Source organism: Paenibacillus taichungensis (assembly GCF_013359905.1).
Lineage (GTDB): Bacteria > Bacillota > Bacilli > Paenibacillales > Paenibacillaceae > Paenibacillus > Paenibacillus taichungensis.
This window is the reverse complement of record NZ_JABMCC010000105.1, coordinates 57,672-173,014: the sequence shown is the minus strand read 5'-3', so window position 1 is coordinate 173,014 and position 115,343 is coordinate 57,672. Positions and strand designations below refer to the sequence as shown.

The window sequence follows — 115,343 nt, the reverse complement described above, 5'->3', positions numbered from 1 at the left end:
TCTGAAACAATATGGTGCAGATGTACAGGGTGAGATCCACTGGTATGATGAACCAGCAGAGAATTATCAGGATGCGGCTGCCGAGCTGCTGGTACGAGAGCTGGATGAAGAAATCATCGATACGATTACGATCTGCATGTGGCATCAAGGGCAGGAGCTGGAATCTGCGGAATGGGTACACCGAGATTTTGCGGATGATGATCAGATAGCGTCCGAAGAAGATCTCGAAGAGATTGAAGCTGCTGAAGAAGCCTGTTATGTCATGTTGGTACGCAAAGATCGGGAGTTTCGGGTATATGAACTGTTCCTACAAGAACGCGGAGGGTTACCTGTAGGAACAGCAACGATTGATACCTCACAAGCAGATTTGTCAGGTTATATCGATTATCAGGTTCCCGGCACAAGTGTTCAGCGAAAGAGTTTGGTTGAAGTTCTGATGCGAGAGCTGGACAAAGAGCTTGAGTTTGATACATTACATCTCACGATGTTATACCGAAATCAAATTATTGATGAAGCGAAGATTGAAGGGTAAGAGGCACAGCCTCTTGCCTTTTTTGTTTTCTTTTTGACGAAAAAGCCATTTCCCGGTATAGTACCATTAGTTTAAGAGAGACCTGGAAGTGGAGGAGAATCATGAAGCACTCATTCAGTATCAAAACAGACTACATTAATGATGAATTTAAGGCATTGCAGGCTCAGCCGGAAGACACGGAGGATGTGATGTCTCTGCTTATGGAAACAGCCGAATGGCTGCGGAGCCAGGGGTCTTCTCAATGGAATGCGTTGTTAAAAGGTGAGGATTCTCATAATACGGCGGAGGCTATTCAGCGTGGCGACGTATTTGTATTTAAAAAGGGTTCTGACGTAGCTGGCATGGTTATTTTGATGAGCCAGCCAAGTGCGTGGGATGTGCATTTGTGGGGAAGCAAAGCGCATGCCGGGGATGGCGCACTTTATTTGCACCGATTAGCCATTCGCAGAAAGTATGCCCAGAGTGGATTGGGAAGGGCGATTTTGCAATGGTCCAGCAGCGGGATACAGTTTGAGGACAAACATATCGTCCGATTGGATTGTGGAGCCGAGAACGCAACATTGAACGCATTCTATGTGCGTAATGACTATACTTTTGTGGGAGAGACAGACGGCTTCAGTACGTATGAGAAGGCGGTCACACATCTGTCTGTATAACACTGTATGCAACATATCGGGTGCATTCAAAAGCCGGGAGCTACCACTGCTCACCGGCTTTCATTTGCATGTGGGCAAAGAGGTTTAACTTTCAATCCATACATCCGCTTCTTAGCCGAGCATCTTCTGAATATGTTGTATATACGACTCCGGAGTAAGGGCTTTCGCTCAAACAAGATGAAAAAGATAACGTATAGTAGAATAATGGCAGTCAGATAGCGATTACTTCAAGTGGAATTCCTCAGTACCTAACAGTATTCGTAATGTCGTCAGCGTCAGATGCAACATGGTACAATTGATATTGAAATGAATTCTAGTATTCGGCTGTAAATGAGCGAGTGATAAGGAATCTCATTTTGTACCTTTACTGAACATATGTTCTGATATATCATGATTGAAGATGTAATGAAAAGATTTATGCTAGAAAGGGGGAAACTAACGGTGAGATTGCTGCAGGCGCTTTTCTTTCCTCCGGAGCAGCCCGGAGGTGTATCCTCTATGATTCCGTATATGCAAGAGAGGTTTACAACCCCGAGGTGGGAGATGGATCTATTCTCGTTGCCTAAGCGAATTCGCAACAAGGGCAGGGAAGATATCCAGTTTGAGACGTTCGATTGGACTGCGTATCAGGATAGTCCTGTTGTGCAAAAATATATGCAAACCTACCGGGATTATTTGTGGTGGACCAAGCTGCGTATTCAGAAGCCTTACGATCTGATTCATGCCCATCACCCTATTGCGGGGCTTGCAATGAAGAAGGTTTTCCCGGATGTTCCTCTCATTCAAACCATCCACTCCAGTTATGAGCGAGAGCTGATACTGAATGGACGCATTGAGCCAAATGGACCAGAGCATCAATTCCTGCTGGCCATCTATGGTGAACTGGAGTACCAGGCAGAGCGGTTGTTAACGGTATCGGATTCTTTCCGTCGTTATCTGGCGCCTCATGTACAGCATCCCGATGTTATCGGTGTGATTCCGAATGGTTTTGATGAGAAAAGGTTTAAGCCAATTCCCCATGAGAATGCAATACCACAGCTGGTCACCGTATGCCGTCTGGTTCCGGCGAAAGGGCTGGATATTCTGTTCAAAGCCTGTGCCGAGTTGAAAGCGCGGGGACATGATTATGTGCTTCATATTATCGGGGACGGACCGATCCGTCCAGATTTGGAAGAATTAGCCCAGCGGCTGGGCATTTATAATGAGACTATTTTTTATGGTTACACGCTGCACCCGGAGGAATTCATGCCATTTTTTGATATCTTTGTACTTCCTTCGCGGGCGGAGGCATTCGGATCTGTTTTCGCGGAAGCAGCGCTTAGCTGTCTTGCTCTTGTAGGTACAGATGTTGGCGGCATACCAGAGCAGATCGAGAACGGCAGTAACGGCTTGCTGGTGCCTTCAGAAGATCCATCTGCACTGGCGGAAGCGCTGGAGAAGGTGATGGTTGACCCGGCGTACCGTTATGAGCTCGCTCGTTCGGCCTGTGAGAAGGCCAAAACCCATTACTCTTTGGGCAGATCGGTCAATGAACTGAAAAAAATGTATTTGCAATTTCCGAGCCAGTTCTAACTTCTGGAAAGGGAAAAGAAGGAAGCCGCTGTATGAACAGCGGCTTTTTTATATTTAGGGAAATGATATTTCGTAACAAAAATACGTTGTTATAGGTGTTTGTTACGACCTCGAAAGCTTCCCCATCGATCCATTACTAATTTTGCACCCCAGATTAGTGCCAAACTGCCGAAAATGGGGTAAAGGATAGAGAGCAGGGAACTGAATCCAAACTGGCTGAGCGAATAACATAGCAGCATGATGGCCAGTATGATTAGTTTGGGATGTACGTGGACATGCTGTCTGAGTTGGAGGGTCATTCCATAAATATCGGCTACAAATGTACTGAAGATTTCCATAAAAATCAGGGATACATAGATAGACTGGACTACCCATCCAAGTTGAAAGGCAATGCTGCCCATTGGAATTTCAAATTGTGTGATGCCAGGCATCTGGGCTGACATGGCGAAGTGGGCTGCCATAAGCATGAATCCTACACCAATCCCGCCCAGAACGCCGCCCCATTTGAGTACCTTTCGGCTGCGAATCTGATTCCCCACCGGAACGAGCACTGCTTGGGCAAGTGCCAGGTTGAATGAAGTATACAAAAGAGGAGATAACCAGACCTGGATTGGATTGCTGTCCGTGGTTAATGTAATAAATCGGTTTGCGCCGGGATGATGTATGGTGCTGGTGATCATAAGCAGAGAGAGCAGGAGCATCATAGGCACCACGATACTGTTCATTTGTAGAATAGCCTGAATACCCCGTCCAAGCAGTAGATAAGTACCGATAAGGGTAACAATCAGTCCGGTCTGATAATGAAGTCCCAGATGCTCTACAAAGACCGACCCTGCTCCGGCCAGCATGACACTGTTTACTCCAATGAGTATCACAAGGGTAACCCATGTAATCCAGTTTCCTGCTTTATGACCGAATAGATGCTTGTTGAGATCTTCGTAAGAGCGCGAGCCGGTATCATGGGCAATCAGCATCATTTTTGTACCTAACCAGACAAAGAGCATGGTCGATAAGCCAATGGTAATGGTGGCCCATTTGCCATACTGGGTAAAGAACTGCAATATCTCTTGCCCTGTTGCAAAGCCGGCTCCTACTACCGTTCCAATGTATGTAAATGCGATCTGCAGCACCCGAAATGCCTGTTTCATGCGTTTCCCCTCTCAGGCCCCTGAATAGTTTGGACATGCGGGTGCCATGGTACAAGGTATGCTTGACCCGTCAAAGTCATGACAATTGAAGTGTGGCAAAGGGTCATTTAACATGCTCTGAACAAGAGCAAAGGCAATTTCGCTTGAACTGAGAGCCGGATCTATGATACTTTTACGTCATAGGATAGGCTTGGGAGGTCAAATTATGGAAGTATTGAAACAACGAATTTTACAAGAAGGTGTAGTCATGTCAGATCAGGTGCTGAAGCTGGATGGTCTGCTGAATCACCAGATTGACCCTGCACTGACGATGGAAATGGGACGGGAATTTGCCGCTCGTTTTCGTGAAAGTGGTGTAACCCGGGTCATTACAGTGGAGTCTTCCGGGATTCCGGTCGCTTTTGCTGCTGCACATGAACTGGGTGTTCCACTGGTATTTGCCCGGCGCAAAAAAACACTTTTGGCTGACCCCGACGCTTACTGTGAAAGAGTGCCTTCTTTTACCAAAGGGATCGTAACGGATATTATGGTGTCCCGTGAATATATTCATGAGAATGACCGTATTTTGTTTATTGACGATATCATTGCAAATGGCGATGCCGCTCGTGGTGTCATCAAAATTATCGAACGTTCGGGTGCGGAACTGGTCGGATTCGGTGTCGTGGTCGAAAAATGTTTTCAGGCCGGAGCGCGCACTATTCGTGAGCAGGGTATCCCGGTTGAAGCGTTGGTGCGCATTCGTTCACTGAACGATGGCACTGTACAATTCGACGATAACGAATTGTGACTTTTTAAAGGAAAAAGTGCCTATTTTTATAACAATGCCTTTGCATGACCGCTGATTTCATTTATAATGGGGTTATGTTAGGGAGAGGAGGCAACACCATGGGTAACCAACCGGCAACAGAACAATTTTTTATTGATAAGCTGGCGGAATCGAAAGTACATTTTGAGCGTGCCCTGGATTGTAAACATACGGAATTCGATGACCTTTATCCCTATATGATTGAACATCCTCAATTTTTCTGGTACAAACGCTACGTTGCTTGGTCAGAATTGCTGACGATTGTAGGCTTGTGCGAAGAGTTGTCCTTCTCTTGGAAAGAACAATTTACACCGCATCAAGTGGAGTACCTTGAAGAACGTGTGATGTCCGCCAAAGTGCTTGATTTTTGGTTTGAGAAGAACGACAGCAAAGAGCACGCGCAGCGGTAACTTTCAGTCGGGACATATTTCGAATGACATGACAGTCCAATACAGTCACGTGAGACCTAAATGACTTTTCATTTAGGTCTCTTTTTGTAAATAATTTTTTTGGGAAAGTAGGCGCCATAAATATGATCAGTGATGCAGAATTGGATGCACTGCGTTTATCGGGTGAAAAAGTAAGGGTAGTACGGGACGAGATTCAGTCCAATGATGTGACAGGCATTGTAGTGGCCTGGGACGGGGAGCAGGTGCTCATTCGCCGTCAGAATCGTCGTGTGGTTAAGCTTGATCGGAATTATCAGTATCAGTTGTTCAGCGAACCACGTAAGAGCCCGCTCGAAGAATAGGACATGCGTTTTTAGGTTCATTTACCATGGATGTTTTGGCATAATTGCACCTCTCGGGAGAGAAGATAGGTACAGTGAGAGCTTGTAACATATCAGCCGAGAGGATGTGCGGTAACCATGACACTGATGAATGATAAGGTTCATGCCTATAAAGATCAGATTGGTGAATTAAGCGACGTGCTGCCAGCTGTGGTGAAGTCTTATCATGAGTTCACTGGAGAGTGCTTTCAGGCAGGGGCGATTGATGCCAAGACCAAACAGCTGATTGCGCTGGGCATTGGACTGTTTGCAAACAATGAGGTATGTACGTTTTACCATGTGGAAGAAGCGCGTGCCAAAGGAGCGACCGATCAAGAGATTATGGAGACGGTTGCTGTGGCTGGAGCAGTTGGCGGAGGCCATGCGTTGTCTCAGGGTGCAATGAGAGTACAGAAGGCTTTACATTAAAAGCTTTGGTTAAGACGGATGATGACCTTGTGTACCTCTAGAAAATCAATATTAATGTAGACAAAGATAGACAAAGAAAAGGCTCCGGTTATAACCGAAGCCTTTTCGTGTTAACTTATATTTTGCCCAGCATTTTGTTATACATAAACTGTCCTGTTACCCGGCGTGCTGTTACGTAACGATCGTTGAAGTAAGGATTAGATAATTGAGTGATGCTGACACCCTTGCTGCTTGAAGCATGAGCGAACTGTCCGCCCCCGATATATACACCTGTATGTGAAATGCCACTGCCCATCGTATTAAAGAATACCAGGTCACCCGTACGCAGATTAGCTTTGGATACCGGCGTTCCGGCCTTAGCTTGTTGCTGGGAAGTGCGTGGTAATTCAATGCTATATTTGTTGAAAATATATCTCATAAATCCAGAGCAATCAAACCCGGCGAGTGTAGTACCACCCCATTTGTAAGGTATGCCTGTCATGTTGTTAACGACGGTGTTAATACTGCTTGCCTCTGTGCTTGCTGCACCAGATGTAAATAATACTGCTGCTCCAAAAATGGAGATGATAAGCTTTTTCAAAATTTTTGTTCTCCCTTCGATGCCTACGGAGTTAGCTAAGGGTTCGGTAGAAGGTTCCCTATATTTCCTATGTATAAGAATAATTCACCCAAAATGGTTCCCCCGTTTTCAAACATGAAACTCGGCAAATGAATAATTAAGTTTTTGTAACCTTTTGAAACTATATTGCATAAATGCGAAAATGTCAAACCGTTCTTGAACACTTCTTATCATCTCAATGTTAACGGAATTATCGCTATTTATGTAGAAATAACTCGAATGTTGAGTTTTGATAGATGACAAAAAAGTAACTACTGTTTCAAATGCAGGATTCCAGCTTCCTAACACCTTAAGAGGAGGTGGGTATGCCTGGTACGGAACTGGCCTTCCAACATATAATTCATTTAGACAGTTTTTTATCATCAATTGTATTGGCCTTAGTTTTTTGTTTTGCATGAAATGATGGATGAGTACAGCTTTACATATTAAATAAGGAATTATTTTTTTTGTTGACACTAATTACCTGCACATGATATATTATTTCTTGTCGCCGCGATGTAATTTCTCGGAGATACAACATACGCGGTCGTGGCGGAATTGGCAGACGCGCACGGTTCAGGTCCGTGTGGGCTAACCCCCGTGGAGGTTCGAGTCCTCTCGACCGCATCATATGTAATACGAAAAAGGTTCCTAGAATGGCATTACTGCCACTCTAGGAACCTTTTTTCTTTGTTTACGGATTAGAGTGATGGCTCATCCTGGTTGTCTTCAACCCATTCCCTTAATTTGAGCAAAGGTGAAGTTTTTATTTGTTTATTTATCCATTAATGGAAATATGTTTGTTCTGCGACGGTTTGCCCCTATATTTCAGGTGAATTGTACGTAAAATACCGAATTGTACCTATCCTGGAAATCCACCATACACTATTCTCTTCTCGTGTGGAAGCGCTATCAACAGGAATTTGATTGACCAAATTCAGAGGGGGTAGGGATAATTTGAAACGAATCGGAAAAAGGATGGCAATGTGTTTCATGGTGTTCATGATTGCGGCAGTGCAGTTCGGAATTATGGGAACGACAGGTAATGTGGCACAAGCAGCAGATAAGAGTCTGGCCCAAAAGCCGTATATGGGTTGGAGTAGTTACAGCATGCAAGTATATGACGGGGCGGGTAACTGGACATCTGCCGAGAGTATTAAGAAGCAATCGGATGCCATGCGCGAGAAGCTGCAAGCCCATGGATATGAATACATTAATATTGATGCTGGTTGGAATGGTGACGAAGATGAATACGGCCGTCCTATTCCGAGTACTGTTCTTTATCCAAATGGATTTCAGGAGGTCATCGATTATGTCCATAATAACGGACAGAAGATCGGAATCTATCTGATTCCGGGATTATCCATCACAGCCTATGATAAAAATCTTGAGGTGTATGGAACGGGCGGGGCATGTCGTATGCAAGATATTGCAGTAAAACCGCTCGTTGTTATGGATGCTTGGGATTCGTACACGTACAAAATTGATTTTTCGAACCCTTGCTCACAGAAGTACATTGACTCCATCGCGGATCTTCTTGGAGAGTGGGGTATCAATTTTGTCAAATTCGATAGTGTGACGCCAGGATCGGGAATTAATAACCTGAGCCGCGATGCACGCGGTGATGTGGAGGCTTGGTCCAAAGCCCTGGACAGAAATAACATCTGGTTTGAGCTTTCCTGGGCGCTTGACCACAATTACGTGGACTTCTGGAAAAAGTATGCGAACGGCTGGAGGATCGACTGGGATGTTGAAGCCTATGACAGCAGTAAGGGATTGACCGAATGGTCGAGTATTTCCCGCTTGTTCCCCATCGCTGCCCTCTGGTGGCGGGATGCAGGTCCCGGAGGCTGGAACGACTTCGATTCACTGAATGTCGGGAATGGCTCGATGGATGGTCTGACCAGGGACGAGCGGAAGACCGCTACCACGTTCTGGGCAATCTCTTCAGCACCGCTTTATACAGGTAATGATCTGACCAGGCTGGACAGCTATGGGCTGGAACTGCTGACGAATGACGAAGTCATTGCGGTCAATCAGGCTGGTCGTCCAGCCCATCCGGTTTCCATGGACACCAAACAGCAGGTTTGGTATGCCAATAACGGAGATGGTACGTACAATGTAGCTCTGTTCAATCTGGGCAATCGGAGTGCCGAGGTCAAAGTGAAATGGAGTGATATTGGCCTCGAAGGTGCGGCTTCGGTCCGTGATCTCTGGAGCCATTCCGAACTGGGGAATTTTAATCATGAATTCAGTGGCGGCGTACTGGAACCCCATGCTTCCCGGATGCTTAAGGTAACCGCATTAAGCGGTACATCAGCTGTTAATGATGATGATACGGGCATGCGCTATAGTGGAGATTGGAAGCGGAACGGGGGCAAGGAGCAAATCGATGGCAGACAGGATCTGAGCATCGCTATTACGGATTCCTCGACCACTGGTCCAGCGAATATGAATACCCAACAAGGAGCTGACTTGGAAGCTGGAGTTGACCCAACCGCGAATACAGAAAATGTAGCAAATGCTGCTTCCATGGATGCGGCTACTGTTACCGATGTGGTTTATATTAATGATGATGATAGCCATATTCAGTACAACGGTTCATGGAGTCCAAATAGCAGCAGAGGTTTCGGAGATTACAAAGATGATGTACATTTTACTGAGGATGACGGCGATTATTTTGAATATACCTTCACGGGCACAGGTATTGATTTGCTGACGGAGAAGGACAAGGGTCTGGGAGACATGATAGTCACACTCGACAATGGAACGCCTGAAACGGTTAGCGCTTATACCGATGATGAACGAGAAGCCCAACAGGTGCTGTATAGTGCTGCTGGGTTGACTAACGGTTCACATACCTTGAAAGTCGTCAAAAAATCAGGCCAGTATATGCTGCTGGATGCGCTTAGAGTAACAAGGGAAATTCCTACAGGAGAGCAGAACAGCACCATTAGTCCGGCTTCTGCTGACTTTGACAAGGCAACAGAACAACAGAAGGACATTACTGTCACGCTCACATTGAACGGAAATACATTAACTGGCATTGAAAATGACGGAGTAATGCTCAGTGAAGACGACTACACGGTGGTCGATGACCAAGTGAACATCAAGAAAGAATATCTCACCCAACTGCATGTAGGAACAACAGACTTCGTTATCAATTTCAGTGCTGGTGATCCGCAAACTCTTACTGTTCGAGTTAGCGATACAACGGGCATTCGTTATGTCCTGATCAATAACGACGATCCGGCAATTAAATACAATGGCTCATGGTCCCGCAGTACTGGTAGAGGCATGGGCGACTATAAGGATGATGTACAGTATACCGAGACGAATGGTGATTCTTTTGAATATACCTTCAGAGGAACAGGGATCCAACTGTTCACGGAGGTAGACCAGTCACAGGGAGATATGGATATCTATGTGGATGGTCAATTCAAGGAAACGGTCAGTGCGTATCGCAACGGAAGATTGGCACAGCAGAATCTATACAGCATATCGGGCTTGCCTGATGGGCAGCACACGTTGAAGGCCGTCAAGAAATCGGGTAGATTTATGCTGCTTGATATGCTCAAGGTTGAGCTCCCGAATATGATTAATCCGGTGAATGCGAGCTTTGACAAATTAGCTTCTGCTCAGGCTGACATTGATGTCACGCTGCTGATCCAGGCGGGAAGCTTTAAGGGCATTACCAACGGCTCCAATGAACTGACACGAGGGACTGATTATACGGTTAATGGCGACCGCGTTACACTGAGCAAAACATATCTTGCTGCCCAGCCTGTGGGAACGTTAAATCTCAGTTTCTCCTTCGGCGGTGATTATCTCAATGACGTACATTCTACGACGGCGGATGGAGATTTCTTCGAGTACACCTTCAAGGGTACCGGAATAAGCTTGATTACACCTACTGGACCGGAGCAGGGAGAAGTAGATATTTATGTCGACGGACAACTGAAGCGAACCGTGAACGCATACAGTCCGAGTCGCCAAATGATGCAGGAGATTTACAGCATCTCAGGACTGGCAAAAGGTCAGCATACACTCAAAGTTGTGAAGAAATCCGGTGATCTTATGCTGGCCGATCAACTGAAATTTACTGTCCCTACTGGAAACGGAAACGGAGAACCAACGAATCCGTCCAATCCGTCGAATCCAGGTGGTCCATCCAATCCAGGCGGACCATCGACTCCAGTCGTCCAGCCTTCAGACCCTTCTGTGCCAGCGCCAACTCCTGAATCCGGAACTACTGACGGGACAACAGGAACGGATGATGGTCAGGATATTCCGTACAAGGCGTATATTCAAGGATATCCGGGCGGTTTGTTCAAGCCAGATAACAAGCTCACCCGTGCAGAGATGGCAACCATACTCGCATTGGTATCTGAGAAAGAAGCCACGGGATCTGCTGTTGCATTCAGTGACGTTAAATCTGAATATTGGGGAGCCGACGCCATTGCTAAGGTAAGCAAGATGGGGCTGATGAATGGCTACAAGGATGGCACGTTTAAGCCAAATCAGTCATTGACTCGTGCGGAGATGGCCACTCTTGTGTCCCTTCTTGGTCCGGCTTCTGAGAATTCAGGCGATGGATTCTCGGATATCGGTAGTCACTGGGCCAAGGAAGCCATTTTGAAAGCGCAAAGCGCAGGCATTCTGAGAGGCTATAAAGATGGAACTTTTCGACCGAATGCTTTACTGACAAGAGCGGAAGCCGTTGTAGCAATCAACAGAGCTTTGGGCAGAGCACCGCTCACGAACGTTTCGCAGCCACAGTGGAAGGACGTTCCTTCCACACACTGGGCCTTTGGCGATGTTGAAGCAGCATCCGTCGATCAGGTTGTAAAAGCCCGATCAGAGGTGGAAGAACCGAAGAAGAAATGATGTGAACTAGGAATGGGGGCCATCTCGGCCCCTTTTTTCTGAACGTTAAGGAGTTATGGAAAAGGAGGCTTACTATACAAAAATCACTATTGGAGACGCACATCATCTCAAACCAAAGAACTTCGGAAATGTTAAAAAAAGCAATGATAATCGTCTTTTGATCGTTGCCTTTTATTCATTCCCGAATGAAACATGATTGAATAATGAGATAAAACAATTGACTAACCCGGAAAATATTATTATCTTTGATAACGCTACCAATACCTCAAGGAGGGGGAGGAGGGTTACCCATTAAATATTCCAATGTTTTTCGTAAATTTTTAATTTCCTACGTGATCATTTTGGTGATACCCAGCATTGGCGGTTATATGTCTTATCTGACGTCCATCTCCGTAACACAGTCCATTTCGATTGAAAATAGTGTTACCCAACTTCAGAAAAGCCAGGAAATATTGGAGGGCCGCATGGCGGAAGTGGAGGGCTTCACCCGACAGCTTGCGGTCAATCAGGAATTGAACGTTCTTATGAATGAAAGGGACAACGAAACCAACGTATATGGGATATGGAGAACGATGGAGAATGTGTTGACCTTTGGACAGACCAATGATTTTCTGCAAAATTATTATATTTATCTTGCGAATTACAATCTAATTTTGACCCCGGGTTCTTCTTACAGACCAAATCACTATTACGCTGATTTTCGTTATAACGATCTTTCGTTAGAAGAATGGATGAAGGACGTGTTGGGGAAGACCCATCGGAGTGAGATTAAACCGCTTAGTTCCTATGTCAGTAGGGGGAAGCAGACTTCCGTAATCACATATATGCAGTCATTGCCTCTGGACAGCTTCAATGATTCTTCACCGGCTGTCGCCGTTGTAATCATTGACGAGAAAATGATTCTTAGTCTGTTGTCCAGCCTGAATGACCGATACGGCGGCTGGGTTCATATCAGCGATGCGGAGGGAAATACCATTGCGCTGCAAGGGAGCTCCGAGCCCGAGATGGTGAAAATGGCCACTGACTCTCATTTTGATCCAAGTAGAGTCAGCCAGTTCTATGGAGATGATCTTGTGATCACTACAAGATCTGATAAGAACGGATGGGTATATCAAGCGGGCATTCCCCGTCATGTCCTGATGGAGAATGCAAACAGGATCAAGGGGATGACGATGCTGATTACAGGCGGCACACTGCTCATCGGACTGATTGTTGGACTTGTGCTGGCTTATCGCAACAGCGTTCCAATCAATCGACTGTTAAGTGTAATGAAAGAGCAGTTTGGGAAGGATGAATCGGCTCCCAAAAATGAATTTGACTTTTTGAGTGGAAATATCGCTGATATGCTTACCAAGAATAAGCTGCTTGAATCCGAATTAAATCGCCAGCTCCCACTGGTCAGGGACGCCTTCCTGAAGCGGTTGATCTCCGGGGAATTCAAATCGCGGGATGAGATTCTTTCCGCCGCCGAACAGGCAGATATTAATTTGTATCAAGGCACGGGATATGCAGGAATTGTCCAGATTAAGGGTTATGCCAGTATGGATAGTGTTGATATCCTGAATGAACTGAATGCCTCCCGACTACTGTTGAAGCAGGCTTTGGCTGAACTGGACGTGGATGTCCTGATGACCGATATGGGCTCGGATAAAGTGGTCATCCTGTTCTTTTCCAAAGAAACCGACTCCGAAAAGGATCGTGAAAAGGAAGATATCACGCACATCATGGAGAATCTGGCACAGTATGTGTTCAATGAATACAGGATCACCATTCAGTCAGGATTCGGAAATCTCTTCACATCGTTGACAGAGGTTAGCCTTTCCTTTGATCAGGCCAATCAGGCGCTGGAGTATGCAGTCTACATGAACAAAAAAGGCTTGATGTGGAACAATGAAGCCCAAACCGAAAATACAACGTACTATTACCCGCTGGATTCGGAACAGCGACTGATTGGCACGATCCGTGCAGGTGAACTTGAGGAGGCCAAACGGATTGTCGATGCAATCATTGTGCAGAACATGGAGCAGCGGGAGTTGTCCATGGAAATGAAGCATCAACTTGTTGGAGAAATGAAGGGGACTTTTCTCAAGTTGCTGGACCAAAAGGCATTTACGGAATATGCCTCCATTGAGAATGTGAAACGGCGGGTCATTGATATTGGTTCCTCGGAGCCGCTCGAAACGATCAAAGCTGAGTTTTATGAGATCATGGAAGAACTGTGCTCCGTTATTGCAAACAAGAAGAAGGATGCCCATATTCAAATCATCAAACAGATTAAGGAATATACTGCGAAAATGTATTCAGACACAGAGCTGACTCTGTATCGGGTGGCAGAGCATGTGGAGCGCCCCGAGAAATACATCTCTCAATTATTCAAAGAGTTTACGGGTGTTAATTTCTCCGACCACCTGATCAAAGTCCGAATGGATCAGGCTGTGATTTTGTTAAAAGAGAGCAATTATACAGTGGATGAGATTGCGTCACGGGTAGGTTATAATAGTTCTCACTCCTTCAGGAGGGCCTTCAAGCGATTGAATGGCGTTTCGCCCAGTGTGTATAGACAATCGGTTGACGATTAAATGAAAGGAAGACCTACAGGCTGTGTTGTCCGTGTTCCGGACAATACGGTCTTTTTTTACGAATACGCCCCCGCAATGGAAAAATGGCTGTCGTACTGCGGATTTGTGCCCCCAAAAACAGGATAACTGTACGTTTAACGGCGCAGGTGTACCTGTTTATGGGACATTAAAATCGACTATGATCAGAATCAAGAAAGCGCTATCAAAATTTACGCATCGCAGACAGCTAGTAAGGGGGGATTGTTCTGGAGAAGGAAATCGTATTAAATCACAAGACATCAACACAGCCGAAGGCACCTGGTTTTCTGACCAATGCCCGCAAAAGAATGATGAAGCACTGGCAGTTACATCTACTGGTGATTCCGCCCTTGCTATTTTTTCTCATCTTCAAGTATTATCCGATGATCAATGCGGTTCTTGCCTTTAAGGACTATAACGTCATCAAGGGAATATGGGGAAGTGATTGGGTTGGTTTTCAAAACTTTCGTCTGTTCTTTGAGAACCCATTATTTTGGACCCTGGTGAAGAACACCATTTTACTTAGCGGTTATTTAGTGTTGGCCGGATTTCCAATTCCGATTGTGCTCGCACTCATGATAAATGAGGTGCGCGGAGCCAAGTTCAAGAAATTCGTCCAACTCGTATCCTTTGCACCCTATTTCATCTCAACAGTCGTGATGGTATCCATGATCATGCTGTTCCTGGCACCACGGCTTGGATTTGTGAACATCGCCATGAACTTCTTTGGGTTGGATTCCGTGAATTTTCTGGGTGAGCCAGGCATGTTCCGCTCAATCTACGTCTGGTCCGACATTTGGCAGACTGCGGGCTACAGTGCGGTAATTTATTTGGCAGCACTTGCCGGAATCGATCCCACATTGTACGAAGCGGCCAAAGTTGATGGGGCCTCGCGTTTTCAAAAAATCCGTCACGTGGATCTGCCAGGGCTGGTGCCAACCATTGTCATTATTTTGATCCTGAATGTCGGAAATGTCATGGCGATTGGCTTTGAGAAAGTCTACCTGCTACAAAATCCGCTCAATCTGGCTAATTCTGAAATCATTGCAACTTATGTCTACCGAGTCGGCCTGTTGAATGCCAACTATAGCTTTGCAACTGCCGTAGGGCTGTTCAACTCACTGATCAATCTGGTCTTACTGGTTACGGTGAATGGTTTGGCGAAGAGAGTTACTAAGAATAGCATTTGGTAGGAAAGGAGTTCACCTATGGCTGCAAACGTTCAAACCAAGATTAAAGAGTCCGCCGTCGACAAAACGTTTCTGATTACAATCTACATTTTGCTCAGTCTCGTGGCGCTGGTGGTTATTTACCCCCTGATATTTATCGTCAGCAGTTCAATTAGCAGTCCGGCAGCAGTAACTTCCGGCCGGGTATGGCTATGGCCTGTAGATATTTCCTTCAACGGTTACAAGGCTTTATTTAATACACCTGAAATTCTCATCGGCTACGGTAACTCCATTTTCTATACGGCCGCTGGTACGCTGATCAGTGTAGCGTTGACCATCATGATCGCCTATCCGTTGTCACGCAAAACTTTTTTCGGCAGAAACACCCTGATGATGATCATCACCTTCACCATGATTTTCAGTGGAGGGCTGATTCCGACTTATATGGTGGTGAAGCAGCTTCATCTGATTGATACCCGCTGGGCGTTACTGATCCCGAATGCAATCTGGGTATGGCAGGTTATTATTGCTCGTTCGTTCTTTCAATCTTCTATTCCGGGGGAGCTTCTGGAAGCTAGTGAAATTGACGGCTGTAGTGATATGCGATTTATCTGGAGTGTTGTACTCCCATTATCGAAGCCGATTATCGCCGTGCTGGTTCTTATGTATGCAGTGGGGCAGTGGAATGCGTACTTTGATGCTCTGATCTATCTCAAATCGGCAGACCTTTTCCCGCTGCAACTCATCTTGCGAAGTATCATCATTCAAAACAACGGTTCGGGTGCCATGGACGTGGCGAAAATGGTGGAAAGACAGCAGCTTACCGAACTGTTAAAATATTCGTTAATTGTGGTCGCCACTTTGCCTGTACTTGTCATCTATCCATTTGTACAGCGTCATTTTGTACAGGGGATGCTGGTAGGTTCCGTTAAGGGTTGATCCTTAGATTCGGTGTATGGAGAAAGAAGATATAGACAGTTCATACGCAAGGTACCATCGTCTCAACTGGTAAACTACAAAAAGGGAGTGATCAGATTTGAAGAAAAGTATGGTAACGTTATTGATGCTGGTAGTGGCATTCACAGTTGTCATGAGCGGGTGTTCCAATGGCAGCTCATCTACAGCACAACCGGGGAGCTCGGAAGAGGGCGGCAAGGTGAATATCAGCGTGTTCGCGGTTCAGGATTCCAGCATTGATATTCCGACCAATAAATTTACAGCATTTGTGGAAGACAAATTCAATATCAAATTTAATTGGGAGATCAATCCATCGGATGGAGCCAAGGAAAAGCGCCAAATCTCACTTGCAAGCGGCGACTATCCCGATGCCTATCTGCTGACCCACTATATAGATCAATTCTCTCAAGCAGATCTGCTGAAGTATGGCAAGCAGGGTGTGCTCGTTCCTTTGAACGATCTCATTGATCAATACGCTCCCAACATCAAAGCGGCCATGGAGAAGAACCCTAATTTGAAAACGCTTAATACAGCGCCTGACGGTAATATCTATGGACTTGTTGCGTATACAGAATGTTTCCACTGCTCCTATCCGAGCAAGATGTGGATTAATACCGAGTGGCTGAAAAAGCTGAATTTGGAAATGCCAAAGACGACCGAAGAATTCAAAAACGTGCTGCAAGCTTTCAAAACGCAGGACCCGAACGGAAACGGCAAAGCAGATGAGGTACCGCTGAGTGGTTCCATAGAGGAGTTTGGCGTACGAATTATTCCGTTCCTGATGAATGCATTTGTCTATGACGATGACCGGAACTACCTGCAAATGGAAAATGGAAAAGTTCAATCTGCGGCAATTACACCTGAATGGAAAGAAGGATTGACTTACATCAAGTCCCTCTTTGATGCAGGTCTGATTGACCCTGGTGCATTCACACAAAACGCAGAAGCATTCAAGAAAATCGGTGAGAATGCTGACGCTGAAATTCTGGGTGCCGGTGCAGCTATGCATCCCGCGATCTTCGTAAACATTGACGAAGGCAATACTCGTTCGGCGCACTATAACCCGCTGCCTCCGATTTCTGGACCACAGGGTGTGTCCTATGCGACGCATGATGCGGGCGGTGTATCTCCAGGAGCGAAATTTGTAATCACAAACAAGGCAAGTGAAGAAGCGCAGATTGCCCTGATCAAAATGGTTGACTACATGTTCACACCAGAAGGTCAAACGAACGGTGCGAGCGGTATGAAGGGGATTGACTGGACTGATCCGGTGGATGGTGATGTGGCACTGGGTAAAGACGTTAAACCTGTAGTAAAACAAATTCCTATGGCTGAAGGTGAGGCACCACGTAATGCGGGCTGGAGCGGCATGGCTCACTTCTATATGCCAAAAGAATATCGTGATACATTTGTACAGGGCACAGATATTTATGCATCCAATGGTTATGAGCGCAGATTATATGATGCATCGCTGTTGTACGAAGGCCATGAGCCGAAAGAGTTGTTCCCGATCTGGTCCGTCTGGATTGATCCAAACGAAATTGATGAAGCCAGCTTGCTGCAAACCAATATTAGAAACTACATTGAGCAAAATGAATTGCAATTCATCACAGGCAACAAGGATTTGTATAAGGACTGGGATGCTTATGTGAAAGGTTTACAGAACCTGAAGCTCGATCGTTATCTGGAAATTTTGCAAAAAGCATATGACACAAGCAAGTAATTAACAGGGATATCGGAATCAGGTGCCTATGATGTACCGGCACCTGATTTTCCTTGTATTTAGGCAGAAGGTTACATACCAAGAAGGGTGGGATCAACATTCCTGTGACTGAACAAGAACATATCACGAATTCCACGACGATAAGACTGACGGATTATGGCGCTGTGCCAGACTCTGAGTTGGACACCCAGCCAGCTATGGCTCGTGCCATTCAGGCGGCGGCTGAAATCCCTGGTCCGGTGGTGTTGGACTGTGCGAGAGGCAGGTATCATTTCTACCCGGAAGAGGCGATTCGGGCTGCTTATTATATCTCCAATACAACGAGTGAAGAAGAGAACCCAGACATAACCAAGACCATTGCTATTTTGCTTAAAGGAATGAATGATGTAACACTGGAGGGCAACGGCTCCCTGTTTATTTTCCACGGCAAACAGACCCTGTTTTTGTTGGATAATTGCACCAATGTAGAGATTCGCAACCTGCGTACAGACTATCACCAGCCGACGGTGACGGAGATGACGATTATCTCCAGCGGAAGGCATTATTTCGATGCGCGGGTTCACCCCGATTCCCGTTATCACATTCGGGACAACAGGCTAACCTGGCTCGGTGAAGGCTGGAGTTTTGCGGAAGGTCCTATGCAAACCTATGATCCATTGCGGAATACAACCTGGCGAATCGACAATTGGTTGGAGTTGGCCCAATCTGTGGAAGAACTTGAGCCCATGACCATCCGTTTGCATTTTGATTTTCAACCTGATGTGGTCCCTGGCCATGTACTACAAAACCGCGATGGCATTCGTGATCAAGTTGGAGCTTTTATGACCGAATGCTCGGATATAACGTGGAGAGACGTGAGTCTGCATTTCCTGCACGGACTCGGTGTTGTTGGACAGTTCAGCACAAATCTGACTTTCTCAAGGATGAACCTGGCTCCCCGCACCGAAACGGAACGTACAGTTGCCGGTTTTGCGGATTTTCTGCACATCTCCAGCTGCAGAGGTAAGGTAGCCGTAAGAGACAGCTATTTTTCCGGTTCGCATGATGATCCTGTCAATGTCCACGGTACCTATTTACGAATTGTAGATCAGCCGGCGGTGGATCGCGTGAAAGTTCGATTCATGCATTCCCAGACGTATGGGCTTCCGGCCTTTTATCCTGGTGATGAGATCGAATTTGTCCGTTCCGGTTCGTTGACGACCTACGCTTCTAACAATGTGGTTGCGGTAGAGCGTTTAAGTGCTCGTGAGCTCTTGCTGACTCTCGCTTATCCAATACCTGATGGTATTGGCAGCCATGATGTCATTGAGAATGTAACCTGGACACCAGAAGTGGAAATTACAAATAATCATTTTGCTCGAGTGCCAACACGAGGAATACTCGTAACGACTCGTCGGAAAGTGCTGATTACCGGGAATACGTTTGAACGCATGTCCATGAACGCTATTTTGATTGCGGTGGATGCCGAGTCTTGGTATGAGTCAGGAAGGGTAGAGGATGTGACGATCTCAGATAACCATTTTATTGAATGTGGCGGCAGTGATCATCCCGTGATATTCATATCCCCGGAGAATGTGGTGGTTGATGAGAGCGCTCCCGTTCACCGACAGGTCGTTATCCAGAATAACCATTTCGAAACTTGTAGTGATGTCCCGATTCTAAGGGCCAAGTCCACGTGTGGGTTGGTTTTCAAATCGAATAAAATATATTCCTCCAGCGAGACAGGAAAGTCATCTTGCGTTGAAGAAGCAGTCTATGCAACCGCCTGCAGCGAGGTTGACATTGCGGATAATACGTTCACTAATATTCCAGAGGAACTGACTAGAAATTGAGAAATCATGAGGGAGAGTGCACATGAAACTTCAATATGACAAACCTGCACATGTATGGACGGAAGGGCTTCCCATAGGTAATGGCCGTCTTGGCGGCATGATTTTTGGTGGGGTGGAGCAGGAGAAAATCAGCTTGAATGAGGACACACTGTGGTCCGGTTATCCGAAGAACGGCAGTAATCCTGGCGCAAAGGACGCTCTACCAAAGGTTCGCAAGCTGTTACAGGAGGAACGTTATACGGAAGCAGACACGCTGACCAAAGAGATGTTGGGTCCGTACACCCAGTCCTATCTTCCTTTCGGGAATTTACTCCTGCGCTTTGAACACGGGGACATCCACCATTCTTACAAGCGGACGCTGGATGTAGAAAATGCAGTGCACAGCCTTGAATATCAGATTGGCCATGTTATCTATACCCGTGAAATGTTTGCGTCGCATCCTGATCAGGTACTTGTACTGCGGCTGGCTGCAAGTGCGGAAGGTGCGCTGAATGTACATGCGTCACTGGATAGCCCGCTTCGGCATGCGATTAGTGTTAGGGAAGGCCGCTTTGTTCTGGAAGGAATAGCCCCGGAGCATGTCGATCCCAGCTACGTTGCAAGCGATGAGCCGATCCGATACGGTGATCCCGGAAATAACAAGGGCATGGTCTTTGAAGGCCAGCTAGCGGTGAAGACAGAGGACGGACAGGTAACGGTAGATGGCAGTGGAATTCATGTATTGGGTGCGACAACGGCAACCTTTTATTTCAGTGCGGCTACAAGTTTTAATGGTATGGATGCCATTCCGGGAGTCGAGGGAAAAGATGCTTCCTTCACTGCAAGTTCATTTCTGAATGAGGCGGTAGCCAAGCCATATGATAGCCTGCTTGACTCACATATTGCGGATTACCGTTTGCTATTCGATCGGGTGAACCTTCAGCTTGGGAATTCACCTGCTCCGGAGCAGATGTCCACTGAACAGCGGATTACAACCTATGGGGCGGAGGATCCGGGGCTTGTGGAGCTTCTCTTTCATTATGGGCGTTACTTGCTGATCTCAAGCTCCCGTCCTGGAACGCAGGCTGCAAATCTTCAGGGCATATGGAATGCAGTAACTCGTCCTCCCTGGAGCAGCAATTACACGCTGAATATTAATACTGAGATGAACTATTGGCCGGCTGAAATATGCAATCTGGCTGAATGCCATGAGCCCTTGCTGGACTTGATCAGCAATTTGGCGAAGAAGGGCGTTGAGACCGCACAGGTCAACTATGGCACTCGCGGCTGGACCACGCATCATAACACGGATATCTGGGGACAGACGGCACCAGTGGGCAATTATGGTGACGGTGATCCAAGCTGGGCCTTCTGGCCGATGGGAGGTATTTGGCTGACCCAGCATTTATGGGAGCATTATGCCTTCAGCGGAGATGAGACGTATTTGCGGAATTCCGCTTATCCAGTGATGAAGGAAGCTGCGCTGTTCGCACTGGACTGGCTCATTGACGATGGTAGCGGTAACCTTGTGACCTCACCTTCGACTTCGCCGGAGCATAAATTCCGGACAGCGGAAGGCGTAGCAGCGGTCAGTCCGGGTTCAACGATGGATATCTCATTAATCTGGGAGTTGTTCACTAACTGTATTGAAGCCTCGGAAATACTTGGAACAGACCCGGATTTCAGAAAAGAACTGGTGAGCATTCGCGATCGTCTTCTGCCGCTGCAAGTCGGGAAATATGGCCAATTGCAGGAGTGGTCGAAGGACTATGAGGATGAGGACATTTACCACCGGCATACCTCGCATCTGGTAGGCGTTTATCCGGGTCGACAGCTTTCGGACGAAGAGACACCAGAGTTGTTTGTCGCCGCCAGAACCTCTCTTGAGCGGCGGGGAGACGAAAGCACGGGTTGGAGCCTGGGATGGCGTGTTGCGCTTTGGAGTCGTTTCGGGGAAGGAAATCGTTCCCTGCATCTGCTCTCCAACATGCTGCGTCTGGTCAGAGATGGAGCGTCGGAACAATATAACCATGGCGGTGTATATCCGAATCTTCTGGGCGCACATCCTCCGTTTCAGATCGACGGCAACTTCGCGGCCTCTGCCGGGATAGCCGAGATGCTGCTGCAATCTCACCGTCCTTATATGGAACTTCTACCTGCATTGCCGGATGCTTGGCAGCAGGGCAATGTTTCCGGCCTGCGTGCCCGAGGCGGATTTGAGATCAGCATTCAATGGGACAACGGAAAACTTGCAGAAGCGCACATCACTTCACACCTGGGCCGGGACTGTGTGCTTAGAAGTGAAGACCCAATTGTGGTAACGCTTGACGGCAGCGTGGTTAAAACGGAGGACACCGATTCAAATATCATAAGTTTCCCTACATCTGCAGGACGTACCTACAAGATTAAGTTGAGTTAAATCGCGTTATGGATCGGAAGATCGTTGCATGGAAAATGCTCTATTCGGTCTTTATAATGAGGGCAGACTTGGGCAGGAGAGCATAATCAGCTCCGCTCAGGGCACAGCATGCAACAATAAGGAGGCATATGATGCTAACTAGCGATACAGCCGTACAAGTGCAGCAACAGAATGTTAATCTTGTAAGCGTTACAAATGGCCACGTGAGCCTGGAGATCAATCTTGAAAATGGTGAAGTGTCCTTCATCGGCAACCATTCTTCCCATGTGAAGGGCATTCGTAGTGCTTTTCGCTGGCAGGGCCGGGAATACAGCACGGATCATTATCAGAACCATGAGCTGACGGCACAGGAAGATATTGTTCGAGAAGGATTTGGAAAAGGCATCCGTTTGGTCGTTCTGCATAGAGCCTCGTTGCTGCCGCAACTGGAGCAGCATTTCTATATGTATGAATCCTCACCGTATGTACTGGTGCAGACCGCTATAGTCGGTGATGAAGAGCTTAAGGCGAATCGCATGGCTGTCATCCAATCCAAAACCATATCTATCGGTGGAGAATCCGGCCAGGATGAACCAAGCATTCTGCGTGTCCCGTTTGACAACGATAAATGGGTCAGATATACGGTCGTTAAGCCGCCGCTTGATGTGGAGAGTTACGAGGCGACAGCCTTGTTTGCGCCTGACAGCCGCCGGGGAATTGTGATGGGTTCCCTTACGCATAAGGTATGGAAAACAGGGATTCGTATGCAAAGCGAAAAAAGCGGACATATCGAGGGACTTGATCTGTATGGCGGTGCCGTGAGTGAACTGACTCGCGATTCCCAGCCTCATGGTTATGTGAAGGGAAAAAGAGTTGAATCCCCATTGGTATTCGTCGGGTTCTATGAAGACTACCGTGACGGTCTTGAAGCCTACGGTCAGGCGAATGCCTGGATTGAGGCTCAATTACCTTGGGAGGGCGGTGTTCCGATCGGATGGAACAGCTGGTCCGCGGCAATGAGTGATCTGGACTATGATCTGTATACAGCGACCAGCGATTTTCTGAAAAATGAAGTACAGCCGCTTGGATTCGAGAATGAGGAAACGTTATACATCAACTTTGATGCTTTCTGGGACAATTTTACGCCGGAAGAGATGAAGAGCGCGCTAGACCGGGTGCGGCAAAATGGACATAGAGCGGGAACGTACTGGACCCCATTTGCCTTCTGGGGAGGGCCAGATCAGTTCGGTCAGGCGGTTGAAGGAACGAACGGCAAATACACCTATGCAGATATCCTGCTGCGTGACAGTGAGGGCGAAATTCTGCCAGATGTAGACGGTGGTCTGGCGATAGACCCGACACATCCTGGCAACCTGCAAAGAATCGATTGGTTCACGGATAAATTCATCGCGGAAGGTTTCGAATATATCAAACTGGATTTCTTGGCACATGGCTCGTTGGAAGGACACCACCACAATTCGGATATTACAACAGGGATAGCGGCTTATCACTATGGAATGTCTTATTTGCAGCATAAGATCTCACCAGAAGTAATCGGACGGCCATTTTTCATAAACTTGTCCATCGCTCCATTATTTCCATATGCCTTTGCCCACAGCCGCCGTATTTCCTGTGATGTCTTCGGTACACTTGCGGATACGGAATATATGCTGAACTCGCTGACACACGGTTGGTGGATGAGCAATACGCTCTATCGCTACAATGATCCGGATCATTCGGTGTTATACAAGAGCTTCAACCAGGAAGCTACCGGCTGGCATGAAGGACGTAGCCGTCTGACTGCTTCAGTCATTGCCGGAACGGTGCTTCTACTCGGGGATGACTTCCGTAAAGAGGAAGCTGCCGAACGAGCAAGAGAGTGGCTTGGCAACAAGGATATTTTGAACGTTGCTCGTATGGGCAAAACCTTCCGTCCAGTTGAAGGTGATTTTGGGAAACTGTCTTCTGATGTGTTTGTCCTTGAATCGCCGGAAGAGAAGAGTTTCTATCTCGCTGTCTTCAATTTTGATGCTGAACAAGCTGCGGTTAAATCCATCTCGCCGGAGCGGGCCGGACTAAACACCAATGCCGTATACCTCTTGCAGGATCTGTGGGAAGGCTCACAAGGGGAAACGTCTGGAGAGCTTACGGTATCACTGGAACCGGCGGAATCCAAAATCTTTAGATTGACCGTGAAGGGAAACTGACTGGGCGAAAAGACAACCCAGAGCTGTGATCGTTTTTAGGATATAAAAACAAAGTCAAACGCGCGCTTATGTATCTTACAGATCGCGCGTTTGTCTATTTTGGGAATGAGTCTATTTCTAAAGATAATCATTATTGGACTGGAGGACATGATATGAACGATTTTACTTTGTGGTATTCAACCCCTGCAGCGGATTGGTCTCAAGGCCTGCCGCTGGGCAATGGAAGAATAGGGGCAGTTGTTATGGCGTCATCGCATCGTGAGGTATGGAGTATGAGCGAGGTTACCTTCTGGTCGGGTCGGATTGACCCGGAGCATCCTTCCGAAGGAGGCAAGGCTACACTGGAAGAGATGCGCAGCTATTTCTTCTCCGGCGATTATGATGAAGGAGATCGACTTGCCAAACAACATTTGCAGCCAAAGAAGCGTAATTTCGGCACCCATCTTGGATTATGTGATGTTGTTATTGATTTTGGGAAGAAGAATTCGAGTTCTGATGAAGTTGGAAGCTTCCAACGTGAGCTGGATCTGACTCATGCGCTGGCCGGAGCGTTCTGGAAGGATGATGACATCACGATTCTTCGTGAAGTTTTCGCTTCTCACGCCGATGATATAGTGGCCTCCCGAATTTGGAGCGATGCCCCGGGTGGAGTATCCTTTACACTTGGCTTGCAGGCAGGCACGGAATCATTCAAGGTTGTAGCCTTAGATGACAACACGCTTGAATTCCAAGGACAGGCAACGGAAAATGTACATAGTGATGGGACTTGCGGCGTATGGGCCAAGGGTTTGGTCAAGTTGGTTATATCCGGAGGGACTGTCGCAAGTAGAGATGATCGATTGACTGTGACCGGAGCGGATGAGGCATGGATTTATTTTAGTGTGAGCACAGATTATCGCCGTACAGATCAGGAGTGGGAAACAGAGAACGAGTCTACGCTTATGAAGGCGTTAGAGAAGGGTTATGCCTTGCTGAGGGAGGATCATATCCGTGATTACGGTGATCAATATGACAAGGTAGATATTCAGTTGGGCCACAAGGGGAAGTCCGGTCTGGCTACAGACCAACGCATTCGTTTGTTGGAACAGGGTGAGGGGAATAAAGATCCGCAGTTGTTTGCATTGTTTTTTCAATATGGCCGGTATCTGACTATTGCGGGCTCTCGCGAGAACTCTCCACTGCCACTCCATCTCCAAGGAATTTGGAATGATGGTGAAGCGTGCCGAATGGGCTGGAGCTGTGATTATCACCTTGATATGAATACCCAGATGAATTATTACCCCACAGAAATTACGAATCTTGGAGAGAGCCATCTTCCGTTATTTCGGTATGTTGAGGACCTTGCACAGGCGGGCAGGGAAACGGCTCGTAATGTATATGGATGCGAAGGATGGGTCGCTCATGTCTTCTCTAATGTATGGGGCTTTACGTTGCCTGGGTGGGAGACCTCATGGGGGCTGAACGTTACAGGCGGATTATGGCTGGCTACACACCTGATTGAGCATTATGAGTATAGTCAGGATCGTGTTTTCCTAGAGAGTGTGGCCTATCCTGTACTTAAGGAATCCGCGGCCTTCTATCTGGACTACATGTGTGAGCATCCTCGGAACGGTTGGCTGGTGACGGGTCCTTCTAATTCGCCGGAGAATCATTTTTATCCCGATAATTCGAGAGAGGCGGCACAGCAGCTGTCTATGGGAACAACAATGGACCAGATGCTGGTGCGCAGGCTCTTCGAATTTTGTCTTCATTCAGTTGAACTTTTGAATAAAGACGAGGAACTCGGACGCAAGCTGGAAGAAGCAATCAGCAAGCTTCCACCTCTACAGATCGGCAAGAAAGGCCAGTTACAGGAGTGGCTGGAAGATTATGAAGAGGTGCAGCCGGAGCATCGGCATTTGTCTCATATGTATGCGCTGTATCCGGACAATCAGATTACACCTGACCATACACCGGAACTCAGTGCGGCAGCACGAGTAACGCTGGAGAACCGCATGGTCCAGGAAGAGCTGGAGGATGTTGAATTTACAGCTGCTTTGTTTGGACTGGGTTTTGCGAGATTGCACGATGGAGAGACGGCATATAAACACCTCTCACATTTGATCGGCGGCCTGTGCTTCGATAATCTGTTCACCTATTCCAAATCTGGAATTGCTGGAGCAGAGAGTAATATTTTCGTCGTTGATGGGAATTTCGGCGGTACAGCTGTCTTAGCAGAGATGCTGCTGCAAAGTTATGCGGGCGAGATTCACCTTCTCCCAGCGCTGCCACAGGCATGGAGCACCGGCTCGATAACCGGGCTGAGAGCAAAAGGAAATGCCGAGGTTGACATCGTCTGGGAGAATGGAAAGCCGACCTCTACGAACATCCACACTTTCTCGCCGGGAACGTTCACCATTTGTTGGGGCAACCAAAGAACGATCCTTCATGCCGAAGCAGGCGAAAGTTACTATTTCAATAGCGAGCTGGAGTTGGTAAAATAACGATCTATACTTGAAAATAACTTTCATTTATATGGACCATGGTCCCACGGGGGGAAAAACATATAATAGAGATAGACAGAGACAAAGGGAGGGGACGTTGATGTACAGTATTTTTTTGGTAGACGATGAAGAACTGGGACTTGAGATGATGAGGGATTATATCCATTGGGAAGAGATGGGTATCTATATCATGGGAACGGCGAGTAACGGCAGGGAGGCCTTGGAGAAGATCGAGGCCACCCAGCCTGATATCGTTCTTACCGATGTTCAGATGCCGATAATGAACGGTATTGATCTGGCGAGAAAGATACATGAGAGCTACGACTCGATCCAAGTGATGTTTCTGACCGGGCACGATGAATTTCAATATGTAAAATCGGCTATCAACGTAGGGGCCGTGGGATATATGCTAAAACCTTTGGATTTAAACGAAATTGAAAGCGTTATCAGTAAAGTTAAACAGCGTTGTGAAGAAGTTGCAATGAAGAACCGTTCCATGGAGGCGGCCAAATCCAATATCCTGAAGGAGTTATCTTACGAAAAATATGAGGATCGTGCTCTTGATCTCGCTTTTAGTTTCAGCCGTTTAAACCGACAATCGGAGACCACCCGATATGCAATGGCCTTGTTCAGTATCGATCCCAAGGAGGCTGAAGAGGAACAGCAAAGTCTGGAGGAATGTACAGCTCGGCTGGTGTCTTTTCTCGATCATTTCTTCAAAGCGAAGAACCTGAAAGCGATCTTTGTGGATTACAAGGAAGGAGAGACCGGTGTATTTATGGAAGCGTCCCAGCAGCCGGGACATTATGCGTGGGAAGACTTGGCGGAGGCTATTCGTAGTGCTCTGGATTTTACGGTAACGGCAGCAGTAGGCGGACAAGAGACCAAGTTAGCCTATATTCACTGTCTGTACGAACAGACGCGAACCATCTTGAACGAGCGTTTCTATGAAGGTACAGGCACGATAATTCATGCTGAGACGCTTTCGAACCAATTTTATACGGAGCATATGCCCCCTTTTGAACAAAAGGAATGGTTTGAGGCTATTAACCGACTGGATTTTGAATGGGCCGCACAGAAGCTGCACGGGTATATTGAGGGATTGGCAACATTGCGAGTCAAGAAGAAAATCATCTGCGACTGGTCGATAGATCTCGTTAATGAGCTGCTGGAGCAGCTTCACAAACCTGTTCCGAAGCGGGCTGAGCTATATCACTCCATCTATAATGCACTGACTCTGCATGAGATCGAAGATCTGATTCTCGGTACTGCGGAAGATGCCGTGAGTATGCTAGGTGAGCGGTTTATGGACAAAAATGCAAAATTGATTCACAAGGTCCGTACCCTCATCGATCAGAATTACAATCAGCCAATTACCATCAACAGCCTGTCTGATCAGGTCTATTTGTCACCGAACTATTTGAGATCCATTTTTAAAGAAAAAACAGGGGTGACCATTCATGATTATCTGACACGCATCAGACTGGATAAAGCCAGGGAACTGCTGGCAGATGGCTCGCTCAAGATTCACGATATCGCGCAGAACGTGGGCTATGAAAGTACATCCTATTTTATTTCTCTTTTCTTGAAGACACAGGGCGTAACACCCAACGAATACAGGAAAAGTATATGACGATACAGGCTGTTTGGTAATGATGATGTTGATCCTCCTGTTTTCCTTGAACATGATTTGGATAGGCTCCCTCTTACTAAACCATGATATGGCAAATGAAAGAGGCTTTCCTGTATGAATAGTAACATTGTGGTATGGAACATCCCCCTCCTCCTTTTTACAATTAGGCATATAGGAAAGGAAGGAGGAGAGAGGGGATTTAACAGATCTTTATGAAAGCGATTACAGATAAAGACTGTGAACCACCGCAGGATAGGCATATGGAGACCTAACTCAATCATAAGAAAATGGAGGCATGTTATGTTGGGACGGATGATGAAAAAAGGATTTGTGTTCTTTATCATTTTTTGCTTGGTAATTGGCGGGGGCCAGTTTGTCCGAACAGCTCACGCCGATGATATGAATACCTATGAAGCCGAGGCCGAGGGGAATATTTTGCTTGGTAACGCGAAAATCTCCGATAGCCCGACGGCTTCAGGCGGCAAAAAGGTCGGAGGCATGTACCAAGGCAGTTCCTTGCAATTTAACAATGTTACTGTAAGTGAGGCAGGAAATTATAAGATTTCCGTTTACTACATTTCAGGTGATTCGCGGCCGTTCAATATTAGTGTGAATGGCGGGGAAAAGCAATTTGAAGAACCACCCAAGACAGTCGACTGGGATACGGTGGGAACGTATGATGTGACTCTTCCGTTGAACGCGGGTACCAACACAATCCTGATTGATGACAACAACTGGTATTCTCCCGACATCGACAAGATTGTGATCCGCGGTTTGGACAGTGACATGCCGGGAGAAGGTGGCGGAGACGACTGGAAGAAAAATCTGCATGGTGCAATCATTGAGGCAGAAGCAGCCGACAATATTTTGAAAGGCAATGCCAAGGTGGTGGACAGCAGTATCAGTTCAGGCGGAAAAAAAGTAACGGATATGAACAAAAACAGTTCACTGCAATTTACGAATGTAAACGTACCGGCAGATGGTACATATTTGATCCGGATATCTTATATTTCTGGTGACCAGCGACCTGTCTATATGCAGGTGAACAATGGCACGGATGAGATGATTGATCTGCCCAAAACGGCAAGCTGGAATACGGTAGGCACGTATGATGCGGAAGCTTCCCTCCATAAGGGAGTTAATACCATCACGTTCTCGGATCATGATTGGTACTCCCCCGATTTTGACCGAATTGAAGTGATCCCGTATACGCTTAGCTATGAAGCCGAAGATTCGGGCAATACACTGACTGGTGAAGCACGCGTAACAGAGAGCCCGAATGCTTCCGGCGGCAAAAAGGTCGGCTATCTGAATGGCGGGAGCTCCTTGACGTTCAATAAAATTATAGCCCCCATGACAGGTGATTACCGCGTTAAGGTAAATTATTTTTCCGGTGATCCGCGGAGTTTCTATGTCCATGCGAATGATGGGGAAGAGCAGTTCCACGACCTGCCCAAAACCCCGGACTGGGATACGGTAGGTACGTATGATCTTACACTCCCATTAACTGAAGGCGAGAATACGATTACCTTTTCAGACAACAATGGCTATTCTCCCGATCTGGACCGGATTATCGTAGAGCCTGCGATAGAGACAGAACCCGAAAATCCAGGTGAAGGAGATGACGATCTGGGAACACCGGGTGACTCTCAACGATACGGGGATATCACGGTGACTGATTACACGTATGGCCTTCTGGTATCGAACGGACAATACGAAGTGTCTTATAATACCCAGACTGGATTCGTCGGCTATAGCTGGGCAGAAGGGCAGAAGATGCGGGGTATTTTCAGCAGCATTAAACTTGGTGAGAGTCTTGTGGAAACCAAAGGTTATGAGAGTCATGCGAGCGGTGGAACACCTGTGGAGATTCAGGATGGATTCGGCAAAGGCATTGAGTTGAACTTTGTTCATACGTCAACTGGCAAACCAACCCTGAAGCAGGTCTATCGGTTTTATGAAGATAAATCGTATTTCCTCAACCGTCTGGATGCCTTCAGTGATACAGAGATCCAAAGTAATTACATGTCACCAATTACTGTGAAAAATACAAGTGGTGTGGATATCGGCGTCAGCTCGGATAATCGCGTGCTTACAGTACCTTTTGACAATGACGCCTGGATTCGCTATAAATCTCAAACGATGAACCGGGCGGATACCAGTTACGAAATGACAACGGTATTCAATAACTCAACACGTAACGGTCTCGTGATCGGTTCAGTAACCCATGATACCTGGAAGACCGGTATTGACTGGAAAGGCTCAGCTAATCGTCTGAATGAATTTGCTGTGTATGGTGGTGCAGCGAGTGACGTTACTCGTGATACCCAGCCACATGGCAGCCTGACTGGTACTGAACTGTCCTCACCACTGATTATGGTAGGTGGTTTCAGTGACTACCGTACAGGACTTGAAGAATACGGTAAAGCCAATGCAATTATTACACCTCCGCTGGCGTTGAATCCGGAGCTGCCACAAGGTGTTCCAGTAGGTTGGAATAGCTGGGGAGCTTATGATAGCGGGCTTTCGTATCAGAACGTAGTGGATGTGTCCAATTATTTCAAGAACAATCTTAAGAAGTTCAACAATAACGGCAATGTATTCATTAATATGGATTCCTACTGGGATAATCTAAGTGATGCAGAGCTTGCCCAAGCCGTATCTGTAATTAAGGACAATGGTCAGCATGCAGGCATCTATTGGGGACCATTTGTGTATTGGGGCAACGATATGAGCCAAAAAGTAGATGGTACCAACGGGCAATATACGTATGGCGATATTGTGCTTAAGGATGCTGAAGGGAAACCTCTGCCTACACTGGATGGAGCATATGCACTGGATGTGACACATCCGGGGAGTCAAATGCGTATGGATTATTTTCTGGATAAGTTTAAAGCACTTGGATTCACATTCATTAAACTGGATTTCCTGACCCATGGCTCACTGGAAGGCCAACACTATGACACTACCGTGACGACAGGAATCCAGGCATACAATGAAGGGATGCGTTATGTTGAAGAGCGATTGGATGGAAAAATGTTTATTAGTGCGTCCATTGCACCGATTTTTCCAAGTCAGTATGCGCATAGCAGACGGATCTCTTGTGACACCTATGGCAAAATCAATGAGACGGAGTACATGCTCAATTCATTGACATATGGCTTCTGGCAAAATGGAACGATCTATTCTTATACAGACCCAGATCATTTGGCATTAAGCAGTGCTTCAAGCCTGGAGGAAGCCCGCAGCCGGGTTAATTCCGGTGTGATTGCCGGCACGGTGATGATGGATTCTGATGATGTGAACGATCCCAAGGCACAGGAATACATGACAGCATTGTACAATAATACGGATGTTCTTCAGGTAGCGCTGAAAGGAAAAGCATTCAAGCCGCTTGAAGGGAATACGAATGCAAATGCTGCAGATACGTTTGTTCTGAAAGACGGCAATGATTATTACCTCGCTGTATTTAATTACAGCGGCAATAGTTCAGCGAACAAAACAATTAACTTGGGTCGTGCCGGATTGAATGAATCCAAATCCTACACGTTACAAGATTTGTGGACAGGTGAATCTTCGTCAGCCACCGGTTCATGGTCCATCTCGCTTGGACCGGCTGAATCGAAGTTGGTTAAATTGACCGAAAAACCAGTCAATCCGGAAAATCCAGGTAACCCAGGTAACCCAGGTAACCCAGGTAACCCAGGTAACCCAGGTAACCCAGGTAACCCAGGTAACCCAGGTAATCCAAGCAACCCTGGCGACAATGGCAATACCAGTAATACTAGCGGGAACTCCGGCAACAGCACGGCTCAGGAGAACGATACAGCAAAACTGGTCATCACGGCCGATATGCTGAAAGTGGACAATGGGGCAGGGAAAGCCGTTGTGGACATCAAGGCTGGTACTCAAGAGCTACAATTGTCATCTGCTGTTTTACGTCAACTCGGCGACCATGTACTGGAAGTTAAATCAGGTAAGTTAACCCTGCAAGTACCTGCGAGTTTGTTCCAGCAGCTCTTGAGCAAGCTACCAGCGGGGCAACAGGAAGATAGTACAATTTCCTTGAAAATGGTTCCGCTTGGCAGCATGGCCAAGGAGGTCGTTGCTGCAGCGGAATCATCTTCCCGGGCAACGGTTTCCCTTAAGGGTGAAATCTATGAATTCAGCCTTTCGGTAACAACTAAATCTGGTGCAACCGAAACACTCTCTGCGTTTGATCATCCGGTTACGCTGAGTCTGGCAGCGGCTGAAGGCTTCGATCCTTCACAGGGAGGAATATATTATATTAACGAAAATGGGAAATTGGAATTTCTCAAATCGGATTACGTGAATGGCATATTAACGACTAAAGTGAGCCACTTCAGCAAGTATGCCGTTCTGGAACTGAATCGGACGTTTACCGATGTTCCGGCCAATCATTGGGCCAGCTCTGTAATCAAGGAGTTAGCAGCAAAGGGGTATGTTGAAGGCACAAACGAAGATCAATTTGAGCCAGGACGTGCAGTCACTCGCGCTGAATTCACCGCCATGCTCGTTCATTCTCTGGGACTGACCGTAGCGGGAAAAGTACAATTTACAGATGTAGCGACAGATGACTGGTACGCGGAACCCATCTCGATTGCGAACCAAGCAGGTATTGTCAATGGCCGAAGCGCAGCCAGTTTCCAGCCGGACGCACAGATTACCCGGGAAGAAATTACGGTGATGCTGATGAAGGCATATAAATTGAATGATGGGAAAGTGCCTGTTGGTTCTTCAGATATCTTATTTACCGATATGGCTCAGGTTTCTTCATGGGCAACTGCTTCGGTAAAGGATGCAGCCCAACTAGGACTGGTTCAAGGCCAAAGACAGGGGCAGTTTGTGCCTAAAGGGATTGCTTCCCGTGCAGAGGCGGCTCAGGTCATCTATAACCTGATTTTGAAGTAAGTTTATAAGGCTGCGAATTGCATCGCAGCCTTATTTTCATAACTTAGAATGACAGATGATTTCCCCTATGGATTGTAAGAATGCGATATGGCTAATTTAACTCCTGCTTCCTACAATAATATGTATGTTCACAACACACAGCACGAGGGTAACAGGAACTCGAAAGGATGATAAATTTGACGATTCAATATAATGAACAACTACGTATATTTGCAATACAGACGCAAAATTCGTCCTACATTTTCGGAATTAATGAGAGGGAACACCTCCAGCATCTGTATTGGGGTAACCCCGTGGACATCGAGGACAGCGCTCCGTTGCTCCATCTACAATCCCACAGCTCTTTTGACGCGGAAGTGGAAGGAGAGGTGGAGGAGTATAGCTTCTGGGGAGGTGCATCTTATACAGAGCCATCTCTGAAGCTGCGTATGTCTGATGGTGTCCGCGATCTTCATGTAAAGTATGACCGTCACGAGATCATTGAACAAGATGGCAGACAGACGTTGATTATTACGTTGAAGGATCAGGTCTATGCACTTGAAACGCAGCTGATATATCGGGTCATCCCGGAATTCGACCTGGTGGAGCGTTATGCCAATATCGTAAATAAGGGACAAGAGGATATCGTGCTGGAAAGCATGCAATCCGCAGCCTGGACTTTGCCATATCTCCAGGATTACCGCCTAACTCATGTTACGGGGAAATGGTCGGGTGAATTCCAACTGCGCAATACCATTTTGACAGAGGGAAAGAAGGTACTTGAATCGCGGAGAGGTTTCACTGACGGTCATGCCAACCCATGGTTTGCGATTGATGATGGTCTTTCGACAGAAAGCGGCGGTGGGGTATGGTTTGGTGCTCTGGCCTGGAGCGGCAACTGGAAGATTGTTGCGGAGAAGACCCCATTCACGCATGTACGGGTAACAGGTGGCATCAATGATTTTGACAATGAATGGTTGCTGGGTGCGGGCGAAACGTTTGAGACGCCTGTCTTTGTCGGCGGATTCAGCCCAGAAGGCTTTGGCGGAATGAGCCACCGCTTGCATCAATATCAATACAATTACATACTGCCTCGCAGTGAAATCGGGAAAGTGCTGTACAACTCCTGGGAAGCTACCTACTTCGATGTGAACGCACAGGACCAAATGGCGCTTGCCGAGCGGGCAGCCAAGATGGGTGTGGAACTATTTGTCGTGGATGACGGCTGGTTTGGGCAGCGGCATTCCGACCGTGCGGGGTTGGGCGACTGGAACGTGAATAAAGAGAAGTTCCCGAACGGACTTGTTGAGCTGATTGATCAGGTTCACGGACTTGGGATGGAATTCGGCATATGGGTAGAGCCGGAGTCGGTCAACCCGGATAGTGATCTCTATAGAGAACATCCAGACTGGGTATATCATTTTGAGACTCGGGGACGTACGGAGCTTCGCAATCAGTTGCTGCTGAATATTTCCAAGCCGGAGGTTAAGCAATACATTCTCAATTTTATGACCGAACTGCTTGGCAACCATGAGATTAAGTTCATTAAATGGGATATGAACCGGACAATCACGGAGCCTGGCATGAAGGGTCACCCCATAAACCGTCAGAAGGAAGTATGGGTAAGGCATGTCCAGAGTCTCTATGATATATGGGCACAGCTGAGAGCCAAGTTCCCGGATGTGGAATTTGAGACTTGCGCAGGAGGTGGCTCGCGGATTGATCTGGGCATCTTCCGTTACGCCGACCAATCCTGGCCGAGTGACAATACGGATGCGTTCGACCGTCTGAGCATTCAGGAAGGCTTCTCCTATACGTATGCACCACGTATGATGACCTGTTGGGTAACCGAGTCACCTACAGGAATGAACGGTCGAAACGTCTCCCTGAAGTATCGTTTCCACAGTGCAATGATGGGCACGCTTGGTATTGGCTCCAATCTGAACGAGTGGAGTGATGAATGGATCGAAGAGTCCGGGGAATTCATCGGGCAGTACAAAGCCATTCGCCACCTCGTACAATTCGGCAGACAATTCCGCCTGACTGCGCTTCGCGATAAGGGGGTTACGGCTGTCCAGTACAGCGATGCTACCGCAAGTGAACATGTTCTGTTCGCTTTTCTTCACTCGCAGAAGCTGGGTGAACCGTTGCCTAGACTGCGTTTGGCGGGTCTTCAGGCTGACAAGACCTATCTCATTGAAGAACTGGGATTATCGGTCAGTGGCCGTGCGCTGATGAACATCGGGGTGGAGCTGCCTCTACGTGGCGATTTCGACAGTCTGGTATACCGTATCCGTGAGCAGGTATAAAAGGATGCTGTAGAATGGATTAAAAGGAGTGCTTTGCAAGCCAATAGTGGCTGCATTGCACTCCTTTTTTATTGGATCTCTTTTTGTGGCAGACGAATTTGGACCGTGGTTCCCATGCCTAGTTTGCTGTACACTTTAACACCGTAATATTCACCGAATTTCAGCTTAATTCTCCGATCCACATTTGAAATGCCGTAGCCTCGTCCTTCTTTCTCTTCAAACAAAGACTGAAGCGTCTCACGCCGCATGCCCATTCCATCGTCTATAACAGATAAAATGATACTATTGTTCTCGATGACGCCCTTGATATGGATATTTAGGGGCCGATCCTGATTCCAAAGAGCGTGAATGACTGCATTCTCCACAAAAGGCTGTAACGCAAGCTTTACGGTCGAGTAGGGAAGGATCGATTGATCTATCGTGTAGATGATATTCAGCTTGCCTTTAAATCGAATAAGCTGAATGGCATTATAGCTCTGCGTCAATTTCAATTCCTCATTGATAGTCAGGATGCTCTTTCCTTTATTCAGGGATATCCGATAAAACTTGGCCAGGTGAAGGACCATATCCTGAATCTGGGGATCCTGATGTTTTACGGCCAGAGAGGAGATCGAGCCGAGTGTGTTATACAGAAAGTGAGGATTGATCTGAGCTTGAAGCAGGTCAAGCTCGGCTTCTTTGCTCTGTAGCTCCTTCTGGTAGACCTCCGTAACCAGACTTTTCAGCCGGGTTGTCATCTGTTCGAATGCAAAGTGAAGCTGTCCTATCTCATCACTGCCCATTTGTTCCTCATGGGTAGGGTTGAAATCCCCCCGTTCAATGCGCCGAATCATCCGTATTAACGTCCTGATGCGTTTGCTGAACAGCGATGCGGTAATATAAATGAGCAACAGCGCCACGCCGATGAAGCCCAGTGAAATTTTGATAATAAGCTGAGAGAGAGATTTAGCATCCTTAATAATACTGTCATAAGGGAAGATGGATACCGTTTTCCAGCCGTTTTTGAGCGTGTTATAAACCGCTAGAGCCTTCACACCTTGATACGTTGTATCAAATCTACCTGAAGGTGTCTCGTCAAAATTTTGATGAAGCAATTCGGGCAGGCTTGTGTTGATTAACTGCTTGTCCGCTGAAGATAGAATAATGCCCTTGTCATTGATAATAAAAATATCTTTGCCGCCTGCTTCTTTTTCCATGAGAGAGTATATGACAGACTCGGAAATTTGAAAGACCAGCATTCCGTAGGGATACTGATTACTATTGTTGTTCAGCAGCCGGGCAAGCGTAAACATGGCGGGACCATTCTCGGTCTGCGGCGATGAGAGATGAATAATGTTCCCATAAGATTGTTTCAATTTGTGGAACAGTTCCGTGTTCTGAACTTCGGGTGTAATCGGCCTGATATAATAATTGTCTTTGGGCAGCGATGGATTGTCTGAATAAATGAATGCGCTATCAAAATCAGGGTAGGCAGCCATCACGGTGTCGATTCGATTGCCAATGTAGTTATAGACGTCCAAATAGGATGGATCATCCTGGTACTCGTTCGTAAGGTAATTGGCAAGACGATTATCCAAATAAATGGAGGCGGAAATATGTTCGTAGCTATCCAGTTTATTTTCCAGATTTTTAGTGATCTGAGCTGTTGAGTTCGTCATGTTGATGTAGATCTGCTCAGTAAGTTTTGTTTTGGTAAGTTCATAGGAAAAATAAACCAATAACATCATCGGAATGATGGTGACGAGTACAAACACCATAAATAGTTTGGAACGAAAGGTCAGGTTAACAAAAGGCATGTATATGTATTTTCGATAGAATTGGCGCATTAGGTAGCCCTCTCTTGACTGATTATTCGTTGCACAGTTCATCATAGCAGAGTGATTATGGAAATCCAATCCTCTCTTTGCACAAAAACATCTTTAAAAAGCGGTATCTTTCGGAGAATTCGACTATGGCAAGCGATCTGCGTCAAATTTATGATAAATAGGAGAGAAGTTGATCAAGATATGGCTGGCCATGCTGCTGTATAGAAAAAGGGAGGGTATTTAATGCATAAGGTAAGCGCTATCAAAACAGTCAGGAGCAATAATCTGATAAGCAGACTAAAAGAGCAAAAATGGTTATTCGTGCTTATGCTTCCTGCCTTCATTGCGACATTGCTATTTTCCTATGGTCCGATGTTTGGACTATATATGGCGTTTACGAATTATCAGCCGGGTGGGGGATCGTTTTTTTACCAGTTCTTCCATGCCGAATTTGTAGGTTTCCAGTGGTTTGAGTATTTCTTTACTACAGGGGACTTCTATCGGGTTATGCGTAATACGCTTGCGACAAGCTTGCTGACGCTGTTCTTCGGATTTCCTGCTCCGATCATTCTCGCGCTTGTGTTGAATGAAGCGAGACAGGGATTTTTCAAGCGTTTTGTACAGACGGTTTCTTATCTGCCGCATTTTATCTCATGGGTTATTGCAGCCAACATTGTAATTACGCTGCTGGCTTCGGATGGAATGCTTAACAATATTCTGGTTTTGCTGGGTATTGTCAAAGAACCAGTTGCATTTTTGCAGAACGGGCCTCTATTCTGGTGGATAATCGCATTATCGAATATGTGGAAAGAGATGGGTTTTAGTGCCATTATGTATCTCGCCGCAATCGCTTCCATAAATCCTGAACTCTACGAAGCGGCCAGGGTGGACGGAGCCAGCCGATTTAAGCAAATGTGGCATATTACGCTGCCATCCATGCGCCCTACAATTGTTATATTGGCTATTCTTGCGGTCGGAGGCATTTTGAATGCAGGATTTGAACAGCAATACCTGCTGCAAAATAATACCGTACTTGAATACTCCGAAGTTATCGATATTTATGCCTACAAATACGGACTACAGAACAGCATGTTCTCTTACGGGGCTGCCGTGGGGATGTTCAAATCCGTTGTTGCCTTTATTCTTGTTCTCATCGTGAACCGGATTTCCAGAAAAGTGAACGACCAGGCGTTGTTCTAACTATAAAAGACAGAGGGGAGCGCTTGTGATGATTCTGAACAGATTCGGGGATCGTATTTTCAAAATTATTGTGTATTTCATTCTAATTCTCGTTTTACTGGTTACATTTCTTCCGTTTTGGAATATACTCGTTCTTTCATTGAACAGCGCGGAGGATACGGTAAGAGGCGGCGTTTACTTGTGGCCCAGGGACTTGACCTTGGACAGCTATCAGCAGATTTTGAAAGATAGCGAGATTTTAAACGGGCTGTGGGTAACCGTCAAACGAACGCTGATTGGCGCACCGCTATCGGTTCTCGTCATTACGATGCTTGCGTATCCGCTAAGTCGGCGGAATCTGGTTGGTCGCAAAGGCTGGAACCTGTACTTTATCTTTACCATGTATTTCAGTGGTGGGCTCATTCCGTTCTACATGGTGCTTAAGGCACTGAACATGATCGATACATTTTCGGTGTTCATTTTACCAAGTTTGATGAATGTTTTTTATATGATCATTGTCCGTACCTTTATGGAGCAGCTTCCCCATGAGATTGAAGAATCGGCGAGGGTTGATGGCGCTAACGATCTGACCATTTTCTTCCGGATTGTGATGCCGCTGACAACACCTGTACTTGCAACAGTGGGGCTTTTTCAAGCAATTGGGCATTGGAATGCCTGGTTTGATTCCTATGCATTTACCTACAGCTCGGACCTGAAGACCTTACAAGCCGTGCTTGTCAAAATATTGAATCAATTTCAGACTGGCGGCATGATCTCACAAACGCAAATGCTGGCCAACTCGGCCAAACGAAATGCAGTTTCCAGCGATACCATTCGAATGGCTGCTACGATGGTAGCCACCTTACCAATCGTTATGGTGTATCCGTTCCTGCAAAAATACTTTGTTAAAGGCATGACTTTGGGAGCGGTGAAGAGTTAATCTATTCCATAATCCGGTTGCAGGAAAGGCTTGTCCGGTGGCCTCTCCTGAAAGGGGGTGGGCAAAGATCGTTTTGGAAATGCTCAATCAATCACTACAGGAATTTATTCATTGGGAGGAATTAGGGTGTCAATGACAAAGACAAAAAAATGGATGACCATGGGGATTACGGCTGCATTAGTCGTTGGTTTGCTTGCGGGCTGCTCCTCCAGTGATGCGGAGAACAACACAGCGGGAAAAGATGGGGAACAAGGGCCGATTACGCTGTCCTGGTTTGATGGTAATACCAAAGGAGAGCCTTTTACCGATGCGGTTGCCCAGGAAATTACCAAAAAGACAGGCATAGAGATTTCCATACAACAGCCAACGGGTAATCCAACGGAAAAACTGAGCCTGATGCTTGCCAGTGGTGACTATCCGGATGTGGTGGTCATGAGCCGGGGAGATGCTTCCCTAGATAAATATATTTCAAGCGGCGCATTCATTCCACTGGATGAGTTAATTGAAAAGTATGGTTCTGATCTGAAAGAAATGTATGGCGAAACATTGACCAAAACACGTTATACAGACGGCAAAAACTACTATCTGGCAAACTGGTATGGACTCGACAGTGATCCGGTCTTCGGTATGCTGATGAGACAGAGTCTGTTGGAAGAGTTCCTTCCAGACAAAGCAGATGGTTCACAGCCCCTCACCACGGACGAGTTTGAAGCACTCCTGAAAAATTTCAAAGAAAAATACAATACGATTGATGGCAAAGAGTCTATTCCCATGACGATGAACGGTGAAAACATGGGCGCGAATCTGGGAACATTCAAAGGCATGTGGGGCTTAAAAACGTATTATGACAACAACGGACGTCTGCAATATGATGTTAAGGACCCTAAATATCGTGAAATGCTGTTATATATGAATCGGTTATATAGAGAAGGTCTGATTGAGAAGGAATTTGCCATTAGCAAAACGCAGACATGGATTCAAAAGCTGACGACCGGCGCGGTATTCGCTACCCCAGGAGCATATTGGGACCCAGGTAACGGCAATGCGGCCCTGAAGAAGGATGGCGGGGAAAAGAATCAGTTGTTCGCATACAAGGTTGTTGCTCCAGGTGTAGATCCGGCCCAAACCACATTTGGCCCAAGAAGCTCGCTTGGATGGGATGCAATCGCCATTACCAAAAATAACAAGCACCCGGAAGAAACGATCAAACTGTTTAATTATCTGGCGAGTGATGAAGGACAGCATTTGCTGCTGTGGGGCAAGGAAGGCGAACAATACACCATGGTGGATGGCAAGCGTCAACCAGACCCTGCATTCCTGCAGAGTTTCAAGGATAACTGGGATGATACGGTGAAGAAAAGTGGCGTTCGTAAATGGTTATGGTTTGTCAAAAATGGTCTGGATCCAAATGGACAGCCGTATGACATGGCCGTTAAATTCCAACGCAGTGAAGTGGATGAACTGGCCCTCAAGAGTCTTGGTGATTCCGTATGGGATACAGCACAGTATGATAACCTGAATCCGGATGGGGGGACACCTCAAGCACTGACGGCCCAGAAGGTGAAGGATATTATGGATCAGAGCATTACGAGAGCCATTATTGCTCCAAGTGAAGCTGAAGCCAACTCCGTATTTGACAAAATGCTGGAAGATATGAAGAAGGCTGGCGATGAGAAAGTGGAAGATATCATTAACGAGAAATATGCTCAGCGTATGGAACTGTGGTCTTCCAAGTAATTGAAAAGCAATTTATAAATAAGAAGCGTCCCGGGATAGTCCGGGACGCTTCTTATTTATGGACACATTCCACAAGATGAGCTAAACCGTTGCTTTAACAATGGAGATGAAATCCCCTGCTACTGTAGTGATCTTGCCAACCTGACCAGACAGTATATATTGCTCACCAGAAGAAACTGTGCATAATGCCCCTTCTGCCCAAGGGATATAGAAGGTTAGGCAAGCACCAGCTTCGCTCTCAATCTCGATCCAATCCGTCTCCCCATCCACAAAAGCTGCACTGAAAAGGAAGCCTCCCACAGCACGGAGAGTATGGAACTCTGCCTTCTGTTCGCTCGGCCAGTTGGGGAAGAAGCGCAGGTTTCCATTATAACTTTGAAGAAGGCATTCATTGATCACGGCAGGCAGGGAGAAATTTTCGAACCAGATACCCATCCGGGACATGAAATCGAAGTTCTCCGTGTCAGCATAGCGACCACCGCTCATGAGGACCCGATCTGTGCAAGTGCCGTTTGGTAGCAGACAATACTGGATTTGACGCTTGAAGCGTTCCAAATCCAACACGCCAAGCCGGGCTCCGGCAAGATGATAGAATACCAGTTCATTCCCGCCTTCGTTGCGGTGATTAAGGTAGGAGTTCACCGCGGTCTGGTATTCCTCCTCTGGCGAATGAAGTCCGTGCTCTTCACCTGGAAATACGGTCGTAATAGGAATGGGGACGTTATACACCACATCAGGATCCTCACCCTCCACCGACACAAAGACTGAACCGTTGCGGGATTCGGCTTTCGGATAAGAAGGGAAATGGCTCAAAATCTCTTTTACTTTCTCTAGCAGATCGTGCTCGGATTCCATCCTATTAAGGACATCGCAAGCCTGAGTGTACGCATTGAACAGAAAGCGCGTTAGTGTAAGGTCAATCAGGCAGTCTTTGTTTTTGGCAAAGCCAGGTGAAATCTCATATAGCTCCGGCACCACCGTCGGAAAAATGTGATAATTACCATCTCCCCAGCGTTCACCCTGTGATTCGGGGCGATTCATGTAATCGACCATAAACAGCACGGCTTCTTTCATGGGTTGAAATGCACGATCACGCAGGAACGTCTCGTCCATGGAATATAGATAGTGCCACCATAGACTTTGTACGGTCCAAGGCGTCTCACAGATTTCCCATCCCCAGTGCGGGACAGGGTAGGGCATCATGGACATTTCAACAGGATAGGCCGAGTGGGGGAAATAAGCTCCGCTCAGTCCGTAATAATCACGTGCCCACGCTCGGCTGACGGGAAGTACATGATCAACCATATCCACGTAGGGAAGATGTTTGTCGAGATGATTGCTGGAGAATGCGAGCCAGAATGGCTGCTGTGTGTTGTAATTCATGTGGTAATCCCCATGCCAGTCTGCACCGATGGTACGATAGCTCCAGTTGGCAAATAGACCTGGACAGGTAACGCCCTCTTTCACGGCACAATTAAAAAAGTACAGATTGTGGTACCAGATACGCTCCAGAAATTCGTCTTCCAGTGCGACGGAGGAGCGGCTCCAATAATCACGCCACATGGCATTGGATTCTTCCTTAGCTTGACTAAAAAAAGATAGTTCTGGCGGGTGGGCCTCATTATTCAGTTTGCTATAAAGGCCTTCCCAGAGCTCTGCGCAGGCCAAAAAGCCATGTACAGGTTCTCCCAGAGGAGAGCCGTTGACTGCGGGCTTCTGATGATGCAAAGCATGTTCTTTCATTGCAGATAATCCAGACGAGCTAACAGCGAGCCGGAAAGCTCTATCTTTTTCATGTGTGATATAGGGCACAGCGGGATGCTCCACGTACGGCAAAATTTGCGTAAATGACTGCCTACCCGTAATTTCGCTGGTAACGACTGCGGCTTGAGGAAATTCAGGCGGTGTTTCAGGATCAGGAATGAGCTTGATCTCCTCGAATAAGGGGATCGGAGCACCCGTCGCAGTATCACTTACCTTCATCCAGATCCGGTCGTGCGCTCCTTCCACAAAGAGTTCGAATACAGCAGGTTTGCCATCGATCAGGAAATCAATCGTGCAAAGGCCGTTGGCAATATCCATGGTGTGGCCGATGACTTCGGCCTTTCGCCGATCATACCGCAGCAGTAGTGACCCGCAGGGCATGGGCTTGGGATATGCCTTACTGTAATTTTGGCCAGCCAACTCACAATATTGTTTGTACCACGGATGATCCGTTAATCGCGGTAAATCAGCTGGCAGAGCAGCAAATCTGTCATATACCTCTTGGAAAGTCATGAGCTCTTCACGGTGTTCTTCGGCGAGACGAATATCCCATACATTGTTGTGCCCAAAATGGAGCATCACAGCGTCTGGACGGGTTGTTACGACAACACCTAGTCCTCCATTGCCCAGTAGTGCGCCTTCAAAAAAATCCGGCGCAGGACCAGTGAAGGAAATGGGATGCTGCTTGGCCCGTTCATAGCCTCTGTTCTTTTTTATCTCGTTTTTTCTCTTCGTTAGACTATCCTTCTTCTGCACAAGTCGTCCTCCTCATGAAGTCATGCGATGTACAGTTATTACTGTATCTGAACAGCAGTTTGCTGTATTTAGCAAGACGTCCATGATTTGCACGATCGTCAGATCAATTGGTGCTCTGCTGATATGTACCTCTAGTCCCCAATTGTACCTTTCGATGATGGGGATGAAAGGTTAACATCGAGAAAAACGGAGTCGGAAAGGAAACTTCCAATGAATTTTGCTTCCTTGCATCCCTATGTATATTTGGCGACCCGATACCCTTTTGCGAAGGGACAGTCGAGTTCTCCGCGAATTTGTTATACCAGTTCCATTTACTTGATCAGCGAAGGGTATGGGATATTAAGTATAAATGGTCTGAGCAGCAGGCTCGGTCCTGGTTCGCTGGTCTATATTCCAGCAGGGCAATTACATGAATGGGTGGCTGATGGGAATAACCCTATGGTACATCTGTGTTGTTATTTTGATTGGCACTATGTGGAGCGAAAAGAGGTATTTGATACGTCCTGTCCGATCTGTTATCCGCCGCAGGTGTTGCAACAAGCTTTTGTTGGCCCAGCCTTTCCATATGAACTTAGGGAGATTTCAAAGGTGGAGTCGTTGCGAATCTGGCAGGATCTGTTCCAAGACTTTTATAAAAGTGGTTCATATACCAATGAGCAGACTTTTATGCGGAGCTTGACGATTCAGCGTCATTTTCAAACGTTTATCGACTACTTTCTGAACTGCTGCATGGAGAAGGGGCATTTAATCCCTGATCGCCGGATAGCCCATATTCTTAAAATTTTGGAGAAAGACTTACTTCACGGAGCACCCAAGCCGCTGGATATCTATCACAAAAGTCTCAAAATGAGCCGTGGTCATTTTTTCGAGCTGTTCAAGAAATCTACCGGATACTCCCCCATCCAGTATATGAATCACTTTCGTATTGGACGGGCGAAGTATGATTTGCTTCACACGACATTAAATATCACTCAAATTGCTGAAAAATATCATTTTAGCTCGGTTCATTACTTCTCTCGCCTTTTTCATCAACTGACAGGTCAGGCTCCTCGCCAATATCGCTTACATCATTCCAACACAGCGGCCTTCAGCGCTCCATTGGAATGAACAGGCTTTTTTTGTCTACATATTCCCCCTTCATTGTTCAAATAATGATGGGACAGAACAAAGGAGGGAACGATGGATGAATAAGGCCGGACGAAAAGGGTGGTCCTGCACCTGGAAATTTAAAATGTCAGTGGTACTCACAGGTACGATATTCATGGTTTATGGTTTTGGCTTTTCTGCCAGCAGTGCGGAATCACAAATTCGTTCAGGGCAGCCAGAGCAAATGTTAACGGAGCTGACCTCAACACAAGTACCTGGTTCAACTTCAGGTAAGATATCACCAACTCCGACAGACAAATCGCAGCGTAAACGAATGGCGATCATCATTGATGATGCGGGGAATGACATGAAAGGGACTTCTGAAATTTTGGCGACCCCGGTTAAACTCACATTGGCCGTGATGCCATTCTTGCCAACGACGAAGAAAGATGCGATTGCCGCACATGAAAAAGGAATGGATGTGATTGTTCACATGCCAATGGAGCCCAAAAAGGGCAGACCGGAATGGCTCGGTCCAGGAGCGATCACATCCAATCTGACGGATGAAGAAGTGCGTGAACGAGTGGAGAAAGCCATAGATGAAGTTCCTTATGCCGTCGGTATGAACAACCACATGGGTTCCAAAATTACGTCTGATAAACGCATCATGTCCATTGTATTGGATGTATGTCGAGAACGTGGATTGTTTTTTGTGGATAGTCGAACCAATTTTCGCTCTGTGGTAGGGGAATTGGCCATCACCAAAAACATGCCACCCGTCGGCAACGATATTTTTCTGGATGACCACAATTCCAAACAACAAATACGCAAGCAAATGGATTTGGCAGCCCAACGTGCTTTCGACAAAGATGTGTGTGTAGTGATTGGTCACGTTGGCCATACCGGATTAAATACCTCTGCTATCGTCCATGAATCCGTATCTCGGCTCAAAGATCAGATTGAGTTCGTCGGTATTAGCGATCTGGTTCGAGATGTGTGGCATTGGCAAGCAGAGCCTAAACTGCCGACAGATAATAAATAATGCCATTAGCAATGGACTGTGCAATCCGTTTCTGTTCGCTTGGGTCGCTGATCATTGCGCGATCGTGTGCATTGCTCAGAAATCCGGTTTCAACAATTACAGCGGGTTGCTTCACATGATTTAACAGGTAAAAGGGCTTGCCCCATACAACATCGCGCTCCGTCTCGTACAATTGATTTAGCTGATTCTGAATGGAGCTTGCGAGCATGTAGCTTCGTCCTTCGTTCTGATGTAGAACAACAGGGCCTCGCGCAGCTGATCTCGGACTCCAGTTGGCATGGATGCTGACGACGATGTCGGTACTAACCTCTTCGCTAAGGCTTTTGCGTTGAGCCAAATCTCTGCGATGGCGTGAGCGACTGTTTAACCAGCGATTCTCGTCACTCAGCGCATAATCGCCGAGTCGGTTGATGACGACTGCATAACCCTTGCTGCGAAGCAGGAGATACACCTTTTGGCTAATGGCTAGATTGATGTCTTTTTCCAGTACACCATGGTCTGTTGTTCCACCGTCAATGCCGCCATGACCAACGTCCAGAAGGATGACAGGTGCTGCAAACGCATGATGAGTGGAGTGATAGGCATCTCCATCGGTTACCGGCAACATGGATGGGCTTATGGGCGATCGTTGTGAATGCAATGTAGGTAGGTCGGTCAGGGCGAATGTCGCCGCACTGGCATGTGTGGTTAGAGGGATGGAACTGATGCTGATTAGCAATGCCATCAACGCGGCCAGCAGCTTATACATGAGAATACACGCTCCTTCTTGAAATAGGCATCTTATGTCATAAAGTGAGTGGATGGATACCTTTGGCATTAGACTGTGCATTCTTCTGTTTTTCATACTCTTTGCAGCAAAAAAAATGTTTATTGATGATCCCTTCTGCACACAATAGAAATAACATAAGCCCCGGCTTTGCCGGAGCTAAGGGAGGCAGAGGTTATGGCCAAAAGTGATGAACTGGTGAAATACATTACAGAGCGAGTTGTTCATTATATCGATACTCCGAAGGATGAGCGTAAAGGACGCACCAAAGCCAAAGAGCCGTGGACAATGAAATGGTTTGGAATGATTCCTTTTGCCGTATCTCTATGGGTTGGGAAAAAGGAAAAAGCAATGGATTCGCAGGGGAAAATGCAGAAACGAAGCTCTTCACGTAAAGGTTAATCAAAGAACCAGCGTAGTAGTAGCTTCTTCCAAAGAAAAAGACGCATTCCTATCAAGAATTAGAGGAAGGCGTCTTATTTGTTGTGAGGATCGGTCACGGTTTCACAGCATAGAAATGCCCGTCGCGCAGCAAGGTCTGAAGAGGTACAAATCGTCTTACCGAAGTATTCCCGCCAATAGCTACATATTGTTTTTGAACGGTTCCACGGTCGTCACGCCAGATCTGATAACCACTGACAGGCAAAGGCCCACCATACAAGACATTTTGCTGATCTGCAGAGAAAACGATCTTTTTATGCTCTTTCCATTGCTGATCCAATGTCTTTACGTCGCTTATCGAAAGTGCTTTTGAAGTGATCCATAACAGATTGTCCGCGGGATCAAACAGAGGTTGCAGATCCATGGAGTCAACGGACAACGAGGAGACTTGTAGTGAATCTTCAGGCGTTATCACGACAGCTTGTACAGATATTGACCTTATGGACTTCATTCGTTTCGTAGCCTGCTGTGAGTCCCTATCCAATGCATTCAGAACACCCGTTGGCAAGGTATCGCCATTGGTTGCGTCAATATAGATTGCATCATCGTTAGGTCTTTCCACTTTCCAATAAGTGAGCAGGGGAGGCGCATAGCGTAATTGAAGCCCTCCTCCGTTAGTAATTAGCTCCTTCAAGTCCAGTTGCTGCCGATTCAGAGCTTGGTCCAACAAGGAAAAGTTGTACGGTCGTTGTTCTCCATGACCATACTCGCTAAGTTGAAATTGTCCTTGGTCGTTAGCTGAAATGATCATATAACCAACGGGTGACTGTCCAACATTAGCGTATACCAACCAGCTACGTGTGCCTGGACCGAGGGGATAAAAGTCCAATTGGGCATGATCCCAATGGTTCCTTTCATGTTCAGTACTTAGAATGATGGTTTGCTCGCGAGCAAATTGTTGTACTGCATCAGGAGCCAGTGTGTCGGAATGAAGTTCCGCCGTACTTGTAGCCATTGTAGTGGGGAGTACGGATCTAAATGCATTTTGAATTCCGGCACCTTCAGCTTGTAATAAGGGGAGCAAGGTGATTACACATAGAAGGCACATTACAATTCCGGTTATTCGGCGAATCACATTCCATCCCTTGTGGAAGGGTCGTTTCATGCTAACACCTACTTTTCTGGGGTACATATCCTGACAAAACGGACTCCATTTTCGCTGCGTAATCGTTTCTAGTTCCATTTTAGAGGACGGGTTATGCAAAGGTTGCTGCAACCTGTCGGGATGCCACTCATGAATAAACACTACTTTTGCCGTCATTTGCGGGAAAAGTAGTGTCTTCGTCGTCTATCTTAAATGAAACATGCCACTGCTAATCGCAGTCACCTTCACTTTGGGCTCATATTGCCAGATCATCTCGGTACGTCGTGTCTCGTATTGCAGCTTCATGGCTTCCCGGTCCATGACCGCTTGGCGGGCTTTATCCTGTTCCGGGTCCGTTTCTGGTTCTGCCTGAACAGCAGCTTCAGCAGCGAGTTCGACATCTGATCCGATTGTCACATTAGTTGGTTGAACGGGCTGCAGACGTACATTCTGGATACGGGAAGGGCCGGAGCGGGAAGTCTGAATTGGAGCAAATGATCCGGTCCCTGCATATTCCTGATCCGTTGAACCGTCTGTGCTGGAGGAGGTTGTATCTACGTCGACGTCGACCTCAGGGGTGTCCTCTCTAAGAACTGCTTCATAGTACGTGTCGACAACAGCAAGCTCCAGATCAAGCCGTTCTTTGGCTTTCTCTGCCCAGCTATAGTCGAGTTCCAGCAAGCGGTTTGTCAAATGCGATTCCAGAGCTGCCCCGGCATCGGATAACGATACTTTGGCAGTCTGTACGTGCATATTCTCAGCCAGCCTTGGGCTAAGGTCACGCCTGTTCAGCTTCGAGCCGAACTTCTCAACAATTTCCCCTGTTCTGAGGGAGATGCCGATAAAATGAAGTTCCTCTTTTTTCAGATCACAGGCAAATTCTACTTTAAAACACACACCAAGCCATGGCTCGTATACTGCTGGTGCAGTAGCGCGCAATTGCCTTTTAGCAGCCTGTTCAAACAGGTTCACGAACGCACCACCTTCACGCGCTGCATTGAAGATCTGCTGCAACCTGCGGCTGCCATATACAACATCTTCTTTCAAAATCCGTCCGGGTCCCAGCTGAGGCAGAGAAGGGACAATACCGAAGTATCGACCTAGAATAGTCTCTTTGGGAGCCTCGGGGGTACCGGGATCGGCACCTGGTGAGGCTGGTGGAGCTAACTGTGCAGCTTTTGCTTCTTCAGCTTCCAAAGCTTGCTGATAGGTATCCGGATCAAAGACGAATGTAAAGGACATCGTCTCCGCAGGTGCGCCGGTTCGCTCCACAAATCCCCAATAATACGGACGGTTGGTTAACGCCTTGTCAGCTTCAGGTGAAAGTTTTACCGTAACATGGGCAGGAGAACGCTCCATAATCTGACAATCAAGTGTTTCCAGGTAAGTGAGCACATACGCCTGCACTTCATGGGGTGACATGGTCATAATCAGAGGCCTCCTTTACGAATATCAAGCCCGGATACGGCTGGTGCCTCATCTGCAACTTTGCGCTGAATGGAGTTCAGCGATTGTCCGAGCGAGTCCATTTTACGGCGGATATCCTCTTCGTTTTGTGATTCAAGCATGATTTTGTACAAACTTTTTTCGATTGACTCCTTCTTCTCCAGCCGCTCCAGAATGACATCCAATCCACCAATGACCATCTCGAACATATTGATCTTCTCATGAAGCAGATTCAGAATATGCTCCTCGATTGTGCCGGTCGTCGAAAGGTTGTAAATGTTCACATCATTCTGCTGTCCCAATCGGTGAACGCGACCGATCCGCTGCTCAACACGCATGGGATTCCAGGGCAGGTCGAAGTTGATCATGTGATGGCAAAATTGCAGGTTGATACCTTCACCGCCCGCCTCGGTTGCAATCATTGCCTGTACGCGGCCACGGAAGAGGTCCATCATCCAGTCTTTTTTACCCCGGTTCATGCCGCCCCGGTAGGGAACTGCGGTCAGGCCGTTGTTACGAAAATAATTGAGCAAGTACTCCTGCGTGGCACGGTATTCGGTGAAAATAATAACCTTCTCATTCATGTCACGAACAAGTTCCATCGTTTTTTCCGCTTTGGTATTTTCCTTGATCGCTTTAATATGAGCAACGAGCTCCCAAATCTTATCCCGCAGTGGGGAGTCCAGTGGAAGCTTCTTCGACAGATTGACCAACGTCACAAACACGGCATCCCGGCTGCTGCATACTTCGCGCTGCAACGTCACTAGGGAAAGCATGCTGCTCAGATTGCCGCCCGCTTCCTGGTACTGATCCTTCACAAAGGAAGTCACCCCATCGTAAAGGGCCTGTTCTTCAGGAGAAAGCTGCAAATTCACATTGGACACGTTCCGTTTGGTAAATTGAACAGGTCCTTCACCGCGACGGTTACGGATCATGACTTTGGACAACTCATCCTTGAGCTGCTCCTGATTTTTCGGAATGCGTTTGTCGACGACAAAGTTGGCTGCAAAATCACCTTGACGGCCAAGCTGTCCCGGCTTGAGCAGGTTAATGAGGTTGAACAGCTCGCTCATATCATTCTGCACCGGTGTAGCCGTAAGCAGCAGGCAGTACTTTTTCCGTAATTTCAGCATGAATTGATAGTTGGTCGTTTTTTTATTTTTGAGTTTATGAGCCTCGTCGATAATAATCATGTCGTAATCCGTATTCAGCAGCATATCTTTATGCGGGTCACGCTTTGCAGTATCCATCGAGGCAACCACAATTTCGTTCTGCCAGGAATACGCCTTTTTCTGTGCAACCGCAGGGATGCCAAATTTGGAATTTAACTCCCGAACCCATTGCAGTACAAGGGACGCAGGCACGAGAATGAGCACTTTGGATACGAGTCCACGAACCATATATTCTTTCAAAATCAGGCCGGCTTCAATCGTTTTGCCAAGTCCAACCTCATCGGCGAGAATGGCACGACCTGACATTTCAAACAGTACTCTGCGTGCAGTATCCATCTGGTGTGGAAGAGGGGTGAGTCCCTGTAAATGCTTCAGACATTGGATTTCATCAAAGTTGGGAATCAGATTCGTCTCTTCCGCTTGAATGCCAAGTTGAAAGAGTCTGTAATCGCCCCAAGGGCCGCCTTTATCGAGTCTGGACTCCAGTTGGGTGATCCAGCTGCGATCGAATTCAAGCGGAACGGGTAGTTCTGCTGCAGGTTGATTAATTTGATGCGGGTTTTTCCGGTTCATGGTGCTTCCTCCCCTGCCATTCGTGATGACGGTTTATTCGTAGGTAATAGTATGGACGAATGAGAGGCAGTTCATAACCAACCTTGGAATAAGGGGTGATTTCAATCAGAAAGTCTGGAAGGGTTGTAAAATGATAGGTATTCACGTATGTTGATGAATAGTCACTTTACTTAAGTAGAGTGACTATTATGTCTCAAACTATATCCTGAATATGAAGGAGGAGAATCTGTTTATGCTTTCATTGATTTTTGATATGGATGGTACGTTATTTCAGACAGATCGAATATTGGAGACTTCTCTGCATGACACTTTTAATCATCTGAGATCAAAGGGATTGTGGGAGCAGAATACACCAATAGAAAAGTATCGTGAGATTATGGGAGTTCCTCTGCCCGTCGTCTGGGAGAATTTATTGCCCGGATACTCGGACCAGATTAGACAACAAGCAAATGAATGGTTTCATGAGAAGTTGATTGCGAATATCGACGCAGGCCATGGTGCCCTGTACCCGTATGTAGAAGAGTTCTTTCACTACTGCAAAGAGAAGAGTATACCGATATACATAGCGAGTAATGGACAAATCGAATACTTGAATGCCATCGTAAACTATTATCATCTGAATGAGTGGGTAAAGGAAACATTCAGTATACAGCAGATTTCATCACAAAATAAGTCTGATCTCGTACGCTCCATCGTGGAGAAATATAAGATCACTCATGGGATGGTTATCGGAGATCGATTGTCTGACATTAAGGCTGCAAAGGATAATAATTTAATTTCCATTGGATGTAATTTTGACTTTGCTCAAGCCGATGAGCTAGCTCAGGCGGATCGGGTTATTGATAGCATTGAGGAGTTGAAGGCTATAATCGGTGTACTGTAAAATGGATGCAACAAAAAAAGCGGCCCATGTGGCCGCTTTATGATTTAAAGAAGTTAACTCCAATATTTCTTGATAATTTCATCGCGTCCGGAATAAATTCGGGATTCTTTATAATATTTCGGATCTTTGCGATGGAAATTTTGATGATATTCTTCTGCCGGATAAAATACGGATGCTTCCTCAATAGCAGTAACGACAGGTTTATCGAATCGGCCTGTTTTGGCCAGTTCCTCTCGTGATTTCAGGGCCAATTGGCGTTGCTCTTCATTGTGATACAGGATGGCAGCCCGATATTGGCTTTTGCGATCATTACCCTGACCCGTGGCATCTGTAGGATCGATCTGCGGCCAGTACAGCTCAAGCAATTTCTCATATGGGAAAATGGCTGGATCAAACGAGATTTGCACGACTTCCAAATGCCCTGTTTCCCCGGTCAACACTTGTTCATATGTAGGGTTTTCTACGGTTCCACCCATGTATCCGGATATAATCCCGTGAATGCCGGGCTGCTCTTCAAAAGGACTTACCATACACCAGAAACATCCCCCGGCAAACGTTGCTTTTTCAATCACTGCTATTCCCCATTTCTCAGTTGTGTTTAATCAAGATTACTATGAATGCTAGTCATAACGCAATCCATTTGATAGTTCATCCACCCGCTCCCAATCGAGCACAACAAACCCTTTTCTTTTTTTGCACAGGATTTCCAGATCGGACAGTTTCTGAATGAGGCGATTTAAGTGACGGGGCGTTGTACCGATTACGGATGCTATTTCTGGAATGTGAGGCGTGCTAATTTCTTTGCCAAACTCTTTGGGTAGACGAGTGGACATCAAATAGATGGCAAAACGTTCTTCAACGGAGGAAAGTGAGTTGATTCGGGATGCCGCTGTACATGTCTGCAATTTATAGGACAGATGTTTAAGTAATTCATTCAAAAAACGATAATCCTGCATTAAGTTTCGTTCAACGGTTTGTATGTCTATAAACAGGAATTTGGAGGGCTGTACAGCTTGAACCTGTGATTGTACAGCCACTTTCTGAATCAATTCAATATCACCAAAAATGGATAAGGGGTGGCAGAAACGCAGCAAAAGAGACTTGCCAGTCTCAACACTTGAGGAGACTCTGGTCAGACCTTCCACTTGGAAATAAAGCCCTTCTAGCTCATCGCCTTCCGTAAGAACATATTCATCTGAATCATACTCCCGAAGCTGAATGGGAAGCAAAGCTGCGTCAGCAAAGATTTGTTCCAAATTAAAAAGGGACATATAAGGTTCTATCTTTTCGTATCCCCTGTACATTTTAATTTTTTTCACCTCGAATGGACATCGGTCCTTTTCATTATATATGAACTTGATATGATTAGAAAAACGAGGGGGAATGATGATGAAGTTTGTATTTGATCTGGATGGAACCATCTGTTTTCAAGGGAAACCGTTAACCAGAGAAATGGTTCAGACATTGGACTGTCTCGTGGAGAAAGGTCATGAACTTATTTTTGCATCTGCACGACCGATTCGTGATTTATTGCCTATACTGCCTGTCCATATGCAGCAATTTCCGCTGGTAGGCGGTAATGGAGGATTTGTGTATCGCAGCGGGCTTGAGATTTCCACAGTTTATTTGGAAGCATCTATTGCTGACCATATACTGGCGTTATTGAAGCAGCATGAAGCAGAGTATCTCATTGATTGTCAATGGGATTACTGTTATTCAGGCAAGCCGGAGCATCCCATTCGAAGAAATCTGGACCCCGAGTGCAGAGCGAAGAACGTGCTGCTGGAGGAATTAACCGAGATAGTGAAGGTAGTGGTCTTAAGCAGCCGCAACCACCAGGAGATGCTGGAGGCATTGCACAACCTTCCTGTGGTTACATACATGCATGGAACAGAGAACATCATTGATATTAGTCCTAAGGGTGTGAATAAATGGACAGGTTTGCAAGCACTTGGGGTCTCTCCCCATGGTTTTATTGCTTTTGGAAATGATGCGAATGATATTCCCATGTTTGAGTATGCCAGTCGTTCCATTTGCGTTGGGCAACATGAGAAGCTTGCTCAGATTGCGAGTGAAAGGGTAGAGAGCCAAGAGAAGAATGTCATCGACAAAATCATTGAAATTGCAGAAAGACTGGAAGAAGAGGGAAGTGTATTTGGCAAAGCTAGGGTAAAAGTCGAAAACATTGCGGCAGGATGATCACTATTGGGATTTAGCATTCATTAGAGATAATCAATAAAATGAAGAAGGAGTCCGCCAGTGGTGGACTCCTTCTTCACATAACAAGCATCTCTCTTCTAAACGTAACCGACGATCCCCATGATGAACTCATAGAGGAAGTATAGGGAAAATCCAAACAGTAGTATTCCGGCTATGACGGAGACCCAGCGAATCATGGAGCGACTCATCACTCTTCTGGTGACAGACACCACCGACAAAAGCCCTAGATCATGAATTAGAATACCACTCATTACGCCGCATGCTGCGATAGCAAAGCTGCCTGAATGTGATGAGCTATAGGAATCAGATAACACTGCACCGAATACGGAAACCCAAAAAATCAAATTCCCTGGAGATACGGCGACAAGCAACCCATTGCGATATGTACTAAAGAATGATTTCTGAGTCTTTTCGTCTGCGGGTGTAATATCTTTATCCGCATTTTTAATGGAATCGTAGCCCAGATAGGCCAAAAATCCTGCACCTACCAGCCAAAGCGGGATCTGCACGTAAGGCAAGGCCAGTACAGAAGCGAAGCCAAAGTACATGGCGAGTATAAGTGTGACATCAATTGTCATACCGCCGAGACCAACTGCCCATCCATGGATAAACCCATTTTTTAAACCTTGTTTTGTCATTTCTACAGTAATTGCTCCGACTGGCATGGCAATGGCAAGACCAATCAAGAAATATTTTAGATAAACTTCCATTTCACAATCCTTTCATCTCAGTTGATTCATCTTACTGATGTATAGTAAAAATGTATTTTTTAATTTAATACACCTATCTTCGAATATCAAGAGAAAAATAATTGGGGAAATACAGCAGTGGCCCCGTTTTCGCTAATATTTTCGTATATTCAAATAGTGATTAGTGATGAAGGAAGTAATTCTTTTTCATCCTTTACTTATATTGTATAATTATGGATGAGAAAAGGCCTATTACAGCTTAAGGGCCTATTGAAAACGAAGAGGTGATCAGATGCGGAAACCGATAGATGAACCTATGTTTTATTCGTATCCCGGCATGGTGGCGGTAGTGACATCCCGTCATAAGGGAATGCAGAATGTGATGGCCTCAGGCTGGCATACCTATATTGGATCGTCTCCCGGAATTTACGGGATATCGCTGAGGAAGGAAACGTACTCTTATGAATTGATTGAGCAGAGTGGCGTATTCGGGGTACACTTCCTTCCGGGTCATCATTCGGAGTGGATTCAGGCTGCGGGAACCTTCAGTGGAAGAGACACAGACAAATTCTCGAAATTCGGAATTACATACGAAGAAGGAATCAAAGTGAATGTACCCATTCTGACCGAAGCTTATTTTGCTTACGAGTGCAAGGTTATCGATATCACAACGTATGGGGATCATGAGTGGATTGCAGGTGAAGTGTTACAGCGGTATCAAGACCCGGAATACTTCTTGGAAAATGGAATGGTTAATCTGGACAAATTGCAGATTCCAATGTACGTAGGAAGATCCTCTTATCGGATTCTCGATGGGAGTGCGGAAGAGAAAGTTCATCCGTTTTACCTCTAGGGGACTAGGCACCAAGATGCAATTATGAGCAAAACTTTCAATCCGGCAAAAGATAGGTTTATAATGGTTATTGGCTGCTGAGCAAGTCGGCAGCCTTTTCCTATTGGCTCAAGCGTACACTCCAGACCCTCAGAAGGATCTGCTCATATATGAAATAAAAGGCAAGGTAATATTAGCCATTCCATGAAAAATGCTGTATTTAACAATAAAATTAGAGTATGATTTTACAGCTATATATGCTTGGCAGGAAAGGTTACATCGTTTCACTGGATTGTAACTATTGCTGTAATTTGTGAATAATCTTTCGGGCGTATAATGCTAAACGGGAGATAACAACAAAGATATAAAGAAATCGTAATCATAAACATCATGGTTAAGTAACTCGTCTTCTTTATGTTGTAAATGAATGATGGAAGGTGCAATACGTATGTTAATGACAACCAGAACCACAAGGAGTTCTCGAACGCCCCAGACATGGATGATGTCGACTCACATTGTCAAGGAGGGGCTCGCATGTCACAATCGTTGAAAAGCAAGAGGCATATGAACGGACTGGATGGTTTGCGAGCCATCGCTGTGCTTGCAGTCATAGGGTATCATCTGAATTTAAGTTTTATTCCGGGTGGTTTGCTCGGTGTAGGCATTTTCTTTGTTCTATCAGGGTATTTGATTACAGACATTCTTTTGACACAATGGCAGGAGCAAGGCCGGATATCGCTCGGTGATTTCTGGGTGCGAAGAGTAAGGCGCTTGTTACCTGGCATGATCACGATGACAGCAGTGGTGATGATTTGGTTGCTCTGCACAGATCCATCTCGACTCGCTGCGTTGCGTGGTGACATTGTCTCGGGAGTATTATACATAAGCAATTGGTGGTATATCTTTCATAACGTTTCCTATTTCGAAAGTTTCGGCCCTCCATCACCCTTTGGGCATTTCTGGTCGCTGGCTGTGGAAGAACAGTTTTACATTGTATGGCCCCTTCTACTGGTCGCAGCAATCATTTTGTTCAAAAGAAAGGGATGGCTGGTCGTCTTTATTGTCGTGGCAGCTGAATTGTCTGCTGGTGCAATGGCCATCATGTATAATCCGGATCTGGACCCGAGCCGTGTTTATTATGGAACAGACACAAGAGCATTTGCTCTACTGGCTGGTGCTGCACTGGCCGTGGTATGGCCGAGTCGCAAGCTATCGTCATCCCTAGCCCGCATCAATCGCCTTGTCCTGGATGCGTTAGGTTTAGCTGCGCTTGCTTGGTTAATCTACATGATGCTGAATAGCAGCGAGTACGACCCTTCATTGTATCGAGGAGGAATGGTACTTCAGGCCATAGCGACGACATTGCTCGTAGCTGTACTGGCTCATCCATCATCTTTCCTGGCAAGGCTCATTGGCGCTAAGCCATTGCGCTGGATTGGGGAAAGGTCCTATGGTTTATATTTGTGGCACTATCCTGTTATTATTCTAACGAGTCCAACGGTAGACACGGGTGGAGCACATCCTGTGCGAATGGTTTTGCAGGTTGCAGCAACGGTTGCACTGGCCTCCTTGTCACTTAAATATATTGAAAATCCAATACGTCATAACGGATTTCGTGATTCCTGGTCCCGGTTATGGGGAAGAGGGCGCAATACAACAGGTATTCGCAACGTATGGTGGAAGCGAGCTGGCTTGCTGATGAGCATTCTGTTGATGTGCTTTACGGTGTCACAGATGATGATTACGTCTGCAGCGAATTCTGATTCCCATTCGGTATCAATGTCGGCCACGCTGAATGGAGAACATTCCGTAACGGAGGAAAAAGGGCAGGACGTTCTTCCAGCAACAGTGAGCACTTCTGGGGCTGACAATCAACCTGCGCCTCAGAAAAACGACAAACCAGCGGCGAACGCTGGAGATCCAGCAGGCAAAGAAGAACAGCAAACGGTGAAGCCAGATAATGCTCCCAAATCGGAGGAACCAATCTCAGGTGAGCAGAAAGGATCAACTCCTGGCGATTCGAACCACGCTATTGGTAAACCCAGAGGCAGCACCGACAATCCAGGAAATCCAGAAGACAACGGTAATGAACATCCAGAGGATCCTGTAAATACGTCAGATTCGTCCAAAGAACAAGAGGAAACAGCTCCTCCAGCCAAAGACGGCAAGATTCACTATACGGTCATTGGAGATTCGGTTATTTTGGACGCCAAGCCTTACCTTGAACAAACCATATCGGGTGTGCACGTGGATGGTCATATCGGCCGTCAGATGTGGGAAGCTGCCGATGTACTGGATGGCCTGAAGAGAAATAACCAAATGGGCAGTCAGGTCGTATTGGAGCTTGGAACGAACGGTTCCTTTAATTCCAAAAGTCTGAATTCTGTGCTGGATTATTTGAAAGATGAAGAACATGTTTATCTGGTTACCGTGCGAGTCCCTCGCCCATGGGAACGAACCGTGAATAAAGCACTGAACGAAGCTGCTTCCGATTATAGCAATGTATCTCTTATTGATTGGCACACTGCAAGCGAGGGGCATGACGAATATTTCGAAAAAGATGGCGTACATCTAACGAAGAAAGGTTCGGAAGCTTTTGCAGCACTTGTGAAAGACAGTATGAAATAAATCAGAACTTATCTATTCATTTATTTATAAATTCATGAATGTTTACGGACCCAAATTAGAGACATTCAGGTTAACTCCACAAAGAACAAAACAGCCGATGCTTCCCAACTGGGAGTCATCGGCTGTTTGTTGATTACGCGGTGCTTGAATACACGCATCATTATTGAAAAGATTCGTACCGCTGCTGGAACGAAGACTCCATTTCCAGTTGCCTAGCCAACTGCTGCTTCACTTTTTCTCCACGTCTGGCCTGCAGCTCTTGCAGCCGCTCTGTAGAAGTGAATTGATCGGCGGCCATATCAATGAGTAGCTCAGCGAGCACGTCTGCATCTTCCAATGCTGCATTCAATCCAAAAGCGCCCGTTGGAGTCATCGTGTGAGCGGCATCACCAAGCAAGACCACGTTGTCCTGCGCCCATAATTCGGCGAAACTGCTCTCTACGGATAACAAAACAAAATCACTCCATGTCTGGATATGTTGAGCTACCGAATCAGCGAGACAGGGGAAGGCCGCTACGAGTTTCTGTACAAAGGGAGCAAAAGGCTGTTCACGCAACTTGGAGAAGGACCCTTGCGGAATGTTCCATCCAATCTGCACGTATCCTCCGAATTGTGAGAATAACGCCAACTGCTGACCATCCATACTGGCCATTCGAACAGCAGGTTCCCAGCCTGTTGGAGCAGGAATGCGAGCCCATAACAGGTCGTATCCATGTTTGCGGATATCCGGGGTCAGACCAGCGTGTTTGCGTACAGCTGAATATCTGCCATCTGCCCCAACGATTACCGCTGCTTCAATGGAAGCAGGCCGTCCTTCTTGCCGAATGTTGATGCCAACCGTATGGTCAGCCTTATTTCGTAACAATCCAGTCATAACCGTATTATAAAGAACCTGTTCGTTTCTCTGTTGCTGTGATTGTGACACGATGACTTCAAGCAGATGATCCTGCGGCACATGAATGCCTACATGGGATTCTTGCTTGCCAGGGAAAATGGTGTGGATGATCTGACCATTCTCCCAGTATTGAATTTGCTCCAGGGGCAGCACGCCACGCTGGGTAACAGAAGAGTATAACCCATGCTTATTCAATACATGTTCACCATCTGCATTAAGTACTTCGCCACGAAACGACTTAAGCAGGTGCGGCTGGCGCTCGATCAGAATGGTGGATACTCCCTGTCGTTTCAGCAGGAATGAGAGTAGAGCCCCACCAGGACCAGCTCCGACAATACAAACGTCAGTTTTTAAATGCGTATTTTGATTCATGTGTAAAATTCCCTTGCAATATAATGGATGAATATCGTATTACTTTATAATAACAGATTTATAAAAATCATTAAGTAACTAAAAGTAACTTTAGAGATATACGTTATTATAAACAAATTCAATCCAAGATTGCAACAGAATCATTCTATTTCTATACAGGAAGAGGAGTTCAAGCCTGCTGTATTGCTTTTCAGCTTATGAGCGCAGGCTTGATAAGAACAGCAATTTCTTTTATGTGAAATACTCTGATTTCTATGTGATCAATCGGTTGGTTATGCGAGCCACGCGTTCTCCCAGAGCTTTACCCAGTGCTATGCCCTGTTCGCTGAGCAGATCATCACTGTCCACCGGACAAGTCACTCCAACACCATAATAGGAGCCATATAATGCGTTATCTGCAAAGTTGCCAGGTAGCCCGGTAATAATCATGCCCTGATGGAGCATCGGTGTCAGCAAATGAATCAACGTTGACTCCAGTCCACCATGCTCGGTCGCGATGGTACAGAACACCGCACCAACTTTGTCGACAAGCTTGCCCTCTGCCCAGAGGTAGCCCAGCTTGTCGATCCACTTTTTCAACCCGGAGCTGATGGAGCCAAAATGTCCGGGGCAGCCCCAGATAATGGCGTCCATTTCCACCAGCTTGTAGATGTCGGCTTCTTCTGTGGAATGCAAATGAACGGTTGCACCATGCACACTGGCTGCGCCAGCAGCAATCGATTCGGCAAGCGCTCGTGTATGCCCGCCTTCACTATCGAAAACAATATAAATGTTCATTGCTTGATTCCTCCTTGTGTGGTTATCTGTTCATGCTATAAGGTAGCTTGTCACATGAAACCGCAAAATAAGCATGAACTTTACAGACAAGTAAAGGGTTCTGGGAAACAAGCGCATTTTTCACAAACAAAATAGTACAAATATGTTACAATATAAGGTAGGTTATGATCAAAGGTAGGAGGAACGTTTATGAGCCCGGATACGGAGCGAAACTCTCAATTGGCAAATGTGGATCAATTGTTGGAGGCCTTCTTCAGATATAAAAATAAAGTATTGGATCAGCAGCAAAAGAATGAAACAAACTGCAAATTGAACCCGACGAAAAGTCATATATTGGGCATGATTTTACGTGAAGAACGCTGCATGGCTGTAGATGTGGCCAGACAACTTAGTCTATCTTCAGGAGCAACCACCATTGTACTGAATCAACTGGAGAGCGAAGGTCTGATTCAGCGGGTACGCAGTGAAGAGGACCGAAGAATTGTATGGTTATCCTTAACGGAAGATGGGCAACAGCTTGCAAAAACGTTAATTAATAATCGCGGTCGAATGACATGGGAACTTTTGCAGGCGCTTACGGAAGAGGAACAACTGCAGATGTTTGGCATGCTGAAGAAAATTGAGCTAAAACTGTTAGAGAAAATGAAAACGTTGGAACAAACGCATCGCTAAATATTTGGGATGTAAAAAGCCAGCCTTCAAGAATGAGCCCGTTTTGGGACTTGAATCTTGAAGGCTGGCTTTTAATTTTTCCAGTCAGAGATGGAAGCGTTGAATGTGATCGGTCAGACCTTCCTGGATCAGGATTTCCTTCTGTTTTTTACCGAGCAGGTCAAAATGGGGAAAAGGCTGACGCCGATGGATATAACGTGGGTCGAGTTCATGCTCTCTACACCAATCCTCAAGCCGTTTCAGATCCGAACAGCCTACTTTGGTCACACTGGTAATGCCCGGAAAACGGTTGTCGATCCAGAAATGAGTGAGATAGGCAAGGTCGCCACGAGATACACGTTCTTTCCACTCGGCCAGTTCCTGTCGTTTAATTCCAAATGCCATAGACACCAAGTTCCTTTCCAACGGGTATTGTCCTGAGCATATTGTAACATCTTATAAACAGAACCAATCAGAAATCTGCAATCGGACTGTTATCCATTCGCATTAGACGGGGATCGAATATGACAACATTTTTATAATAAACTTTGGTTTATGCTAAAATAAGGCTATACAAAATGGTTTTCACCACTTCATTTTTCGGAAAGGGATTGTCATCATGGAACTATTTATCGCCGTGCTTGTTTTGCTGGTACTGATCGGTTTATCGAATATTTTGAACCGGTTTGTACCCTTTATCCCCGTTCCGTTGATTCAGATTGTTCTCGGTGTAGCCATTGCACTATTACCTGCGGGTGTGCATCTGCCACTGAATCCGGAATTGTTTTTCGTGCTCTTTATCGCTCCGTTGCTGTACAACGACGGGAAGCGAACACCGAGGCACGAGCTGTGGAATCTAAGAGCGCCCATCCTTTTGCTGGCCCTGGGCCTTGTATTTGTTACGGTTGTCGTGGCAGGATATGCCATTCACTGGCTCATTCCAACCATTCCTCTTCCTGCGGCTTTTGCACTCGCAGCAATTCTGTCCCCGACAGACGCTGTGGCAGTAGGCGCTATGGCAGGTCGTGTGCATTTACCCAAGAGCATACATAGGCTTCTTGAGGGAGAAGCATTGATGAATGATGCATCCGGTCTGGTTGCATTCAAATTTGCGATTGCCGCCACGGTTACAGGGGTGTTTTCCCTGGCTCAGGCGTCATTTAGTTTTATACTTATCGCGATTGGCGGGTTACTGATTGGTGCCTTGTTATCGTTCTTGTTGATCCGACTCGGTGTCTGGATTCGGCGTCTGGGGATGGAAGATGTCACCATTCATATGTTATTGCAAATTCTTACGCCCTTCGTCATCTATCTGGTAAGTGAAGAGGTGGGTGTTTCGGGCATTCTTGCGGTCGTCGCAGGCGGGATCATTCATGCAATTGAGCGAGACCGGACCGAGTCCGTACAACTGAAGATGCAGGTGGTATCTGCCAGTACCTGGTCAGTTATTTTATTTATTTTGAACGGGTTGGTCTTTGTCATTTTGGGGGTACAGATCCCGGATGTACTGAGTACCATCTTCGAGAATGTCTCGTTTGATAACCTCCAAGTACTCGGCTATGTGGGCCTTATTTCAGTGCTATTGTTGGTGCTTCGTTTTGTCTGGATCTATCTGTTCTGGAAAGGTAATGAAAATTCCGGTGAGGCGTTGTCTAGCGGGAAGCCTCGGCTGAAAGAAATTACGATTATTACTCTTTCGGGTGTGAGAGGCGCTGTAACACTGGCGGGGGCCTTCTCCATCCCGTATGTTCTCCAAGACGGGTCTCCTTTTCCGGAAAGGGATCTGATCATATTTCTGGCGGCAGGTGTGATTCTGTTCACTCTGATTGCTGCAAGTGTGTTCCTTCCTATTCTTGCGAAGAACGAAGAAAAAGCCGAAGAAGGTACACCGCAAACGACGGAACGAAAAGCACAGGATATTATGCTGAATGCTGCCATTCGTGCAGTGAAGTCGGAAATGAACGACCAGAACAAAGCTGCTGCGCTTGCTGTTGTTTCCGATCTGTCAAAATATATCAGGCAGGCGGCTGGCGAGCTTACTGCCGGTAAGCGCAAGGACATTTTGAAACAGGAAACAGCAATAAATCTCATCGCTACGCGGGCTGAACGTAAAGAGATTGAGAAGATGATGGATGAAAATGTAATTGCTTCGGAAGCCGCGTTTAGATGTAACAGCTGGTTGGATCGGAAGGAAATGATGCTTGCGAACCGTACGAATACTCAGATGATGTTCTCGCTCAGTGAAATTGGTCGCGTGTTTGGTCATGTGTTTATGAATCGTTCAAAAAAGCCGGATCAGCCATTTATGATTGAGAATGCGGATCTGTTCCGTCAAGTGAAGATGCGTACCTCTGAAGCGGCGATCAAGGCGATTCGTGCAAACATGAACGATAGTAACCGGATTGTGGCTCTGTCGGTCATCTCTAGATATGAGCGGGTTATTGCCAAATTACGCACCTGGAACCAGGGCAAAACGGAAGATCCATTTGATCAGGAAAAGCTGGAATTGCAAATGGTGGCCATGCAGGAGCAGCGCAATACCATACAGCAGCTATACGAAAATGGTGAAATTAATCGCGATGTGGCTGCAAAACTCCGTCGATTCATTAATGACGTGGAAGCCACTGCGCTGAAAAACACCTAATCCGATAAACCCGATATTTTAAATATGCTTAATCCTTTGATATAATATATGTGAGTTACTAACGCTCAGAAAAGGAGATGGATGAGACATGGCAGAACAACGTACTCGCTTGGGCAAAACCGATCTGATTGTTAACCCGATTGGATTGGGGGCAAATGCAGTAGGAGGACATAACATCTATCCGAATATGCTGAATGATGAAACAGGCAAGGATGTTGTTCGTACGGCTTTGAAACAGGGCATTAACTTTTTGGATACTGCTTTCATCTATGGACCTGAGCATTCAGAACGGTTAATTGGTGAAGTGCTGAAAGAAACGGGTCAGCGCCAAGATACCATCATTGCAACGAAAGCTGCACATAAATTCGTGGATGGCAAGGTAGTTTTTGATAACTCACCTGCTTTCCTCAAAACCTCGGTTGATGAGGCATTGAAACGTCTGCAGACAGACTACATCGACTTGTTTTATATTCACTTCCCGGATGAACATACACCGAAGGATGAGGCTGTAGGGGCGCTGAAACGTTTGAAGGACGAAGGTAAAATCCGTGCCATCGGAGTCTCTAACTTCTCCATTGACCAGTTGCGTGAGGCGAATCAGGATGGAGCTGTGGATGTACTGCAGTCTGAATATAATTTGTTCAAAAGAGAAGCGGAGAAAGATTTGCTGCCTTATACGGCAGAGCATGACATTTCTTTTGTACCTTACTTCCCTCTGGCAGCAGGGCTGCTGGGTGGCAAATATAATCGGGATACAACCTTCCAGGATGGGCGGGCGAAGAACCCGTTATTCACAGGGGAAGCCTTTATTCAGAATCTGGACAAGGTGGAACAACTACGCAGCATTGCACAGTCCAAGGACACTGAGGTCGCACATCTCGTTCTGGCCTGGTATCTGACTCAGCCGTCCATTGATGCGCTCATTCCTGGTGCCAAGAAACCGGAGCAGGTCATCAACAATCTGAAAACACTGGATGTTGAGCTCACAGCTGAGGAAATTGCAGTCATTGATCAAATATTTCGTTAAATAGTTCTGGTGAATCGGGAAATGCTAACAGGGAGTTTACGTTTGAAGATAAAGAGAGGACATAAACATGAACCTGAAGGCAGCCCGATGCATCGGATTGTGTGCGCTTGTTTTTTTGCTTGGAAGTAGCTCTGCCTACGCCAAACCTGTGCAGAAGAATCGACAGTATTATGAGGAACGGGGAGAGATTGTGTGGGAGGTTCCCACACATGATAAACTCATCGCACTTACCTTTGATGATGGGCCCGATCCGGTCCAGACCCCGCAGATTCTGGCTTTACTCGAGCAGTATCAGGCCAAAGGCACTTTTTTTGTGCTTGGCAAATGGGCGGAAAAATTTCCTGATCTGATAAAGCAGGAGCAACGGGAAGGACATGAAATCGCCAATCATACGTATGCACATACGTACGCGGTCAGGTCAACAAGGGCGGATAAGTACAGCCACGAAATGAACATAGCGGAGAAATCCATTGTTGGAGCAGGGGCGCAGCGTCCCACGTTGTTTAGACCCCCGGGAGGCTATTACAATGACATGGTCATTCAGGTCGCCAAGCAGCAAGGCTATACGATTGTGCTATGGTCCTGGCATCAGGACACACGTGATTGGGCTTCACCAGGTGTATCCGCCATTGTGAACAAAGTGCTGAAGAACGCACGTAACGGGGATATTGTTCTGTTTCATGACAAGGTGGAGGGCAAATCCCAGACGGTTGCTGCGTTAAAAACGATTCTGCCCAAGTTGCAGGAACAAGGTTATCGTTTTGTAACTGTATCGGAACTGCTTGCCGTTAAGGCGAGAGAGGCTGCAAAGGATGACAATCCATCCTTACCACAGCATCCATAGTACAAGCCAAAAACCGCACGTCTCTAGATTGAAGAGACGTGCGGTTTTTTATTATTTCGTTTTATTTAAAAAAGGTAAGTATAGGTTGCCCAAGGCCATTTTAGCGTTCAGGCTTGACTTTACGAGGACGGGAGCGAGCTCGCCGCAGGAATAATGAGAGAAACAGACCAATGATTGAAATCCAGGTCGCTACAATGAAAGCATCATTAATGCCTTCAATCGTTGATGTCTGAACAGCGATACCATAGAGCTGCTGTAATGCAAGGCTTGAACCTTGTTCAGGCGGCATTCCAGCCGCAGTAGCCATCTGCGTGCCGAGTATACCCACTTGTTCTGTCAGTGCGACATTGGTTGTGGTCACGGTGTTGCTGTAATCCGCCAAATGAATACCTGCACGTGTTGCCATCACGGTGATGAGCAGGGCGGTCCCGATCGAACCAGCGACCTGTCTGACCGTATTGGACATGGCAGTACCATGACTGGTGAGATGAGGCGGCAATTGATTTAGCCCCTCTGTCTGTACAGACATCATCAGCATGGACATGCCGAAGCTACGAAACGTGTATAGCATCATGATGTGACCATAGGGCGTCTCCCCCGTCAATTTGCTAAACTCAAAGGTTGAGATGGCGGTAATGATCAAACCGACAATGGCAAGCGGGCGAGAGCCGATCCGGTCAAACAGCGCTCCTGAGATGGGAGACATAACGCCCATTAGCAATGCACCAGGCAGCAGCAACAACCCGGATTGCAGGGGAGAGAATCCCCTTATATTTTGCAGATAGATCGGTAACAGCAGCATTCCGCCAAAGAGTGCCATGTTAATCGTTGCACTGACCAGCGTTGAGATGGTGAAAATATCGTATTTGAATACACGAAATTCTAGCAGAGGGTTCTTCATGGCCGTTTCTCTGAGTACAAAGAAGACGATGAAGAGCACGCCGATAATCAGTGTCAACAGCACAGTTGCACTGGTCCAGCCTTTATCTCCGGCAGAGCTGAATCCATATAGCAGAAAGCCGAAACCGATGGTGGAGAATAAAGCGCCAAAACCATCAAATTTCGGCGAAGTAAGTTTGGACACATTTTTCAGCCAAATGAAGGCAAACAAAATATCAAGCAAGGCAAGCGGGATGACCATATAAAACAGAATCCGCCATGTATAATGTTCCACGATCCATCCAGATAACGTCGGGCCAATGGCTGGAGCAAACATCATGGCAATGCCCATCGTGCCCATGGCAGTTCCCCGTTTCTCAGGAGGGAAAACAGTCAGAAACACGTTCATAACCAAAGGCATAATAATACCAGCCCCACTGGCTTGTACGATACGACCGATGAGCATCACCGTAAATCCAGGACTGATGGCACAGATCAACGAACCTAACGTAAACAACAGCATCGCAGTCACGAATAATTTGCGGGTTCCGAACGATTCAATCAAGTAGGCGGTAATCGGAATGAGTACCCCGTTCACCAGCAAATAGGCTGTGGACAGCCACTGCACGGTCGTTGCTGATACGTTAAAGTCATTCATCAGATGGGGGATGGCTACATTGAGCAAAGTCTGGTTCAGAATGGCGATAAAGGCGCCGAGCAGCAGGACAGCGATGGTTTTCCCAAGAGGTACTTGATTATCCATCAGCAGCCTTAGATATGAACGCGCACGGTAGCGCTCATGCCGGGAACCACACCCAGTCCTTTATATCCTTCGATCGTAATGATGATCGGGATGACTTGTGTTACTTTAGTGTAATTCGCATTGGTATTGGACGACGGTAGCAGCGAAAAGGAGGACGCAGTGGCAAGTCCGATCTGGTCTACTTTGCCTGTCAATGTCGTATCCGGAAAAGCATCGACATATACATCGACGATCTGACCCGCTTTAATTTTATCAATCGCGGTCTCGTCCACATTGGCCGTCACGTACAGGTTATTGAAATCATAGGCCCGTGCGAGGGGTGTACCCGCAGATACTAGTGAATTTTCGACGGCGGTCTGTTGTACAATGGTACCATCAACAGGCATTGTCACGGATGTTGATTTTCCCGCAGCGGTGACAGTGGCAACGGTATCACCTGCGTTAAATGTTGTACCTACCTTACCTTTCCAGGATCGAAGCTCACCGCCTACTGCGGAAGCCACGGAGATTGGCTGCCCGGTAACAAGCGCGTTATCGGTTTTAACGTAGCTGGTGGATTGGTTGTAATAGTAGATCCCGGCGGCCCCGGCTCCCAAAATCACCAGTATAACAATGATATTGATCAAAATGGCACGTGAATTCATGCTGATCATTCCCTCCTCAATTCGGTTTTCTGTAAACATTCTCTTCGCTAGGTGTTGAAAGTCTTCTACTGACAATCCTGTTTGGAGCATTCCCGCTACTTTGTCGCTCTATACGAAACAAGATGAAATATTATTCGCAGAATAGGGCACCAATATATTGATTAAGGCTGCCTACAGGCGGATGATAAGGAGGATGCTCATATGTTGATCATTTTGGCGGTAATCGTTGTTATCGGGGTTGTGTTTCTGATGATTTATAACTCCAGATCGTCCCGCAAGGCTGCAGAAGCACGAGCTTCCAAAATAGCAGAAGTGGATGAAGGGCCTGTCCTACTACATGAAGAAGACCAAGCCCGGAAGGAAGACCGAATTTACGCAGAGGCAGAGCATGCAGAGGTTTTGGAACATGCGGATCATAGGCAAACGGAGATTCACCAGATGGATTCTACATCGGAAGTGCCCCCTTCACCACAGAAAAGAGAGACGCAGACTACAGATGGTGATCAAGCTTATCGCCAAGCATTGCTTCATTTCCGTAAACCTGCCGAAGTGGAAGACGAAACGGTGCTGACGGAGACAAAAGAACCTGAACAGAGTGCAGATGAAGTCTATCGATCAGCTCTGAAAGTGATGAAAAGCAAATCTTCTGATCCCTCTCCAAAGCGAAAATAACAGTTCAGTTATGTTTTTGAACATGGGACATGGCTTTCGTTTTCAATTCAAAACGTCTACAATAGATGAAGCTTTGTAAATTATGGCTACATGACATGGAATACGTTGAAGAGGAGAGAGAAAACCATGAATGGACAACAACGAGTAAATATCAAACCGGGTCTTGAAGTGGATATCGTGCTCAAGCAAGATCAGCCGACAGGCAAACTGACACGCGGTATCGTGAAGGATTTGTTGACCAAATCGCCCACACACCCGCATGGGATCAAAGTACGTTTGACCAGTGGACAGGTGGGACGAGTGAAACAAGTCGTTACAGGAGCGTCGGAATGAGCCGCTTCCCGAGGTTGTGACATGATTACAACTACGGATGTAATGGTACATCTGGCCTCGGGTAACGAGCGTCAGCAGGATGCGTATAAGGTGTTGCAATCCAGTGGATTGTTCAGCATATTGGCTGCTTACCAGCCTTATCCGGCTGGAACAGTGCCAATTGATATTGATATTCCCGGAAGTGATCTTGATCTATTATGTGAGGCAGCGGATCTGGAGGCGTTCGAAACCTTGGTGTACCAACAACTAAGCGGAATGCAGGGTTTTCGATGCGACCGGGGGGATGGCCGTGCTGGCCAGCGTCCTTATGTGACCTGTAGTATGGAAATTGGAAACTGGCCTATAGAGATTTTCGCTCAATCCCTATCTGTACGCAAGCAGAATGCTTATATTCACATGTTGGTAGAGTGGGAATTATTGCAACTCTGGGGTGCAGCAGGACATCGGGAGATTCGCAAATTGAAGCTGGAAGGCTGGAAGACGGAGCCTGCATTCGCTGCGGTCCTGGGACTTCAGGGAGACCCTTATGAGGAGATGCTTCATCTGGCCTCAATGAGCAAGGATGAGCTTTGGCAATGGGCACGCTTGCGTACGTCTTTTCAGTTCGAATAGCACGGTTAAGCAATTAGATTAGAAAGATAGCCACAATAGTAGTAACGGTTAACCCCAACAGTACAGGTTTCAGATTGCGGCGTGCCAGTTCAAATGGACTGACTCCGCAAATGGCCGCAGCTGGAATTAAGGCCCATGGAATTAAGGTCCCACCGCCTACCCATATGGCGGCGACCTGACCCAGTGCCGTCAATATAGGTGCGGAATCTGCCGATCCTGCAAACATGGACGCAATGGAGCCGACCAGGGATATTCCAGAGAACCCCGAACCATCCATTCCCGTGACTGCTCCGGTCACAGTCATCGTTATAGCACCTACCGTATTATTCAATGGCACTAGCCCTGCAAGAGCAACCCCCAAATCATTCACAATACCGTGTGATCCAGCAGGAAGCGGGTTGTTGAACAGTTCTGTGATCGCAGCATCCCCAAGATAAAAGAAAGCGGCAATCGGGATGACAGGACCAAACACCTTGAATCCGAATTGAAATCCTTCAATTAAATAGTTTGTTGTTTCTTCCGGACCTGTATGACGATGCGCGGCAAGTGATACGGCAATCAGAATGAGCACGGCCGTTCCACCAATTAGTGCTGTGGCATCACCGCCTTGTAATTTAAGTAAAAACATCAGAATGACGTCGACTAAGAATAACAATGGGATGATCAGAGCGAATGCCTTTTGCAAACGTGGGGGAATTGCTTGACGTTGAACGGCTGGCTCCTCGGAAATCGGCGCAGAGTCTGACGAAGGTGGATGAACGGTTACTGCTTCACCAGAGATCGGATCACTGAGTTTAACGTGGGAACCTGACTTCATCTCCTTGCGCAGCATCCAGAATGCCGTTACGGTAGACACCGTCCCCATCACTATGACAAGTGGGACACTTGCAGTCATAACAGCGGTAACGGGAAGGCCAGCTGCATCAGCTGTCAGTTTGGGTGCCCCTTGGATAATGTAATCCCCTGATAAGGCAATGCCGTGACCGAACAGATTCATGGCAATGGCAGCGCCAATGGGAGGAAGTCCGACTCGTACGGCTACCGGAAGAAGTACAGCCCCAACCAGGGCAACGGCAGGAGAGGGCCAGAAAAACAATGATACAATCATCATAATGAATCCAATTCCCCAATAGGCGACCTGTGGAGAACGGATGAACCGGGTGAGTGGTGTCACCATGACTTCATTGATCCCTGTCCGAATTAACACCCGGCTCATTGCAACAATGATCGAGATGATAAAAATGGTGCTGAGCAGCTCCTTGGCTGCGTAGATAAAACTGTTGAAGATTCCTGAAACCGATCCGCTTAATGTTTCAGTTGCCAGGAGTCCAATGGTCATGATACCTGCGACACAAATGATGGTTGTGTCTCTACGCCGTACCATGACAGCGATAATCAAGACGATAAATGCCAGATATACATAATGCAATGGGACGAGTTGAATATTCATCGGACATGCCTCCTTACATCCTTGGTGTCAATCCAAGGAGTGATATATCGTATGCATGTCATCACCGGGCGTTCGTGGAGGATGGAGAAGGATTTTTTTTACAGATGGAGAACTAATTAGAGCATGGGCCCTCGAACACGTACTAAAGCCAAGAAGTGCAAGTCACCAGAGTTGACAGTGACAGGTCACGGAACCACATAGACAGATGCAAGCAAGTATGACTACAATAAACATGCCATTATAAGGAATAAGATGGAAGAAAAGCAGAGGTACAGCATCAGAACACGGAAAAAATCGCTTGATATTGATAGCGGTTACAACGATGTGCAACAGAACTGAAATTCAGATTACACAAAAGGGCGGGAATTCATGAACTTCATCCGTTCACTGCGCTTTAAGTTTATCGTGGGTCTGACATTGATCATGCTGCCACTATTCATGCTGTTATATTACAACAACGTATACGCCATGAAAGTTGTACGTGATCAAGTGTCTCTCACCAATATGAATCATCTTGCAAAAAGTGTGGAGCAGAACGAGCGTGTGCTGCAGGAGACCAATCGTTATTTATACAGTCTGGGCGAGCGAGACCCGGACATTATCTCCCTGTTTTTTCTCAAATACGGCAGCGGCGATTATATTATTGCCAAACAGCGTATTATGAACAAATTCATGACCGATATCGGATTTTATAATCTGATCGATTCATTTTTTCTGTACGATGCTGTGAATGACGATCTGTTACTCGCTACTTCAGGCAATTATGATGTCAAAATGTCGATTGTGCAGGAGAGCATGCCGGTTCAGATGCAGCAGCTGGAGGGGGAAATCCAGAAGCCAGAGTGGAGCATCGTTCAGGGAGGCACATGGAATGCCTTGGTCAAAACGGTGCGGATCAACGCCCAGTTCTATGCGGGGGCTCTTGTGGACATGAATGCACTGAATCACCCCGAACAATTTACGGAGTCCGGTGACCGGGGAGGCGCAGTCATCGTGGGAGCAGATGGCGGGGCACTGTCCGATTCAGCCCTGAACCCGGCACAAATCAAATTGGCCGCAGCCCATATCACGGGATTAAATAATCCCTACCAGGTGATCTCTGAAGTAACGTCCACAGGCAGTGCACGTCAGTATCTGATGCTTGGCATTGCCTCAGCCATGTCTGAGATGAATTATATCGTCCTGCTGCCCGAGGAGGACATGATGCGTAACCTGCCATTTTTTCAGCAGATCATTCGCCTGCTTCCAATTGGTGCAGCGGTCATTCTGATCACAGCTATGATTTTTCTCAGGCAGCTCCTATTCCGTCCGATGAATGTGCTCATACGTGGGATGAGGAGGGTTAGCCGAGGAGAACTTGATGTGAGGCTTGAGACGCCTGCTTCATCTGAACTGGAGTTTGTCACGCACAGCTTCAATCAGATGACAAGTGAGATCCAGCATTTGAAGATTGATGTGTATGAGGAGCAATTGCGCACGAGGGAAGCAGAGTTTAAACAATTGCAGATGCAGATCAATCCTCACTTTTACCTGAATTCATTGAATATCATTCATAGCTTGGCTTCGTTGCAAAAGCATGAGTTAGTGCAGCAGATGGCTGGTCATCTGGCAGATTATTTCAGGTTCAGCCTGCGTGCAGGCAAACGTGTCATTCGATTGGATGAAGAATTGGAACATATCAGTCATTATTTGGAGATCCAAAAGCTGCGGTTTCCCAACAAGCTGGATTTCGTACTGGATGTTGGACCGGATCTTGGGCAGTATGTGCTGCCGCCCTTAACGATTCAACCTTTTGTGGAGAATGCCATTATTCATGGCTTTCAGCGTCGTAAAGAACCTTTTGTTATTTGCATAACAGTACGGAAGTCGAAAACGTTATCTGATCCTGAAGCATCTTCGGTTCTTCAACTTTCGATTACAGACAACGGTGTTGGATTTGAGCAAGACATACTGGAGCGCCTGCAGCAAGGGCAATACGCCGAAGATCCGGGTGGACAGCACATTGGCATCTGGAACGTTATCCATCGGCTGCTTGTAAAGTACGGCGAACATGCCGGATTGCAGTTTAGCAATCAGACTGAAGGAGGGGCGGCAGTCCATATTCATATGCCTGCCCAGACGGAAGAAGAAGAAGGGAGAGCCTATGCGGAACCTGTTGATCGTGGATGATGAAGTATACGCCCTGCAAGCGATGGTGGAAGGGGTGGACTGGAGCCTGGCCGGAATTGACCAGGTATTCAGTGCTGGTGATGCGGAAGAAGCAAGAATGCTGATGAAAGCCCATCCCATTGATATTATGATCTGTGATATTGAGATGCCGGGTGAAACGGGACTGGATCTGCAGAGCTGGGTGTTAAAGCATGATCCCGGCATGCTGACGATTTTTCTTACAGGTCATGCCCTGTTCGATTATGCCCAAACGGCAATCAAGCTGAACAGCTTCGATTATGTACTGAAGCCTGCTCCCGCAGACCAGCTGCTCAAGGTTGTGAGCCAGGCAATGGACAAAATCAAGGATGACGAGCAGCGTTCCCGCACCAATGAAGTATATGAGACCGTGTATAAACGCTGGCAAACGCATAAACCCCTGTTGACCGAGCGTTTCTGGAAAGACGCCATCTCACAGCGTGTAACCTTAACCCAGCAAAAGCTTCAGGAGCTGGCCGAGGTATATGGAGCCGAGATTGATCCGCAAGTGCGCGTGTTGCCGATTGTTATATCCGTCGAAGAATGGGTGCGAGACTTCGATCTGCGTGACGAGGAGGTGCTGGAATATGCGCTCCGCAATGCTGCCAAGGAAATGCTGCTTGGTGACAAACCTGGGGAAGTGTTTCAGGATCACAGTGGACTAAATATTGTGCTTGCATACGAACAGAACGGTATCATACCTACGGCGAGTGAAATGGCACAAGGATGTCAGAGTTATATTCAGGAGTGCGGTACCTACTTTTATTGCCGATTGTCCTGTTACGTCGGAGTCCCGGTAGCAGTTACAGATTTACAGGGGATGCTGAATGAGCTGATGGACATGGAGCGTCGCAATATCAACGAGCTTGAAGGGGTCTTTATCTATGACGAGGTGGGCCGAGATACGGAGGATCGTTTTCTGCCAATACCGTGGTTCTCCGAGCTGTCCATCCTGTTCGAAACGGGAAAGTTTGACGACCTGCGCGAGCGTGTGGACGAAATCTTTGAATTACTGGCTTCACAGGAGCGTTTGTCACCCGAAATTCTGCGCTTGTATTATCATGCAATGCTGCATGTAATCTACCCGTTGCTGCATCAGAAAAATGTATCCGTACGCAGTCTGTATCCCGGAGAACGGGAGCCGGAAGAAAACGTTGTGACACGTTCGCTGCCTCAACTGAAGCAGTGGACATCAGACCTGATTAGTCGTGCCATCCCGGTATTGTACCCGGACGATCACAGTCCAATGACGATTGTGGACCAGTTATGCATTTACATTGAAAATCATATTGGTGAAGAGCTGATGCGAGAAGAACTTGCATCCTTTGCCGGATTTAATCCAGCCTATCTATCCCGCCTGTTTCGTAAAGAAAAGGGCATGTCACTTTCCGAATTTATTCTCCAGCGCAGAGTAGCCAAAGCGAAGACATTATTGTCCCAGTCTACCGTGAAGGTGACGGATATCGCAGGCAAGGTCGGGTATTACAATTACTCTCATTTTACGAAAATGTTCAAAAAGTGCACGGGCATTACCCCACAGGAGTTTCGCAAACAGTCCCGAACGGTACAGATTTGACGCAGCATGCTGCGTCTTTTGTTTTTTTGTGCCCTAAAGTCATAATTTGATAAGTGAACAGGTCACCACAGCAGATAGTGGACCTGAACGCCCCGCCGTATACTTGAACCACAGGAGACACAGCGGTGTTTCATCCTGAGGATGAAATTCAAGAGGAGTGAGGGAGAACAAGTTATGAAGACACAACCCCAGGTGGGTAAGGCAGCACGTCTATCGGATGGAAGGGACATACCGGTTCGAAAACGAAAGTCTGTCCTGTACAATCTAGGTAAATTCAAGGTTTTGTATCTCATGTTTTTGCCAGGCATTCTATTTCTGCTGGTAAACAACTATATGCCGATGTTTGGCGTTCTGATTGCATTCAAAAATGTAAACTATGCCGACGGTATTTGGGGCAGTCCGTGGAGCGGCTGGGATAATTTTAAGTATTTATTCTCCACCAGCGATGCTTGGGAGATCACACGTAATACGCTCGCTTATAACACGGTATTTATTGCGCTGAATTTATTTGTAGGTGTAGGGCTTGCGATTTTGTTAAATGAAGTGAAAAACAAGGCGATGTCCAAATTGTATCAGTCACTCATGCTGCTTCCGTATTTTCTGTCGATGATTGTAGTCAGCTATCTGGTGCTCGCGTTTCTCGGCAAGGATTCGGGCTTCATGAACTCAACGATTCTTCAGCTCTTTGGCGGACAACCAATTGACTGGTATTCAGAGCCTAAGTATTGGCCGTACATTTTGCCGCTGGTGAATACATGGAAAAATATTGGTTATTATGCCGTCATTTATCTGGCAGCAGTGGTAGGTATCGATGAGGAATATTATGAAGCGGCCGTGCTGGATGGCGCGAGTAAGTGGCATCAGATTCGCTTCATTACCGTTCCGTTTCTCGTACCGCTAATCGTGATTATGACATTGCTGCAGATCGGTCGTATTTTCTACGCAGATTTCAGTCTGTTCTACCAGGTTCCGCTGGAATCGGGTGCATTGTTCCCGGTGACGAACGTTCTGGATACGTACGTGTACCGAACCTTCCTTATTGGCGGCGATATCGGGATGTCCTCGGCAGCCGGGCTGTATCAGGCTGTTGTCGGATTTGTACTTGTTCTCGTATCCAATACCATCGTTAGGAGAATGGACAAAGATAATGCATTATTTTGAGAGGAGGCAAGCCAGCTGTGAAATCACGTGATCCATTAGCCGTGTCGCGGCGTTCCGCGTCTATCATACATGCTATGTTTATATTCTATGCCATTGCCTGCATCGTGCCGATCCTGCTTGTCTTCGCAATCTCATTCTCGGACGAGACGACGGTCATTGCGAACGGGTATAAACTTATTCCGGAGAAGTTTAGCCTTACTGCCTATGAGTTTCTGTTCAAGGACATGGATCAGATCATCCATTCCTATGGTATTTCCATTATCGTAACCGTGATAGGTACAATAACGAGTGTAGCGCTGACGGCATTGTACGCGTACCCACTTTCCCGGAGGGATTTGCCGTATCGAGGATGGTTCGCCTTTTTCATCTTTTTCACCATGCTATTCAATGGCGGTCTGGTCCCGTGGTATCTCGTTTATGTGAACGTACTGGATTTGAAAAACTCGATTCTGGCACTGATCATGCCGCTACTGTTGTCACCATTCTTCGTGCTGGTCATGCGTACATTCTTCGCTAACTCCATTCCGGTATCGATTCTTGAATCGGCACGGATTGATGGAGCGGGTGAATTGAGAACGTTTACACGTATCGTGCTTCCGCTCTCCCTTCCAGTGATGGCGACCGTTGCACTGTTCAGTACATTGAATTACTGGAACGATTGGTATCTCAGCATGATTTTCATATCTGATAACCGGACGATCAGTCTTCAGTACCTTATGTACCGGACGCTGCTCGATATTCAATATTTAACATCCAACTCCAATGTCTCTTCACAGATTTCCTCGCAGGGCGGATTGCTGAATCTGCCAAATAAAACACTGCAAATGGCGATGGCTGTAGTCGGTATTGGTCCAATCGTACTGGCATATCCATTCTTCCAGCGGTATTTCATCAAAGGCCTAACCGTAGGCGCAGTGAAGGGGTAACTCCGGCCGGTTAGCGGAGAGGGCAACGGATAATTGAAGATGGACCTGAGAGGGCATATACAAAAAGCAGCGAGTACAGACACGCCGGAGGGCCGGCAAGCGAACGGACTTTTGCAGATTGGGGAACATTGCGAATTGGGGCAATCGGTTGCAGGGTCCAACATATGACGGGAGGGGTTCACTTGGTTAGAACGTTTAAGGTATGGCCGCGTTTCGCGGCAGCAGTTATGGCGCTGAGCCTGGTGCTGGCAGGTTGCTCATCAGACAAAGGCGGAACAACACCGGAAGCACAGGGTGGTGGTGCAGCGGAGAGTGGGGGCAAGCCCTATGAAGTGACGTTGTATTATCCAGGGACACCACAGAAAGATGTAGCTCTGGTCGAAGCCGAGATAAACAAAAAGATGGAGCCAAAGATCGGGGCAACTCTCAAGATCAATGCGATCGACTGGGGTCAGTGGGACAACAAGCTGAATCTTATGATCTCTTCCGGCGAAAAATCAGATATTATTTTCACAGCGGCTTGGCAGAATTATACGGTCAATGTAGCAAAAGGTGCGTTCTTGCCGCTCAATGATCTGCTTGACCAGTATGGGCAGGATATCAAGAAGAATCTCGATCCAGCCTTTCTGGAAGGTTCTCAGGTGGATGGCGTGAATTACGGCGTTCCTACCAACAAAGAGCTGGCAGCGACGCGTGGTGTACTGGTGCGCAAAGATCTGGCTGACAAATACAAGCTCGATCTGACCGCAGTGAAAACGTGGGCTGACCTGGAGCCACTGCTCAAAACGATCAAGGAAAACGAACCAGGCATCACTCCATTCTATATGTCCAATACCAATGGTAACGGTTTGCTGGAAAATCTGGACTGGGATTATCTCGGTGATGCATCCGTTCCAGGCGTCATCTCCAAAACAGCGGGTACAACGACGGTACTGAACGAAGTGGAGACCCCCGAATTTAAGGAAGCGGCTGAGCTTGCACGCAAGTGGTATCAGGCTGGATACATTAACAGTGATGCAGCGACTTCCAATGTGTTCCCAAAAGATCAGGCGAAGGCAGGTAAGGCTTTCCTGTGGACCGATGGCATGAAGCCGGGCAAGGATAAGGAAGAAGAAGGGTATGTCGGATATCCTCTGACCCAGATTGAGATGACCCAGCCTACGATTACAACCGGTGATGCTTCCGGTGCGATGCTGGCGATCTCCCGTTCCTCTGAGCAGCCAGAGAAGGCGATGCAAGTCATTAACCTGCTGCATTCCGACAAAGAAATTAACAACCTGCTCAACTTCGGTATTGAAGGCACACATTATGTGAAAAAAGACGGACAGGACAACATTATTACCCTTCCGGAAGGGGTAGATGCGAACAGTCGCACTTACAATCCGGGCGCACAATGGCAGCTGGGTAACCAGTTCCTGAACTATCTTTGGGATAATGAAGATCCGCAGAAATGGGAAAAGTTCAAGGAGTTTAATGCCAAAGGCGTTAAGTCACCTGCACTGGGCTTTACGTTCAATAGCCAATCCGTCAAAAACGAAATTGCTGCGGTCAACAACGTGAACAAACAGTTCAAACCGGGCATGACCTCGGGTGCAGTAGATCCGAACGAGATGATCCCGAAATATCTAGAGAAACTGAAAGCCGCAGGTATTGATAAAATCATTGCAGCCAAACAAGAACAGCTCGACGCATTCCTGTCCAAAAAGTAGACTTGAGTTGCAAAACCCAAGACGTCTTCGGTTAAAAACCGGAGCGTCTTTTTTTATTTGGATCACAAACCATAATAAGGAAAAATATGATATAATCAGGTGGTTGATTAGGGGGTGTTCGTGTGTCGAGAACCAGACTTGTGTTCTCTGCGATGTTATTGCTATTTGGCATCATTTTTACGTTTAAGCATCACCTTGGTTTCTCAGTGGGGGACACGATGCTGTCTGCTATAGGCATGTCGCCTTATACCACATCCTACGTAAGTGGTGTGCATATCACGTTATTTTTTGGAATGGGCATATTAGCATCCAGCTACTATCTTACACGCAAAGAAATCATGTCATTACATCCTGTTCTGGCTAAACGGCTCTGGCTAATCGTTCTCGCTATCGTTCTCAGTTATTCCTACATGACGGATAAATTAATGTACGTAGCCAAATGGGGGGCTTCCGGTATCGATGGAGTTTCCTATGTCCAAAATGATAGCTCCTGTACCTATGACGTACTGGACAATGGTATTACACGAGTAAACTGTGACCTGACACTCAAAAATTACACCCGAGAGCCTGTAGCAGCTGTTCTCTTGCCTGACTTGGGCCGCAGTTACAAACAACATGATGATCCGCTCTATGAATCCCTGCAGTCTGTCGAGCTCAAACCTGTACATATAGAGATTGAGCCGTATGGAACATTTAAGGGTCAACTGGCGTTTTCCGGATTAGCTGACTCCCCGTTGCAAGTGAATGGAAAGCTAACCGATATTGTTTTGGATGTCGCCGTGGATGGAGAGAATACGGTGTTTGATTACGATATTCCATAATAGATACTGCGTTAGCAAGATAGAATGAATACATAATAAGAGTATTTGGATTAAAAGAGATTAAGCCATATATTGTGTTTAGAAAAGAGCTGACTTTTGTCAGCTCTTTTTTGCGTGGAAGTTGCAATTAGTGCAGAAAAGTTGGTTTTGTCACCTTTATGCATGTATATGGTAACGCTTACGATATATAGATAACCTCTTTAAAGAGGTTAAGTCAGGAGTAACAGATGAACTGTGAAGCGAATTCGCCCAGAAAAAACAGTTTATGTTTAACGCTTTCATCGTTAAAATTAGATTCACTGACTAATGAAGGCAAGGTGAGGTAAGAAGATGTCATACCGGACGAATCTATTTTCCAAAATGGTCATTTTAATTCTAATTATGCTGGTTCCAGTCGTACTGCTGTACTGGTATTCCAACCATAAAACAACAGCAGTTCTACGGGATGAACTCAATCGCTCCAACAGTAACCAACTTGAATTTTTTCAAAATCAGGTGAATACACACATCGAGTTGTTGTCCTCATGGCCGAATCTGCTCATTCATGATCCCGATATTGCGAGCTTTCGGCGGATCTACGCGGATTCCAAATATTTCGATCTGGATACGATCAATTTGGTAAAACGTATTCAGAACAAGCTGAGTATCCAGGAAAGTTCATCCAACTGGACAACGAAATTGTACCTTTATTCGCCGACGCTTGGCAGGGTCGTCTCTGAACGAGATGCCGGTTATTACGATCAGCAAACGCTTAGAGGCAACATATCATCCGGATGGAATGTTCGAAAGACTCAGGAGGGGGAAGATGATAAATTCATCTTCAGCTGGATCACGGTATCTCCATACGGCATTAGCGATCCCGCAGCCAATGCGCAGACCGTAATTAAGCTTGAATTCGATAGTGACAACATTCGAGATATGCTGGACAAATTCAAGGATGATGGTCGCCATGACCCCTTCTATTACCGGGAAGAGACGGGGGTTATCTATAACCGAACCTCGGATCGAGCTCTGACAGGTGAGCTGATGGATAATCTGGCCATTGATAAGCTTAAAGATGTTGATAACCGGACGGTAGTTATCGACGGTGAACCTTACATGGTTAATACGGTAAAGTCCAGCACGACAGGCTGGTATCTGGTTGATTACATGCCACTATCAGCTATTCTGAAGCCGATTCATCAGTCCAATATTCTATTTTATTCGGCCATGATCTGTCTGCTATTGATGAGCTTTGCCGTAGCCTATCTGTTATATGTACAGGTTCAAGTCCCTGTCAAACAGTTGATCCGTGGATTCCAACGATTGAAGCAGGAGGATTATTCAGTCCGAATTACGCCCAAGGGACGCAATGAATTCAGCTTTTTGTCCGAACGATTCAACTCCATGGTGGCGCAGATTCAGCAGTTGTTTGAACACGTGTATCTGGAACAGATTCATGTGCGTGAAGCCCGGCTGAAACAGCTGCAATCTCAGATTAATCCACACTTTTTCTATAATTGTTTCTCATTCATTACGAGCATGGCCAAGCTGAAGCGTGTCGATGCTGTCGTTGCCATGTCGCATAATCTGTCCCGATACTATCGCTATACAACGAGGCAGGAACGTGATGTGGTGCCGCTCACAGAAGAAATCGAGTTCGTCACCTGTTATCTGGAGATTCAGCAGATGCGTATGGACCGAATACGTTTCAAAATTGACTTATCCGAAGACATCCTGAGTCAGGAGGTACCACCTCTCATCGTACAACCACTGGTAGAGAATGCGGTTATCCACGGGATTGAAACCGATGCCGAAGCTGGGGAAATACGGGTGTCGGGAGAACAGAGAAATGGCATGATGATTCTTACCGTCGATGACGACGGACAAGGTATGGATGAACTGGCTCGGCAGATGCTGCTCCACAAACTCACAGGAGGTATGGATCAAGAAATGGGTTGTGGGTTATGGAACGTCAACCAGCGTCTTCAGCTCAGATATGGGGAGCAGGCGGGAATTAGCATTATGGAATCACCTCTTGGTGGGCTGCGTGTTACCTTGTCCTGGCCCGCTGACGAAGAACATCTTCTTGAATAGCAGGATAGAACTAGTGTGTTTATATGACTACAGCATAAGAACGATAGATCTCATTGTATAACGAAGCGGATAGGGAGTGACTGTCTTGATTGATATCTTATTGGTGGATGATGAAACGTATGTAACGGAAAGTCTGGAATTGACCATTCCCTGGGGAGAGCTCGGTGTTACGACGGTTTTGCGTGCGGCATCTGGCAAGGAAGCGCTGCGGATATTGGAAGAGAATGCAGTGGACCTCGTGGTGACCGATATTCGAATGCCGGGCATGTCCGGGCTGGAGCTGGTTGAGGAGGTAAGCAGTCGGTGGGCGCATATCCGCTGTATTCTGCTGACCGGACACAGTGATTTTCAATATGCCAAAAAAGCTATTCAACTGCAGGCTGCCGATTATATTCTCAAGCCGGTGAACGATGAGGAATTCATGGCTTCGGTCTCTGCTGCCATCACGTCCCTTCGGGATGATTGGGATGAATTTGATAAATACCATCGGTTGTTATACAGCCGGAAGTCAGATTATAAAATTTTGCGGGAGAATCTGATGCATGATTTGTTATTGGGCCGCGAAATTACAGCACGAGCACTGGGTGAACAGCTTGAAAAGTATGAGATTCTGCTTCAGCCGGATCAACCGGCAGTTATGATGCTAATTCGCCTTACAGGCCGGTTCTCTGCAATGGATCAGCAATCACTGGATTTGATGGAGTTTGCGGTTGGTAATATTGCAGAAGAGGTGTTTGGTCCCCATTTCAACGTGTGGTTTGGACGAGGTCCTCATGAGAGTCTAGTCATGATTATACAGAATCAGGGTTGGACGGAGCCTGCTCAGACCAATGTGGAAGAATTGAAGCAACCAGTTGGGACGTTCCGCGAGCATGTTATTCGATATCTGCAAGGCGATCTGTCCATGGTGGTCACAGCACCGTTTCAATTTGCCGATCTGACGACCGCTTATCGTAAAGGTTTGGGATCACTTGTTCTATCGGGTCCAGAGGAAAATACGATCATTTACATGGATAAAGAACTGTCGAAACGACCGGAGAACGATGCGGCTCAAGCGCTTGAAGAGCTCTATAAGCCACCCGTACTGCCTCAGTTGCTTGAAACCAAACAGTGGGAGGCAGCGGCACGTAAACTGAATGCCGTATTTGATGCAGCGGACCGCGTATGTCTTTCCAGAGAGCATGTATATGAGATGTATTTGTCTGTAACGAATGCCTTTATGTATATCGCTCATAAGCAGGGACATCTCGTACATGAGATTGATCATGCGGGATTTGACCTGTTGCTCGCGCATCAGTTGATTCAATCACCTGACAAACTTCGCCGCTGGGCGACTGAGATGCTTGCCAAGTTGCAGGAGGAGCTGTCGGATCAGGAAGGCGTACAGAGCCGCAGACACGTCATCAAGCAGGTTCAGGAGATGGTAACGAGAGACGCAGGACAGGATCTGTCCGTGAAGATGATCGCAGACAAGGTGTATTTGCATCCGGTCTACTTGTCCAAGATCTACAAAGCAGAGACCGGTGAGGGGTTGGGCGATTATATGATTCGCATGCGGATGGAGCGTGCATTGTATTTGCTGAAAAACACCAACAAAAAGATATACGAGATTACGAGTGAACTGGGGTACCAAAATCCGCAATATTTCAGCAAAATGTTCAAAAAGCATTACGGGATGACACCGAATGAATATCGGGATCAGGCATAATTTCAACATCATTCCAATATATAGGTTGCCAAAGGTGCAGAAATCTTGTTTTCGTGACATAGGCTGAAAGACCCGGCAGGCCTATAATGAAAGGGTAACCAAAATGATTGAAGGGGGAACAACATTGAGAGCGAAATCCACGAAAAAGAGATTACTGTCGCTTCTCGCAACGGCGGTGTGTCTGACCGGCGTCCTTGCAGGCTGTACAGGAGGAAATAGCGGAGGAGATAGCGAGGCATCAAGTGCGCCAGCTGTTGAAAACGAATACAAAGAAAAATATGATCCTGCAGTTACTATTACAACGGCATGGGGAATTGACCCTGAGCTAAAATTCAAAAATGGCGAATCAATGGAAAATAACGTAGCAACCAAGTGGGCCAAAGATCAATTCGGAATCGACATCAAATCCTTGTGGTCTGTGACGGATACGAACAACGCATTCGCCACAAAACTTCGTCTTGCGATGTCATCCGGGCAGGAGATGCCTGAAGTGGTAGTGGTAGGGGACAACCTGCTTGCACAGGATCTGATTGATTCTGGCATGTATCAGGAAGCGGGTCCGCTGTTCGACAAATATGCTTCCGACACCTGGAAAAAAGCGATGGAGCAGGATCCCAATGTATGGAACCAGTATAGCCGTGACGGTAAAAGAATGGGTATTCCCGTGCTGGACTATGCGTACAACAATGATTACCTACTGTGGATTCGCCAAGACTGGTTGGACAAGCTGAATCTGGAGGCGCCAAAAACGATTGATGAACTGGAAAAAGTCATGGATGCGTTCAAAAATCAAAATCCGGATGGCTTAGCCCCAGACAAGGTCGTTCCACTCAGCATCGGTTTCAAAACATCCATGAACACATGGATGGGTGATCCATCCTGGATTTTCGGTGCATACGGAACACTGCCATTCCAGTGGAATGTAGCTGAAGATGGCAAGCTGGAGTATGGTTCCATCAATCCTGGCATGAAGCAAGGTCTGACCAAATTGAGCGAATGGCTCAAAAAAGGTTACATCCCGCAGGAAGCAGCATTATGGGATGAAAACAAAACAGCAGAGCCAGCAGTGGCAGGTACAGCGGGTATTATCCCAGGTCCATACTGGATGAGTGGATGGCCGCTTCTGGATACAGTGAAAAATGTGCCAAGTGCCGTTTGGAAACCGATTGAAATCCCGACCGGTCCAGAAGGTAAAGCTATGCGTCATGGTACACAGTTTGTTAACGGCGTCATTCTGATCAAGAAAGACATGGAGCACCCTGAAGCATTCTTCACGTATGAGAACTACCTGTTCGACAATTATGCAGACCCGGCACCAGGTAGCCAATATGATAACGGTCTATTTGCAAAGTATGACTATCAATTGGATGCCAATGGAAAACAAATGCCGATTGACCAAATTGAAGGCGGTTATGTGAACGTTGTACGTTATTTGCTCGTTCGTGACGGTGCCCGTATTCCGGATGCTCAGATGAAAGCCCTGCTGAATCTGGCAGATGGCAAAGAGCCGGAAACTAAGTTGGAGAAAGACGTAGCCGTTAACTATGGGCCAGAAACCCCTGCTGCTGCAAAAGTTTTGCTCAGTCAGGAAGAAATCTCGTTCAAAAACATGTTCACAGGTCCTACAACAGCGACAATGAAATCCAAGCTCGACTACCTGAACAAAATTGAGAATCAAGCATTCAACGAAATTATTTATGGCAAAAATCCGGTAGACGCGTTCGATACATTTGTACAAACGTGGAAATCGGGTGGCGGTGACCAAATCACACAAGAGGTCAACGAATGGTATGACAGTGTGAAAAAATAAGGATCTAAGGGCGTGCAGACCAACCAGGTCTGCACGCTTTTTTTGTCGTTATGAGAGCCTGATTTGCTTCGGAAAGGTGTGGGTCAGCAGTGGATGAATGATTGAAAAGACAGCGAGTCCAAACTGGTTGCTTTTGTGCCATTTATATTGCTTTTATGTGCTGTTTGACCTATGCAAACGGTTGATATAATCGCAGTATAAGCCACTCAGGGAGCACTTGAGTAGGAAGAATTACAGGGGGAGCAATCATGAGAACTTTAAAACGAACTTGGCCATTTCACGTAATGCTGCTGCCAGCCATCATCTTTCTGATTATATTCAGTTATGTGCCTATGGGCGGAATCGTTATGGCATTTCAGAACTACAAACCATGGCTCGGCATCAGCGGCTCGGAGTGGGTCGGGCTAGATAATTTTAGATATTTGTTTGAACGCGAGGACAGTCTGCAAGTCATTTGGAACACACTGATCATTGCTGTGCTCAAACTCATCTTTAACTTGTTTGTCCCGTTTGTGTTCGCAATTTTGTTGAATGAAGTTCGCAAGATGGCGATCCAGCGAACGATCCAAACCTTGGTGTATCTGCCTCACTTCTTGTCTTGGGTTATCCTGGGCGGAATTCTGATTGATCTGTTATCCACCGGTGGACTGGTGAACCGGGTACTCGGAACATTCGGACTTGGGCCATACTTCTTCCTTGGAGATAACAGCTGGTTCCGACCAACAATTATTCTAACGGATGTGTGGAAGGAATTCGGCTATAACATGATTGTCTTCTTGGCTGCCCTTGCCGGCATTAACCCGGCGCTGTATGAAGCAGCAGAGATTGACGGAGCGGGTCGTTGGAAGCAGACGCTGCATATCACCATCCCGTCTCTTGTACCGATGCTAATGGTGGTTGGAACACTGGCATTGGGTAACGTGCTTAACGCCGGGTTCGATCAGATTTTCAATCTGTACAACCCGCTTGTATATCAAACGGGTGACATTATTGATACATTCGTTTATCGCTCGGCGCTGGAAAATGGAGAGATGGGCTTCGCGACCGCAATTGGATTATTTAAATCGGTCATCAGCATGGTCTTGATCCTTGTATCATACAGCCTAGCCAAAAAATACGCCGGATATCGCATATTCTAATCGAATGAACAGAGAAAGAAGGGACCACGATGTATCATAAATCAATGCCTTACCGCGTGTTCAATGTCATCAATATTTGTTTTCTCATTTTGGTTGCCATTATGTGTATTGTACCGATGATTCACGTTCTGGCTGTATCCTTCAGTAACAAGGCTGCCGCAGATGCCAATCTCGTCAATCTCTGGCCGGTAGGGTTCTCACTTGAAGCATACAAAAAAACGATGAATAATCCGATTTTCCTAAACTCTCTCTGGATTTCTTTGTTGCGGACAGTCATTGGTACAGGAATTACGTTGCTGATTACCTTTTTGGCGGCGTACCCGTTGTCGAAAGAAAATAGTGAATTTAAAGGCAGAACCGTATATTCATGGATTTTTGTTTTTAGTATGATCTTTAATGGGGGACTCGTTCCTTTCTACATGGTCATTCAGAAGATCGGCCTGATGGATTCCTTCTGGGTGCTGGTGCTTCCGGGAGCTGTCAACACCTTCCTCGTCATTCTGATGCTAAACTTCTTCCGGGGCATTCCGAAAGAGCTTGAGGAAGCGGCGCTGATGGATGGTGCCAATCACTTCAGAACGTTGTTCAGTATCTTCCTGCCGATTTCCATGCCATCTATCGCAACGATTGCACTGTTCAGCATGGTGTTTCACTGGAACTCATGGTTTGACGGATTACTCTACATGAACAATGCCAAGGATTATCCGCTGGCTACTTTCATGCAGACCGTAATTATCAAACGTGATATGAGTACGATGGCCATGAACCCGAAAGAGATGGAAACCATTTCTCAAACCACAGTAAGAGCGGCACAGATTTTTATCGGAAGTGCGCCAATCCTCATTGTGTATCCATTCCTGCAGCGCTTCTTTGTCAAAGGTATGACCTTGGGTTCGGTTAAAGGCTGAGCCTGCATCTAAATTAAACGGAGGTTGATGAAGTGAGCAATTTAAAGGAAGAGGCATTCATTCTCGGAATGGATGTGTCATTTATGGATGAAATTGAGCAGCATGGTGGGAGCTATCGTGATGAGCATGGGCAGCAGGCGGACCTGCTAACCCTTCTCAAGCTGGGTGATGCCAATGCAATCCGATTGCGAATCTGGAATGATCCTGTAGGAGGATTCTGTAATCTGGAGCGGACGGTAGCGGTAGCCAAACGGATTAAGGAACAAGGCTTGCAATTTTTACTGGATTTTCATTATTCCGATCGTTGGGCTGATCCAGCCAATCAATGGAAGCCAAAGGCGTGGGAGAAGCTCTCCTATGAAGAACTGCAGCGTGAGGTATGTACCTATACGGCAGATGTACTGAGAACACTCAAGGAGCATGATGCGTTACCGGACATGGTGCAGGTGGGCAACGAAATAACACCAGGCATGTTATGGGATGAGGGACGTGTGAGCGGAGAAGAGCATGATACGGATGAACAATGGGAACGTTTTGCCGGACTTGTGAAGTATGGGATAGCTGCGGTTAAATCCATCGATCCTGATATCAAGATCATGATTCATATAGACCGCGGTGGTGACAATGCAGAGAGTCGCAAGTTCTATGATCGGTTTGAGGCGCTAGGTGTGGAGTTCGATATCATTGGGCTCTCCTATTACCCTTGGTGGCACGGAACACTGGATGCACTGCGGGATAATCTGCATGACCTGGCTCAACGCTACGGCAAACCAATCAATGTGGTTGAAACCGCTTATCCTTGGACATTGGAGCAGCCTGAAGGCCACGAGTGGATTCTGAATCAGGAAGACCTGTTGCTGCCAGGATATCCAGCGAGTGTGGAAGGACAGACACGTTATCTGAAGGATCTGCTGCAGATTATTCGTGAGGTTCCCGGCGGTCTCGGAGCGGGATTCTATTACTGGGAGCCTGCCTGGATTCCTAGCAAGGAAGAGTGGTCTGTTGGACATCCGAATAACTGGGGCAACCTGACGATGTTTGACTTCAAGGGTCAGAAATTGCAATCGTTTTCAGCGCTGAAGGCTGGAGAGGAAAATGACACTACATTGGATGAGCAGCCGAGTGCTGCATTGATCAAATAGATTAATTAAAATGAAATGAATAAGGAGTTGTCAGCATGACATACAAATATCCACCTGTAAGTTCCAAAGCACCTCATATGTTACATGGTGCAGACTATAACCCGGAGCAATGGCTCCGCTATCCTGAAATTCTCGAAGAGGATATCCGCCTGATGAAGCTTGCCAAATGTAACGTGATGTCCGTTGGCATCTTCTCATGGGTATCCCTTGAACCAGAAGAAGGTGTATACACGTTTAACTGGCTGGATCATATTTTGGATACGTTTGCAGCGAATGGAATCTATGCATTTCTGGCTACCCCAAGCGGTGCAAGACCTGCCTGGATGTCGGCCAAGTATCCTGAAGTGTTGCGTGTTGGGGCCAATCGGGTTCGCAACCTGCATGGCTTCCGTCACAACCATTGTTATACGTCTCCGGTATACCGGGAGAAGGTTACGGCAATCAATACAAAGCTTGCAGAACGTTACTCGGATCATCCCGCAGTCATTGGCTGGCACATTTCCAATGAATTCGGCGGGGACTGCCACTGTGATTATTGCCAGGATGCTTTTCGTGGCTGGGTGAAAAACAAATACGGCACACTGGATGAGTTGAATCACTCCTGGTGGACGACATTCTGGAGCCATACCGTGACAGACTGGAGTCAAGTGGAGTCTCCTGCCCCGCACGGAGAGACACAGGTCCATGCGATGAATCTGGACTGGCGCAGGTTTGTCACCGATCAGACTGCTGATTTTATCGTGCACGAAACGAAACCGCTGAAGGCCAAAAATCCCGATCTGCCGGTAACGACCAACCTGATGGAATTTTATGAAGGATTGAACTACTGGAAGTTCGCTGACATTCTGGATTTCCTGTCATGGGACAGTTACCCGACATGGCATGATGCGGATGAAGAAGATACGCTGGCATCTAGAGTGGCGATGATGCATGATATCGTTCGTTCCATCAAGGGCGGGCAGCCGTTTCTATTGATGGAAAGTACACCAAGCTCAACCAACTGGCAAGAGACCAGCAAATTGAAACGTCCGGGCATGCATTTGCTGGCATCTCTGCAAGCTGTTGCACACGGCTCGGACAGTGTACAGTACTTCCAGTGGAGAAAGAGTCGGGGGTCCAGTGAAAAGCTTCATGGAGCAGTTGTGGACCATGTTGGACATGAACATACCCGTGTGTTCCAGGATGTTACTGACGTAGGAACGGCGCTGGAAGGAATGCAGGCGGTGGTTGGAACGTCCGTTCCGGCTGAAGTTGCCATCATCTTCGACTGGGAAAACCGCTGGGCAGTAAAGGATTCCCAAGGACCACGTAACATCGGAGTGAAGTACGAGCAGACGGTAGAATGGCATTATGATGCCTTTTGGAAAAAAGGTGTGCCTGTGGACGTCATCGACATGGATGCTGATCTCTCCAAGTACAAACTGCTCATCGCACCTATGCTCTATCTGGTACGTGAAGGAGTCGGCGAACGCATTGAGCGATTCGTAGAAAATGGCGGTACATTTGTAGCCACGTATTGGTCAGGTATCGTAAATGAGAATGATCTATGCTTCCTGGGAGGATTCCCTGGACCACTTCGCAAGACGCTGGGAATTTGGTCAGAAGAGATTGACGGCTTGCATGACCGTGATCTGAATGGGGTTGTGCCTGTGAAGGACAACGAGCTTCAACTGAATGCCGAGTATGATGCTTTCGAATTATGCGACCTGATTCATCTGGAAGGTGCAGAAGCGCTAGCGACATATCGCTCCGACTTCTATGCTGGACGGCCTGCTTTGACCGTTAATCGTCTTGGTTCAGGTAAAGCTTATTATATGGCTACACGTTTCAAAGCTCCATTTTACGATGATTTCTATGGCAGTTTAATCGCTGATCTGGGTATTGAGCGTGCTCTTGAAACTCAGCTTCCTGCTGGAGTTACAGCACACATTCGTACTGATGGAACAGCAGATTATGTATTTGTGCAGAACTACACACCGGAGCCGAAGCAAGTACAACTGGACAACCAGTCCTATCGTGATCTGCTGAGTGATGATGCTGTGGAGGGCAGCCTGGATTTGCAGCCATATGACATCCGGGTACTGCGCAGAGCGGCTGAGCGTAAATAATATAATATTACTCAATTGACTGGAAAATCTGGGGATAAAACGAGTGGAAGGTTGTTCTGTCATCAGAGTGGCAAGTGTAAATATTCTTAGTTCAACTTATATATAGCACGCAGAAGGGTCACCCTTAACGTCTCGATCAGACGGAGAGGGTGGTCCTTTTTGTCGTATTTAGATCACGTTGAGTACTTTTTCTGGGCAAGATAAAGGATAAACGTGTCCGCGCAGCGAAGACAAACAGGTAACATTGCAACTCATGACTTTCAGTCTGGGAGGAATTGGAATGAATCAAAGGAATTTAGACGGTAACAGCTTTATTATTCGGCTGGAAATGACAACAAAAGACATCAAGTTTGGCGAAGTGGCTTCGGCCATCTCGGAAGCCGGCGGGGACATCATCGCCATCGACGTAATTTCGACCAATCAGGATGTTAGTGTGCGCGACTTAACTGTTGCTGTAACGGATGCACAAGATAACAACAAAATTATAGAAGGGGTGCGTCAGCTTAAAGGGGCATCCATCATAAACGTATCGGACCGGACGTTCCTGCTGCACTTGGGCGGCAAGATCGAGGTTACTCCGAAGGTCCCGATTCATAACCGGGAAGATCTGTCACGCGTATATACACCGGATGTGGCCCGGGTATGTTCGGCTATATCAGAAGAGCCTGGAAAGGCATTTTCGCTGACAATCAAGCGGAATACGGTTGCCGTAGTATCGGATGGTAGTGCAGTGCTCGGACTTGGCAATATTGGACCACGTGCCGCAATGCCGGTCATGGAAGGTAAAGCGATGTTGTTCAAACAGTTTGCAGGAGTGGATGCTTTTCCAATCTGCCTGGATACACAGGATACCGAGGAAATCATTCGAACTGTGAAAGCGATCTCACCGGCATTTGGCGGGATTAATCTGGAGGATATTTCTTCACCACGTTGCTTCGAAATTGAGCGTCGCCTGAATGAGGAACTGGACATTCCAGTATTTCATGACGATCAGCATGGTACAGCAGTTGTATTGTATGCAGGTCTGATTAATGCGCTCAAGCTGGTTGGCAAGTCCATCACGGATGTAAAAATAGTTGTCTGTGGTATCGGTGCAGCAGGTGTGGCATGCAGTAATATTCTGCTGTCCGCTGGTGCGAGTCGGGTTGTCGGCGTCGATCGTGAAGGTGCATTGGTACGGACGACTACCTATGAAAATGAAGTATGGAGCGACTATGCAGCGCGTACCAACCCGGAACTGGAGACAGGTTCACTTCGTGACGTGATTCGCGGAGCAGACGTCTTCATCGGCTTGTCACGCGGTAATCTGTTAACCCGGGAAGATGTGCAAACTATGGCTGCTGACCCGATTGTCTTCGCCATGGCGAATCCGGTACCGGAGATTATGCCATCTGTGGTAGAAGACATCGTGGCTGTCATGGCGACAGGCCGCTCGGATTATCCGAATCAGATCAATAATGTATTGTGTTTCCCGGGGATGTTTAGAGCCGTTCTGGATTGCCGTGCCAGTGAGATTAATGAGGAGATGAAGCTCGCAGCAGCTCAGGCGATTGCTTCAGCGATTTCGGATGAAGAGCGCACCCGTTATTATATTATTCCGAGTGTGTTTAACGATAAAATTGTCAAATCGATGCGCAATCGCGTGATTGAAGCAGCGGTCAAGACCGGTGTGGCAAGACGTATACCACGTGAACAAACTCGCGAAGGCGGGGACGTATAAGATGCAAGAGAAATCCCCTCAACATCTGAATCTAGGCACGCAACAATCAGGGTATGGGGATCAGGTTGATGGAACGTTAACAGGAGAGGCTATTCTTCGGGCGGCTCGTGCTTTTGTACAGGGAGATGCGGCCGCACATACAGATGGTCATGACTGGCCTCATATCGAGCGGGTGACCGCACTTGCGGTCGAGCTCGCACACCGTATGGGTGCCGATCCCTTTATCTGTGAACTCGCTGCATTGCTTCATGATGTGCCGGATGAGAAGTTGAACGAAAGTCTCGAAGCCGGGATGGCGAAGCTGAATGCATGGCTGGATACCCAGCCGCTTGAAGCGGGTACACGGGAAGCTGTGATACACATCATTAGTTCTATTTCCTATGCAGGAGGACAGCGCCCTGCTGTTTCATCCCTGGAAGCTCAGGTCGTGCAGGATGCGGATCGCCTGGATGCGTTGGGCGCCATTGGAATTGCTCGTACATTTGCTTTTGCCGGTGCGAGAGGTCGTGAGATGTATGATCCTGCCCTTCCGCCACGAGAGCAGATGACGCGGGAAGAATACCGGAATGGACGCAGTACAACGATCAATCACTTTTACGAAAAGCTGTTTAAGCTAAAAGATCTGATGAACACGTCCTACGGCAAGGAACTGGCGGAGCAGCGTCATGACTTTATGATGCAGTTTGTGGAGCAGTTCAAGTGTGAATGGGAAGGAAGGTTTTCATAACTTTCTCCGTTTGAGTTAAACATACAATACCCCCTACTTCCGAAAGTGGAGTGTGGGGTATTGTTTTGTGTACATAGAAGTAGTAGGAAATTGAATTTAACTCATCAACAGGATACAAGGCATGGTAACCCAAAGGCTTCCATGATACAATAAATCGTTCTCCTGAATTGATTCGGGCAAAAAAAGAAATATGGGGTAATAATGATAATGATCATCCAACGAATGAAATCAGTTTCGAAAAAGAGGAGGGGTCACCATGTCATTTGGTGCACGTGTACTTAAGACAGGGATTGCGGTCACGCTGGCCCTGTACCTTAGCAGCATGTTCCTGAACCCGCAATCTCCCGTTCCCGCCGCGATTGCGGCCATCTTTGCGATGCAGCCATCCATTTATCGTTCCTGGAAGTATTTCCTAGATCAGCTGCAAACCACCACACTTGGGGCAATTGTGGCCTTGCTGGGAGGCATGGTACTGTCCAATGAGCCGATTGCCGTCGGGTTAATTATTGTGCTGGTTATTATGATTTGTCTTAAATTGAATATGGGCGAAACGGTTGGTCTGACGCTGGTAACCGTTGTATCGATTATGGAAGCGTCGGGTGACTGGCATTTTGCTTTGAACCGTTTCCTGCTGACACTTGTCGGCATTGTATCTGCGTTTCTTATTAACATTACGGTATTTCCACCCAAGCCGAAGATTCAGTTCGTGAAGCAGATTCAGAGTGTGTTCAGTGGCATGTCACTGCTACTGCGTACATCGATCTCGGATGAGATCAAGGAAGTAGTGTTCCGGGATGAGAAAAACAATCTGGGCGGTTCGATTAAATCTTTGTCAGATAAATATAATTTGTTTGAAGAAGAACAGAAGAAGATGAAACGTTCCAAATTCAGTGAGACCCGGCAGATGGTCGTATACAAACAGATGCTACTGAGCCTGCAAAAAGGATTCGATGTGCTGGATTCGGTAGAACGCCATTATTTTCAGGCACAGCGCACGCCTGAAATGGATCAGTTCTTTGATACACATCTGGAGCTTGTAATCAAATTCCATGAACATGCGCTGCTCAAATTCGAGGATAAGCTGAAACCGAACGGAGAAGAAGCGGCACAGTTCATTTTGGATAATGATCGTTTTATGGAGCAGGCCATTTCCCAGTTTGATATCGATCAGGAAGGGATGCTGAGACTGTCCATCGTTGCAGCTGCAATCTATGATTATGGCTATCAGCTGGAACGATTAAACCGGCTTGCCGAACATGTGCATAGTGCCAGTGAAGACAAGGAGTCACAGGATAAAATTCTGAATTGGCTTAAATGGCCGTAAACATGGTAATACGGTTTGCGGTGATGTGGTTTGTCATATACAATGGAACCACAACCAGCCCGGACAGCGTGTCCGGGTTGTTTTGTATACATAGCGCAAACCTTGCGCAACCAACTCAATCGAACCGAGGTAGATACGTATGAATGTAACACAGCTTAGCACTGAATGGATGGAGTGGTTCAATGGACAGGATCTGGAGCAGAAGCAACACGAAGCGATGCAATTGCTCACTGTGTCCGAAGATGGCTTGCCGCATCAGGCGATGATCAGTATGGGGGAAGTCATTGCTATTGCGCCCAATTTGCTGAGACTGGCTTTATGGCCGGGAACACAGACAAGTATGAATATGAGTCGAACAGGCAAGGCTACCTTGATTGCTGTCCATCAGCAAAGCTTGTTTTCTATTCGTCTGGATGTGACTTCACTGCCACAACTCATGGAAGCTGTGCATCCGAGAGATCGTTTTGAGGCTCAGGTGTTAAACATTCGAGTAGATCATGCACCCTATGCGGAGATTACTTCAGGGATCACATTTCAATTAAAAGATGAGTCTGGGGCAATTACACGTTGGAGAGAGACCATTGAAGAATTACGACAATAGAATGGTAAACGTTCTATATTCACCCCATTCGAGGGTAATAATAGAATGAAAACAACAAAAAACGCCTCCGCTTGCATCGGGACGTTGTCACTGGTACAATAAAAAATGGTTTTCAGAAAATTAGAACTAATTAACATAAAATAAAAATGTTTACTTTCTAATTAATTATACCATAGCCTTTTCGGGCTTGTCAAATGGGCTTTTGAGGACACAATCCGGGGAAAGAGGGGCGTATTAACATATGAGTACAGACCAGCAATGGAGCGAGGAGCAACAGCGGGTCAACGTTGTAACGGAACAGATTGATCGGAAAATCGACATCCTAGAAAAAGAGGTAGGTTCCTTCAGGGACGAAGTTGTGGGGATGAGAAAAGACTTCTGGGATGAAGTCACCATGAACTTCAGCGAAGCGGATGACGTGGGTGAGACCTCCACCAGTATGAGGCAGCAATCACAGGTTCTATCGGATCGGGAGCGCAGTCATCTGAATACGGCAGCAGCGCTGGATAAAATGAAACGGCTGCATCATTCACCGTATTTTGGACGCATTGATTTTAAGGAAAATGGCTATCCAAATGCAGAGCGAATCTATCTGGGGATCGCATCATTGTTGGATGAGAAGGAGGAATCCTTCCTTGTCTATGATTGGCGTGCACCCATATCAAACCTGTATTACGATGGTGCGCCAGGTCCGGTCACGTATCATACACCTAGCGGTGAGATAAGTGGCGATATTGAGATGAAGCGGCAGTTTGTCATTCGGGATGGACGTATCCGCTTTATGTTCGACACCGGAGTTACCATTGGGGACGAACTGTTACAGGCCGTTCTCAGTCGAACCTCAGATGCACAGATGAAAAGTATTGTGGCGACCATCCAGAAGGAGCAGAACCGAATTATCCGTAATGACCGGACTCGCATGCTGATCGTGCAGGGAGCTGCTGGCAGTGGTAAAACATCTGCTGCACTTCAGCGTGTGGCGTACCTTCTCTATAAATACCGCGAGCATCTGCAAGCGGATCAGATGGTTCTTTTTTCTCCAAACCCAATGTTCAACAGTTATGTTTCCACCGTACTGCCTGAGCTTGGGGAGGAAAATATGCTGCAAACGACCTTCCAGGAATATCTGGAACGCCGTCTGGGCCGTGAATATCAGCTGGAAGACCCATTCATTCAGCTTGAATACGTACTGACCGGAACAGAAGATCCTGAGTATGAAGCGCGTATGTCTGGCATTCGATTCAAGTCATCCGAATCCTTCCTGAAGGTGATAACGCGTTATAAGGACAGCATGATGTCTGAAGGTATGAAATTCAAGCCAGTTCGTTTCCAGGGACGGGCTGTGGTTACAGCTGAGGCCATGGCGGAGAAATTCTATAGCTTCGAGCCATCCGTCAAACTGGTGAATCGATTGGAAATCCTACGGGACTGGATGCTGAAAGAGTTATCGGCCTTTGGCAAAGGTGAATTGGAAGCCCCTTGGGTAGATCAACAAATGGATCTGATGGAGCCGGAAGATCTGCAGCGGGCCTATCAGCGTCTCAAGCGAAAGCAAAAAGGGAAGGCAGACACGTTCGATGATTTCCAGCAGGAAAGGGAGATCCTTGCCCGGATGGTGGTCAGTGATCGGCTCAAGCCTTTGCGCAAATGGATCAAATCGTTACGTTTTGTCGATGTCCGTCAACTGTACGCCAACTTATTCAACGACCGGGCTCAGATGGTTCGCCTGTTGGGAGAGGAAGCACTGCCTTCACACTGGGAAGAGATTGGTGAGATGACACTTCGCAGATTAAAAGTACAGGAGCTGGCCTATGAGGATATCACACCATATTTGTATTTGCGTGAGTTACTTCTCGGCTTCCATATTAACTCCAATATCCGCCATGTGATCATTGACGAGGCACAGGATTACTCTGCCTTCCAACTGGCCTTTATGAAGAGATTGTTCCCGAGATCCAAAATCACCGCACTTGGAGATTTTAATCAAGCTATCTATGCACACTCTTCGGTATTAAGTGGGACGGGGCCGCTAACCAACTTGTATGGACCAGAAAATACGGAAGTGATCGAGCTGACGAGAAGTTATCGTTCAACACAGGAGATCGTGGAGTTTACACGCGGGATGGTTCCGGGTGGAGAAGAGATTGTTCCATTTAATCGGGGTGGGGAGAAACCGAAAGTGATCGTTTCCTCCAATGAACAGAAGCATCTGGATGTTATTACAGCCGATCTCAAACATCTGATTCAGGAAGGGTATGAATCGGTTGCGGTCATCTGTAAAACCGCGGAAGAGAGCAAGGACATCCATGAAGCGTTAAGCAAAGTACTGCCTACGGCACCGAAGCTGATTAAGAAAACAACGTTAGCCTTTGAACGGGGTGTGCATGTCATCCCAGCATATCTGGCCAAAGGTGTGGAGTTTGATGCCGTTTTGATCTATGACGGATCTGCATCGCAATATGCGCAGGAACATGAACGTAAGCTGTTCTATACGGCATGTACCCGTGCCATGCATTTGCTGCATGTCTATTGCATGGGTAAACCGAGCCCATTCATTACGTCCCAGTCCGAGGAATTGTATGATATGGGTAAGGTGTCTGCGGTTCAAACCGATTGATTTTGTCTTTCATGTTCATGAAGAAGACTTCCGTTCGAAGGGACGGGAGTTTTTCTATGTATTGCGGAATACGATGTGGGGAATAAGAAGCTCCATGAGGTTGGGCTCTGCTGTGAGTGGTACGAAGTAGATCACTGGACATAGATAATTGCATCTCTTCTGACATGAGATCAGAAGGATTAGGTTTTATGGATAAAAAATGATCCATCCTTTGTGTGCATGCACAATAGGTGTGAATTTTCTTTACACATGACGGCGAGACTCATATAATCGTAACAATCTATTTTTTTGGATCGTTTATTTAATGAAGGAGGCAGCAGCATGAATTCACCATCTTTTGAACGCCCATTAATGGCGGATTGCGTACCGGATCTGGTGGCAACAGCACGGGGAGACTTGCCTGCGACCTTGGTCATTCGGGGCGGAACACTGGTTAATGTGGTTTCGGGTGAAATTATACCGGGCATGTCTGTAGCGGTACAGGGAGCCCGGATTGCATATGTTGGCAAAGATGTAAGCCATACGATCGGTGAGCATACACGTATTATTGAGGCAGAAGGCAAATATATTGCTCCCGGATTGCTGGATGGGCACTGTCACATAGAAAGTACACAAATGAAAGTAACCGAGTTTGCAAGAGCCGTTCTGCCTTCCGGTACAACGGGAGGATTCTTTGACCCGCATGAAATCTCGAATGTGCTTGGACTCAAAGGTTTGCGATTGATGCTGGATGAAGCTCGGACGACACCAATGGCTGCTTATATGCAGGTGGCTTCCTGTGTTCCTTCCACACATCCTGGACTCGAGACAACAGGCGCTTATATTGGACCGGAAGAAGTGGCCGAAGCCCTCTCCTGGGGTCCGGATATGATTGGTCTAGGTGAAGTAATGAACTTCCCTGGGGTCGTGTACGGGGACGAGACGATGATCGGTGAGATCCAGGCGACGCTCCGAGCAGGGAAGGTGGCAGATGGTCACTTTACCTGGGCAGCGGATGACTGGCGTCTGCCAGCCTACGCTGCAAGCGGCGTTACGGGGGATCATGAATGTGTTACGAAGGAAGATGTGGTGGAACGTCTGCGGCTTGGCATGTATGCCAAAATGCGTCAGGGCTCTGCATGGCATGACGTGGCGGAAACGATCAAAGCCTGCACAGAACTTGGCCTGGATACACGTCGCATGATGCTGGTGACGGATGACCGGAGCTCTGAATCACTGCTCAAAGAAGGTCATATGGACTTTGTTGTACGTTTGGCCATTTCTCAAGGGGTGAAGCCGGTTACCGCTTTCCAGATGGCGACGATTAATACGGCTGAACGTTTCGGCGTAGCACGCGACATTGGTGCGGTTATTCCAGGGAATATCGCCGACATTATTTTGCTGGATGGACGCTTGGCTGATGTCCATGTAGGCATGACGATTGCCGCAGGGCATGTCGTGGCAGAGAACGGCAAAATGACAGCAGTCTGGGACAGCTTCACATACCCGGAAGAGGCATTGAACACCGTGAAACTGCAAGCCAACATCCAGCCGAAGGACATGGAGCTGTCTGCGCCGATTACCGAAGGTACGATTGGAGCAAAAGTCATTCACGTGACGGAGAATCATGTGGATACCAAAGAGAAGCATGTTAATGTCATGGTGGAACATGGCAATGTCGTCGTCTCAACATCGGGTGGAATCTGCAAAATTGCGGTGTTGGAGCGTCACAAACAAACGGGCAATCGCGCGGTTGCTCTTGTTGGGGGAATTGGCTTCACAGGTCCTGCGGCCATTGCGATGACCGTTGCACATGACAGCCACAATCTGCTCATTATCGGTAATGATGACGCATTGATGGCCGAGGCGGGCAACCGGGTCGTTGGGATGCAGGGAGGCGTAGCCGTCGTGACTGCCTCTGGTGTGACCGAATTTCCGCTGCGCATTGCAGGCCTGATGTCCACGGAATCTTTTGAAGTGGTAGCAGCTCAATCTGCAGCTATAAGTGAAGCGTTACGGTCTGCTGGTTGTACGTTAAATAACGCATTTATGACGCTGTCTTTGCTGGCGCTTGTCGTTATTCCGGAATTGCGCTTGTCTGATAAAGGCTTGGTACGCATTTCGGCAGAAGGCATTGAGCTGGTATCTCTGTTTGATGACATAGTGGAGAATACACCGGCTGCTCCGGCAGGTAATTAACGAATTAAAGAATAATAGCGTGTCCATTCTTCCTTGAAACGGGAGAGAAGTATAGGTCGCCTTTGGGCGGCCTTTTTTTATTTTCACAGGAAAACGCTTACTAGGTCTTGAGTCGTCTGTTGTACATATGCAAAAAATGACCCATGTTAGAGTGAAATTAGGATAAAATTAAATTATTTTTCATAAATGAGACTTTAGGACTATAAATACAGAAGTGTGAATACCCGAAATAATGTTATATGATTCTTTCGTCGTAAGTCTAAGAGATGATGTTGCATATAAAAGCAATGTAAATAGTCGTACATCGAAATTGTATCCAATGAATGAATATAAAACAACAGAATTTCATCGAGATTTGCACGATAGAGCTGCATAACATCAAAGGGAGTGTACAAATATGAAAAGCAAAAAGAGATACCAATTCATTTTGTTAATTAGTTGTTTCATGCTGTTTACGGGAAATACTTATGTTTGCAAAGCGACTGCACTTGGCTCAGTCGACAGTTATGAAACCATCCATGGAACGGTTCAAGGATCGGTAAGAGCAACCTGGGTATGGGATACAACACAGATTCAAAATAACCCTCAGCTAGTGCTGAAGTTTGCCACAACGAACAAAATCAATACAATTTACCTACAAATGAATCGGGATGTAAAGCTTCCGTACTATACATCTTTCATTCGTCAAGCCAGAGAGAAAAATATTGCCGTGGACGTTATGGATGGAAGACCTGCTTGGGGACTGACGGAGAGTCGGGGTCAAATTGCAGATTTTCTGGACTGGGTTGAAGCGTATCAAAATCAAGTAGAGCCTAATGAGAAATTTGCCGGCATCCATCTGGACATTGAACCTCATGTACATCCAGAGTGGAAAACCAATCAGGCCAGTGTGATCACGCAGTGGCAGGGGAACGTTGAATACATCGTCGATCGGGCCGCACGGATGAAGATGCCGGTAGCCGCTGACCTGCCTTTCTGGCTGGATGGTTACAAGATTCCGGGTTCCACGATGAATGTAAGCAGCTGGATGATCCGCAAGTTTGACTCGATTACCATTATGGCTTACCGGGATACGGCTGCGGCCATCTATAATGTGGCGAAGGATGAACTTGAGGAAGCGTCACTTTTGGGTAAAACGGTATCGATCGCTGTGGAGACCAAGCAAAGCAAAGAAGGCGATTTTATTACCTTTTATGAAGAGGGTACAGCATATATGGAAGCACAGCTCAAGTTGGTAGAGAAAATGGCAAGTGTGCATTCGTCTTTTAACGGATTCTCGGTGCATGAGTACAGCTCATGGGAGACATTGAAAAAGTAAAATGAAATTCCAATACATCAGAAAGATAAAGAAGGTGCTACGGCCGAACGGGCTGAAGCACCTTCTTTGCATCTGTTAACTCATATAAAAGTGGAGAACAGTGAAGTATCATCAGTTCAGAGTGCCGAATGCTGGTCCTGAAAGATGTTTAAGCTTAGACCAGTGCAGGTTCCATCGCCACTTTCTCATAAAACATTTTGCGATATTGGGACGGGGTAATATTCTTGTGTTTCTTAAATGTTGTAATGAAGTAGCTCAAATGCTCGAACCCAACGTCCATGGCAATATCCACAATTTTGTGATCGGTATTCTCAAGCTGAACACAGGCCTGCTGGATGCGATAATAGTTGATATAGTCGACCGGACTTTTCTGCACCATCTGTTTGAAAAAGCGGCAAAAATGTCCTTCGCTCATATTGGCCTCATCTGCCAGTTCTTTTAACTTGAGTGGTTCGGGGTAACGCTTGTGAATATAGCTTAACACTGATTTCAGACGCTCCACTTTATCATGACTGCCTGACGGAATGGTGCCTTTGAGTGCAGCAGGTCTCATATGTTCAAACATTTGCGCAAATATTAGATAGAGGTAAGCTTTGGTTGTCATCTCGCAGGTTGGTGTCCCTGTGGCATGATCGGCGAAAATTCGTTTCAAATGAAAAATGATTTCTTGGCCCCACGCTTCATCCGTTTGGATATGGTAAGGGGGGATTACCGTTTTGTGTACAAGCGGGCCAACGAATTTCTCTTGTACAGCATCGAATGTACGGCTGCCTAATAGCTCCGGGTTAAATACGATGGATGAAAAAACACAAGGGACATCACCTTTCAGATAGCCGGCGTGAATTTCGCCCCGATTGATAAAGATGGCTTCTCCCGCTTGGACTTCTACCGTATTCATATCAATTTGAAAAACAGCACTGCCCTGAGTCACCATGGTGAACTCCATCTCATCGTGCCAATGGCAATCGAGAATGCTGTCCCCATTCAATTGTTGAATATCGGGGTATACACTGACTGGATACATGGCATTGCCGTGAATCCGGTCTTCCCGTAATCGTTCACGTTCCATATGAGAATCTCCTTTTGCATCATTATTAATGTAAACGTTCCCATAGATTGGTGGTGTTTATAAAGAATCGGATAAGAAATATCAGAATCGTGATATATTTGGTCAAAATATGAGAAGAAATTCGTTATTAATGTCAATATTATTATAGTATAACCGAAGGGGGAAAGAAAACATGAAATTTACTGATGGATTCTGGATGACTCGTGAAGGGTACCACATTCAAAACCCGACTGACATTCGTGATATTGTGCAAAAAGAGGATTCTTTGACCGTATATGCGGCAACTAAATATATTCGCACCAAAGGCGACACGTTGAATGGTACATTGCTTAAAGCAACGTACAGTTCACCTATGCCTAACGTTATTCGTGTAACTTTGAATCACCATAAAGGCGGAGTGAAAAAAGGGCCTGTATTTGAGCTTAATACTCAAGATGCAAACGTTGACATCTCGAAAAATGAACAAGGTGCTGTTTTGAAAAGCGGCAATCTGGAAGTTCAAATCGACAAAACGAACGGTTGGGACGTCAGCTTCCTGTATGGAGGAAAACGGATTACAGGTAGCGGTCAAAGAGCGGCTGGTTATATTACTGGTCCAAGTAAGGAAGCGTACTTCCGCGAGCAGCTTGATCTCGGCATTGGTGAATATGTTTATGGACTCGGTGAGCGCTTCACGCCGTTTGTTAAGAATGGTCAAGTGGTTGACACTTGGAATGAGGACGGCGGTACAAGCAGTGAGCAGTCATATAAGAACATTCCTTTCTACTTGTCCAACAAAGGATATGGCGTATTTGTAAACCATCCTGAACGCGTATCGTATGAGATTGCATCTGAGAATGTATCTAAAGTGCAGTTCAGCGTAGAAGGGGAGACTTTGGAATACTTCATTATCGGCGGTGACAATCCAAAGGATGTACTTGATAATTATACGAAATTAACAGGTAAACCAGCGCTTCCACCAGCATGGACGTTTGGTCTGTGGCTGACCACATCATTCACAACGGATTATGATGAAGCAACGGTTAACCATTTCGTGGATGGCATGGCTGAGCGTGATCTTCCGCTGTCTGTATTCCATTTTGACTGCTTCTGGATGAAGGAATACCAATGGTCTGATTTCGTATGGGATGAAGCGATGTTCCCAGATCCGGAAGGCATGCTTGCACGTCTGAAAGAGAAAGGACTCAAAATCTGTGCGTGGATCAATCCATATATTGCAGAAAAATCCTACTTGTTCGATGAAGGCATGGAGAACGGTTATCTGGTAAAAACAGCGGATGGCAGCGTATGGCAATGGGATATGTGGCAAGCAGGTATGGCTCTGGTTGATTTCACGAATCCGGATGCTGTTAATTGGTATAAGAGTAAGCTGGAAGTTCTGCTTGATCAAGGTGTTGATTCATTCAAAACAGACTTCGGTGAAAGAATTCCGACAGATGTCGTGTACTTCGATGGCTCTGATCCGGTTAAAATGCACAACTATTATACACAGCTCTATAACAAAGCTGTATTTGAATTGCTCGAAGAAAAGATTGGCAAAAACGAAGCTGCCCTGTTTGCACGCTCTGCAACAGCAGGTGGTCAACAGTTCCCAGTTCACTGGGGTGGAGACTGCTCTTCTACTTATGAATCCATGGCTGAATCACTTCGGGGCGGTCTCTCGCTTGGACTTTCCGGTTTCGGATTCTGGAGCCATGATATCAGCGGATTTGAAAGTACAGCAACCCCTGACGTATACAAACGCTGGGTACAATTCGGACTTTTATCTTCTCACAGCCGCCTACACGGAAGCACTTCGTATCGTGTGCCTTGGCTGTTCGACGAGGAATCCGTGGACGTTGTTCGTGACTTTACCAAACTCAAAATCAGCTTGATGCCGTATCTCTACAATTCTGCGGTGGAGTCGACTGTAAAAGGTATTCCAATGATGCGCGCTATGCTGCTGGATTTCCCAGAGGATCCAACAACATTCAGCCTGGATACACAATACATGTTTGGTGATTCGATCCTGGTGGCTCCAATCTTCAACAAGGAGGGTGATGTTCGTTATTACCTGCCTGAAGGTACATGGACCAACTATCTGACAGGTGCTAAAGTTGAAGGTGGACGCTGGATTAGCGAAAATCATGACTTCAAAACACTGCCAATGATGGTTAAGCCAAACAGCCTGATTGCTGTTGGTGCTGTGGATAGCAAACCGGATTATGACTTTGCGGATAATGTGTCCCTTCACTTGTTCGAACTGGCTGACGGCAACTCCACTCAAGCGGTGGTTGTAAACCAAAGTGCTGAGCAGGAGCTGGTTGTTAACGTATCCCGTAACGGCTCTGTTCTGGAAGTTCGTGCTGAAGGTGCAAGTAAACCATGGAATATCGTGCTGCGTGGCATCGAAAGTGTATCCGGCGTAGAGGGCGGTTCCCAAGCGTCTGGTACAAATGGTGTTGTCGTTACGGCAGCAGCAGGTGCTAGCTCGCTTACAATTCAACTGTAAAATTTATTGGATAAACAGAAGGACGGTGCCGCAAGGTTCCGTCTGTTTGTATACTGTCGTGCCATTGGAAGATATGGTTATAGAAAAGAAATGGTAGTATCATTTATAGATTGAACTAAACTTTTACATGATCGGAAGGTTGTTCTGTCATCGAGGTGGAAATGTAAATATTCTTTAGTTCAATTTATAAAGCGACAGATAAAGATAGGGGATTATATCTAATGAGTACAACGAATTCAGGTTTACACCAAACCATTACTGCCGAGATGCTGTATAAGTTGGTAGAGAACAATTTTGGAACCGCTACCAGTGTGAAGAGTTTTGCACTTTTGCAGGGTGGACTTTTTAATACAACGTATCGAATTCAGCTTGAACATGCGTCATACGCGGATGTGATATTACGTTTGGCTCCAGAGCGGGTAGAGATGCCGCTCGGCTCTGCTGACGATCCGTTATTTTCATTTGAACGTACAATGATGTCTGCTGAACCTGTTATTTATGAATATTACCGTAAAGCAGGCATTTCTGCTCCAAATATTATTGCCTGTGATGACAGCGGATTGATCATTCCGAGAACCTATATGTTTATGGAGTTTATACCTAGTAAGCAGCTGGATCATTCATCGATTTCGGTAGCGGATAAAGAACGATTATATCATCAGCTCGGCGCTTATACGGCTGTAATGCATCAGATTGAGGGTGAATCGTTTGGCTGGCCGCAGGGCGATGGGACGATTAAAGGCTCGGATCATTGGTCCGAGGTGCTGCATGCTTTTGCAGGAGAGACGGCACTCAAAGCGTCACAAGTCGGCTATATGCCAGGTGTGGGAGAAGCAATCGCAGATATGTTCATAACAAATAAGGATTTATTTGATCAGGTGACTGTTCCGGTTCTTGTTCATAACGATCTGTGGGAAGCAAACGTGCTTGTTCATGAGGAGAACGGGCAGCCAAACATAGCCGCCATCATTGATGGGGATCGTTCCATGTTTGCGGACAGGCAGTTTGAGGCTATTTTATCGACAGAATCATCAGCTGGTTTTCAGGAAGGCTATGGCCAGTCACAGGATATGACCGATGAGGGACAGGCACGCCTTCTGGCCTATCGCATACTGTCCTCTTATTTTAACGCATATGTGCATGAACATCAGGTTGATCAGCCGGAGGCAGGCCAGAAGTATCGCGAGCGTACACTGGATCTATTGGAAGAATGGAAGGGACTCAAACTTAACGAATAAGTAGGAGGGTTTAGTATGAAAGAGTATACTCAATATCCGATGTGGGACGCAACATTGCCATTGGAAGAACGATTAAATGACTTGATTGCGCGTCTGACAACGGAGGAGAAAATCCGATTAATTCCTACACGCGAAGCAGCAGTACCCCGACTGGGAATACCCGGCTACAATGTGGGTGGCGAAGCGGCTCACGGGGTTGCCTGGATAGGTGAGGCTACCGTTTTTCCGCAGCCGCTCGGTCTGTCGAGCACCTGGAATACCAAGCTCATGCGCGAAATTGGTTCCGTCATCGGAGATGAAGCCAGAGCATACCACCATCGTGCACCCGAGCGTCACGGCTTGACCTTATGGGCGCCAACCGTCGATCTGGAACGAGATCCGCGTTGGGGCAGAACGGAAGAAGGTTATGGTGAAGATCCCGTACTGACAGGTGAAATGTCAGCTGCTCTTGTGAAGGGCATGCAGGGTAACCACTCTTTCTATCTTAAAATGGTTGCGACGCTTAAGCACTTTTTTGCCAATAATAATGAGAAGGACCGGTTGAATTGTTCATCCAGCATCGATCCGCGTAACTTGCGTGAATATTATTTAAAAGCCTTCGAGACGCCTTTCGTAGAAGGTGGGGCCTTGTCCATGATGACAGCCTACAATTCGATCAACGGTACACCCGCCATTGAAAGCCCATATGTGAATGATGTGGTCAAGGGTGAGTGGGCCATGCCTGGATTTATCGTGTGTGACGGGGGAGATTTGTCCCAGACGGTCAATTATCACGGTTATCATGCCACGCATGCGGAATCGGCGGCAGGGGCTTTAAAGGCAGGTGTGGACTGTCTGACGGACGAGGTTGACTTAGTCGTATCTGCCTTGGAAGAGGCGCTTGAGCGAAACTTGCTGGAGGTCGAGGATCTTGACCGGGCCATTCGAAATATTTTTGGCGTGCGGATGCGGCTTGGACAACTGGATCAGACGGGACTTAACCCGTATGCTTCGATATCGGAATCTGTATTGTGCGCGCCTGAACATGCCAAATTAAGTTATAGAGCAGCAGCAGAATCTATCGTTTTACTTAAAAATAATGGACTGCTTCCTCTCCAATCGGAAAGATTGCAGAAGGTTAGCGTAATCGGTCCCCTTGCGGATGTAGTCTATACCGATTGGTACAGTGGCACACTGCCTTATCGTGTTACCGTTTTGGAAGGGCTGCGTAAGAAGCTTGGCGGTGCGGAAGTATCTTTTGCAGATGGGAATGATCGTATCAGTCTGAAGACAGCCGATGGCAAGGTAATCACGCTTGGGGCAGAAGGAAAGCTTGTTGCCGTGCCGGAAGGCAGTGCAGAAGCTACTGAATTCATTCATCAGGACTGGGGCTGGGGAAGTCACTCGCTTCGCAGTGTGAAAAACAATCGCTTTGTCTCGTTAACCGAACAGGGTATCTATCAGGCGAATGCACCGGAGATTGGTGGTTGGTTCGTCAAGGAAGTGGTACAGATTGATTCACAGCCGGATGGAAAAAGTACGCTGCGAACGTGGAACGGACTGCCACTAAGGTTGGATGAACATCAGGGGCAACTGGTGCTATCCCCAGCGACGGAACAAACAGACGAAGACCTGATTTCATCTGGTAATCCGGACGCCGTAGAAGGGAAGAAGCAACCTGCTGTGTTTAAGCTGGACGTTGTTGCTAACGGAATAGAACAGGCGAAAAAAGCTGCACAGAATAGCGATGTTTCTGTCGTTGTTGTTGGTAATAGTCCCTATATTAACGGTAAAGAGGAAATTGATCGCCCAAGTCTACAGCTTCCGCCTGAGCAGGCCCGACTGGTAAGAGAAGTCTGCCAAGTGAATCCTAATACGGTCGTTGTCATTGTTGGCAGTTATCCATTCGCACTGCAAGAGTTAAAAGACGTGGCTCCGGCAATCGTATACCTTACGCATGCAGGCCAGGAACTGGGGAATGCGGTTGCGGATGTTCTGCTCGGAAACTATGCTCCTGCTGGTAGACTGAACATGACATGGTATGAGGATGAATCGCAGCTTCCAGACATCATGGATTATGACGTTATTCATAACAGTACAACCTATATGTATCATGAAGGTCCAGTCCTGTATCCCTTTGGTCATGGATTAACCTATTCCGACTTTGAGTATAAGGCGATTCGAGTGGAGCGGACAGAGGGATCTTCTGGAGATGATGTGCTGAAGATTGAAGTGCAGGTTGAGAACAAAGGGGAACGTGCCAGCGATGAAGTGGTGCAGCTGTATGGGCACTCCCAAACTTCACGGGTGAAACGCCCACAACGTCAGTTGATCGGCTTCCGGCGGATTCATCTTGCTTCCGGCGCCGTGGAAAATCTTTCTTTCGAGATTCCTGTTCAGAAACTGGCTTTCTGGGATGTCACTCGAGACAAATATTGTCTTGAAACCGCCGCCTGGTCGATCATGGCTGGACGTTCCTCAGCAGATATTCGTCAGACCGCAGAAATTCTCATCGAGGGTGAAACCATTCCTCAACGAGCACTGAACCTACCTACGTTTGCGGAAAATTACGATGCTTATGCAGGCGTTCTGTTGGATGAGTGTCTGGAAGGCCGTTCAGCCATCCGTGCCATTGTTTCAGGTGAACCGCTGTATAATGAAGGTCGTTCTTCCTGGATTTCATTCCACGACAATGGCTTCCGGCAAGCTAGTGGGTTTGAAGGTCGTGTGGCAGCCTTCGGAGTAAGTGGCGAATTGGAGATTCGGGCTGAAGGTCCAGAAGGCCCGCTGCTCGGCACTTGTGTCGTTCCCGGTTCTGCTGGAACAGTCAACGGAAAGGATCTTCAGTGGAGCACAGTTCGCTGTTCCCTGAAGGCAGAGCGTGAGATTGAACAGCTCTGCATCGTTTTCAAGGGCGGTGCAGCTCTTCAGCAATTTGTACTGAAATAAATGTTGATTTGTTGATCTTCATAATGATAGTGAAAAGGCTGTCCCGACACTGAATTTAGTGCGACAGTCTTTTTGCGCTGTCATCCCAAGTGACCTTTTTTACATAAGCCGTATATTCAACTGCAGAACAACCCACAATAACGTTGTTGTTTTCTGATTCTGTAAAGGTGGTTGAGGCATGAACGATAAAAAGTGGGACCTCGTCGCACTTGCTTCCATTCCGGTAATAATGACGCTGGGCAACTCCATGCTGATTCCCATCCTACCGCAAATTGAGCGTGAATTGAAAGTGTCCTCATTTAAGGTCAGCATGTTAATTACGGTTTATGCGGTCGTCGCAATCCTGCTCATTCCACTTGCAGGATATCTGTCGGATCGTTTCGGCAGAAAAGCCGTCATTATTCCCAGTCTCATCATTGCAGCTGTAGGAGGCGCGGTAGCAGGTGGAGCAGCCTGGATGCTGAATGGAAATGCGGCATACTGGGCCATTCTTGGTGGCAGACTTTTGCAAGGGATAGGAGCAGCCGGAGCTTTCCCGATTGTCATACCATTGGTTGGTGACATGTTTGATGATGAGAACGAGGTGAGTAAAAGCCTTGGCATTATTGAAACTTCGAACACCTTTGGCAAGGTACTAAGTCCGATATTGGGTGCAGCTCTGGCTGTGTGGATTTGGTATTTACCTTTTATGGCTATTCCGGTACTCTGTGTGCTTTCCCTGGTTCTGGTTATTTTCTTAGTGAAAACACCGAAGCGGAAGGAAGAACCAAAAAGTTTTCCCGAGTTTGTGGCTTCCATCCGCAGTGTACTCAAAGAAAAGGGCCGCTGGCTGTATGCGATTTTTGCGATCGGCGGTATTTGTATGTTTGTTCTCTTTGGTGTGCTCTTTTATCTGTCGGAGACATTGGAATCAGAGTTCAAATTAAAAGGGGTACTTAAAGGACTTGTACTTGCCATACCACTGGCTGCCTTATGTCTGGCGTCTTTTTTTGCTGGAAAATGGATAGGAAAGAACAAGACACGGATGAAATGGCTTGGGTTTATCGGACTTGCTGTTTTAACGGTATCCCTCGGTATAATCGGTCTTTTTGACAACATCTATGTAGTCGTCGGTTTGTTCACCCTTGGTGGGGCAGGAATAGGGGCTACACTGCCATGTCTGGATGCTATGGTTACTGAAGGGGTGGACAAGGAACAACGGGGCACCATCACGGCGTTATTCAGCAGCATGCGTTTTATCGGCGTGTCTCTCGGCCCTCCTGTCGTGTCATTGTTGATCTCTTCCCACCATTTCCTTTTATTTGGTATTCTCGCCGCGTCCGGAGCGGTGGGGGGATTGCTCACCTTATTGGCAGTCAAGCCAGACCAGGGGAACCAGCCCACATCAGGTAGTGGTCAAAATAATCGTGAACTTGAGTATGATGAAGTAAAACAGCCCAGTGGTTATCTGCCAGGGAGACGGAAGAAAAGTCCATTCTGAATTATTTTAAGATAAAAAACGCGTTTACTCTGAGGAATGTATTTTCCCACACAGAGTAAACGCGTTTTTAATGAATTGAAATACAGCAGTGTAGTTGCATCAACTATCTTTTTGCTGAGTAGTTGTGTTTTTTTCGGTTGCAGTCTCAGTAAGCTCATGCCGATCGGAATTTTGCGCAGCGATATGTGTATGAGTCAATAACGGATGCACAGGTACCGCAAAACCTCCATTACGTTTCCCTTGAATCAGGTATATCAGGAGAAATAGAATCATGAACACAACGGAATAACGGTACATATCGGTATAACTGGTTATAGATGCAATAGCGCCCAGCAGAAGTGCTCCCAGAGCAATCCCCAGATCCAGCGTATTCAGAAACATGCCGTTAGCCATACCGCGCTGTGAAGGGGAGACAATCTGAATCATCCAGGTCTGCATGGAAGACTGTATCGAACCATATCCGATTCCATATAAAAATGCAGCGACAAACAAAATGGACATCGACGAGGCGTATGAGAGCATGATCAGTCCAGCAGCGATGAATATTGCTCCGGGAATCAGTAATGCTTTGGGACCTTTACTGTCATAAATCCGTCCTGCAAACGGTCTGACCAGCAGTACAGCGAGAGCATTAAACAAGAAGAACAGTGCAGGATTAGCCAAATTGGCTTCTTTTCCGTACAAAACGATGAATCCGACCAGTCCGCCATACGTGATGGATAATAAACAATTCAGTATACTTGGCAGAATCAATTTGCGGTTGAAAGGTGTCTTTACTTTGGTGCCTGATATCGCAGCTGTTCCAACTGGTGGAGTGGGGACCACCTCATCATTGAGCCTGCGAGCTTTCTTGCGTGTCAGTGAATAGCTGAGCGGATAGATGACCGCGATAACACCTGCCGTACATAACATTAGTGTCACGAAACCGGCACCTTGAAGCACGGTGACCCCAATAATGGGACCCATGGACATAGCGAGACTTGTGGAAAGGCCGAAATAGCCCATGCCCTCACCCATTCGTTTCACAGGCACAATATCCGATGCCATTGTGGGGAAAGCCGTGCTACTCATACCGAATCCGATACCGAACACCATGCGCAGCAATAAAAGGACAGCAATCCCGGCGGCAAAGTAATATCCGAGTGTAGCGAGTAAGGCAATTGTCAGGCCAATATAGATCATGGCATTACGAAGACCCTTCTCCAATGCTTTGGCTGAATAGAGCCGGGCAGCAATGGCGCTAAGGGCAAAAAGACAGGTAAAGAGGCTGACTTCAAAGGCATTGGCATGAAAACGGTCCTGCACATAAGAAGGCAGTGGGGACACAATCATGTGAAGTTGCAGAAAGAGTAGAAAGTTACATAACATGAGCAGAATAAAATCGGTGGTCCATAGTTTGACTTGTGCTGATTGTGATTTCATTAGTTGTTCATTCCCCCTGGTGTTAAAGTTCGTTACAAGTTGCTGTTCATGAGGGAAAGAGTATGCCTAAATGCTTCCATCTGGTCTTCGGGAATACCTTCAATCAGATTTTTATTCATTTCTCTTTCGAGCGGAACAAGCTGGTCGAGCAATTTTTTTCCTTCTTCGGTCAAGTAGAGCAAGTAGGCTCTGCGATCCTGTTCGCTGGTCCGACGATCGACCCAGCCTTTCTTTTCCAACAGATCAATAATACGGGCAGTTGTGGGCTGATCTTTATAGACGCGAGTAGCGACTTCCTTCTGATTTACGCCTTCGCCTCTACCGATGTTGAACAGAACGGAAAATTGCTCTGTTGTAATATCATAGGGCTTGAAACGTATGGCTAGTAAAGCCGACGCCTTGCGATGTGTCATGCCCAGCATGAACCCAATGGATTGATTGAGCGAATAGTCGTTCCCCATATAATCCTCTCTTTCTTTAAGCAAAATAGCCTCAACTCATTTACTTGTTATAACAACTATATGCTAAACAATTAATTTTGTCAAAACGGATTTATGAACATCAGCGCAGTGATAAGATCCGTTCATATGTGAATTCACATTGGAATAACCGTTATGCGAACATTGAAATATGCAAACCTTGGAAATTACTGATAAAATGGAAGTGCCGCTGTATCGCGGTAATTAGGCTACATGATGGTGAGGTTACGAAGACGAATCTGCTCCAGCTAATTCTGGAGCTGACTGAGGAGAGCTGAGTATGCTGAAGAACATTCCCGCAATAATACCTCCGGAACTGCTAAAGATCATGTCTGAAATGGGCCATGGAGACGAGCTGGTACTGGCTGATGGCAACTTCCCCGCAGCTAGTCATGCCCAGCGGCTGATTCGCTGTGATGCGCTCGGTACAGTGGAGTTACTGGATGCCATTTTAAGCTTGTATCCACTGGATACGTACGCTGAGCGGCCGGCAGCCGTTATGCAGGTCGTCAAGGGGGATCAGGTGGTGCCCATCATTTGGGAAGATTACCGCAGGCTGATCCTTGACCATGAGGGTATCACGGAAGCATTTGATCATGAAGAGCGTTTCGCGTTTTATGAAAGAGCTTCTCGCGCCTATGTCATTGTTGCAACCGGTGAACGTGCGCAGTATGCCAATTTGATTTTGAAAAAAGGGGTCATTTTCCCAGATACAGATCCTTTCCCACAAGCGAAAAAAGTTGAACTGAACTGAATCCAAAGTCAAGGCGACGGGGCGGGAGAAGCCTCGCTCGTCTTTTTGCCTTTCCCGAAACGCAGCCAGTAAACAACAACATACAATATAGGCATGCATTCGATAAGAACGCCATATGTAGCAATGGCGAAAGAACGAATGGCTAATTCATAAGAAGCCGCGTCTTTTGCATACTGAAGTACATATGAAGCCGCTGTTCCTGCCAGCAGATAGACGACCGTTCTATCCTTCCGGACTCCAGTAAGTTTAGCAAGACAAATGGATGCGACGTATAACAGAAACGAGCTGCGCGTGAACATGGTCGTAGACCAGATGGCAATCAGGAAGGGATCCAGGTTATCCAGAAAATCGCCGTAACGGGCAAAACGTATCATCTCCAGCAAAGGGTAGCGAAGACTGCTGGCTTCGTAAGGTCCAAAATTCATTAAAGTAAACATCCAGAACACGATAATGAATAATGCAAGTGTAGAGCCTGCAAATAACATACTTCGTAGAAGCGGCCGCCTGAAAGCAATGGCAGGGGCGAGGAACAGGAACATCATCCATTCTGAAAACCAAGGCATGGTTGAAATCGAGCCTGTCAATATTTCTTTCAGATCATGATGAGTTACCATGGCAAGAAGTACGTCAGGATTTCCTCCACCCATTACAGCAGGCATGAGAAAAGTAGACGTGAAGACTTGCACCAGAAATATCCCTTCTGATAAATAGACAATGGTAATTAAACCCGAGCGTGCTGAAAGGCTGATACATAAAATGGTTATAGTTGCTGTCAGCCATATTGGTGTCTCGGGTAGATACATGGATTGCAGAAAAACGATGAAATTCTCTACGTCAACTGATATCAAATACAGGCACAGCAACACGATGAGACCGAGGAACAGCTTGTGAACAACCTTGCCCACAATTTCTTCACCAAAATCAATCCAGGGTCGATCCGGGTGAACCGCTCCCAATCTGTATGTGAAAAAGAGAAGGATCAGACTGATTGCAAACCCACCAAGGATGGATATCCACCCTTGATACCCGCTCATTTTGAACAAGCGCTGCAGAAGAAAAGCAATGGGTTCGGAGTAAAGGTAGACAAACATAAAACGGTACGCTTGTCCGGCTGACAATTTGATCATGGCGTGTTCCTTTCTTAGCCAAACAAGCGGTCTGCCCAGCCAAAGACCAGCCTGATGACATCATTGGGATTAGGCCAGCCCGGTACAGAGACAGCCAACGTATTCCACAGCAGAAATATTCCCAGCAGAACGAAATAGGTCTTTTTCATTCCCTTTTTGCTGGACTTGATCATGGGCCACTCCAGTATGTACAATACGGCAAACAATACAACAGCAATCATTGGTTTACCTCCTAAAGTGGCCTGACGCTTCCTCTGTTCCTATTAGTAGCTGGATTCCGAACCTACAAACTGGATGTTAATCTGGGCATGCACCTTAAACTGCAATTCGTTTTTGACATAATCATTCCAAACGGGACGTAACTGTTCCCAGATGTGAGGATATGCCCATTCCAGGCGATAACCGAGCATCAGAATATCTGCTTTTTTACGTTGGCCGGTTCGTATGGCGTCTGTCAGATGGGCACTTACTTTTTCATTAGCCTTTTGCTCGATCTGTTTGACACCCACAATATCTTTTACCTTGAGAATCGGGATTACGGAATTCAGTTCTGCTTGCCCCCGTAAAGTGATATCAAAGAAAGGCTGTCCATTTACAAGTCTAACCTTGATTTTGGAACTCGTATTATAGACCGTCATACTTGCTTTTTCATCCTCGGTTTCCACGGAGACAGCCAAGGTATCCAATTTACGATTGGCCCAGGCTATACCCCTTGTTTCATCGGCAGAGATTGAATCGACCATTTTCATCTGTTTGAAAAGAGCACCCCCTACCTGGCTGGTCCATTGCTTTCGTTTATTATCCTCACTTGCCATCGCGGTTGATTTTGATTCCAGTAAGGGAGCGACAAAGCCCTGATTCATTTTGTCAGCCATAAGTACACTGAGCATTTGCGTCTTTAACATGTTTTCTTCAGTTGCAAATTCCCTTAACACATCACTGGGTGTTTCTTCGAAAACCGGTGTCAGATCAGCCACGTCTCTGGCTCTGCCTTTGGCAACCATGACGTAACTGCTAAGATGGAACAAAGGTTCACGTGAGATCCATTCCATCGCATCTTGAATTCCCTCTCTGGCGTATGCCTCACCGAATACCACTACTCGTGTGTGCCCCCAGGAAATCTTTCGTGTGAGATCGGTTTGAATTCTCTCCATGGCATCAGCGATGGTGGATGCGGTAGCCGAAACGAGAGCATATGGGTTTTTTCCGGGTCCTCCCGTTCCTTCCGGAGAGATGCGGTTCGGCAGTGGCATACTTAGTGAAATATCAATTTCACCCGGCTTTTCCCCTTTATCCACATACATGGTCGTAATAAATGTACGTTCATTTATCTCCACTTTGGACCAGCAGCCACTGCACAGTAAAACGCACATCAAAGCGACAGTCAGTTTGGGTGTAA

General features: G+C 46.7%; 84 protein-coding genes, 1 tRNA gene, 1 pseudogene and 1 riboswitch (2 of these 87 cut by a window edge). Of the genes and pseudogenes, 63 read left to right on the top strand and 23 right to left on the bottom strand.

Features of this window, described 5'->3' with window-relative positions; translation table 11 throughout:
- The 3 genes from HP548_RS10395 to HP548_RS10385 all read left to right on the top strand — a co-directional run.
- On the top strand, positions 1-532 hold the 3' portion of the coding sequence (locus HP548_RS10395) for a hypothetical protein (RefSeq protein WP_175381606.1). The gene continues 524 nt to the left of window position 1, outside the view; the window shows 532 of its 1,056 coding nt (coding positions 525-1,056); the start codon falls outside the window, past its left edge; it ends in the stop codon at positions 530-532.
- Between the two features lie 101 nt (positions 533-633).
- Entirely contained in the window at positions 634-1,188 is a 555-nt protein-coding gene (locus HP548_RS10390; RefSeq protein ID WP_076289376.1) for a GNAT family N-acetyltransferase, read from the top strand.
- Between the two features lie 441 nt (positions 1,189-1,629).
- Entirely contained in the window at positions 1,630-2,760 is a 1,131-nt protein-coding gene (locus HP548_RS10385; protein ID WP_076289377.1) for a glycosyltransferase family 4 protein, read from the top strand.
- An 89-nt stretch (positions 2,761-2,849) separates the two neighbouring features.
- Here HP548_RS10385 and HP548_RS10380 read toward each other — a convergent pair whose 3' ends face one another.
- Entirely contained in the window at positions 2,850-3,908 is a 1,059-nt protein-coding gene (locus HP548_RS10380) for a YkvI family membrane protein (RefSeq protein WP_076289378.1), read from the bottom strand.
- A 205-nt stretch (positions 3,909-4,113) separates the two neighbouring features.
- Between HP548_RS10380 and HP548_RS10375 the strand changes: the two genes are divergently transcribed.
- The 4 genes from HP548_RS10375 (at position 4,114) to HP548_RS10360 (ending at position 5,911) form a co-directional block, all read left to right on the top strand.
- Positions 4,114-4,695 (top strand): xanthine phosphoribosyltransferase, encoded by a 582-nt coding sequence (locus HP548_RS10375; RefSeq protein WP_063564778.1) that lies wholly within the window; start codon positions 4,114-4,116, stop codon positions 4,693-4,695.
- Positions 4,696-4,793: 98 nt separating this feature from the next.
- Positions 4,794-5,123, top strand: a complete 330-nt coding sequence (locus HP548_RS10370) for a hypothetical protein (protein WP_024629266.1) — start codon at positions 4,794-4,796, stop codon at positions 5,121-5,123.
- Positions 5,124-5,245: 122 nt separating this feature from the next.
- Positions 5,246-5,464: a hypothetical protein gene (locus HP548_RS10365; RefSeq protein WP_076289379.1), complete on the top strand. Its 219-nt coding sequence runs from the start codon at positions 5,246-5,248 to the stop codon at positions 5,462-5,464.
- 117 nt (positions 5,465-5,581) lie between these two features.
- Positions 5,582-5,911 carry a carboxymuconolactone decarboxylase family protein gene (locus HP548_RS10360; RefSeq protein WP_062322073.1) on the top strand — a complete coding sequence of 110 codons (330 nt, stop codon included), beginning with the start codon at positions 5,582-5,584 and terminating at the stop codon, positions 5,909-5,911.
- Positions 5,912-6,026: 115 nt separating this feature from the next.
- Here HP548_RS10360 and HP548_RS10355 read toward each other — a convergent pair whose 3' ends face one another.
- Positions 6,027-6,491 (bottom strand): C40 family peptidase, encoded by a 465-nt coding sequence (locus HP548_RS10355; RefSeq protein ID WP_076289380.1) that lies wholly within the window; start codon positions 6,489-6,491, stop codon positions 6,027-6,029.
- A gap of 5 nt (positions 6,492-6,496) precedes the next feature.
- Positions 6,497-6,628: riboswitch (cyclic di-AMP (ydaO/yuaA leader) on the bottom strand.
- A 424-nt stretch (positions 6,629-7,052) separates the two neighbouring features.
- Here HP548_RS10355 and HP548_RS10350 point away from each other — a divergent pair.
- From HP548_RS10350 to HP548_RS10285, 14 genes are all read left to right on the top strand, one after another.
- A tRNA-Leu gene (locus HP548_RS10350) sits at positions 7,053-7,136 on the top strand.
- A 330-nt stretch (positions 7,137-7,466) separates the two neighbouring features.
- Positions 7,467-11,396 (top strand): X2-like carbohydrate binding domain-containing protein, encoded by a 3,930-nt coding sequence (locus tag HP548_RS10345; RefSeq protein WP_175381605.1) that lies wholly within the window; start codon positions 7,467-7,469, stop codon positions 11,394-11,396.
- A gap of 368 nt (positions 11,397-11,764) precedes the next feature.
- Positions 11,765-13,975, top strand: a complete 2,211-nt coding sequence (locus HP548_RS10340) for a helix-turn-helix domain-containing protein (RefSeq protein WP_175381604.1) — start codon at positions 11,765-11,767, stop codon at positions 13,973-13,975.
- Positions 13,976-14,153: 178 nt separating this feature from the next.
- Positions 14,154-14,402 carry a hypothetical protein gene (locus HP548_RS10335; RefSeq protein ID WP_175381535.1) on the top strand — a complete coding sequence of 83 codons (249 nt, stop codon included), beginning with the start codon at positions 14,154-14,156 and terminating at the stop codon, positions 14,400-14,402.
- Complete coding sequence (locus HP548_RS10330) at positions 14,332-15,186, top strand: ABC transporter permease (protein WP_024629272.1); 855 nt, start codon at positions 14,332-14,334, stop codon at positions 15,184-15,186. Before HP548_RS10335 ends, HP548_RS10330 begins: the two co-directional genes overlap by 71 nt.
- Positions 15,187-15,201: 15 nt before the next feature.
- Complete coding sequence (locus tag HP548_RS10325) at positions 15,202-16,101, top strand: carbohydrate ABC transporter permease (protein WP_076289382.1); 900 nt, start codon at positions 15,202-15,204, stop codon at positions 16,099-16,101.
- A gap of 97 nt (positions 16,102-16,198) precedes the next feature.
- Complete coding sequence (locus HP548_RS10320; protein ID WP_175381603.1) at positions 16,199-17,842, top strand: extracellular solute-binding protein; 1,644 nt, start codon at positions 16,199-16,201, stop codon at positions 17,840-17,842.
- A gap of 53 nt (positions 17,843-17,895) precedes the next feature.
- Positions 17,896-19,674, top strand: a complete 1,779-nt coding sequence (locus HP548_RS10315; RefSeq protein WP_246318018.1) for a right-handed parallel beta-helix repeat-containing protein — start codon at positions 17,896-17,898, stop codon at positions 19,672-19,674.
- 22 nt (positions 19,675-19,696) lie between these two features.
- On the top strand, positions 19,697-22,072 hold the full coding sequence (locus tag HP548_RS10310) for a glycoside hydrolase family 95 protein (protein WP_175381602.1): 2,376 nt from the start codon (positions 19,697-19,699) through the stop codon (positions 22,070-22,072).
- 131 nt (positions 22,073-22,203) lie between these two features.
- Positions 22,204-24,258, top strand: a complete 2,055-nt coding sequence (locus HP548_RS10305; protein ID WP_343054807.1) for an alpha-galactosidase — start codon at positions 22,204-22,206, stop codon at positions 24,256-24,258.
- 152 nt (positions 24,259-24,410) lie between these two features.
- Positions 24,411-26,741, top strand: a complete 2,331-nt coding sequence (locus tag HP548_RS10300) for a glycoside hydrolase family 95 protein (protein ID WP_175381600.1) — start codon at positions 24,411-24,413, stop codon at positions 26,739-26,741.
- 100 nt (positions 26,742-26,841) lie between these two features.
- Positions 26,842-28,374 carry a response regulator gene (locus HP548_RS10295; protein WP_175381599.1) on the top strand — a complete coding sequence of 511 codons (1,533 nt, stop codon included), beginning with the start codon at positions 26,842-26,844 and terminating at the stop codon, positions 28,372-28,374.
- Between the two features lie 300 nt (positions 28,375-28,674).
- A complete protein-coding gene (locus tag HP548_RS10290) occupies positions 28,675-33,306 on the top strand; it encodes an S-layer homology domain-containing protein (RefSeq protein WP_175381598.1) in 4,632 nt (1,543 codons plus the stop codon).
- A 167-nt stretch (positions 33,307-33,473) separates the two neighbouring features.
- A complete protein-coding gene (locus HP548_RS10285) occupies positions 33,474-35,594 on the top strand; it encodes an alpha-galactosidase (protein ID WP_175381597.1) in 2,121 nt (706 codons plus the stop codon).
- 68 nt (positions 35,595-35,662) lie between these two features.
- Here the strand turns inward: HP548_RS10285 and HP548_RS10280 are convergent, their stop codons facing one another.
- Positions 35,663-37,420 (bottom strand): cache domain-containing sensor histidine kinase, encoded by a 1,758-nt coding sequence (locus tag HP548_RS10280; RefSeq protein WP_175381596.1) that lies wholly within the window; start codon positions 37,418-37,420, stop codon positions 35,663-35,665.
- A 222-nt stretch (positions 37,421-37,642) separates the two neighbouring features.
- On the opposite strand from HP548_RS10280, the gene HP548_RS10275 reads away from it, so the two are divergent.
- The 3 genes from HP548_RS10275 to HP548_RS10265 all read left to right on the top strand — a co-directional run bounded on the left by HP548_RS10275 (position 37,643) and on the right by HP548_RS10265 (position 41,255).
- Complete coding sequence (locus HP548_RS10275) at positions 37,643-38,599, top strand: ABC transporter permease (RefSeq protein WP_076289390.1); 957 nt, start codon at positions 37,643-37,645, stop codon at positions 38,597-38,599.
- Between the two features lie 28 nt (positions 38,600-38,627).
- The gene (locus HP548_RS10270; protein WP_076289391.1) at positions 38,628-39,518 is read left to right on the top strand and encodes a carbohydrate ABC transporter permease; all 891 of its coding nucleotides are present in this window, start codon (positions 38,628-38,630) and stop codon (positions 39,516-39,518) included.
- A gap of 132 nt (positions 39,519-39,650) precedes the next feature.
- Positions 39,651-41,255, top strand: a complete 1,605-nt coding sequence (locus HP548_RS10265) for an extracellular solute-binding protein (protein WP_099853504.1) — start codon at positions 39,651-39,653, stop codon at positions 41,253-41,255.
- A gap of 81 nt (positions 41,256-41,336) precedes the next feature.
- Here HP548_RS10265 and HP548_RS10260 read toward each other — a convergent pair whose 3' ends face one another.
- Positions 41,337-43,775 carry a glycosyl hydrolase family 95 catalytic domain-containing protein gene (locus HP548_RS10260; protein ID WP_175381595.1) on the bottom strand — a complete coding sequence of 813 codons (2,439 nt, stop codon included), beginning with the start codon at positions 43,773-43,775 and terminating at the stop codon, positions 41,337-41,339.
- Between the two features lie 210 nt (positions 43,776-43,985).
- On the opposite strand from HP548_RS10260, the gene HP548_RS10255 reads away from it, so the two are divergent.
- Positions 43,986-44,882, top strand: coding sequence for an AraC family transcriptional regulator (locus tag HP548_RS10255; RefSeq protein ID WP_063564761.1), 897 nt, complete (start codon positions 43,986-43,988; stop codon positions 44,880-44,882).
- A gap of 76 nt (positions 44,883-44,958) precedes the next feature.
- Complete coding sequence (locus tag HP548_RS10250) at positions 44,959-45,903, top strand: divergent polysaccharide deacetylase family protein (RefSeq protein WP_246318017.1); 945 nt, start codon at positions 44,959-44,961, stop codon at positions 45,901-45,903.
- On the opposite strand, the gene HP548_RS10245 is transcribed toward HP548_RS10250, so the two are convergent.
- Complete coding sequence (locus HP548_RS10245) at positions 45,878-46,651, bottom strand: N-acetylmuramoyl-L-alanine amidase family protein (RefSeq protein WP_246318016.1); 774 nt, start codon at positions 46,649-46,651, stop codon at positions 45,878-45,880. The genes HP548_RS10250 and HP548_RS10245 overlap by 26 nt on opposite strands.
- A gap of 195 nt (positions 46,652-46,846) precedes the next feature.
- Here HP548_RS10245 and HP548_RS10240 point away from each other — a divergent pair, with 195 nt between their 5' ends.
- A complete protein-coding gene (locus HP548_RS10240) occupies positions 46,847-47,071 on the top strand; it encodes a YqzE family protein (RefSeq protein WP_175381594.1) in 225 nt (74 codons plus the stop codon).
- 94 nt (positions 47,072-47,165) lie between these two features.
- Here the strand turns inward: HP548_RS10240 and HP548_RS10235 are convergent, their stop codons facing one another.
- The 3 genes from HP548_RS10235 to HP548_RS10225 form a co-directional block, all read right to left on the bottom strand.
- Positions 47,166-48,065 carry a hypothetical protein gene (locus HP548_RS10235; protein WP_175381593.1) on the bottom strand — a complete coding sequence of 300 codons (900 nt, stop codon included), beginning with the start codon at positions 48,063-48,065 and terminating at the stop codon, positions 47,166-47,168.
- Positions 48,066-48,398: 333 nt separating this feature from the next.
- Positions 48,399-49,622, bottom strand: a complete 1,224-nt coding sequence (locus tag HP548_RS10230) for a YqhG family protein (RefSeq protein WP_175381592.1) — start codon at positions 49,620-49,622, stop codon at positions 48,399-48,401.
- A 2-nt stretch (positions 49,623-49,624) separates the two neighbouring features.
- The gene (locus HP548_RS10225) at positions 49,625-51,385 is read right to left on the bottom strand and encodes a DEAD/DEAH box helicase (RefSeq protein WP_175381591.1); all 1,761 of its coding nucleotides are present in this window, start codon (positions 51,383-51,385) and stop codon (positions 49,625-49,627) included.
- Positions 51,386-51,575: 190 nt separating this feature from the next.
- On the opposite strand from HP548_RS10225, the pseudogene HP548_RS10220 reads away from it, so the two are divergent.
- Positions 51,576-52,268 (top strand): annotated as a pseudogene (locus HP548_RS10220) (HAD family hydrolase); the annotation flags it as partial.
- 53 nt (positions 52,269-52,321) lie between these two features.
- On the opposite strand, the gene msrA reads toward HP548_RS10220, so the two are convergent.
- A complete protein-coding gene (msrA, locus tag HP548_RS10215; protein WP_076289735.1) occupies positions 52,322-52,837 on the bottom strand; it encodes a peptide-methionine (S)-S-oxide reductase MsrA in 516 nt (171 codons plus the stop codon).
- Positions 52,838-52,888: 51 nt separating this feature from the next.
- Positions 52,889-53,524 (bottom strand): Crp/Fnr family transcriptional regulator, encoded by a 636-nt coding sequence (locus tag HP548_RS10210; protein WP_246318014.1) that lies wholly within the window; start codon positions 53,522-53,524, stop codon positions 52,889-52,891.
- Positions 53,525-53,657: 133 nt separating this feature from the next.
- Between HP548_RS10210 and HP548_RS10205 the strand changes: the two genes are divergently transcribed.
- Positions 53,658-54,467: an HAD hydrolase family protein gene (locus HP548_RS10205; protein WP_175381589.1), complete on the top strand. Its 810-nt coding sequence runs from the start codon at positions 53,658-53,660 to the stop codon at positions 54,465-54,467.
- A 98-nt stretch (positions 54,468-54,565) separates the two neighbouring features.
- Here the strand turns inward: HP548_RS10205 and HP548_RS10200 are convergent, their stop codons facing one another.
- On the bottom strand, positions 54,566-55,198 hold the full coding sequence (locus HP548_RS10200) for a LysE family translocator (protein WP_099853486.1): 633 nt from the start codon (positions 55,196-55,198) through the stop codon (positions 54,566-54,568).
- A 271-nt stretch (positions 55,199-55,469) separates the two neighbouring features.
- On the opposite strand from HP548_RS10200, the gene HP548_RS10195 reads away from it, so the two are divergent.
- Together HP548_RS10195 and HP548_RS10190 are read left to right on the top strand one after the other, a co-directional pair.
- On the top strand, positions 55,470-56,030 hold the full coding sequence (locus tag HP548_RS10195) for a flavin reductase family protein (protein ID WP_175381588.1): 561 nt from the start codon (positions 55,470-55,472) through the stop codon (positions 56,028-56,030).
- Between the two features lie 513 nt (positions 56,031-56,543).
- Entirely contained in the window at positions 56,544-58,637 is a 2,094-nt protein-coding gene (locus tag HP548_RS10190; RefSeq protein ID WP_175381587.1) for an acyltransferase family protein, read from the top strand.
- Between the two features lie 160 nt (positions 58,638-58,797).
- Here HP548_RS10190 and HP548_RS10185 read toward each other — a convergent pair whose 3' ends face one another.
- Entirely contained in the window at positions 58,798-59,904 is a 1,107-nt protein-coding gene (locus HP548_RS10185) for an FAD-dependent monooxygenase (RefSeq protein WP_175381586.1), read from the bottom strand.
- A 252-nt stretch (positions 59,905-60,156) separates the two neighbouring features.
- A complete protein-coding gene (locus HP548_RS10180; RefSeq protein ID WP_053783691.1) occupies positions 60,157-60,681 on the bottom strand; it encodes an NAD(P)H-dependent oxidoreductase in 525 nt (174 codons plus the stop codon).
- Positions 60,682-60,870: 189 nt separating this feature from the next.
- On the opposite strand from HP548_RS10180, the gene HP548_RS10175 reads away from it, so the two are divergent.
- Positions 60,871-61,353: a MarR family winged helix-turn-helix transcriptional regulator gene (locus HP548_RS10175; RefSeq protein WP_076289407.1), complete on the top strand. Its 483-nt coding sequence runs from the start codon at positions 60,871-60,873 to the stop codon at positions 61,351-61,353.
- Between the two features lie 84 nt (positions 61,354-61,437).
- On the opposite strand, the gene HP548_RS10170 is transcribed toward HP548_RS10175, so the two are convergent.
- Positions 61,438-61,737, bottom strand: coding sequence for a hypothetical protein (locus tag HP548_RS10170; protein ID WP_163760233.1), 300 nt, complete (start codon positions 61,735-61,737; stop codon positions 61,438-61,440).
- 214 nt (positions 61,738-61,951) lie between these two features.
- On the opposite strand from HP548_RS10170, the gene HP548_RS10165 reads away from it, so the two are divergent.
- The 3 genes from HP548_RS10165 to HP548_RS10155 all read left to right on the top strand — a co-directional run bounded on the left by HP548_RS10165 (position 61,952) and on the right by HP548_RS10155 (position 65,847).
- Complete coding sequence (locus HP548_RS10165; RefSeq protein WP_076289409.1) at positions 61,952-63,976, top strand: Na+/H+ antiporter; 2,025 nt, start codon at positions 61,952-61,954, stop codon at positions 63,974-63,976.
- 88 nt (positions 63,977-64,064) lie between these two features.
- Positions 64,065-65,003 (top strand): aldo/keto reductase, encoded by a 939-nt coding sequence (locus HP548_RS10160; protein WP_175381585.1) that lies wholly within the window; start codon positions 64,065-64,067, stop codon positions 65,001-65,003.
- A 67-nt stretch (positions 65,004-65,070) separates the two neighbouring features.
- The gene (locus HP548_RS10155; protein ID WP_175381584.1) at positions 65,071-65,847 is read left to right on the top strand and encodes a polysaccharide deacetylase family protein; all 777 of its coding nucleotides are present in this window, start codon (positions 65,071-65,073) and stop codon (positions 65,845-65,847) included.
- 100 nt (positions 65,848-65,947) lie between these two features.
- Here the strand turns inward: HP548_RS10155 and HP548_RS10150 are convergent, their stop codons facing one another.
- Entirely contained in the window at positions 65,948-67,489 is a 1,542-nt protein-coding gene (locus tag HP548_RS10150) for a DHA2 family efflux MFS transporter permease subunit (RefSeq protein WP_076289412.1), read from the bottom strand.
- Positions 67,490-67,497: 8 nt separating this feature from the next.
- The gene (locus HP548_RS10145; RefSeq protein ID WP_053783698.1) at positions 67,498-68,133 is read right to left on the bottom strand and encodes an HlyD family efflux transporter periplasmic adaptor subunit; all 636 of its coding nucleotides are present in this window, start codon (positions 68,131-68,133) and stop codon (positions 67,498-67,500) included.
- Positions 68,134-68,334: 201 nt separating this feature from the next.
- Between HP548_RS10145 and HP548_RS10140 the strand changes: the two genes are divergently transcribed.
- The 3 genes from HP548_RS10140 to HP548_RS10130 all read left to right on the top strand — a co-directional run bounded on the left by HP548_RS10140 (position 68,335) and on the right by HP548_RS10130 (position 69,750).
- Entirely contained in the window at positions 68,335-68,805 is a 471-nt protein-coding gene (locus tag HP548_RS10140; RefSeq protein ID WP_175381583.1) for a hypothetical protein, read from the top strand.
- 126 nt (positions 68,806-68,931) lie between these two features.
- Entirely contained in the window at positions 68,932-69,138 is a 207-nt protein-coding gene (locus HP548_RS10135; RefSeq protein WP_063564738.1) for a YwbE family protein, read from the top strand.
- Between the two features lie 21 nt (positions 69,139-69,159).
- Positions 69,160-69,750 carry a DUF4269 domain-containing protein gene (locus tag HP548_RS10130; RefSeq protein ID WP_175381582.1) on the top strand — a complete coding sequence of 197 codons (591 nt, stop codon included), beginning with the start codon at positions 69,160-69,162 and terminating at the stop codon, positions 69,748-69,750.
- Between the two features lie 13 nt (positions 69,751-69,763).
- Here the strand turns inward: HP548_RS10130 and HP548_RS10125 are convergent, their stop codons facing one another.
- Complete coding sequence (locus HP548_RS10125; protein ID WP_076289416.1) at positions 69,764-71,200, bottom strand: hypothetical protein; 1,437 nt, start codon at positions 71,198-71,200, stop codon at positions 69,764-69,766.
- Positions 71,201-71,569: 369 nt separating this feature from the next.
- Between HP548_RS10125 and HP548_RS10120 the strand changes: the two genes are divergently transcribed.
- The 20 genes from HP548_RS10120 to HP548_RS10025 all read left to right on the top strand — a co-directional run bounded on the left by HP548_RS10120 (position 71,570) and on the right by HP548_RS10025 (position 100,956).
- Complete coding sequence (locus HP548_RS10120; protein ID WP_099853470.1) at positions 71,570-73,369, top strand: sensor histidine kinase; 1,800 nt, start codon at positions 71,570-71,572, stop codon at positions 73,367-73,369.
- Positions 73,344-74,963 carry a response regulator transcription factor gene (locus HP548_RS10115; RefSeq protein ID WP_175381581.1) on the top strand — a complete coding sequence of 540 codons (1,620 nt, stop codon included), beginning with the start codon at positions 73,344-73,346 and terminating at the stop codon, positions 74,961-74,963. The genes HP548_RS10120 and HP548_RS10115 overlap by 26 nt, the downstream gene beginning before the upstream one ends.
- Positions 74,964-75,137: 174 nt before the next feature.
- Positions 75,138-76,124, top strand: coding sequence for an ABC transporter permease (locus HP548_RS10110; protein ID WP_099853465.1), 987 nt, complete (start codon positions 75,138-75,140; stop codon positions 76,122-76,124).
- A 17-nt stretch (positions 76,125-76,141) separates the two neighbouring features.
- Positions 76,142-77,050 carry a carbohydrate ABC transporter permease gene (locus tag HP548_RS10105; protein WP_053783705.1) on the top strand — a complete coding sequence of 303 codons (909 nt, stop codon included), beginning with the start codon at positions 76,142-76,144 and terminating at the stop codon, positions 77,048-77,050.
- Positions 77,051-77,232: 182 nt separating this feature from the next.
- On the top strand, positions 77,233-78,759 hold the full coding sequence (locus HP548_RS10100; RefSeq protein WP_076289419.1) for an ABC transporter substrate-binding protein: 1,527 nt from the start codon (positions 77,233-77,235) through the stop codon (positions 78,757-78,759).
- Positions 78,760-78,881: 122 nt separating this feature from the next.
- Complete coding sequence (locus HP548_RS10095; RefSeq protein WP_099853463.1) at positions 78,882-79,580, top strand: hypothetical protein; 699 nt, start codon at positions 78,882-78,884, stop codon at positions 79,578-79,580.
- 330 nt (positions 79,581-79,910) lie between these two features.
- A complete protein-coding gene (locus HP548_RS10090) occupies positions 79,911-81,656 on the top strand; it encodes a sensor histidine kinase (RefSeq protein WP_175381580.1) in 1,746 nt (581 codons plus the stop codon).
- 85 nt (positions 81,657-81,741) lie between these two features.
- The gene (locus HP548_RS10085; RefSeq protein ID WP_099853457.1) at positions 81,742-83,364 is read left to right on the top strand and encodes a response regulator; all 1,623 of its coding nucleotides are present in this window, start codon (positions 81,742-81,744) and stop codon (positions 83,362-83,364) included.
- A gap of 124 nt (positions 83,365-83,488) precedes the next feature.
- Positions 83,489-85,174: a type 2 periplasmic-binding domain-containing protein gene (locus HP548_RS10080; RefSeq protein WP_099853716.1), complete on the top strand. Its 1,686-nt coding sequence runs from the start codon at positions 83,489-83,491 to the stop codon at positions 85,172-85,174.
- Positions 85,175-85,422: 248 nt separating this feature from the next.
- On the top strand, positions 85,423-86,313 hold the full coding sequence (locus tag HP548_RS10075) for an ABC transporter permease (RefSeq protein WP_062321959.1): 891 nt from the start codon (positions 85,423-85,425) through the stop codon (positions 86,311-86,313).
- Between the two features lie 29 nt (positions 86,314-86,342).
- Positions 86,343-87,221 carry a carbohydrate ABC transporter permease gene (locus tag HP548_RS10070; RefSeq protein ID WP_076289424.1) on the top strand — a complete coding sequence of 293 codons (879 nt, stop codon included), beginning with the start codon at positions 86,343-86,345 and terminating at the stop codon, positions 87,219-87,221.
- Positions 87,222-87,253: 32 nt separating this feature from the next.
- Entirely contained in the window at positions 87,254-88,363 is a 1,110-nt protein-coding gene (locus HP548_RS10065) for a glycoside hydrolase family 53 protein (RefSeq protein WP_099853454.1), read from the top strand.
- A gap of 35 nt (positions 88,364-88,398) precedes the next feature.
- Positions 88,399-90,471: a beta-galactosidase gene (locus HP548_RS10060; RefSeq protein ID WP_076289425.1), complete on the top strand. Its 2,073-nt coding sequence runs from the start codon at positions 88,399-88,401 to the stop codon at positions 90,469-90,471.
- A 280-nt stretch (positions 90,472-90,751) separates the two neighbouring features.
- A complete protein-coding gene (locus tag HP548_RS10055) occupies positions 90,752-92,191 on the top strand; it encodes an NAD-dependent malic enzyme (RefSeq protein ID WP_076289426.1) in 1,440 nt (479 codons plus the stop codon).
- Between the two features lies 1 nt (position 92,192).
- Positions 92,193-92,918: an HD domain-containing protein gene (locus HP548_RS10050; RefSeq protein WP_175381579.1), complete on the top strand. Its 726-nt coding sequence runs from the start codon at positions 92,193-92,195 to the stop codon at positions 92,916-92,918.
- A gap of 256 nt (positions 92,919-93,174) precedes the next feature.
- Positions 93,175-94,242, top strand: a complete 1,068-nt coding sequence (locus HP548_RS10045) for an FUSC family protein (protein WP_076289428.1) — start codon at positions 93,175-93,177, stop codon at positions 94,240-94,242.
- 139 nt (positions 94,243-94,381) lie between these two features.
- Positions 94,382-94,843 carry a pyridoxamine 5'-phosphate oxidase family protein gene (locus tag HP548_RS10040; RefSeq protein ID WP_175381578.1) on the top strand — a complete coding sequence of 154 codons (462 nt, stop codon included), beginning with the start codon at positions 94,382-94,384 and terminating at the stop codon, positions 94,841-94,843.
- A gap of 241 nt (positions 94,844-95,084) precedes the next feature.
- Complete coding sequence (gene helD / locus HP548_RS10035; protein ID WP_099853443.1) at positions 95,085-97,460, top strand: RNA polymerase recycling motor HelD; 2,376 nt, start codon at positions 95,085-95,087, stop codon at positions 97,458-97,460.
- A gap of 321 nt (positions 97,461-97,781) precedes the next feature.
- Positions 97,782-99,638 (top strand): adenine deaminase, encoded by a 1,857-nt coding sequence (locus HP548_RS10030; RefSeq protein WP_175381577.1) that lies wholly within the window; start codon positions 97,782-97,784, stop codon positions 99,636-99,638.
- Positions 99,639-100,035: 397 nt separating this feature from the next.
- Complete coding sequence (locus tag HP548_RS10025; protein ID WP_175381576.1) at positions 100,036-100,956, top strand: hypothetical protein; 921 nt, start codon at positions 100,036-100,038, stop codon at positions 100,954-100,956.
- Positions 100,957-101,110: 154 nt separating this feature from the next.
- Here HP548_RS10025 and HP548_RS10020 read toward each other — a convergent pair whose 3' ends face one another.
- Entirely contained in the window at positions 101,111-102,025 is a 915-nt protein-coding gene (locus HP548_RS10020) for a helix-turn-helix transcriptional regulator (RefSeq protein ID WP_175381575.1), read from the bottom strand.
- Positions 102,026-102,197: 172 nt separating this feature from the next.
- Between HP548_RS10020 and yicI the strand changes: the two genes are divergently transcribed.
- From yicI to HP548_RS10000, 4 genes are all read left to right on the top strand, one after another.
- A complete protein-coding gene (yicI, locus tag HP548_RS10015; RefSeq protein WP_175381574.1) occupies positions 102,198-104,516 on the top strand; it encodes an alpha-xylosidase in 2,319 nt (772 codons plus the stop codon).
- A 221-nt stretch (positions 104,517-104,737) separates the two neighbouring features.
- Entirely contained in the window at positions 104,738-105,754 is a 1,017-nt protein-coding gene (locus tag HP548_RS10010; protein WP_175381573.1) for an aminoglycoside phosphotransferase family protein, read from the top strand.
- A gap of 15 nt (positions 105,755-105,769) precedes the next feature.
- Positions 105,770-108,682, top strand: a complete 2,913-nt coding sequence (locus tag HP548_RS10005) for a glycoside hydrolase family 3 C-terminal domain-containing protein (RefSeq protein WP_175381572.1) — start codon at positions 105,770-105,772, stop codon at positions 108,680-108,682.
- A gap of 178 nt (positions 108,683-108,860) precedes the next feature.
- Positions 108,861-110,162 carry an MFS transporter gene (locus HP548_RS10000; RefSeq protein ID WP_175381571.1) on the top strand — a complete coding sequence of 434 codons (1,302 nt, stop codon included), beginning with the start codon at positions 108,861-108,863 and terminating at the stop codon, positions 110,160-110,162.
- Positions 110,163-110,261: 99 nt separating this feature from the next.
- Here the strand turns inward: HP548_RS10000 and HP548_RS09995 are convergent, their stop codons facing one another.
- Positions 110,262-111,584, bottom strand: coding sequence for an MFS transporter (locus tag HP548_RS09995; protein ID WP_175381570.1), 1,323 nt, complete (start codon positions 111,582-111,584; stop codon positions 110,262-110,264).
- A gap of 32 nt (positions 111,585-111,616) precedes the next feature.
- Entirely contained in the window at positions 111,617-112,045 is a 429-nt protein-coding gene (locus tag HP548_RS09990) for a MarR family winged helix-turn-helix transcriptional regulator (RefSeq protein WP_175381569.1), read from the bottom strand.
- Positions 112,046-112,343: 298 nt separating this feature from the next.
- Here HP548_RS09990 and HP548_RS09985 point away from each other — a divergent pair, with 298 nt between their 5' ends.
- Positions 112,344-112,817, top strand: a complete 474-nt coding sequence (locus HP548_RS09985) for an RbsD/FucU family protein (RefSeq protein ID WP_175381568.1) — start codon at positions 112,344-112,346, stop codon at positions 112,815-112,817.
- Positions 112,818-112,825: 8 nt separating this feature from the next.
- On the opposite strand, the gene HP548_RS09980 is transcribed toward HP548_RS09985, so the two are convergent.
- The 3 genes in view from HP548_RS09980 to HP548_RS09970 are tightly spaced (at most 42 nt apart) and all read right to left on the bottom strand, a layout consistent with a single transcriptional unit that may run on beyond the window.
- The gene (locus HP548_RS09980) at positions 112,826-113,944 is read right to left on the bottom strand and encodes a GerAB/ArcD/ProY family transporter (RefSeq protein WP_076289440.1); all 1,119 of its coding nucleotides are present in this window, start codon (positions 113,942-113,944) and stop codon (positions 112,826-112,828) included.
- Between the two features lie 14 nt (positions 113,945-113,958).
- A complete protein-coding gene (locus HP548_RS09975) occupies positions 113,959-114,165 on the bottom strand; it encodes a hypothetical protein (protein WP_076289441.1) in 207 nt (68 codons plus the stop codon).
- Between the two features lie 42 nt (positions 114,166-114,207).
- Positions 114,208-115,343 carry the 3' portion of a Ger(x)C family spore germination protein gene (locus HP548_RS09970; RefSeq protein WP_099853420.1) on the bottom strand. It continues 16 nt past the right edge of the window, so only the last 1,136 of its 1,152 coding nucleotides appear in the window; the start codon falls outside the window, past its right edge — the gene reads right to left on this strand; the stop codon is at positions 114,208-114,210.

Bases quoted from the DNA above. Each gene is read 5' to 3' on its own strand.
- HP548_RS10055 (WP_076289426.1), top strand. From the start codon at position 90,752: ATGAATCAAAGGAATTTAGACGGTAACAGCTTTATTATTCGGCTGGAA.
- HP548_RS10295 (WP_175381599.1), top strand. From the start codon at position 26,842: ATGTACAGTATTTTTTTGGTAGACGATGAAGAACTGGGACTTGAGATG.
- HP548_RS10285 (WP_175381597.1), top strand. From the start codon at position 33,474: ATGATAAATTTGACGATTCAATATAATGAACAACTACGTATATTTGCA.
- HP548_RS10190 (WP_175381587.1), top strand. From the start codon at position 56,544: ATGTCACAATCGTTGAAAAGCAAGAGGCATATGAACGGACTGGATGGT.
- HP548_RS10045 (WP_076289428.1), top strand. From the start codon at position 93,175: ATGTCATTTGGTGCACGTGTACTTAAGACAGGGATTGCGGTCACGCTG.
- HP548_RS10235 (WP_175381593.1), bottom strand. From the start codon at position 48,065: ATGGCTACAAGTACGGCGGAACTTCATTCCGACACACTGGCTCCTGAT.
- HP548_RS10310 (WP_175381602.1), top strand. From the start codon at position 19,697: ATGAAACTTCAATATGACAAACCTGCACATGTATGGACGGAAGGGCTT.
- HP548_RS10170 (WP_163760233.1), bottom strand. From the start codon at position 61,737: ATGGCATTTGGAATTAAACGACAGGAACTGGCCGAGTGGAAAGAACGT.
- HP548_RS10130 (WP_175381582.1), top strand. From the start codon at position 69,160: ATGATTACAACTACGGATGTAATGGTACATCTGGCCTCGGGTAACGAG.
- HP548_RS10025 (WP_175381576.1), top strand. From the start codon at position 100,036: ATGAAAAGCAAAAAGAGATACCAATTCATTTTGTTAATTAGTTGTTTC.
- HP548_RS10280 (WP_175381596.1), bottom strand. From the start codon at position 37,420: ATGCGCCAATTCTATCGAAAATACATATACATGCCTTTTGTTAACCTG.
- HP548_RS10305 (WP_343054807.1), top strand. From the start codon at position 22,204: ATGCTAACTAGCGATACAGCCGTACAAGTGCAGCAACAGAATGTTAAT.
- HP548_RS10185 (WP_175381586.1), bottom strand. From the start codon at position 59,904: ATGAATCAAAATACGCATTTAAAAACTGACGTTTGTATTGTCGGAGCT.
- HP548_RS10230 (WP_175381592.1), bottom strand. From the start codon at position 49,622: ATGACCATGTCACCCCATGAAGTGCAGGCGTATGTGCTCACTTACCTG.
- HP548_RS10165 (WP_076289409.1), top strand. From the start codon at position 61,952: ATGGAACTATTTATCGCCGTGCTTGTTTTGCTGGTACTGATCGGTTTA.
- HP548_RS10380 (WP_076289378.1), bottom strand. From the start codon at position 3,908: ATGAAACAGGCATTTCGGGTGCTGCAGATCGCATTTACATACATTGGA.
- HP548_RS10150 (WP_076289412.1), bottom strand. From the start codon at position 67,489: ATGGATAATCAAGTACCTCTTGGGAAAACCATCGCTGTCCTGCTGCTC.
- HP548_RS10110 (WP_099853465.1), top strand. From the start codon at position 75,138: ATGAAGACACAACCCCAGGTGGGTAAGGCAGCACGTCTATCGGATGGA.
- HP548_RS10325 (WP_076289382.1), top strand. From the start codon at position 15,202: ATGGCTGCAAACGTTCAAACCAAGATTAAAGAGTCCGCCGTCGACAAA.
- HP548_RS10060 (WP_076289425.1), top strand. From the start codon at position 88,399: ATGACATACAAATATCCACCTGTAAGTTCCAAAGCACCTCATATGTTA.
- HP548_RS09990 (WP_175381569.1), bottom strand. From the start codon at position 112,045: ATGGGGAACGACTATTCGCTCAATCAATCCATTGGGTTCATGCTGGGC.
- HP548_RS10365 (WP_076289379.1), top strand. From the start codon at position 5,246: ATGATCAGTGATGCAGAATTGGATGCACTGCGTTTATCGGGTGAAAAA.
- HP548_RS10360 (WP_062322073.1), top strand. From the start codon at position 5,582: ATGACACTGATGAATGATAAGGTTCATGCCTATAAAGATCAGATTGGT.
- HP548_RS10375 (WP_063564778.1), top strand. From the start codon at position 4,114: ATGGAAGTATTGAAACAACGAATTTTACAAGAAGGTGTAGTCATGTCA.
- HP548_RS10010 (WP_175381573.1), top strand. From the start codon at position 104,738: ATGAGTACAACGAATTCAGGTTTACACCAAACCATTACTGCCGAGATG.
- HP548_RS09980 (WP_076289440.1), bottom strand. From the start codon at position 113,944: ATGATCAAATTGTCAGCCGGACAAGCGTACCGTTTTATGTTTGTCTAC.
- HP548_RS09975 (WP_076289441.1), bottom strand. From the start codon at position 114,165: ATGATTGCTGTTGTATTGTTTGCCGTATTGTACATACTGGAGTGGCCC.
- HP548_RS10030 (WP_175381577.1), top strand. From the start codon at position 97,782: ATGAATTCACCATCTTTTGAACGCCCATTAATGGCGGATTGCGTACCG.
- yicI (WP_175381574.1), top strand. From the start codon at position 102,198: ATGAAATTTACTGATGGATTCTGGATGACTCGTGAAGGGTACCACATT.
- HP548_RS10390 (WP_076289376.1), top strand. From the start codon at position 634: ATGAAGCACTCATTCAGTATCAAAACAGACTACATTAATGATGAATTT.
- HP548_RS10135 (WP_063564738.1), top strand. From the start codon at position 68,932: ATGAATGGACAACAACGAGTAAATATCAAACCGGGTCTTGAAGTGGAT.
- HP548_RS10250 (WP_246318017.1), top strand. From the start codon at position 44,959: ATGAATAAGGCCGGACGAAAAGGGTGGTCCTGCACCTGGAAATTTAAA.
- HP548_RS10075 (WP_062321959.1), top strand. From the start codon at position 85,423: ATGAGAACTTTAAAACGAACTTGGCCATTTCACGTAATGCTGCTGCCA.
- HP548_RS10300 (WP_175381600.1), top strand. From the start codon at position 24,411: ATGAACGATTTTACTTTGTGGTATTCAACCCCTGCAGCGGATTGGTCT.
- HP548_RS10225 (WP_175381591.1), bottom strand. From the start codon at position 51,385: ATGAACCGGAAAAACCCGCATCAAATTAATCAACCTGCAGCAGAACTA.
- HP548_RS10050 (WP_175381579.1), top strand. From the start codon at position 92,193: ATGCAAGAGAAATCCCCTCAACATCTGAATCTAGGCACGCAACAATCA.
- HP548_RS10275 (WP_076289390.1), top strand. From the start codon at position 37,643: ATGCATAAGGTAAGCGCTATCAAAACAGTCAGGAGCAATAATCTGATA.
- HP548_RS10240 (WP_175381594.1), top strand. From the start codon at position 46,847: ATGGCCAAAAGTGATGAACTGGTGAAATACATTACAGAGCGAGTTGTT.
- HP548_RS10115 (WP_175381581.1), top strand. From the start codon at position 73,344: ATGCGGAACCTGTTGATCGTGGATGATGAAGTATACGCCCTGCAAGCG.
- HP548_RS10125 (WP_076289416.1), bottom strand. From the start codon at position 71,200: ATGAATATTCAACTCGTCCCATTGCATTATGTATATCTGGCATTTATC.
- HP548_RS10175 (WP_076289407.1), top strand. From the start codon at position 60,871: ATGAGCCCGGATACGGAGCGAAACTCTCAATTGGCAAATGTGGATCAA.
- HP548_RS10180 (WP_053783691.1), bottom strand. From the start codon at position 60,681: ATGAACATTTATATTGTTTTCGATAGTGAAGGCGGGCATACACGAGCG.
- HP548_RS10155 (WP_175381584.1), top strand. From the start codon at position 65,071: ATGAACCTGAAGGCAGCCCGATGCATCGGATTGTGTGCGCTTGTTTTT.
- HP548_RS10370 (WP_024629266.1), top strand. From the start codon at position 4,794: ATGGGTAACCAACCGGCAACAGAACAATTTTTTATTGATAAGCTGGCG.
- HP548_RS10340 (WP_175381604.1), top strand. From the start codon at position 11,765: ATGTCTTATCTGACGTCCATCTCCGTAACACAGTCCATTTCGATTGAA.
- HP548_RS10270 (WP_076289391.1), top strand. From the start codon at position 38,628: ATGATTCTGAACAGATTCGGGGATCGTATTTTCAAAATTATTGTGTAT.
- HP548_RS10090 (WP_175381580.1), top strand. From the start codon at position 79,911: ATGTCATACCGGACGAATCTATTTTCCAAAATGGTCATTTTAATTCTA.
- helD (WP_099853443.1), top strand. From the start codon at position 95,085: ATGAGTACAGACCAGCAATGGAGCGAGGAGCAACAGCGGGTCAACGTT.
- HP548_RS10290 (WP_175381598.1), top strand. From the start codon at position 28,675: ATGTTGGGACGGATGATGAAAAAAGGATTTGTGTTCTTTATCATTTTT.
- HP548_RS10120 (WP_099853470.1), top strand. From the start codon at position 71,570: ATGAACTTCATCCGTTCACTGCGCTTTAAGTTTATCGTGGGTCTGACA.
- HP548_RS10020 (WP_175381575.1), bottom strand. From the start codon at position 102,025: ATGGAACGTGAACGATTACGGGAAGACCGGATTCACGGCAATGCCATG.
- HP548_RS10205 (WP_175381589.1), top strand. From the start codon at position 53,658: ATGAAGTTTGTATTTGATCTGGATGGAACCATCTGTTTTCAAGGGAAA.
- HP548_RS10000 (WP_175381571.1), top strand. From the start codon at position 108,861: ATGAACGATAAAAAGTGGGACCTCGTCGCACTTGCTTCCATTCCGGTA.
- HP548_RS10245 (WP_246318016.1), bottom strand. From the start codon at position 46,651: ATGTATAAGCTGCTGGCCGCGTTGATGGCATTGCTAATCAGCATCAGT.
- HP548_RS10160 (WP_175381585.1), top strand. From the start codon at position 64,065: ATGGCAGAACAACGTACTCGCTTGGGCAAAACCGATCTGATTGTTAAC.
- HP548_RS10005 (WP_175381572.1), top strand. From the start codon at position 105,770: ATGAAAGAGTATACTCAATATCCGATGTGGGACGCAACATTGCCATTG.
- HP548_RS10040 (WP_175381578.1), top strand. From the start codon at position 94,382: ATGAATGTAACACAGCTTAGCACTGAATGGATGGAGTGGTTCAATGGA.
- HP548_RS10195 (WP_175381588.1), top strand. From the start codon at position 55,470: ATGCGGAAACCGATAGATGAACCTATGTTTTATTCGTATCCCGGCATG.
- HP548_RS09995 (WP_175381570.1), bottom strand. From the start codon at position 111,584: ATGAAATCACAATCAGCACAAGTCAAACTATGGACCACCGATTTTATT.
- HP548_RS10140 (WP_175381583.1), top strand. From the start codon at position 68,335: ATGTTGATCATTTTGGCGGTAATCGTTGTTATCGGGGTTGTGTTTCTG.
- HP548_RS09985 (WP_175381568.1), top strand. From the start codon at position 112,344: ATGCTGAAGAACATTCCCGCAATAATACCTCCGGAACTGCTAAAGATC.
- HP548_RS10145 (WP_053783698.1), bottom strand. From the start codon at position 68,133: ATGAATTCACGTGCCATTTTGATCAATATCATTGTTATACTGGTGATT.
- HP548_RS10265 (WP_099853504.1), top strand. From the start codon at position 39,651: ATGACAAAGACAAAAAAATGGATGACCATGGGGATTACGGCTGCATTA.
- HP548_RS10070 (WP_076289424.1), top strand. From the start codon at position 86,343: ATGTATCATAAATCAATGCCTTACCGCGTGTTCAATGTCATCAATATT.
- HP548_RS10200 (WP_099853486.1), bottom strand. From the start codon at position 55,198: ATGGAAGTTTATCTAAAATATTTCTTGATTGGTCTTGCCATTGCCATG.
- HP548_RS10335 (WP_175381535.1), top strand. From the start codon at position 14,154: ATGATCAGAATCAAGAAAGCGCTATCAAAATTTACGCATCGCAGACAG.
- HP548_RS10255 (WP_063564761.1), top strand. From the start codon at position 43,986: ATGAATTTTGCTTCCTTGCATCCCTATGTATATTTGGCGACCCGATAC.